The sequence below is a fragment of the Rhodanobacter sp. C06 genome, assembly GCF_002001105.1.
Taxonomy (GTDB): domain Bacteria; phylum Pseudomonadota; class Gammaproteobacteria; order Xanthomonadales; family Rhodanobacteraceae; genus Rhodanobacter_A.
The window spans coordinates 1-112,027 of record NZ_MUNP01000045.1 but is presented as its reverse complement, the minus strand read 5'-3'; the positions used below and the strand labels follow the sequence as shown (position 1 = coordinate 112,027).

The following is a 112,027-nucleotide window of genomic DNA, read 5'->3' as shown; positions in this document are numbered from 1 at the left end:
AGTTCGACCCGCTGATGTTCGGCGATGCGCTGAGTGCGCTGTCGGGGCACACCGCGTGGCTGGGTGGCGCGACCCTGCTGGCGCTGCTGTTCACCGTGCTGATGTCACCCTTCCTCGACGGCATGGCGGTGGGCAGCGGGCGCGCTGCGCGCACGCTGGGCTTCGGCGCCCTGTTGCAGAACGGCTGGATCGAATACGGGCGGATGTTCCGGGTCATGCTGTGGTCGCTGTTGCCGTACGCGGTGGTGGTCGCGGTGGCCGCCGCGGGCATGCACATCGCCGATCGGCATGCCGAACGGGCGGTGCTGGAAGCGCAGGCCGATGCCTGGTCGCATGGCATGCACTGGGCGCTGCTGGTGGTGTTCGTGCTGGCGCAGGCCATCGTGGAATCCACCCGCGCGGCCTTCATCGCCGACTCCGGCCTGCGCTCGGCCACCCGTGCCCTCGGCCGCGGCTTCATGCAGCTGCTGCGCCAGCCGCTGAAGACCCTGCTGTTCTACCTGGTGGTGAGCATGCTGGGCCTGGCGATCGCGGCGGCGTTCGGCATCGCGCGCATCCACACCACGGCGGTCGACGGCGGATTCTGGCTGGCCATCCTGCTTGGCCAGCTGATCGTGTTGGCGATCGCCTGGATGCGTGTCGCGCGGTTGTTCGCTCTGGCGCGGTTGGCGCGTTCGCGCTGACAGTCCGCTTTCCCCTCTCCCACTTGTGGAGAGGGGTTTTTCTCTCGCAGGTTTCAAAGCGGTTTCGCCCACCTGCCGGTGGCCGAGTTACCTTTCTCTTGCGTGGCCAAGAGAAAGGTAACCCAAAGAGAAGGCCTCCCCGATGCAGCGCTCTCCGGGCATCCTGCCCTGCGAGTGCGTGAGGCGTGGCCGGGCTTTTCGGCCGGGCCTCACGCCCGGTCGAAAAGGCGAGTCCGTCCATGGACACGCCCGCGGCGCGGCCTGGTCGTCCACGCCTCACCGCCGTATAGGGGCCCCCGGAGATCAGCGCGCTCCTAGCGCGCAGAAGCAACGGCCAAAGCGAGGCAAAGCCAAGCCAAGCCAAGTGGAGCGAAGCGCCACAAGACTCTGTCCCTCAGTTTCCACATGCGGCGCGGCGTGGCCGTAACGTCAATCGTGTAGGCGGAAATTGTTCCAAATCCTTCGACACATCTTGTTTGTGATGTCGGCGGATTGAATAAGGCCATTTCTTTGGGCCGCCTTGCTTTGGGCCAGCAAAGAAAGGTGGCGGCAGGCGACCGGAACCGCTTTGTTCCTTGCGTAAGCATAAGCGCAAAGGTTACGCGCCGCGCCTACCAGCCGAAGTGGCCTGGAGCGCGCGGCGTCGCACACACAGGATGCGTGCCAGGCACAAAAAAACGCCGCGCTTGCGCGCGGCGTCGAGGAGCGGCCTCGCGGCGGCAGAGCCGCCGCGAACCGAAGGGACTTACCAGATCTTCACCTGCTTGTCGCCCGAACGCACCATCGCGTCGCCCGGCTTGCACTGGAAGGCGGTGGCGAAGGCGGTCATGTCCGACGGCGAGGCGATCGCACGGATCGCGATCGGCGAGTGCGGGTCGGTGTTGAGGCGCAGCTCGGCCGCCTTCTCGCGCATGCTGCCGCGCCACACACGCGCCCAGTTGAGGAAGAAGCGCTGGTCCTGGGTGTAGCCGTCGATCTTCTGGTCGGCTTCGGACGGATCCTTCTTCAACGCGGCCTGCAGCGCGTCGTAGGCGATGTTGAGGCCGCCCAGGTCGGCGATGTTCTCGCCCAGGGTGAGCTTGCCGTTGACGTGCAGGTTCGGCTTGTCCTTGATCGGGGCGTAGCCGTCGTACTGCTCCACCAGCGCCTTGGTGCGCGCGTCGAACTGCTTCTTGTCCTGCGGCGTCCACCAGTCCTTCTTGTTGCCGTCGCCATCGAACTGGCTGCCTTGGTCATCGAAGCCGTGGCTGGACTCGTGGCCGATCACCGCGCCGATGCCGCCGTAGTTGATCGCGTCGTCGCCCTTCGCGTAGAAGAACGGGGCCTGCAGGATCGCGGCCGGGAAGTTGATCGTGTTGGTGCTCGGGTCGTAGTAGGCGTTGACCGTCTGCGGGGTCATGCCCCATTCCTTGCGGTCGGTCTTCTTGCCGATGTGCGAGAGGTCGTACTGGTAGTTGTACTTCTGCGCGGCCTGCAGGTTCGCGTACCAGTTGTCCGGGCTGATGGTGAGGCCGGACCAGTCACGCCATTCGCCCTCGTCGGGGTAGCCGATCTTGGGCAGGAACTTGTTCCACTTGTCGACGGCCTTGGCCTTGGTGGCATCGCTCATCCAGTCCAGGTGCTCGATGCGGTTCTTCAGCGCGTCGCGCACGTTGGTGACGAGTTCCTCGGCACGCTGCTTGGCTTCCGGCGTGAAGTACTTGGCCACGTACAGCTCGCCCAGGCCCATGCCCATCGCGCCGTTGACGCCGCCCAGCACCTGCTTCCAGCGCGCCTTCTGCTCGGGCGTGCCGGACAAGGTCTTGCCGTAGAAGTCGAACTTGTTGGCGCGGAACGCCTTGGACAGCGCGCTGGAGGCGTCGTCGATGGTGTGGAAGCGCAGGTAGGCCTGCCACTCGGACACCGGTGCGCCGGTCAGCAGCTTGTCGAACTCGGCGAAGAACTTCGGCTGCGACAGCGAGAAGCCCTTGTCGATGGTCACGCCCTGGGTCTTGAAGAACTGCTCCCAGCTGAAATGCGGGGTGACCTTGTCGGCGTCCTTGACGCTGACGAAGTGGTACTGGTTGTCGAGGTCGCGCATCTCGGTGGGAGCCAGCGAGGCGCCGGCCAGTGCGGTCTCGAACTTCATCACCGCGTCGGCCTGCTGCTTGGCGTCGGCCTCGGCCACGCCGGTCAGTTCCAGCGTCTTGGCGATATAGGCGACGTAGGCGGCACGCAGATCCTTGTACTCGGGCTTGGAGTAGTAGTCCTTGGTGGGCAGGCCCAGGCCGCCCTGGTTCGCGAAGCCGATCTGCTGGGTGGCATCCTTGAAGTCGGCGCCGGAGCTGAAGCTGAAGACCTGGCCGTCGCCGTCGGCGGCGGACTGGTCGAGGTAATTCACGATATCGGCGGTGTTCTTGAGGCCGTCGATGGCGGCGAGCTTGGGCTTGATCGGGTCGAAGCCGGCCTTCTCGATGGCTGCGTCGTCCATGCCGGACTTGTACAACCAGCCGATCTTCTGCTCGACCGAGCCGGCCTTGGCGCTGTCGGCGCCCTTGGCGGCGTCCTCGACCAGTTGGTGCTGGTCGTCCAGGCTCTTTGCGTACAGTTGGACGAAGGAGCCCCACATGGGGTAATCCGACGGAATCGGGTTGGCGGCGACCCACTTCGCATTGACGAAGCCGTTGAAGTCCGTGCAGGCCTCGTTGCTCGCGCCCAGTTCGCTGACGTCGAACACGCTCTTCGGCGCGGCCGCCGCGGCGGTGGTGGCGGCCGTGGCCGGAGCGCCGGCAGTGGCCGACTGGGCCGGCGCCGGGGCGGCGGCCTGCTCGCTCTTGCCGCAGGCGGTCAGCGCCAATGCGACGGCGGCGGCCAGTGCCAGGGGCTTCAGGTACTGCTGGGTCATGGACTTCCCTCTCATAGGTGTGTGGTGCCGTCGAGGCGGCGTTCTGCGCATGCCGGTCGGTTGCGGGCCAGTACCCCCGTACCGGCCATGACCAGCCAAGCTATGACTATCGTCATGGGCGGCACAGTGTCAAAGGTCAGGGGTGGGGCTCGGCCAGCACCATCTGCCAGAGCGGCTCGCGACCCGACGGCGTCATCGTGCTGTAGGAGCGCACCCTGTGCGCGAAAGCTTTTGCTCGTACCAGCATCAGAGCTTTCGCGCACAGGGTGCGCTCCTACAGCGGGCGATCGGGCAGGCGGCGCGGCGCGGGCAGGGTGTCCGGCGATACCGCGCCGCCGGAGATGATGAAGGCCATCGCCTGGTCCATCGTCCAGTCGGTGGGCGTGAGCTCGTCCATCGGCACCAGTTCCAGGTAACCGCCGGTGGGGTTGGGCGTGGTGGGGATGTACACCGCCGCCATCTCGCGACCGGTGCCTTCCTCGATCAGGGTGCGGGTGACGAAGCCCACCACCTTCATGCCCGGTCGCGGGAATTCCACCAGCACCACGCGCTGCGTGCCGCCGGGCTTGTTCTGCAGCACCGCCATCAGCTTCTTGGTGCCACCGTAGATCGTCTGCACCAGCGGGATGCGCTGCAGCAGGCCGTCGAACGCGCCGATGAAGCGCTGCCCGATCATCCGGTTCGCCAGCCAGCCGAGCACGTACAGCGCAACCAGCGTGATCAGCAGCGCGACGATGAAGATCAGCCAGCGTTGGTTGAGCGTGTCCGCCGCATGCGGCGCGACCAACGCCAGCGCGCCCACCAGCGCCGCCACCAGCGGTGCACCGATGCCGGCCAGGAGGCCCAGCACGAACTTGAATACCAGCACCGTCACCCACAGCGGCAGGAAGGTGAGCAGGCCGGTGATCAGATAGCGTTTGAGTCGCAGGGGAGGCATGGCGGCACGCGCGGGGGAGGGTGCCCCATTGTAGGGAAGTGCTCAGCGTGGCGGATGCACGCCGTGCCGCCACCCCTTGCGGTACAGCTTGCGCAGACCGATCAGCGCCACCAGCAGCCACACGGCGAGGCTGACGTAGACGCCGGCGGCGGGGATCGCGCGCAGGAAATCCGCATGCAGCGCCTGCGCCAGTTCATAGGTGCCCACGGTGTACATGCCGATCGGGAACACGATGTCCCAGTCGTCGGTCTCGTAGCGCAGCGGCACGTGGCGCCATACGTGGCGCCACACTTCCAGGATCACCAGCAGCGGAATCCACCAGGTGGCGGTGGCCCAGAAGAACAGGGTGAAGCCCTTCACGAACGGCAGCAGCTCGGTCAGCGCGCTGTGCGCCGGCGCGTGGATCACGATCAGGCTGCCGGCGAGCGTGGTCACCGCCAGCGCGCCCATGTCGATCCAGTACGGCGGGGTGAACTCGCGCGCGCGTAGCGGGAAGAACACCATGCGGTACACCACCAGGGTGATGATGAGCAGGTACAGCGCCGCGCCCAACATGTACAGGCTGAGCGCCACGAACTGCAGGCGGTCGGGATCGGCGCGGCTGGCCGCGACCAGGGTGAGCAGCGCCGACAGCGCCTGGGTGGACACCACCGCCACCAGCCAGCCGCCGTTGATGCTGCGGGTGAAGCCGGGCTTGAAGCGCGCAGTGATAGTGGCGGCGAAGAACAGGTAGATCAGCGCGATCCACAGCAGCGCGCCGGCCACCGCCAACGCCGCCGCCAGCACTGGCAGCGGCCACACCAACACGCACTGGCTGCCCAGCACACAGGTGGCCGCGGCCAGGGTGAGGAAGCCGGCGCCGCGGGAGGGATCGGTGAAATCCATCACCATCTCGTGGCGGAAGCGCGCCAGCCGCAGCAGGCTGAGCGCCAGCAACCAGACGTAGGCGAGCAGGTTGAACGCGAACAGCGCCAGCGCCACCCGCGGCAGGCCGTGCTGGCTGGCGTCCACCGACACGATGCCGGTGGCCATCACCAGCGCGAAGCAGCCGGGGTCGAGCCGCCGCACGCGGATCAGCAGGTTTTCGGCCAGCACCATGCGGTTCTCCGGAGCTCCCGTTGCGGCGATTATGCGGAAGCGCCATGTCGTTGCCCGGTGACGTGTGACTTTTTCCGCGGCCGCGCGAATCATGCTGGCAACGACTTCGGATGCGTGGACGGACATGGGCGGCAAGGCGGACCAGCAACGCTTCGAGGCATTGTGGCGCGAGCACCGAGGCATCGTGCTCAAGGTGGCCAGCGTCTACGCGCGCCATGCCGAGGAGCGGCTGGACCTCGCGCAGGAGATCGGCGCGCAGTTGTGGCGTTCCTTCGCAGCCTTCGACGAGCGCAAGGCGAAGTTCAGCACCTGGCTGTACCGCATCGCGCTGAACGTGGCGATCTCGCATCTGCGCCGCGCGGGTGGCGAGGCCGGGCGTTTCGAGCCGCTGCACGATTGGCATCTCGAAACCATCGCGGGCGAACCCGCCGCGGAGCCGGACGAACGCCTCGCTGCGCTGCACGCCTTCATCGGTGAGCTCGACGCGCTCAACCGCGCGCTGATCCTGCTGTACCTCGAAGACCGCAGTTACGCCGAAATCGCCGAGGTGCTCGGCATCAGCGCCACCAACGTGGCCACCAAGATCAATCGCATCAAGCAGAAGTTGCGCGGCCGGATGACCGCCGCGACCACCACGGGAGCATGACCATGGAACTCGATGAAATGAAACAGGCCTGGGCGCGCATGGATCTGCGCCAGGACGGCATGGAGGCGCTGTTGCGCCAGGACTTCCGTGACCGGCGCATGGACAAGCTGCGCTCGGCGTTGCGCCGGAACCTGTGGTGGCAGGCAGTCGAGATCGCCGGCTGGCTGGTTTTCGTGGTGTTCGCCGCGTCGTTCTGGGTGGAGCACCGGCACGTCACGCATCTGCTGGTGATTGGCTTGCTGTTGCACGTGTATGGCATCGCCGGCATCTGGTCGGGCGCCACCCAGTTGCTTCTGCTCGGCCGCATCTACCTGTTCGATGCACCGGTAATGGTGCTGCAGCGGCGCCTGGCGCAATTGCGTCGTTTCCGCACGGTCAGCACGCTGGCGTTGGGCTTGCCGTGGTGGTTCTTGTGGCTGCTGGTGCCGCTGGTCGCGTTGACCTGGTCGTCCGGGGTGGACATGTTCGCCGGCGGGGCGGGATGGATCTGGGCGAACATGGCGGTGGGCGCCGTCGGTACCGGCTTCAGTCTGTGGCTGGCGCGCCGCTTGGCCACTCGTCCGATCAGGCAGCCGTGGCTGCGCCGCATGGTGGACGACATGTCCGGTTGCAGCCTGGCGCGCGTCTCGCGACAACTGGATGAGATCGCCCGCTTCGAACACGAGTGAAGCCGGCATGGCTGGCTTGTCCAGCGCGATGTCGGCAGAACGGGGAAAGGTGGGTGCTGCGCACCCTGCGAGGTGGCGCGCACCTTCGGCTTCAATCGCACGTAGAGCTGCTTGCGCACGTGGGCGACCACTTCGCCGGAGGCGGTGGTGATCTCGTTCTCGAACCAGCGCAGTACTTTCCCGCCGCCGGCCGCGGCAGCGCGCAATTCTTCGACGGTGGCGTCGTCCAGCCTGAAGCGGGCATGGATGTCCTCGCGGCCGGGCGCCACGAAGTCGATCGCGCCGGCCTGGTCCCATACGTAGTAGCCGGGGCCCAGCCGGTGCAACGCCAGCAGCATCCAGAACGGGTCGACCATCGCGAACAGATTGCCGCCGAACTGGCTGCGCACGTAGTTGCGGTTGCGGCGGCGCAGACGCAGCACCCCCTTCGCCTCGCCGCAGTCGTCGCTTAGCGATTGCACGCGAATGCCGTTGCAGAGGAACGGCGGCCACAGGTTCATCAGCCGGCGCAAGGTGGAGGCGCGAATGCGGTTCGGAATCCGGATTTTTCAAGGAGCGACCGTAGGAGCGACTTCAGTCGCGATGCTTTTTTGATCCTCCAAGGGCATCGCGGCTGAACCGCTCCTACACGATCTGGCGGGGATCGCAGGGTATGGCGTTCAGAAAAGCAACGAGGCCATCTTGCGGCGGTAGCGGCCGACCAGCTCGGCGTCGTCCAGCGTGCCGAAGGCGGCGAGCAGGCGTTTCTTCGCGGCGCCGTCGTTCCAGTCGCGGGCCTTCTCGAGGATGGCGAGGAACTGTTCCAGGCCAGCGGCGGGATCGTCGCCCAGCAGCAGGCGCACGCCGAGAAGGTCGCGCGCCTGCCAGTCGGCGGCATCGGCGGCGATGCGCTGCTCCAGTTCGGCCTGCGCGGGGGCGTCCTTCAGCGCGCGCGCGAGTTCCAGCTGCTGGCGCAGGCGCACGGCGCGGGCGTCGGTGGCGAGGTTGGCGGGAAGGGCGTCGAGTTCGGTGGCGGCGGCGTCGCTTTGGCCGGCCTGGGCCAGCGCCACGGCGAGCTCGAGCTTCAGCTCGGCGTTGTCGGGCTCGGCGGCGATGGCCTGCTGCAGGCGGTTGATCGCCGCCGCCGGCGTCTCGGCGGGCGCGGCAATCTCCGCGACCTCGTCGTCGGCGCCATCCAGCGGCTGCACGTGGCGCGCCAGGAATTCGCGCAGCTGGCCCAGCGGCAGCGCACCGACGAAACCGTCGGCGACCTGGCCATCCTTCACCAGCACCACGGTGGGCACGCTGCGGATGCCGAACATCGCGGCGAGCTGCTGGTTCTTGTCCACGTCCACCTTGCCGAGGCGGAACGCGCCCTTGTACTCGGCGGCCAGCTGCTCCAGCAGCGGGCCCAGCGTCTTGCACGGGCCGCACCAGGTGGCCCAGAAATCCACCAGCACCGGGGCGTCCAGCGAGGCGTTGATGACCTCGGCCTCGAAGTTCTGTTCGGTGACTTCGAAGACGTGGTCGAGGGTGGCGTCGGTCACGGCGGATTCCAGCGCAAGGGAAACTCCCCAGATCGGGGTGCCGCCGAGCATATCAAGGGAATCGACGCGGCTTAAGCCACGGGCCGGTCTGATTTGCGAGAATCACCGCATGGACGCGCCATCCCCACGCTGCATCGACACGACCGCCCCGGCGCTGTTGATCTGCGAACACTGCGACACCGTGCATCGCCGCCGCCCGCTGGCGAAGGGCGAAGTGGCCGAGTGCGCGCGCTGCGGCGCGGTGTTGGAGCGCTGCCGCGGCATGCGCGCGAACGCGCTACTGGCGTTGGTGCTGACCGCGCTGGTGGTGTTCGTGCAGGCCACGCTGTGGCCGATCGTGACGCTGGGCCTGAACGGCCAGTACGTGGCCGCCACGCTATGGGACGTGATCCACATGATGTGGCTCGACCACTCGCAGGTGGTGGCGGTGCTGGCGGCGGCCACCTTGTTCGTGTTTCCGCTCGCCAAGATCCTGACCCTGGGCTGGCTGCTCGCGTATGCGCGCAGCGGCCGCCGCGCGCCGGGCTTCCGTCCCCTGATGGTGGCGCTGCACCACCTGGGGCCGTGGACGATGAGCGAAGTGTTCGTGCTGGGCGCGCTGGTATCCATCGTCAAGGCGCACCTGTACTTCGACGTGCTGCCCGACCCGGGCATCTACGCCTACGGCGCGCTGATGCTGCTGATCACCGTGTTCGCCGGCGTCGACCTCACCCGGCTATGGGACGAGACCCGCGACGAGGATGCGGGAGGGGCACCATGAGCGCGCTGCCGCGCGCCGACGAACTCGGCCTGATCGGCTGCCACGTCTGCGGCCAGGTCTGCCGTGCGGCGGACACCGACGGGGGCGACGCCGCGCTGGCCTGCCCGCGTTGCGGCTCGACGCTGCATCGGCGCAAGCCGGCGGCCTACACGCGCACCTGGGCGCTGCTGATCGCCGCGTTCCTGATGTACATCCCCGCCAACGTGCTGCCGATCATGCGCACGGCGAGCCTGGGCGACATCGACGACAACACCATCATCAGCGGCGTGGTGGAGCTGTGGGTGAAAGGTTCGCCGGGGCTGGCGGTGATCGTGTTCTGCGCCAGCATCATGGTGCCGATGCTGAAGTTCCTCTCGCTGGGCACGCTGCTGGTCACCAGCCGCAGCGGCAGCAACTGGGCGCGGCGGCAGCGCGCGCAGCTGTACCGGCTGGTGGAGCTGATCGGCTACTGGTCGATGCTGGACGTGTTCGTGGTGGCCCTGCTCACCGCGCTGGTACGCTTCGGCTTCTTCAGCCTGGTGGAGCCGCTGCCGGGCGTGGTGTTCTTCGGCCTCACCGTGGTGCTGACAATGTTCGCCTCGATGTGCTTCGATCCCCGGCTGATCTGGGACGGCAAGGAAGATTCCGATGACTGACGAACAATCCGGTACGCCGCCGCCGTCCAACGGCGACGCCCTGCCGCGCCCGGTGCTGCGCAAGCGGCGCACGAACGCCTCGCTGATCTGGCTGGTACCGGTCCTGGCGGCGATCGTGGGCGTATCGCTGGTGGTGAACAGCTGGCTGCAGGCCGGCCCCGACATCACGATCAGCTTCGAGAGCGCGCAAGGCCTCGCGGCCGCCAAGACGCCGGTGAAGTACAAGGACGTGGTGATCGGCAGGGTGGACAAGATCCGCCTGAGCGGCGATCGCAGCCATGTGCTGGTCAAGGTGGCGCTGGACAAGAGCGCGAAGGCGTTCGCCACCCAGGGCACGCGCTACTGGGTGGTGCGCCCGCGCATCGGCCTGGGCGGCGTCTCCGGCGTGGACACGCTGTTCTCCGGCGCCTACATCGGCGCCGACACCGGCGACTCCAGCGTGGAGGAGGACGAGTTCAAGGGCTTGGAGAACCCGCCCGCGGTGACCCATGGCGAACCGGGCAAGAGCTACACCTTGCACGCCGACGACCTCGGTTCGCTGGACATCGGCTCGCCGGTGTACTTCCGCCGCATCCAGGTGGGGCGGGTGGTGTCCTACCAGCTGGACAAGGACGGCAAGGGCGTGTCGCTCGCGGTGTTCATCGACAGCCCGAACGACCACTACGTAAACGCCGACACGCGCTTCTGGAACGCCAGCGGCGTGGACGTGTCGCTGGGCGCGAACGGGCTCAAGCTCAACACGGAGTCGCTGGCCACCGTGCTGGCCGGCGGGGTGGCCTTCCAGGACCCGGGTGGTCCGCACGACACCACGCCGGCGCCCGACGGCGCCAGCTTCAGCCTGTTCGGCGACCAGGCCACCGCGATGGCGCCGCCGGATGGCGAGCCGCACTACATCCGCATGCGCTTCGACCAGTCGCTGCGCGGCTTGGCGGTGGGCGCGCCGGTGGAATTCCTCGGGGTGAACTTCGGCAAGGTGGTGTCGATCCGCATGGACTACGACGAGAAGACCCAGCGCTTCCCGCTGATCGTCGGCGCGGTGGTCTATCCCGACCGGCTGGGCCAGGCGCATGCCAAGCTGGAGGCGCTGGCCAAGGCGCGCGGCGACAACGCCGACATCTCGCACATGATCGGCAAGCTGGTCGAGCACGGCCTGCGCGCGCAGGCGCGCACCGGCAACCTGCTCACCGGCCAGCTCTACGTCGCGCTGGACTTCCTGCCGCATGCGGCGAAGGCGAGCTACGACCCCGACGCTCGGCCGCTGGAGATTCCCACCGCGCCGGGCAGCTTCGACAAGCTGCAGGAGCAGATGGCCGACATCGTCGACAAGCTGGACAAGGTCCCGTTCGACCAGATCGGCAACCACCTCAACGACTCGCTGGCGAACCTCGACGCCACGCTCAAGCAGGTCAACGGCCAGACCCTGCCGGCGCTCGACAGCACCCTGGGCGATGCGCGCAAGACGCTGGGCACGGCGAACGACGCGCTCTCCGGCGATTCGCCGCTGCAGCAGAACATGGGGCAGACGCTGCAGGAGCTGCAGCGCACGATGCGCTCGCTGCGCGTGCTCACCGACTACCTCGGCGTGCATCCGGAGTCGTTGCTGCGCGGCCGCCAAGCCGACCCGAAGGTAGCCGAACCGAAGCCGGCGCCCGCCAACCCGAACAGGAGCCAGCCATGAATCGCCTGCGCCCGTGGATGCCGCTCGCCGCCGTGCTGGGCCTCGCCGGCTGCGCCTCTGCGCCGCTGCACTACTACACCTTGATGACGCCGGCCGGTTCGACCGTCGGCGGCGCGGCCGCGCCCGCGCCGTATCCCTTCGAACTGCTGCCGGTTGGCGTGCCGGCCCAGGTCGACGTGCCGCAGCTGGTGGTGCGCGAAGGCGGGCAAGGCGTGCAGCCGCTGGACGGCCAGCGCTGGATCGCGCCGCTGGGCGACGAGGTCCGCGGCGCGCTGGCCGCCGACCTCGCCCGCGCGCTGGGCGTGGCGGACATGAGCGGCCTGCCCGGCAACGGCCAGCCGCGCCTGCGCATCAAGCTCGACGTGCGCCGCTTCGAATCGGTGCCCGGCAACCATGCGCTGATCGATGCGGCGTGGAGCCTGCGCCTGACGGGCGGCTCCGGGGGGCAGGACGCACTCGCCTGCAGCAGCCGCATCAGCGAGCCGGTGACGGCGGGCTACGACGCGCTGGTGGCCGGCCACCAGCAGGCGCTGGCTGCGCTGGCCGAGCGTATCGCCGCCACGGCGCGTGCGTACGAGACGGGCCAGAACCCGGCTTGCCCCGCCGATTGAGGGTTTTGGCTCCCTCTCCTGCATGCAGGGAGGGCCGGGGCGGGGCGCTCCCGGCCCGGCATACGGGCCCGTTCTGCTAATCTGATCCGTTCTCCCGGCAGGTGCGCGAGCCCGCGCCACGCTGCCTGCAAAGATCACGGCCACGGACCCATGCAAGACACCCACGACACCAGCAAGACCGAGCAGGATTACCAGCCGCAGGCGGTGGAAGCCGCCGCGCAGCAGTACTGGAACGCGCAGCACGCCTACGAGGTGAAGGAAGACCCGGCCAAGCCGAAGTTCTTCTGCCTCTCGATGCTGCCGTATCCCTCCGGCGCGCTGCACATGGGCCACGTGCGCAACTACACCATCGGCGACGTGATCAGCCGCTACCAGCGCATGCAGGGCCGCAACGTGCTGCAGCCGATGGGCTGGGATGCGTTCGGCCTGCCGGCCGAGAACGCCGCGATCAAGAACAAGACCGCGCCGGCCAAGTGGACCTACGCGAACATCGAGCACATGCGCGACCAGCTGAAGTCGCTGGGCTACGCGATCGACTGGAGCCGCGAGTTCGCCACCTGCCGCCCGGACTACTACCGCTGGGAACAGTTGATGTTCACCCGGCTGCTGAAGAAAGGCCTGGCCTACCGCAAGAACAGCGTGGTGAACTGGGACCCGGTCGACCACACCGTGCTGGCCAACGAGCAGGTGGTGGACGGCCGCGGCTGGCGCTCCGGCGCCGTGGTGGAGAAGCGTGAGATCCCGCAGTGGTTCCTGCGCATCACCGATTACGCGCAGGAGCTGCTGGACGGCCTTGACACGCTGCCGGGCTGGCCCGACGCGGTGAAGACCATGCAGCGCAACTGGATCGGCCGCAGCGAAGGCCTGGAGATCCATTTCGCCGTGGAAGGCGAGGCCGCGCCGCTCACCGTGTTCACCACCCGCCCCGATACGCTGATGGGCGTCACCTTCGTCTCCATCGCCGGCGAGCATCCGCTGGCGCTGAAGGCGGCGGCGAACAATCCGCAGCTCGCCGCCTTCCTCGACGAGCTGAAGCACGGCGGCGTCTCCGAAGCCGAACTGGAAACCCAGGAAAAGCGCGGCATGGCCACCGGCCTGTTCGCCATCCATCCGGTCAGCGGCGACAAGCTGCCGGTGTGGGTGGCGAACTTCGTGCTGATGGGCTACGGCACCGGCGCGGTGATGGCCGTGCCCGGCCACGACGCGCGCGATTTCGAGTTCGCGCACAAGTACGGCTTGCCGATCAAACAGGTGATCGCCGCCGGCGACGAGGCCTACGATCCCGCCGTGTGGCAGGACTGGTACTCGGACAAGGCCCGCGCCGACATGCGTGTGGTGAACTCCGGTGCGCTGGACGGCAAGAACTACCGCGAGGCTTTCGATTGCCTGGCGACCAGGCTCGAAGCCGAAGGCAAGGGCCAGCGCCGCGTCAACTGGCGCCTGCGCGACTGGGGCGTCAGCCGCCAGCGCTACTGGGGTTGCCCGATCCCCGTGATCTACTGCCCGAAGTGCGAGGCGGTGCCGGTGCCGGAAGACCGGTTGCCGGTGGTGCTGCCCGAGGACGTGGCGTTCAGCGGCGTGCAGTCGCCGATCAAGGCCGACCCCGAGTGGCGCAAGACCACGTGCCCGCAATGCGGCGGCCCCGCCGAGCGCGAGACCGACACCTTCGACACCTTCATGGAATCCAGCTGGTACTACGCGCGCTACACCTCGCCGGGCGCGAACGGCCAGGTGGACGAGCGCGCGAATTACTGGCTGCCGGTGGACCAGTACATCGGCGGCATCGAGCACGCGATCCTGCACCTGCTGTACTTCCGCTTCTATCACAAGCTGATGCGCGACGCGGGCCTGGTGAACTCCGACGAGCCGGCGACCAACCTGCTGTGCCAGGGCATGGTGATCGCCGAGACGTTCTACCGCGACCACGCCGACGGCTCGAAGGACTGGATCAATCCCGCCGACGTGGAGATCCAGCGCGACGACAAGGCACGCGTGGTTGGCGCGGTGCTCAAGGCCGACGGCCAGCCGGTGAAGATCGGCGGCATCGAGAAGATGTCGAAGTCCAAGAACAACGGCGTCGATCCGCAGGCGATGGTGGGCAAGTACGGCGCCGACACGGTGCGCCTGTTCTCGATGTTCGCATCGCCGCCGGAGCAATCGCTGGAGTGGAACGAGGCCGGCGTGGAAGGCATGGCGCGCTTCCTGCGCCGCTTCTGGCGCGAGGTGGTCACGCATGCCGCGCAGCCGGATCATGCAGTGGTCGACCCGTCGCAACTCGATGCCGGCCAGAAGGCGCTGCGACGCCAGCTGTACGAAACCATCCAGAAGGTCAGCGACGACTTCGGTCGCCGCCACTCCTTCAACACCGCGATCGCCGCGCTGATGGAGCTGCTCAACGCCGTGGGCAAGTTCGCCGACATGAGCGAGCAGGGCCGTGCCGTGCGCCACGAGGCGCTGGAGAGCATGGTGCTGCTGCTGAACCCGGTGGTGCCGCACGTCAGCCATCACCTGTGGCAGGTGCTGGGCCACGCCGAGGCCGTGCTGGAGGATCAGTCGTGGCCCGTGGTGGACGCCGCGGCGCTGGTGCGCGACAGTCTGACCCTCGCGGTGCAGGTCAACGGCAAGCTGCGCGGCACCATCGAATTGCCCGCCAATGCCGGCAAGGAAGAGGCCGAGGCGCTGGCGCTGGCGCAACCGCAGGTGGCCGCCTTCCTCAAGGAACTCAGCGTGCGCAAGGTGATCGTGGTGCCAGGCAAGATCGTCAACATCGTCGCAGGATGAAAGCCATGAACCGCATGCTCCGTGTCGCGTTGCCGCTCGCCGCCGCCCTCGCGCTCTCCGCCTGCGGCTTCCATCTGCGCCGCAGCGCCGCGTTGCCGCCGTCGATGAGCCACGTGCACCTCGTCGTTTCGGGCGGCGGCGACCTCGAGCGCGCGCTGACCCGTGCGCTGGAGAACGCCAACGTCGCCGTCGAGGACGCCGCCGGCCCCGGCGTCGCCGAGCTGCGCGTGCCGGTGGCCGCGTTCGGCACCCAGTCGCTGACCCAGGGCGGCTATGTGCGCATCACCGAGTACGCGGTGAACTACAACGTGGAATTCGACGTCACCGGCGCCGATGGCAAGACCGTGCTGCCGCACCAGCGCATCAGCATGCAGCGCGAATACAGCTACGACTCCACCGACACCGTGGGCAACGCCTCGCAGGTGCAGCAGATCCAGCGCAGCCTGGTCGACGACATGGTGCAGGCGATCATGTTCCGGCTCGAGGCTGCCGGTCGCCACGCGCAGGACACGCCGGCAACCGGCACCGGCGAGCACTGATGCCGCTCGCCCCCGCGCAATGGCAGAAGGCCCTGGCTGGCGACAGCCTGGCGCCGGTCTACCTGCTCGCGGGCGAGGAACTGCTGGTGCTGGAGGCCGCCGACGCTCTGCGCGCGCAGGCGAAGCGGCTCGGCTACACCGAGCGCGAGGTGCTGGAAGTCGAGCAGCGTTTCGACTGGGACGACCTGGCCCGCGCCGCCGCCGGCATGTCGCTGTTCGCCACGCGCCGCCTCATCGACCTTAGGCTGCCCACCGGCCGTCCCGGCGTCGACGGCGCCAAGGCGATCAACGAGTTCTGCGCGAACCCGCCCCCCGATGTCACGCTGCTGATCACCGCGATGGAGTGGAGCAGCAAGCACGACGGCGCCTGGAGCAAGAAGCTCGATGCGGCCGGCACGATGGTGGTGTTCAATGCGCCGCGGCCCAACGAATGGGCGGCGTGGATAGCCGCGCGACTCGCCTCGCGTGGCCTCTCCGCCACGCCCGACGCCGCGGCCCTGCTGGCCGAGCGCGTGGAGGGCAACCTGCTTGCCGCTGCGCAGGAGGTCGACAAGCTCGCGGTGTTGCGCGCCGGCGACAACAGTCGCATCGACGCCGATGCGATGGAAAGCCTGGTCGCCGACAGCGCCCGCTACGACGTGTTCAAGCTTGCCGACGCCGCGCTGGCGGGCGAAGGCGCCCGCGCACTGCGCATCCTCGCCGGCCTGCATGCCGAGGGTGACGAGCTGATCGCCTTGATGGGCTGGCTGGTGAACCAGCTGCAGCTGGCGCTGCGCCTCGCCAACGCGTCCGACCTCGCCGCGCAGGCGCGCGCCGAACGCCTGTGGCCCGCGCGCGAACAGCTGTTCCGCAAGGCGCTGCGCCGCGCGCCACGCGAACATTGGCTGGCCTGCCTCGCGCGCGCCGCGCGCATCGACCGCATCGCCAAGGGGCGCGAGCAGGGCGAGCCCTGGCGCGAGGCCGAGCGGCTGATCGCGGCAATCGCCGAGCCGCGGGTGGCACGGGCACTGGCCTAGGACTGTGCAGATGAGCATGCGACCGCTTGCCATCTTCGGCGGCACCTTCGATCCCATCCACATCGGTCACCTCACCGTGGCGTGGGAAGCGGCGGAGTTGCTGGATGCGAAAGTGCGGCTGATGCCGGCCAACGTGCCGCCGCACCGGTCGTCGCCGCAAGCCTCTCCTGCCGAGCGGGTGGCGATGCTGCGCGCCGCGCTGGCCGGGCAGTCGCGGCTGGTGCTGGACGCGCGCGAACTGGAACGCGACGGGCCTTCCTACACCATCGACACCTTGCGCGAGTTGCGCGCGGAGCAGGGCGGGCGGCCGCTGGTGCTGCTGCTGGGCGCCGATGCCTTCGCCGGCCTGCCGGGCTGGAATCGCTGGCGCGAGCTATTCGAGTTCGCGCACATCGGCGTGTTGAGCCGGCCCGGCGTGGATGCCTTGCACCCTGCAGAGCTGGCCGAGGAAGCCGCTGCGCGCCGCGTCGACGACGTTGCAGCGCTGCGTGCAGAGCCCTGCGGCAAGTTGATCGAACTTGCCGTGACGCCGCTCGAAGTCTCCGCCACGCGCATCCGCGAACTGCTCGCTGCGGGACGCGATCCGCGCTATCTGCTGCCGGCGGGGTTGTTCGATGACCAGGCGCTGTTGCGGCCCTATCGTCGCTGAGCTTTGCAGATCACGAAAGCGTGCCTGTTCGGACACTATCGTGGGCGGCAAACGCTGGCTTGCGCCGGAAACTGCGTCACGCACCAGGCGCGCCACTGTTCTGCATTGGCCAGTCGCTCTTGTGGAGTGGCGCCGTTGTATACGAACACAAAGTTCTGGCCGGTGATTTGGTTGAGCATGGCGGCGAGCGCGTCGTGCACCGTCTCGGGTGAATAGTGACGCGAACCCTCGAATGCGTTTGGCGAGGTATTGGCTAGGCTGATTTCGTGTTCGGGCAGCGGACGCATGTCGCCCAGATGGGCAATCAGGTAGGGCACCGCGGAGGTACCCAAGGCTTCAAGGCTGACGAATGCCGTCTGCTCGGTGCTCTTGGTGGTCGTGTGTTCGACCAGCTGGGAGACCCGGGATGCCATGACATCTTGGGATACCGGCGAAGTTGCACAACCGGCCAACAAGGATGTCAGCGCGACAAGGAGTGGTTTCATGCGAGGCCGCAATAGAGGATTGGACGTGCGAGGACTTTGTGCGGCAATCGTCTGGCAGGCTCCACGAGGCGTCAAGCCGAGCGCGTCACCCCGTCCGCGCCACAAACCGCAACGCCACCGAATTCATGCAGTAACGCAATCCCGTCGGCGGCGGGCCGTCGTCGAAGACGTGGCCGAGGTGGCTGTTGCAGCCGGCGCAGCTGATGGCGATGCGTTCCATGCCGAACTGGTCGTCGCGTGTTTCGATCACGTTCCGCTTCGCGATGGGGCGCCAGAAGCTGGGCCAGCCGGTGCCGGAGTCGAATTCGGTGGCGGCGTCGTAGAGCGCGGTGGCGCAGGCGATGCAGCGGAACAGGCCGGGCTGCGCGGGGCGTTCGTGCGGGCCGCTGAAGGCGCGTTCGGTGCCGTCGCGGCGCATCACGTCGAAAGCCAGTGGCGTCAGGCGCGCGCGCCATTGCGCGTCGCTGAGCACCAGCCGCTGCACCTTGCAGGCGCCAAGGTCGCGGCCATTGTCGGCATAGCACTCCAGCAGCACCTCGCCGGGCGCGGTGTGGACCAGCGCGGGCATGCCGCCCGCGGCGCCGGCCGCAAGCAGGCGGGGCAGCGCGAAGCTGCCGCCGACCGCGAGCAGGGCGCCGCCGCTCAGCGCGGCGCGCAGGAAACGGCGGCGATCCATCGCGAGGGATTCATCGATGCGGGACATGGGAGCCTCCGGTAGCGCGAATGGAAGATCCCGGTAGGAGCGCACCCCGTGCGCGACAGCTTTTGCGTGACGTGGCGAAGAGCATTCGCGCACGGGGTGCGTTCCTACCGGGGTGGCTCAGCCGAACGTGAATGCGTAGGCACGCACGCCGGGGTCGAGGAAGGTGATGGTGAACGTGCGTTCGCCGGTGCCGTGGGCCTGGCGCACCAGCTGGTACAGCCGCTGCGCGGTGACGGTGCCGTTGCCTTGCGCATCGGTGTCCATGCCGTGGTCGGCACCGGGCGCCTGCCCGTCCAGCGTGATGCGGAAGCGCACCGGCTTGCCGTCCTTGCCCGGGCCCAGCACCAGGTGCAGGTCGCGGCCGCGGAAGCGGTAGCTGATGCTGCCGTTCGCGGCATCCAGCGTGGCGTCCTGCGCATGCACGGTCCAGCGGCCGGCCAGTGCCCACTGGTTGGTGGCGAGTTGCGCCGGCGTGCGATAGTCGAACGCGTCGTCGTGCGCGACCTGGCCGCTGGCGAAGTGCTCGGCGCGCGCGTAGCCCACGTAGGTTTCCGGCGAGCGCTGCTGGTCGCCCGAGCCGGCGGCCTGCGCGCCCTTCGCTCCGGGCTGCACGTAGCCGCCGGGCAGGTCCTTGTAGCCAGCCTCGGTGAGCAGCTGGCGGATCGTGTCTTCGCCTTCGCGATAGCCGCCTTCGCCGAAGTAGTGGGCGCGGATGCGGCCGTGCGCATCGATGAAGTAATCCGCGGGCCAGTATTCGTTGTGGAAGCCCTGCCAGATCGCGTAATCCGAATCCAGCGCCACCGGGTAGGTCACATCGAGCCGCTTCACCGCCGCGGCCACGTTGGCCGGGTCCTTCTCGAACGCGAACTCGGGCGAGTGCACGCCGATCACCACCAGGCCATGGTCCTTGTACTTGTCGTACCACGCCTCGACGTAGGGCAGCGAGCGCAGGCAATTGATGCAGGAGTAGGTCCAGAAATCCACCAGCACCACCTTGCCGCGCAGTTTTTCGCGGGTGAGCGTCCCGCTGTTGAGCCAGCCGGTGGCGCCGGTGAGCGACGGCAACGCGCCCTCCACCGGCAACGCCTCGCCGGGCTTCGGCGCGGGTGCCGCGACGGCGGCGGGCATCGGTCGCACGGCGTTGATGAGTTTCTGCTCGATGCCGTTGCTGCCGGCCAGCGAGACGCGGGTGAGCACCCCGGTATCCACGCCCGAGGCGATCGCGGCCACGCCGGCCAGCACCAGCACGCCCAGCGCGCGGCGCACCCACTGGCCTGCGCCCAGCGAGCGCTTCATCAACGCGAACACCTTGCCGCCCACCGCCAGCGCCAGCCCCAGCGAGGTGGCCGCGCCCAGCGCGTAGGTGAGCAGCAGCAAGGTGGTGGTGACGCTGGCGCCCTTGAGCGCCGCACCGGTCAAGAGCAGTCCGAGGATCGGCCCTGCGCACGGCGCCCACAGCAGGCCGGTGGCGATGCCCAGGCCCACCGCGCCCCAGATCGATTCGCCGTCGCCCTCGGTGCGCTGCGACAGCCGGTTGCCCAGCGCCACGAACGGTCGTGTCAGCCATTCGGCGACATGGCTGGAGAGCAGGGTGAGGCCGAGCAGGGCCAGCACCACCAGCGCCAGCGCGCGGCCGTACTGGTTCGCGTGCACCGCCCAGCCGCCGCCTACCGCCGCCAGCGTGGCGACCAGGGCGAAGGTGGCCGCCATGCCGACCAGCATCGGCAGGCCGCTCTTCAGGAAGGGGCGATCGGCGCGGGCGAACACGAACGGCAGCACCGGCAGGATGCAGGGGCTGAGGATGGTGAGCACGCCGCCGAGGTAGGCAAGGATCAGCAGGAGCATGGGGGCAGTCCGGGCTTGAGGTGTGCTGGTGATTCGCCGTCATGGCAGCGGCGGTTACATCGGTTGATACGAGGTAACCCGAGCGGCGGATGCGGCGAATCACCGGATGGAACCACCCACGGGACGATACGCCCTTGACCGCCGGCAATGCTTGGGTACTAGATGGCGGCCTCGTCCCGTTGCCGGATTGCCGCGCCTCCGTGTCCACCGAAACCGCCAGTGCGAGCGACCAGGCTGACCAGCGCCGCGCGACGTGGATGGCTGCCGCGCAGGGCGGCGACCGCCGCGCCTACGAGCGCGTGCTGGCCGATTCGGTGGCGCTGATTCGCGCGGTGGCGCGTCGCCAGGGCGTGGCGACGGACGCGTTGGACGACGTGGTGCAGGAGACCCTGCTCACCGTGCACCGCGTGCGCCACACCTATGACCCGGCGCGTTCCTACGACGCCTGGCTGAGCGCGATCGCCGGCCGCCGCGCGATCGACGCGCTGCGCAGCCACGGCCGCCGCGACCGTCGCGAACTGCACGACGAATTCGCGCTGGACCGCCACCCCGACCGCGAGGACGCCAGCGCGGATGCCGAACGTAGGCAACAGGCACGCCGCCTGCGCGAGGCCATCGCGCAGTTGCCGCCCGGCCAGCGCGAGGCGGTGGAACAGCTAGGCCTGCGCGAGCAGTCGCTGGCCGAGGCCGCCGCGCAGACCGGTCGCAACACCGGCGCCTTGAAAGTGAACCTGCACCGCGCGCTGAAGGCCTTGCGCGGCCGACTGCATGGAGACGACTGAGCATGGCCGAGCCGCGCTCCAACGACAGCCTGATTGCCGCGCTCGGTGCCGAGCTGGTGCCGGTGCGGCGCCTGCCGCCGCCGTGGCTGCGGATGCTGGGCTGGCTGGCCGTGGTGGCCGCGTTCGCGGTGCTGCTGTTCGCGCACTACGGCGACGAGCCCATGTTGCGCCGCTGGGCCGGTGCGCCGGATCTGGCCTGGGCCGCGCTGGGCGCGGTGCTCACGGCGGTTACCGCGGGCTGGTCCGCGTTCACGCTGGCCGTGCCGGGGCGTTCGCGCGCTTGGGTCTGGCTGCCGCTGCCGCCTGCGTTGCTGTGGATAGGCGCCAGCGGCCTGGGTTGCCTGCGCACCTGGCTGGCGCCGGACACCAGCATCGCCACGCTGCACCAGTCCGCCGACTGCCTGGTCTTCATCGTCAGCTTCTCGATCCCGTTGTCGGCGCTCATGGTGTGGCTGCTGCGCCGCGCCTGCCCGCTGCGCCCGCTGCTCACGGCGCTGCTGGTGGGCCTGGCCAGCGCGGCTGCTTCGGCCAGCCTGCTGGAGATCTGCCATGCCTTCGACGCCGCCGCCACGGATCTCCTCACCCATGCGCTGGCGGTAGGCATCGTGATCGTGGCGAACGCGGCGATGGGAGGGCGGCTGCTGTCCAAAGCCTGAGTCGCTGGCGCGATCCTTCATGGCGTGCGCACGGAGATCTGCGGACAATCGCCGCTTCCCCCTGCGTCGAGCATGGCCATGTCCTCCTTCGCCCAGCAGTTCGGCATCGAACTTCCGTTGATCCAGGCGCCGATGGCCGGCGCCACCACGCCGGAGCTGGTCGCCGCGGTCTCCAACGCCGGAGGCCTGGGTTCGTTGGGTGCGGGCTACACCGAGCCGCAGGCGATCCTGGAGCAGGTGGCACGGGTGCGCGCGCTCACCGAACGCCCGTTCGCGCTGAACCTGTTCGTGTTGCCCGATGATTTCGTGCCCGACATGGCTGCCGTGGCGCGCGCCCGTGCGCGGCTCGACGCGTTGATGGAACGCGAAGGCCTCGATGCACGCACCACGCTGCCCACGCGCTGGGCGCCGCGCTTCTCCGAGCAGTTCGCCGCGTTGTGCGAGGCACAGCCCGCGGTGGCCAGTTTCGCGTTCGACCTGCTCACGCCGGCGCAGATGCAGGAACTCAAGCGCCGCGACATCCGCGTGATCGGCACCGCCACCACCGCGGCCGAAGCGCGTGCCTGGGCCGAGCGCGGCGCCGACGCGGTGTGCGTGCAAGGTGCCGAGGCGGGCGGTCACCGCGGCGGTTTCCTGCATGCGGGCGAGACGCCGTTGATCGGCCTGTTCGCGCTGATCCCGCTGGCGGCGGCGGTTTGCGATGGCGTGCCGGTGATCGCCGCGGGCGGCATCATGGACGGCGCCGGCATGCTGGCCGCCGAGGCGCTGGGTGCCGCGGCCAGCCAGCTCGGCACGGCCTTCCTTGCCTGCCCGGAATCGTCCGCGACGGAAGCGTGGAAACGCGACCTGGCGAGCGCGGAGGATCATCACGTCGCCACCATCCGCAGTTTTTCTGGTCGCGCCGCCCGTGGCCTGCGCAACCGCTACGTGGAGGCGATGGAAGGCGCGGCGAACGAGTTGCCAGCCTATCCCGTGCTCAACGAGCTCACCGCGCCGCTGCGGCGCGCGGCCGCCGCGGCCGGCCGTGCCGACCTGGTCTCCGAGTGGTGCGGCCAGGCCGCTGCGCGGGTGCGCCCGCAGCCCGCCGCCGAACTGGTGGCGCGGCTGATGCACGAATACCGGCTGGCGCGGCGGGCGCTGGCGCACTGAACCGACCGCCTCGTCGCGAACGTTGAGACGCGGCGGCGCGATAGTGCGCGCATCCGACGAAGGGGGCCCCATGACCATGTTGAGCGAACGCTTCACCGCCGCGATTGACCATGCGCGCATCGCGCACGCCGCGCAGACACGCAAGGGTTCCGATATTCCGTACCTGTACCACCTGCTGGGCGTGGCCAGCCTGGTGCTGGAATACGGCGGCGGCGAGGACCAGGCCATCGCGGCGCTGCTGCACGACGCGGTTGAGGACTGCGGCGAGGCGCAGGTGGCGCTGATCCGAGAGCGCTTTGGCGAACGCGTGCTGGCCATCGTGCTGGGCTGTACCGACGACAGCGCCGAGGGCAAGGCCGTGCCCGCCGATGCCGCGGCGAAACGGCGCGACTGGCTGGCACGCAAGCAGAACTATCTCGCACACCTCGCCGACGCGCCCGACGAGGTGCTGCTGGTGTCCGGCTGCGACAAGCTGCACAACGCGCGTGCCATCGTGGGCGACCTGGAAAACCCGGCCGTGGGCCCGGCGGTGTTCGGCCGCTTCACCGGCGGCCGTGGCGGCACCCTGATGTATTACCAGCTGTTGGCCGACCTGTTCAGCCACCGCGGCCTGCCGATGGCGGCGGCGCTGGAGGCGACGGTGGCGCGCATGTACCGGCTCGCCGGCGAGCCGCTGCCGCCGCATGGCCTGGCCTCCGGCGAACTGGCCCGGGCCGTCGCCTGAGCCCAGGCCTTGGACATCGCACCAGCTTGACCTGAGCCCGCGGGGCGGGCGTTATACTGCCGCCGCGCCGCCCGGGCGCGTGATTCCGTATCGAGGCTCGCTTATCTTGAGCACTAGCCGCAAGACCAAGGCCGACTCCACGGCCGAACTGCGCAAGACCGTCGTCGCCGCGCTGGAAGAACTGAAGGCCAAGGATGTCCGCGAAATCGACGTGCGCGGCAAGACCTCCATCGCCGACCTGCTGGTGATCGCCTCCGGCACCTCCGCGCGCCACGTCAAATCCATCGCCGACGAAGTGGTGAAGTTCGCCAAGAAGGCCGGCGTGATGCCGCTGGGCGTGGAAGGCGAGCAGGAAGCCGAATGGGTGCTGGTGGACCTGGGCGACGTGATCGTCCACGTGATGCTGCCGCGCATCCGCGAGTTCTACGGCCTAGAACGGCTGTGGACGGTGGGCGACCGCGAGCCGGATGTCGACGCCGCGAGAGCGGGGTGAGCATCAGGCTTTCTCCCTCTCCCCTGCGGGGAGAGGGCTGGGGTGAGGGAGCAATCTCGCCGCAGGTCGGCTACGAAGCAAAACGCTGCTTCGACAAGCACATCCGCAAGCCCCGACCCCTCACCTCAATCCTCTCCCCCAAGGGGAGAGGAGGCGAACGCGGGCGCTGCGCGCCGGCTTTGATCGTTGGACAGCATTCATGCGCACGCGCCTGATTGCTGTCGGGGAGCGCATGCCCGCTTGGGTGGCCGAGGGCTTCGCCGAATACCGCAAGCGCCTTTCGCACGAGCTGCCGCTGGAACTCATCGAGCTGAAACCCGGCGCGCGTGGCAAGGGCCGCGACGACGCGAAGGCGATGCAGGACGAGGGCACCGCGATCCTCGCCACGCTGCCGCGCGATACGCACGTGGTCGCGCTGGACGGCCGGGGCAAGACCTGGTCCAGCGAGGAACTGGCCGAACAGCTGAAGGCATGGCGCATGGCTGGGCGCGACCTGGCCTTCCTGATCGGCGGTCCCGACGGCCACGCGGTCGAGGTGCTCGCGCGCGCCGACCAGCGTTGGTCGCTGGGCCCGCTCACCTTGCCGCACATGCTGGTGCGGCTGGTGCTGGCCGAGCAGCTCTACCGCGCCACCACCATCGTGGCGGGCCATCCCTACCACCGCGCCTGAGGCATCGATGAGTCTGTCGCTGCTCGGCTGGCTGTTCGCGCTGGGCGTGGTCGCCCACAACGCCGAGGAGGCATGGTTGCTGCCGGCTTGGCCGAAGCGGCCCATGCGCTGGCGTGTCAGCCCGCGGACGTTTCGCCTGGGTACGCTGGTGTTGTCGCTGCTGGCCGTGCTGCTGGCCTGGCTGGCGGAGCTTGGCGGCAGGCACAGCCCCGGGGCGTACCTGCTGGCCGGCTATGCGCTCGCGATGGTGCTGAATGTCGTGGCGCCGCACGTGATCGCCTGCCTCGCCACGCGCAGTTACGCGCCGGGCACGGCCACGGCCTTGCTGTTCAACCTGCCGCTGGGCGGCTGGCTGATCCACCGGTCGCTGTCGGATGGCGCCATCGAACCTGCGGTGTTCGCGTGGAGCGGGCCGCTCGTGGTGCTGGGGCTGCTGGCTTGCGTTCCCCTGCTGTTCGCGCTGGGTGGCAAGCCGGGCGTCGCGCGCTAAGCTTGCGGAACGACTCATCCCCGCGGGTTCGACCATGTCGCTCGAGATACATCGCGCCGCCTTCCACGACCTCGATGCGCTGGTGCCGCTGTTCGACGGTTATCGCCAGTTCTACGGCAAGCCCTCGGATGAGGCGGGCGCGCGCGACTTCCTCACCGCACGGCTGCGCCTCAACGAGTCGATGATCCTGCTGGCGCGCGACGCGCATGGCGCGGCGCTGGGTTTCACCCAGCTCTATCCGCTGTTCTCCTCGGTGCGCATGGTGCGCACCTGGCTGCTCAACGACTTGTTCGTGGCCGCCGCCGCGCGGCGGCAGGGCGTGGCGAAGGCACTGCTGGAAGCCGCCGCCACCCAGGCGCGTAACCAGGGGGCGGCCAGCCTTTCGCTCTCCACGGCGCACGACAACCTGGCCGCGCAGGCACTGTACGAATCGCTGGGCTGGCGGCGTGACACGCAATTCCGCGAATACGCCCTGACGCTCTGACGCCTTCCCCCGAGGAACTCCGCATGCTCCTTCTCGCCTCGCAGTCGCCGCGGCGCAGCGAATTGCTGACCCAGCTCGGCGTGGCCTTCCGCGTGATCGAGGTGGACGTGCCCGAGCTGCGCGGCGCGCATGAATCGCCGCGCGAGTACGTGAGCCGGGTCGCCCGCGACAAGGCGCGGGCGGGGTTGAGCACGCTTTCCGGCGCAACCGACGTCGTGGTGCTGGGTGCGGACACCGAGGTGGTGCTGGACGACGAGGTGTTCGGCAAGCCGCGCGACGCGGCGGACGCCATGGCGATGCTGCGTCGACTGTCCGGCCGCACGCACGCGGTGATCTCGGCCGTGTGGCTGGTCGACGCACAGGGCGAGCGCAACGCCTGCTGCGTTTCGCATGTGCGTTTCGCGGAGCTCGACGAGACGGTCATCGCCGCCTATGTCGCCACCGGGGAATCCTTCGGCAAGGCCGGTGCGTATGCGATCCAGGGGCGCGGCGCGGCACTGGTCGAGCACCTGGAAGGCAGCTACTCGGGCGTGATGGGGCTGCCCTTGTTCGAGACGGCGCGACTCCTGCGCGAGGCCGGCGTCACCGGTTGAATCATCCCGGATGGGCCAGCGACGCGAACAGCGCCAGCATCGCCAGCAGGTTGTTGCTGGCGTGGGCGATCACCGCGGGCCACAACGAGCCCGAGCGCAGCCGCAGCCACGCCAGCACCACGCCGAGCAGTGCGAGGTTGGGCAGCGCGTACCACAGCCAGTGCAGGTCGGGCAGGTGCACCAACGCGAACAGCGCGGCGCTGGCCAGCACCGCCCAGGCGGTGCGCAGGCGGCGCAGCAAGGCGGACAGCAGCACGCCGCGGAACAGCAGTTCCTCCACCAGCGGGCCGATGCTGGCCACCGCCAAGGTGAGCGCGATGCGGAAGCCGGTGCCGGCCCCGCCGCCCAGCTGCTTCACGTCCTGCGGCACGGCGTGGCCGTGCGCCAGCAGTTCGGTAAGCTTGCCGCCGACCAGCGGCACCACCAGCCCCAGCACCACCGCGGCAATGCAGTACGCCAGCGCGGGCGTGGCGAAGCCGAAGCCGGGCGGCTGTGCCTGCGCCCACAAACGCGGCCAGCGCGCGCGCGCGACCCACAACGTGACCAGCGCGGCGCCGCACAGGGTGACGATCACCACCGCGCTGCTGATGTCCGGGCGGGCGACCAGCGCGCGCAGGTCGACGGACGTGGCGCCGTGCAGCAGGCGGTAGCCGAAGCCCAGCAGCAGCGCCGCCACGAAGCCCGTCACCACCTGCATGGCGAAGTACAGCGCGATCAGGCCCAGCGCACCGCCAATGCCGGGCAGTCCGGGCAAAGGGGACGCGGCAAAGGTCGGTGGCAGGGCAGGTGGCAAGCTGTGGCTTGGTGCATCCATCGGACGTGGAACCCATGCGCCTGATGGACGAAATCGCCGGGACGCGCGGCGCCGCACCCCGATGCCGCATCTTGGCCGCTGCGCGCGAGCCGGCGCAATACGCCATCCGGCACGGTCGGGTCGGTGCTACGCTCTGGCCTGTGTTGGGGTGGAGATTGTCCGGCTGACGATCAGGCGGCTTGCGCTGCAAGGGAGGGGCAGTGGGCGAGGATTTCGTGCGCAGTGCGGCCGAGCGCCTGCGACCAGTCAACGAGTTTCCCGAGGTCCTGTTCGAGCGCTTGCTCGCCGACGGCAGCTTGGCGCCGGGCGGCGCCGTGCTGGATCTGCATTGCGGCGGCAGCAACATCGCTCGCGGCCTGGCGTTGCGCGGCTGTGCACTCACCGGTATCGACCATTCCGCCCCTCTGCTGGCCCATGCCGCCGAACTCGACCGGCTCGCCGGGGTGACGGTGACGCAGTGGCGGGCGCGGGTGGAAAACGCGGAGTTCTCCGCCGCCTCGTTCGACGCGATCACCGCCGGGCAGTGCTGGCAGGCCTGCGAGCGGCCGCGCACGCTGGCGCTGGCGCGCGGCTGGCTGCGTCCGGGCGGGCGCATGCTGATCGCGCAATACGAATGGCTGCCGCTGGCCGGCAACGTGGTACAGGACAGCGAGCGGCTGATCCTGGCTTGCAACCCGGGCTGGACGGCGCACAGCGGCAGCGGCCTGCATCCGCTGTGGCTGAAGGAGGTGGCCGAGGCCGGTTTCGTCGACCTGCGCACCTGGTCGCTGGACATCGAGGAGTCCTGCAGTCACGTGGCCTGGCGCAAGCGCGTGCGGGCCTGCCCGGCCGTGGCGGCGCTGAGCGATGAGGCGCGCGTGCAGCGGCTGGACGTGGAGCTGATGGCGATGCTGGCCGAGCGCCATGCGAGCGAACCGATGGCCGTGCCGTACCGGCTGTGGGTGGTCAGCGCGGCGACGCCCGTCGAACTGGCCTGAGTACCCCGCGCCGGCCGCGCCGGGTCGCTTGCTATAGTCACCGGCCGTTCCCAGGAGGATGACGGCGCCGCGCGCCCTGCCCATGTTCGCCTTCGATTGGCTCGCCGACCCCTCCGCCTGGGCCGGTCTCCTCACCCTGGTGGTGCTGGAGATCGTGCTCGGCATCGACAACCTCGTCTTCGTCGCGATCCTCGCCGACAAGCTGCCCGCGCAGCAGCGCGACCGCGGCCGCCTGCTGGGTCTCGGCCTCGCCCTGGTGATGCGCCTGCTGCTGCTGGCGGTGATGTCCTGGCTGGTGCGGCTGACCGCGCCGATCCTCGCCTGGCACGGCTTCGCGCTGTCGTGGCGCGACATCATCCTGCTGCTGGGCGGCACCTTCCTGCTGTTCAAGGCCACGCTGGAGCTGCACGAGCGGCTGGAGGGCGGTGACGAGCACGGCGAATCCTCCCGGGCCAAGGCGCGCTTCTGGCTGGCGGTGGCGCAGATCGTGGCGCTCGACCTGGTGTTCTCGCTGGATTCGGTGATCACCGCCGTGGGCATGGTCGACCACCTCGCGATCATGATGATCGCGGTGGTGATCGCGATGATCCTGATGATCGGCGCCAGCAAGCCGCTGACCGCCTTCATCAACGCGCGACCCACGGTGGTGATCCTGTGCTTGTCGTTCCTGCTGATGATCGGCTTCAGCCTGGTCGCCGAGGGCTTCGGCTTCCACATCCCGAAGGGCTATCTGTACGCGGCGATCGGCTTCTCGATCATGATCGAGGCGTTCAACCAGACCATGCGCCGCAATCGCCGGCGCAGCCTGTTCAGCAGTTCGCGCACGCTGCGCGACCGCACCGCGCAGGCCGTGCTGCGCCTGCTCGGCGCCGGCGGCGAGGACGAGGAGGATGTACCCGTGGCCGTCGACGCGGCCACCGAGAGCGGCGGTGCGATGTTCGGCAAGGACGAGCTGGTGATGGTGCAGGGCGTGCTGGACCTCGCGCACCGGCCGGTGCGCTCGATCATGACCCCGCGCCCGGAAATCAGCTGGATCGACCCGCGCGAGGACGCGGAAAAGCTGCGCGCCGAAGTCACCGCCTCCAGCCACCACTGGCTGCCGGTGGCGGGCGACGACCTCGACCAGCTGATCGGCGTGGCCACTTCGCGCGACCTGCTGGCCAGCCTGCTCGAACACGGCCGCATCGACACCGACGCCGTCGTGCGCAAGCCGATGAGCGTGCTGGAATCGCTCAGCGTGCTGCGCCTGATCGAGGAGTTCCGTCGGTCATCGCTGCAGGTGGCGCTGGTGGTGGACGAGTACGGCAGCGTGCTCGGCCTGGTCACTCCGGCCGACGTGCTGGAGGTGATCGCCGGCGAATTCCCCGACGAGCACAGCGGCGACCCCGCCGCGGTGCAGGAGAGCGACGGCGCCTGGCTGCTGGATGCCAGCCTCGACCTGCGCCGGGTGGAACACCTGCTGGGCCACCGCCTGAGCAGCGACGACGGCTTCGCCAGCCTGGCCGGCTACGTGCTGCAGCAGCTGGGGCGGTTGCCCGTGGCGGGCGACCGCTTCACCAGCGAGGGCCTGCAGTTCGAGGTGGTGGCGATGGATGGCGCGCGCATCGAACGGCTGCGGGTCGTGCCCGCCGCGGGTTAACCCATCAGCAGTGCGCGGCCTACGCCGAACGCGGCCAGCACCAGCACCACGAGCAAGGCCAGCGACCCCAGCACGAAGCCGCCTTCGCGTTTGCTGGCCTCCTTGAGGTAGGCCGTGGCGTACCACACGCGGCCGGCCACCCACACCAGCCCGGCGAGGCCGGCCCAGCTGCCCAGGCCGTAGTGCGCGGCCAGCCACAGCAGCGGCAGGAACATCAGCGTGGCTTCCAGCGTGTTCATCTGCACCCGGAACGCGCGCTCGAACGCGGGGTGGCCACTGGTGGCCGGTGCCTTGATGCCGTATTTCCCACGCGCAAACCCCACCGCGGTGGCGGTGCCGAACATCAGCAGCACCGTGAGCAGGGTGACCAGGGCAGGCAGTTGCTGGAGCATGGCGCATCTCGTCCGTAGGGAGGCTCCACTGTAGCGGCGGCAACGGGCGAGGCGCTATCGTCGCCACGGGCACCGGCACGGGAGCGCGGACATGGACTGGCAGAAGGGCGAAAACAGCGACAACGTCGAGGAAGGCAGCGACGGTGGCGGTGGTGGTGGCGGTTTTCGGCCGGGCGGAGTCCACCTCGGCGTGGGGGGCTTGCTGATCCTCGTGGTGCTGAGCCTGATCTTCAAGCGCGACCTCATCACTCCCTTCCTGGGTGGCGACAGCGGCGTTGCGCATCAGACCAGCGGGCAGGCGCAGCCGACGCAGGCCGTCAGTTGCCAGAATCCCGCCAGCGAACAGATCTCGTTCGCCTGCCACATCATGGGGTCGACCGAGAAAACCTGGGGCGACTACTTCGCTTCGATGGGCAAGACCTATGTCGACCCCAGGCTGCACCTGTTCCAGGGCCAGGTGGCGACCGCGTGCGGCGCCGCCTCCACTGCGGTGGGGCCGTTCTATTGCCCGGGCGACCGCAAGGTCTACCTCGATCTCGGCTTCTTCCAGGAGCTGCAGGATCGATTCCACGCCTCCGGCGATTTCGCGCGCGCCTATGTGATCGCGCACGAAGTCGGCCATCACGTGCAGAACCTGCTCGGCGTTTTCGACAAGGTGCGGCAACTCCAGCAGCAGGGCTATCCGATGGACGGGGCCGACGGCCTGTCCGTGCGGCAGGAACTGCAGGCCGACTGCTTCGCCGGCGTGTGGGCCAACCGCACCCAGCAGCGCCTGGACTGGCTGAAGCCCGGCGACGTGGAGTCCGCTCTCAATGCCGCCAGCGCGGTGGGCGACGACACCTTGCAGAAGGAGACCCGGGGCAGCGTGATGCCCGACACCTTCACCCACGGCACCTCGGCGCAGCGGGTGAAGTGGTTCAAGACCGGCATGGCCAGCGGCGACATCAACAGCTGCAACACCTTCGCGGGCGAGCCCTGAGCGCCGGCCGGGCCTCGCAGGAGCGGCTTCAGCCGCGATTCGTCATGGGCAGGAATCGCGACTGAAGCCGCTCCTGCAGGGGCGAGCAGACGGTGGCCGGGGGCCATCTTCCACCGGCACCCGGCCAAGCCCTAGAATCCGCTTCCTGCGCGCCTCGGGGTGCGCTTTCGCCGGCCTGCATGAGCCATCCCTGCCTGAGTTGCGGCGCCTGCTGCGCCCATTTCCGCATCGCCTTCCACTGGTCCGAAACCGACCCGTTCCTGGGCGGCACGGTCCCCGCCGAACTCACCGAGAAGCTCGACGCACACCGTGTGGTGATGCGCGGCACGCATGCGCCGCCGATGCGCTGCGTGGCGCTGGTGGGCGAGATCGGCAAGGCCGCGCACTGCAGCATCCATCCGATCAAGCCCTCGGTGTGCCGCGAGGTGGAGCCGTCCTGGGAATTCGGCCGGCACAGCCTGCAGTGCGACAAGGGACGCATCGCCCATGGCTTGGCGCCGCTGACGCCGGAGGACTGGATCGGCGTCGACGGCGCGGGCGCGGCCTAGGAGCCTGGGCGGAAGAAATCATCCGGGCTGCAAAGCCCGCCGTGCGGTGCATCTTTCCTCCGCTTCTTGCCCCATAGAACCACTATGGGGCGGCGAATCGTCGAAAACCTGCCCTCGCACGACAGACTTTTCGCCTCGAATGTTTCTACCGTCCAAGCTCCTGGCCGGCAACGCCACGATCAGGGTGCGGCGCCCGCCTGCAGGTGCTGCACGATGGCCAGCGATTTCGTGACGTGATCCTGCGGGTGCAAGTGGTCGGCTTCCGAGGAAAACGCCGCGATGATCTTGCCGTCGCGCCCGATCACGAACGTGGTGCGCGGGATGAAGCCATGGTCGATGGCGTGGCCGCGCACGTCGGTCGCGCCGGGTTCCGCCGGCTGCAGCTTGAGGCCGTAGGACGCGGCGATCCTGCCGTCGGCGTCGGAGGCGACCGGGAACTTGCCGGCGCAGTAGTTCGGATCGGACGAGAACGTGTTGAGCCGCAGGATGCTGTCGGCCGAGACGCCGATGATGGTGGCGCCCGCCTTGTCGAAGCTGGCCTTCTGCGTGGCGAAGGTATGCGCCTCGATGTCGCAGCCGCCGGTGTAGGCCGCTGGGTAGAAGTACACCACCACCGGCCCTTTCTTGAGCGCGTTCTGCAGCGAGAAGCTGAAATCCTTGCCGGCCAGGCTGGCCTCGGCGGTGAAGTCCGGCGCCTTGGCGCCCTGGTTCAGCGCGGCGAATGCCGGCAAGGCCAGCAGCACCGACGCCGCGAGCGCGCTCGCCGTCATGAAGCTCATGTATCGATTTTTCATTGCGGTTGTCCTCTCGGTGGGGATGGGATCAGTCAACGGGCATCGCTGGTGGCGCTGCCGCCGCGCAGGTCCTGTGCGAATGCGCGCAGCGCGGCAGGGTCGACGTCGGAGACCGCGACATAGTGCATGCCGTCGTCGGTCCAGCGCAGCACGGTATAGCCGTGCTGCCGCGATTCGCGCTGGGCTGCGTTGGCATCCGCGGTGGCGGCGGGCCATTCGTACACGCTGATGATATGCCGCTGGCGGCGGTATACCAGCGCCGCGACGCTGCGACCCTCCAGCGCGTCCAGCCGGCCGCCCACCAGCGGGAAGCCCGCGCCGGCGAGGTCCACCACCCGCGGCGAGAAATCCAGCTTGCCGTCGAACCACGGCTTCACCGTGTGCTGGTCGGTGGACACCACGTCCATCAGGTGCTGCGGCTGCAGCGCGCGCAGATGGCTGGACACCGCATCGTCGACCAGCGCGTCGCTGGCCGCGCCGCGCGGCTGCATGGCGTAGTACAGCGGCGTCGCCAGCAGCAACGCGCCGGCGAAACCCGCCGCCGCGGCCCAGGCGATCGGGGCGCGCCGCTGACGCGGTGTCGTGGCCGGTGGTGCGACCTCGTGCCGTGGCGTCCAGCGTTCGCGCAGCGCAGCCGGCGCGCGGTGGTACAGCTCCGGCTGCGCCAGCGCGCGGCGCAGCCGCTCGTGTTCGCGCACACGGGCGGCGCAGGCGGCGCACTCGCGCAGGTGATTGGCCATCGCGGCACTCTGTGCGACGTCGAGCTCATCGTCGATGTAAGGGTGCAACAGCAGTCGGGCGTCAGCGCAGATCATGGCGGCGCGCCTCCCCGGATCGGTGGGTCAGTTCGAGTTTCAGCCGCTCGCGGGCGCGGGCGAGTCGCGACATCACGGTGCCGATCTTCTGGCCGGTGATCGCGGCGATCTCCTTGTAGGAACACTCCTCCAGCTCGCGCAGAACGATCGCCTCGCGCCACGGCGGCGGCAGCTGTTCCAGCGCGGCGCGCAGCGAGCCCACGTCCACCGCGAGCAGGGTCAGCGCCTCCGGCGAGGCCTGCTCGTCGACCAGCGGATGGCTGTCCTCGTCCAGCGGCTCTACGAGGTGCTCGGGCAGGGTCTTGCTGCGCAGCGTGAAGAAGGTGTTGCGCACGATCGCCAGCAGCCAAACACGCGCATCGCCGCCGTGGAAGCTGTCGAAATAGCGCAGCGCGCGCAGCATCGCCTCCTGCACCACGTCCTGCGCGTCGGCATCGTCGCGGGCCAGCCAGCGCGCGAGGTTCCACGCTGCGTCCAGCCACGGCAATACCTGGGCTTCGAAGCGCGCGCCGATGGCGGGCTGCGGAGGCGGGGAGGCGGCGGGTGCGTCGATGGACATGAAGGTGATTACCGCATTCGTCGCGACTTTATTCCCGGCGCGAAAAAACCGGAATAGGCCGGTGGACCGCCCGGTAATGGATCACGAAGGGCGCACACCGCAAGCGCCGTGGAGTGGAAACCATGCAAGACGAACACGACAACCGCACGATGGGCCGCCGCGAATTCATGAAGTGCATGGCCTGGGCCGGCACCGGCACCTTGCTGCTGATGAAGGGCGGCGTGCTGCATGCCCGCACGCTGGGTACCGAGGCGGGCGCCGAGGCGAAGGACGCCACCTTCAGCTTCGCCCAGGTCAGCGATTCGCACATCGGCTTCCATCTCGCGCCGAACCCGGACCCGGCGGCTACGTTCCGCGCCGCGCTGGCCCAGGTCGACGCGCTGCCGGTGCGCCCGGATTTTGTATTGCACACCGGCGATCTCACCCACCTGTCGCGGCCGGACCAGTTCGCCACCGTGCAGGGGCTGATGCAGGAGTCGCGCGCCGGCAAGGGCAAGGTGCTCTACGTGCCGGGCGAGCACGACGTGATCGGCGACAACGGCGCGGAGTTCTTCCGCCGCTTCGGCGAGCGCCAGCACGACGGCGGCTGGTACAGCTTCGACCACCGTGGCGTGCACTTCGTGGGACTGATCAACGTGCTGAACCTCAAGGCCGGCGGACTCGGCTACCTGGGTGCCGAGCAGCTCGCCTGGCTGAAGAAGGATCTCGCGCCGCTGTCCGCCGAGACACCGGTGCTGGTGTTCGCGCACATGCCGATGTGGTCGCTGTACCCCGAGTGGGGCTGGGGCACCGACGACAGCGCGGAGGCGATGAGCTACCTGCGCCGCTTCGGTTCGGTCAGCGTGCTCAACGGCCACATCCACCAGATCCAGCAGAAGGTGGAAGGCAACATCACGTTCCACACCGCGCGCTCCACCGCCTACCCGCAGCCCGCACCCGGCGCGGGACCGGCGCCGGGGCCCCTGAAGAGCGTGACGCCCGACAAGCTGCGCAGCTACCTCGGTGTCCGCAGCGTGCGCCATGTGCAAGGCAAGGATGCGCTGGCCGTCACCGAGGAGGCGATGGCATGAGCGGCCGCCTTGTCCTTGCAGCTTGCCTGTTGCTGGCCGTGGAGGGATCGGCGCTGGCGGCGCATGCCGCGGTCGACGCCACGGCCACGCCGAACCGGATCGAGATCCACAACTTCATGTTCATGCCGAAGACGCTCACCGTGCCGGTGGGCGCGAAGGTGACATGGATCAACCGCGACGAGGAGCCGCATACCGTGGTCAGCGCCGGCGGGCAGTTCGCGCCGTCGAAGGCGCTGGACACCGGTGACCGCTACGTGACCACCTTCGGCAAGCCGGGCACCTACACCTACTACTGCACGGTGCATCCGTTCATGACCGGCACGGTCATCGTGAAGTGAGGTTGGCCGTGGTGTCGAAGCGGTAGATGTCCATCGCGAGGAAGCCGAGGTCGATGCCGGCGTCGATGCGTTGCGCGTGCGCGCCGTCGCCGGCCGCGCCCAGCGCGAAGAACAGCGGCAGCAGGTGCTCGTCGGTAGGGTGGGCACGCTGGGCGAACGGCGCCTGGCGACGGTAGTCGAGCAGGGCATCGGTGTCGCCGGTCGCCAGCTTCTGCTCGATCCAGCCGATGAACGGACGTACATAGGGCGCCTCATGCCCGGCGCTGTAGCCGGCACGGAAATCGTGCAGGTTGTGGGTGATGCTGCCCGAGCCGATCAGCAGCACGCCTTGCTCGCGCAGCGGCGCCAACGCACGGCCCAGCACGTACTGGTGCGCGGGGCCCAGCTCGGGCTGGATCGACAGCGGTACCACCGGGATGTCGGCGTCAGGGTAGAGCAGGCGCAGCGGCACCCAGGCACCGTGGTCCAGCCCGCGCTGCGGGTCGATTTGCGGCGCGAGGCCGGCGCGGTCAAGCAATTCCACCACGCGTGCGGCGAGCGCGGGTGCGCCCGGCGCGGGATAGCGCAGCTGGTACAGCGCGGGCGGGAAGCCGTGGAAGTCGTGGATCGTGTCCGGCTGCGCCGCGCCGCCCACCAGCGCCGCGTGCGCCAGCCAGTGCGCGCTGGCGATCACGATGGCCTTGGGACGCGGCAATGCTTGCGCCAGTTCCGCCAGCCGCGTGCCGGTGGCGCCCGGCTGCAGCGCGGTCATCGGCGAGCCGTGGGAGATGTACAGACTGGGCAGGGTGGGCATGGCGGATCGCCTCGCGGGGGAATCGGCCCAAGATGGTGGCGCGTGCTGGATTTGCATCAACGGCGAAGCGAACGCAGTGTTGCCTTGCGGAAACGCCGGCGCTGCAATCGGCGCAGGTCTGTCGTAGGTCGGGCTTCAGCCCGACTTGCCTTGCGCTGGATGTCGGGCTGAAGCCCGATCTACGAGAGCGTTATTTCGACCGTGGCGGCTTGCCGCCGTGCGCATGCGGCTTGCGCGAATCGGGCTTGGCACCACCGGGCTTGAAACCGCCGGGCTTGCGGAAGCCGCCGGGCTTGCGGGCGGGGTGCACGCCGTGCTCGCCGGTCGTGTCGTCCTTGCCGTCCCAGGCGTGGATCTGCAGCTGCTGGCGGGCCACCCAGACCTTCTTAAGGTGCTCGAAGACTTCCTTCGGCATGCCGTCGGGCAGGTCGACCAGGCTGTGGTCGCCACGGATGCTGAGGCGGCCGATGTACTGGCTGTCCAGCCCCGCCTCGTTGGCGATCGCGCCGATGATGTTGCCGGGCTTCACGCCGTGGTCGTGGCCCACCTCGATGCGGTAGGTGGTCTTGCCGGCCTCGGTGTGGTGCGGGCGCGGCGCCTGGTTGGCGAAGTCGCGCGCCGGGGCGCGTTCGCTGCGTTCACGGCCAGCCTGTTCGCGTGGAGCGCGTTCGGGCTTGCCGTGGCGCTCGCGACCCTCGTGCTCGCGCGGCGTGGGCTCGCGTGGCGCGTACTCGCGCTTCGGCGGCGGCGCGAGCAGCAATGGGCGGTCGCCCTGGGCGATGCGCGCCAGCGCGGCGGCGATCTCGACGGCGGGCACGTTGTGCTCGGTTTCGTACTGTTCGATGAGTTGGCGGAACAGATCCAGTTCGCCCATCGCGAGGCTGTCGCTGATGCGCTGCTTGAACTTGGCGATGCGATGGTCGTTCACCGCTTCCACCGTGGGCAGCTTCATCTCCTCGATCTTCTGCCGGGTGGCGCGTTCGATCGCGTGCAGCATGCCCTTTTCGCGCGGCGTGACGAACAGGATCGCCTCGCCGCTGCGCCCCGCGCGGCCGGTGCGGCCGATGCGGTGCACATAGCTTTCGGTGTCGTAGGGGATGTCGTAGTTCAGCACGTGGCTGATGCGTTCCACGTCGAGGCCGCGCGCGGCCACGTCGGTGGCAACGAGGATGTCGAGCTTGCCGTCCTTGAGCTGCTGGATCACCCGCTCGCGCTGCGGCTGGGCGATGTCGCCGTTGATCGCGGCGGCGGCGAGGCCGCGTGCCTGCAGCTTCTCGGCCAGTTCCTCGGTGGCGGACTTGGTGCGCGCGAACACGATCATCGCGTCGAACGGCTCGGCCTCGAGGATGCGCGTCATCGCGTCCAGCTTGTGCAGGCCGCTGACGAACCAGTAGCGCTGGCGGATGTTCGCCGCGGTGGTGGTGGCGGCCTTGATGGCGATCTCCACCGGTTCCTTCAGGTGCCTCTGCGCGATCTTGCGGATCGGTACCGGCATGGTGGCGGAGAACAGGGCCACCTGGCGGGTGGGCGGCGTGGCTTCCAGCACCTTCTCCACGTCGTCGACGAAACCCATGCGCAGCATTTCGTCGGCTTCGTCGAGCACCAGGTACTTGAGTTCCGAGAGGTCGAGCGTGCCCTTGTCGAGATGGTCGATCACGCGGCCCGGCGTGCCCACCACGACCTGCACGCCGCGACGCAGCGCGTGCAACTGCGGACCGTAGCTCTGGCCGCCGTAGATCGGCAGCACCTGCAGGCCGGGCAGGTGGGCGGCATAGCGCTGGAACGCCTCGGCCACCTGGATCGCCAGTTCGCGCGTGGGTGTCAGCACCAGCGCCTGCGGCTTGCCGGGCTTGAGGTCGATGCGCGAGAGGATAGGCAGCGCGAACGCGGCGGTCTTGCCGGTGCCGGTCTGCGCCTGGCCCAGCACGTCGCGGCCTTCCAGCAGCGGCGGGATCGTGGCGGCCTGGATCGGCGAGGGCGATTCGTAACCCACGTCGGTGAGCGCGCGCAGCACCTCCGGCGAAAGCGCAAGCGCGCCAAAGCCGGCGACAGCCGAGGCGGAATCGGGAGACGGGGCGGACATGGGGGAACCTCGAGGTGGCATGCACGGCGGCATGCGGGAGAATGGTGGCATTGTAACAGTCTGCACGTACGGCCATCGGCGCGCGCAGGGCTTGCGGATCATGGATTCCAAAACTTCGGAGACGAACATGCACAACCGCCTGAAAGACCGCATCGCGCTGGTGACCGGCGCCTCCTCCGGCATCGGCGAGGCCACCGCGCTGGAACTGGCGCAGCAGGGCGCCAAGGTCGCCATCGCCGCGCGCCGGCGCGAGCGCCTGGACGCACTGGCGCAGCAGCTGGCCGCGCTCGGCGCCGAGCCGCTGGTGCTGCTGGCCGACCTCGCCGACGAGGCCGCCGCCCAGCGCATCGTGAAGGAAACCGAGGCGCACTACGGCCGTCTGGACATCCTGGTCAACAACGCCGGCGTGATGTACCTGGAGCCGGTCGCCGAGGCCGACCTCGGCCGCTGGCGGCACATGCTGGAACTCAACGTGCTTGGCCTGATCGCCTCGACGCAGGCCGCACTGGCCGGCATGCGCACGCGGCGCGACGGCCACATCGTCAACGTCTCCTCCACCGCCGGGCGCGTGGCCAACCCGAACGCGGCGGCCTACTCGGCCACCAAGTTCGGCGTGGTGGCGTTCTCCGAGGCGCTGCGCCGCGAGGTGTACCAGGACAACATCCGCGTCAGCGTGATCGAGCCGGGCGTGGTGGCGACCGAACTGCGCGAGCACATCGGCCATGCCGCGACCAAGGACGCGCTCAACGCCTGGGCCGACAGCATGCGCCAGCTGCAGAGCCAGGACGTGGCCGAGGTGATCGCCTTCTGCGTGAGCCGGCCGTCGCACGTCAACATCAACGAAGTGCTGATGCGGCCCACCGACCAGGAGCGTTGACGAAACTGCAGGGGCGCACCCTGTGCGCGAATGCTCTGGTATCGATCAAAGCCAGAGCTATCGCGCACAGGGTGCGCCCCTACCGGCGTTTCGTCAGGCCTTCGCGGCCGGCCGCGGCCGGCGGTGGCGCTTGCGGTTGCCGGCGGCGTGTTCGCCGCCGCCGCTCGACGACGCGTGGCCGTGCGGACGATGCGCGCCGCCCTGGCGCTGGCCGCCGGTGTTCTGGCGCTGTGGCGGACGCGGCTGGCGCTGGCCCTGCTTCGGGCGCGGCGCGCCGGCATCCAGCCGCAACGGCGTGGAAGGCTCGAAGCCGGGCACGTTGTCGATCGCGATCTCGTCCTTGAGCAGCTTGCGGATGTCGCGCAGCAGGCCGGATTCGTCGTGGCTGACCAGCGACACCGCCTTGCCTTCGCTGCCGGCGCGGCCGGTGCGGCCGATGCGGTGCACGTAGTCCTCGGCCACCATCGGCAGGTCGAAGTTGATCACCATCGGCAGCTGGTCGATGTCGATGCCGCGCGCGGCGATGTCGGTGGCGACCAGCACGGTGATGCGGCTGCTCTTGAAGTCGGCGAGCGCCTTGGTACGCGCGTTCTGGCTCTTGTTGCCGTGGATCGCCGCGGCGCGCAGGCCGGACACTTCCAGGTACTTCACCAGCTTGTCGGCGCCGTGCTTGGTGCGGCTGAACACCAGGGTCTGGCGGCGGCTGTCCTGGCTCAGCACGTGCAGCAGCAGCTCGCGCTTGTTCGCCGCGTCGACCGGGTGCACGTGGTGGCTGACCAGCGTGGCCACGGAGTTCGGCGGCGTCACCGAGACCTCGCGCGGCGCGCGCATGAACTGCATCGCCAGCGCCTTGATCTCCGGCGCGAAGGTGGCGGAGAACAGCAGGGTCTGGCGCTGCTTGGGCACGGCGCCGAGGATGCGCTTGAGCGCCGGCAGGAAGCCCATGTCGAGCATGCGGTCCGCTTCGTCCAGCACCAGCGTCTCCACGCCCGAAAGGTCCAGCGTGCGCTGCTGCATGTGGTCGATCAGCCGGCCGGGCGTGGCGATCACGACATCCACGCCGCGGCGCAGCACGTTGATCTGCGGGCCCATGCCGACGCCGCCGAAGATGGTGGTGGCGCTGACGCGCAGGTGCTTGCCGTAGTCGCGCAAGTTGTCATGGATCTGCGCGGCCAGCTCGCGGGTGGGTGTGAGCACCAGGGCGCGCGGGCGGCGCGTCATGGTCGGGCCGGCGCCGGACAGCTTCTGCAGCAAGGGCAGCGCGAACGCGGCGGTCTTGCCGGTGCCGGTCTGCGCGGCGGCTAGCAGGTCGTGGCCTTCCAGCACCAGCGGGATGGATCCGGCCTGCACCGGGGTGGGTTCGGCGTAGCCCTGTTCGGCGAGCGCACGCAGCAACGCGGGCGCGAGGCCCAGCGATTCGAAAGACATGAAAACACTCCTGTGCAACCCGGAGCGTTCATGCGGAACCGTGTTGCGATCTTGGGGGATGGGGGCGGGGAAACCGCCAACGGCCAGAAAAGCCGTGCGTGCAGTATAGCCGAAGCGGGCAGGCGCTGCCTGGGCGCGTGCTAGCCTGCGCCGTCGCCCCGCGGAGTGCCTGCCATGTCGCTGCTGTCGTCCCTGCGCGAACTGAGCCACGAGCAGCGCCACACTGTGCTGGCGAGCTTCCTCGGCTGGACGCTGGATGCGTTCGACTACTTCCTGCTGACCTTCGTGATCGTGGGCGTGGCGAAGGAGTTCCACACCAGCAACGAGGCGGTGACCTACGGCCTGTTCCTCACCTTGGCGGCGCGGCCGCTGGGCGCGCTGATCTTCGGCCGGCTGGCGGACCGCTACGGGCGGCGGCCGGTGCTGATGCTGGACGTGGTGCTGTTCTCGGTGTTCGAACTGGCCACGGCGTTCTCCACCTCGCTGACCATGCTGCTGGTGCTGCGCTTCCTGTTCGGCGTGGCGATGGGCGGTGAGTGGGGCATCGGCGCCTCGCTGGCGATGGAATCGATTCCGGCGAAGTCGCGCGGCCTGGTCTCGGGCCTGCTGCAGAGCGGCTATCCCTGCGGCTTCTTCCTCGCCGCGCTGGCGAACTGGCGACTGGTCGACATGATCGGCTGGCGCGGCCTGTTCGTGGTCGGCGCGGTGCCGGCGCTGCTGGTGCTGTACATCCGGCGCAAGGTGCCGGAGTCGCCGGTATGGCAGGCGGGGCAGCACGCGCACGGCAAGGTCGGCGTGGGCGAGGCGATGCGCGGGCACTGGAAGCTGTTCGCCTACATGATCGTGCTGATGTTCGCGTTCAACGCCTTCAGCCACGGCTCGCAGGACATGTACCACACCTTCGAGGAAGTGAACCTGCACCTGCCCACCGGCTCGGGCACGGCCTTCCTGCTGGTGGCGCTGCTCAACCTCGGCGCGCTGGCCGGCGGCCTGTTCTTCGGCGCGTGGTCGGAGAAGGTGGGGCGACGCCGCGCGATGATCGTGGCCGCGCTGCTGGCGATCCCGGTGATCCCGCTGTGGACGCACGGCGGCTCGCTGTGGCTGCTCGGCCTCGGCGCCTTCCTGATCCAGGTGATGGTGCAGGGTGCCTGGGGCGTGGTGCCTACCCATCTCAACGAGTTGTCGCCCGATGCGGTGCGCGGCACCTTGCCGGGCTTCGCCTACCAGCTCGGCAACCTGCTCGCCGCCGGCACCGCCACCGCGCAGACCTGGCTGGCGCACCGGCACGGCGGCGATTTCGCCTGGGCGATGTCACTGTGGATCGCGGTGGTGGCCGTGGTGCTGGCCCTGCTGGTGTGGCTGGGGCCGGAGGCGCGCGGGGTGGGCTTCGGCAAGTCGGGCTCCTGATAGAATCCCCGTTTTGCACCCATTCGAGAGACAGGCAATGAAGGCTGGCAAGGACAAGGTCGTCGCGCTGCACTACACGCTCAGCGTGGACGGCGCGAAGGTGGAAAGCTCGCACGACAACGGCGAGCCGTTGTGGATACTGCTCGGCCACGGCCAGCTGATCCCGGGCCTGGAGAAGGCGCTGGAAGACCACGCCGCCGGCGACAACGTCCAGGCGACGATCGCCCCCGCCGACGGTTACGGCGAACGCCAGGAAGGGCAGATCCAGCGCGTGCCGAAGAAGTATTTCCAGCACGCCAAACACCTCAAGCCCGGCATGACCACCGTGCTGGCGCTGAAGGAAGGCGGCCAGCGCGCGGTCACCGTGCACAAGGTCGGCATGAGCACGGTCGACGTCGATCTCAACCACCCGATGGCCGGCAAGACGCTGGACTTCGACGTCGCGATCCAGGAAGTGCGCGATGCCACCGAGGAAGAGCTGAAGCACGGCCATGCCCATCCGCCGGGCAGTGCGGAGCACTGACCGGCGGATCAACGGTAAAAGCAAAAACGGCGTCCCGCATCAATGTGACTCAAGCAAAAACGGCGTCCGAACGGGCGCCGTTTTTACGTTCGCCCCCTCTCCCGCTTGCGGGAGAGGGTTGGGGAAAGGGTCCGGCCTCGCGACGAGCCAGGCGGAGCACCAGCCGGTGGACCAACAGTCGTTCCAGACCGGAAATCAGACCAAGCTGATCTGCACGTCCACGTTGCCGCGCGTGGCGTGCGAGTACGGGCAAATGTCGCGATGGGCGGTGTCGACGAGTTCCTGCGCCACGGTGCGGTCGAGGCCCGGCAGGCTCACCTCCAGCCTCACCGCGATGCCGAAGCCGGTCGGCTCGCGCGGGCCGATGCCGACGTGCGCGGTCACCGAAGCGTCCTTCAGCGCGATCTTCTTCTCGCGCGCCACATGGCGCACCGCACCCTCGAAGCAGGCCGCGTAACCGGCAGCGAACAGTTGCTCCGGGTTGCTGCCGTGGCCGCCCGGGCCACCCAGTTCCTTCGGTACCTTCAGGTCGAAGTCCAGCACGCCGTCGCTGCTGTGGACATGGCCTTCGCGGCCGCCCTTGGCGGTGGCGGTGGCGGTGTACAGAATCTTGCTGATGCTCATGGATCGATCCTCGGTGGGGAAGCGGTGGGTGGCTGCCGGGACGACATGGCGCAGGTCGGCGGCGGCCCGTGCAGCCGATATCGTGCGGGTCTGTCAGCCTAGCCTAGGCCCGTATCCGTGAGGTGGGCGTCCACTTCGCGTCCGTTCCGGACGCGGTGGGCATCAATCCAGCACCCTTCTTCCGAACGCGAAGTGCTCGGCCCAGTACGGTCCGTCGATATCGTCCATGCGCACGGTGCCGCCGCTGTTCGGTGCGTGCACGAAGCGGCCCTTGCCCACGTAGACGCCGACATGGCTGATGCGGCCGCCGATGTCGAAGAACACCAGGTCGCCGCTGACCAGTTGGGTCATGCGCTTGACCTTGCGCGCGTCCATGCCGGCCATTTCGCCGGAGGTACGCGGCAGTTCGAGGCCGGTGGCGTTGCGGTAGATGTAGTCGACCAGGCCGCTGCAGTCGAAGCCGCCGGCAGGGCTGTTGCCGCCCCAGCGGTACGGCGTGCCGACCAGGGCCATGGCGCGGAACAGCACGTCGTTGGCGGCGGCGATCTCGCCCTTGGGGCCGCGTGCGGGTTCGCTGGCCAGGGCGGATGGGGTGGTGCCGCCGCGACGGGGCGCGCTGGCGCAAGCGGCCAGCAGGGCGATCGCGACGATCAGCAGCGCCAGCCGGGCGATGCGCGTGGGCGAAGTTGCGAATCGGACGGCGCGCTGCGGATTCACGAGACAACCTCGGCGTGGGACGCGCCGAGGTTATCAATTCAATAATTCACATGCAAATCAATTGGCTTTGGTCTACTTCGAACTTGGTTTCTCAACTTCGCCTGTGCTGTTCTTGCCGGAAAGCGGTGTCAGGCTGAACTCCACGGGTACGCGTGCGTAGCCATCGATCGGCTTGCCGTCTTGCAAGGGTGGATTGAAGTGCCACTGCCTCGTGGCATCGGTGGCCGCCGCGATCAGGTCGGCGGAGGTGGTGGTGCTGTGCTTGGGGTCATACGTGATGGTGCCCACGGTGCCGTCGGCATGTACCAGTACGCTCAGCAGCACGGTGCCCTGCTCACGGGCCTTGATGGCTGCGGCCGGATAGCGCGGCATGATCTTCGAGTTGTAGGTCAGATCCTGACTGGCTTTCTGGGTATTGGTCGCGGCTTGCGCCACAAACACGCCGCCGGCCATCAGCACGGCAAGCGCGGCAACACCCGCACGACGGCGCAGGGCGCCGGGACGATGACGCTGGATCATGGTGAGTCGCTCCTTGAGTTGGGGCTCGGCGAGCCAGGGAATCAGCACCGGCAGGGGGGACAGGCCGACGCTGTGCAGCAAGGTGTGGGCGTAGCCGGCGGCGTCGCGCGGCGTGTCGCGCAGCACGCGCTCGTCGCAGGCCAGTTCCTGGTCGAGCCGGAAGCGCGATCGCGCCAGCCAGGCCAGCGGGTGGAACCACAGCAGTGCGAGTGCCAGTTCGGCGACGAGGCTCCACAGCGCGTCGCCGCGACGCAGATGGGTCAGTTCGTGGCGCAACACCAGGCGCCGTTCGGCGGCGTCGAAGCGTTCGAAGAAATCCGCCGGCAGCAGCACCAGGCTGCGCGGCGCCCACAGCACGGCGGGACCACTCGGATGCAGGCGCAGGCGACGCGGATCGACGTCGTGCAGTTCCTGCCGCAGACTGGTCGCCAGCCCCGCCGGCCACGGACGAGACTGTCGGCGCAGGCGCAGGTAATGCACGACCAGTCGCGACAGCATCGCGACTGCACCGGCCAGCCACAGCCAGCGCGACCACGGCGCGTGCGTGGCGGCCACGGCGCCCGCCGTTCCGGCGGCCAGGCTGTCGGGCAGGACGTGGATGGCCGGCAGGGCGCTCCACTGCGAAGGCAGGGCGGGCAGCCACGGCAGCGCGATCGCCAGCATGGGCAGCAGCCACAGGACGAAGGCCGGGCCGGCGCCGAAGGTTTTCCGCACGGGGCGTCTCGCCAGCAGCACCGAGGCCAACGCCGCAGTCACAAGCAGCAGGCAACGCAACAGGCTCGCATCCATCTCAGCGCTCCTTCTTCTCGATGGCGGCCAGCAGCTTGCGCAGCTCGGCCACGTCCTTTGCGCCGAGCTTCTCGTGCTCGCTGAAATGCGCCAGCAGCGGACTCAGCTTGCCGCCGAACACGCGGTCGAGCAGGCTGCGGCTCTCCTGCGACTGCCACTGCTCGCGGGTCAGCACGGGGGCATAGAGGTAGCGCCGGCCATCCTTGTCCGCACTCACCGCGCCCTTGCCGAGCAGGCGGCCGAGCAGGGTGCGAATGGTCTTCTCGTGCCAGTCGCTCTCCCGCTGCACGGCGGCGACGATGTCCTCCGAAGCCTGCGGCGCCTTGCGCCACAGCACTTCCATCACGCGGCTTTCGGCTTCGCTGATCGCGGGAACAGGGTTCGGCATGGTTGCACCTGCAAGGGATTACGGGCGTAGTTTCATTTTAGACTACGCTCGTAATCTTTCCGGTGCAAGGGGTTGATCAGAGCATCCTTACGGCGGCGCTATCTTGATGGTGCTTTCCGACAGCGTGCGGCCATTGCCGTCGCTGGCGCGCAGCCGATAGGAGCCGGGGCGCAGGTAGAGCTTGCTCGTTTCGGTCGGACCCATGAAGGCGTAGCGGTCGGCGGCGATGGCGTCGTTCGGTTCGCCAAGGTAGTACGCGTCGACCACGCAGGGGATCGTGCCCCGGCACAGCGCCGCGTCGATCGCATAGGGGCGCCGCTTGCCGCCCAGCGTGAGCCAGCCCGCCCGTTGCATTTCGTTGGTGTCGATCACGTGCGGCAGGCCGACCTGGTCGTAGTTGAGCCGGCCGCCGTATTTGTATTTGCCGAAGGCCTCGATGCTGAGGGTCGCCGGCAGGATCACGTTGACATCGTAAGCCGCCGGCCGTGCGCTCCATGGCTGGCCGGTCTGGCGATTCAGCAGGATCTCGGGCTTGTCGGACGGGAACGCGTGCGCGAGCCGGTGGTAGGCATCCGAGCTGTCCAGGCCGGTTTCGAGGAAGTCGGTCTGGTCGATGGAGAGCGGCACCAGCCCGGTGAGCTTTTCCAGTTGCATCGCCATCGGCTGCCACTTGCCCAGACGGCCTGGTGCCTTGTCGATATGCGCGTAGCCGGCATGCACGAACAGCCGTGCGTTGGGGTCTTTCGCGAACACGTTCCGGTACAAGGCCTCGGCTTGCGCGGTTTCGCGCGCCTCCCCGGTGAGCGCGTTGTCGTAGGGGACGAGGGTGTAGCCCAGCCGGATCGCCTCGCGCAGGATGTCGCCGTACAGCGGGTCGCGCAGGTATTCCGTGCCGCTCTTGCGCACGGGATAGCCGCGCTTGGCGAGGTCGGGGTCGTCATCGCCCAGCGCCTCGGCAGCGAAGTAGGTGAAGCCCAGCGCGCGCAGCCGCGGCAACAGTTCCAGCGTGAGCTGCCGGGTATGCCCGTCGTGGTGTGCCTCGTTGATCATCACGATGCGCCGTTGCGCCGCGAGTGCGGCGATGGCGTCGACCGCGTCCGCCGATTTCCACTCCGCCGGCGTCGGCAGCTTGAGGCCGTCCGGCAGCGAGTTCTTCAGCGGGAAGCCGAACACCGCCTGGTCGTAGAGGCCGAGTTCGTCCTGCGAAAAGGCCATGAACTGCAGCGCCAGCAACTGGTCATCGCGCGATAGCGTCGGTGCCTTCTGGACGAGGTATTGGTAGCGCGCCAGCGTGGTCGGCTTGCGCTCCATGGCCTGCAGCAGTTTCAGCGAGGACGGGTCGAACGATTGCGCGGCGGCGCTGGCGCTAGCCAGCAGCGCGACAATGAAGCCTGCACGAACGGCGAGTCTGGCCAGCATGGTCACGCCTTTGGGGAATAGGCGCCTCGCATCGTGCACGTTGCCTGCAGTCCGCGCATGACGCGTCGCAGCAGACGGCTACAATGGCCGGATGGATACGACGGGTGGGGACGTACTGATACTCGGCGGCGGGGTGATCGGCCTGGCCTGCGCCTTGTTCCTGTTGCGCCAGGGGGCATCGGTGCGCGTGCTGGAGCAAGGCACGCCCGGCTGCGGCGCCTCGCACGGCAACTGCGGCACCATCACGCCCAGCCATGCCGCGCCGCTGGCGATGCCGGGCACGCTGGGCATGGCCTTGCGCTCGGTGCTGCGCGCCGACGCGCCGCTCTACCTCAATCCCCGCGTCGACGGCCCGCGCCTGCGCTGGCTGCTGGGCTTCGCTCGGCACTGCAACTGGACGGACTTCCATCGTGCCGCCACGGCGCGTTCGGCGATCCTGCAGCGCTCGCGCCGGCTGCTGGGCGAGCTGGTGCGCGACGAGGCGCTGGATTGCGAGTTCGCCGAGGAGGGCGAGCTGTACGTCTATCGCAGCACGCACGCAATGGCGGCCGACGAGCGCCACCACGTCGCCGAGCTCGATCGCCTCGGCATCGAGGTGCGGCGCCTGCGCGGCGACGTGGTGGAGGCGATGGAGCCGGCGCTGAAGCCCGGCGTGGTCGGCGGTCTGTTCCATCCCGGCGATGCACGGCTGCGGCCGGATCGCTACGTGGCCGAACTGGCGCGGCGCGTGCGCGAGCTGGGTGGCGTGATCGAGAGCGGCGCGCGCATCGAGAGTTTCGATGTCGATGGTCGGCGCATCACGCAAGTGCGTACCTCGCGCGGCGCATTCGCGGGCGAGCGCATGCTGCTGGCACTGGGCGCCTGGTCGCCGCTGCTGGCCCGCACGCTGGGCCTGCGCCTGCCGATGCAGCCGGGCAAGGGTTATTCGATCACCTACACGCGTCCCGCCCGCGCCCCGCGCCACGCGCTGGTGCTGCGCGAGGCGCAGGTCTGCGTCACCACCTGGGCCAGCGGCTACCGGCTGGGCAGCACGATGGAGTTTTCCGGCTATGCCGAAGGCCTCAACCGCGCCCGCCTGGAGGCCCTGCGCCGCGGCGCGGCCGCCGGATTGCACGAGCCGGAGGGTCCGCGGCAGCTGGAGGAATGGTGGGGCTGGCGGCCGATGAGCGTGGACGAGGTGCCGATCATCGGTCCCAGCACGCGCTGGTCCAACCTGCACCTAGCCACCGCGCACGGCATGCTGGGGGTGAGCATGTCGGCGGCCACCGGCGAACTGGTTGCCGCGCAGCTCGGCGGTGCCGCGCCGGCGCTCGATCCGCTGCCTTACGCGCCGGCGCGTTTCGGCCTCTGAAGACGCCATTGCCGGGCATGCGTCGGCTCCCTGCCGGTCGCGCGCCGGCGTCGTTCGCGCGGCTTGCGCATCGATGACGCCGGGCCGTGCGCGGGACGGTTTGTTATACGCATCGTCACCAAGCTGAAGCCCGGATATCCGCGATCGATGCATTCCGAAAAATGCGTATCTCGTTCAGTGCCGGTACGTCCGGGGTGCTGCTATTGTGGCCCCGTCGCGCCACCCGTGGCGCCGGGTTCCGGCCGGGTTCGCGATACAACAATTACATCGAGGCGCACCATCATGATCCGTAAGCTTGCCATTGCTTCTCTGCTTGTCGCGGGTGTGGCCCTTTCCGGGTCCGTGCTGGCCCAGCAGGCCGCCCCGGCCGCCGCTCCGGCAGCCGCCCAGCAGGCTGCTCCGGCCGCGGCTCCGCAGGCCGCAGCCCCTGCCGCCGAGCACGCCATGACCTCCGAGCACAAGACCACCAGCCATCACAAGTCCAGCAAGCATCACAAGAGCCACAAGAAGGCCGCCAAGAAGTCCGAAGCCGCTTCGGCTTCCAGCGCTGGCTGATCGCCGGGATTCCCGGTATCACGAAAAACCCGCCGGTACGCCGGCGGGTTTTTTTTATGCGACACGGAATGATTGCAAAGAGCCAGTTTGAAAGTGCGGCCAGGGATGGCCGCCCGTTTGATCTTCGCGAACAGGGACGATCGCAAGAGTTCTCCGCCCGTTTGATTCTCGCAATCAAGGATGATTGCCGACACCAACCACCGCCACGCACTTCAGCTCGATCGCGATTGGCGTGGGCAGCGCGGTGATGCCAACCGTGGTGCGGCAGGCGTCCACGCCGGCGAAGTGCTCGGCGTACAGCTTGTTGTAGGCGGCGAAGTCGCGCGCCATGTCGGTGAGGAACACGGTGACGTCGACCAGGTCTTCCCAGCGGGCGCCGCTGGCTTCCAGCACCGCGCGCACGTTGGCGAACACCTGCCGGCATTGCGCCTCGATGTCGTAACCGACCAGTTTGCCGTCGGCGTCGTGCACGTTGCCGGGGATGGCGTTCGTGCCCGGCTGGCGCGGGCCCACGCCGGAGAGGAACAGCAGGTTGCCCACGCGCCGCGCGTGCGGGTAGGCGCCCACCGGCGCGGGCGCCGCGTCGGTGCGCACGACGTCGCTCATGCCGCGGCGCTCCAGCGCCCGGCGAGGCTGGCCAGTACGCCCTCGTAGGCGGCGGGCAGTTGTTCGTGGCCGCGCACGTCGAGGCCGAGGTCGGTGATGTGGCCGTTGTCCAAGCCGTAGATCCAGGCATGCACGGCCAGCGGCTGACCGCGCTCCCAGGCCTCGCGCACCACGGTGGTATGGCAAACGTTGAGCGCCTGCTCGATCGCGTTCAACTCGCACAAGCGCGCGTGCCGCACCGCGAATGCGATGGCCGGGTCGAGCTTGTCGGGGTGCTTCAGCGCGATGTCGCCGATGTGGCGCAGCCAGTTGTCGATCAGGCCGAGGCGCGATTCCTTCAGCACCGCGCCCACGCCGCCGCAACCGTAGTGGCCAACCACCAGGATGTGCTTCACCTTGAGCACGTCCACCGCGAACTGGATGGTGCTGAGCGCATTGAGGTCGGTGTGCACCACCACGTTCGCCACGTTGCGGTGGACGAAGATCTCGCCGGGCGGCAGGTCCACGATCTGGGTGGCCGGCACGCGCGAGTCGGAGCAGCCGATCCACAGGTATTTCGGCGACTGCTGGCTGGCGAGCTTCTCGAAGAAGTCCGGCTCTTTGGCGGTGGTTTCGGCAGCCCAGCGCCGGTTGTTGGCCAGCAGGTCTTTGATCGAATTCATCGGTGTCCTTCAGTAGCGTATGCAGATGTTCTTCGGCTCGGTGAAGAAGCGCAGCGCCTCCGTGCCGCCTTCGCGGCCGAGGCCCGAGTGCTTCGTCCCGCCGAACGGCGTGCGCAGGTCGCGCAGCATCCAGCAGTTGACCCACACGATGCCGAATTCGAGTTGCGCGGCTAGCCGGTGGGCGCGCGACAGGTCGCGCGTCCACAGCGAGGCGGCGAGGCCGTAGCCGGTGCCGTTGGCGATGGCCAGCGCATCCGCCTCGTCCTCGAACGGGAGCAACGTCACCACCGGGCCGAAGATTTCCTGCTGGTTGGTGGCGGCCTCGTTCGGCAGGCCTTCGATCACCGTGGGCGCCACGAACCAGCCGCGTTCGCAACGACCGGGCACGATCACCGCCTCGCCGCCGCAGAGCACGCGGCCGCCTTCGGCACGCGCCTGTGCGAGGCAGGCCAGCACCTTGTCGTGATGCGCCTTCGAGACCAGCGCACCGAGGTCGCTGGCGTTGTCGTTCGGGTCACCCATGCGCAGTGCGCGCACGCGCTCGACATAGCGCTCGCGGAAGGCTGCGTAGATGGAACGTTGCACCAGCAGGCGCGAACCGCATAGGCAGATCTCGCCCTGGTTGGCGAAGCCCGAGCGCACGAGGGTGTCGAGGTTTTCGTCGGAGAGGTCGGCGTCGGCGAACACGATCGCCGGGTTCTTGCCGCCCATCTCCAGCGACACCTTCTTGAATTGCGCGGCGGCGGCCGCGGCGATGTGCGCGCCGGTGGCGGTGCTGCCGGTGAAGGACACCCCCTTCACCGCGGGATGCTCGACGATGGCCTGGCCCACCGCGGGACCGCGGCCGTGCACGATGTTCAGCACGCCGGGCGGAAAGCCCGCTTCGATGCTGAGCTCGCCCAGCAGGGCGGCGGTGCAGGGCGTGACTTCCGAGGGCTTCGCCACCACCGCGTTGCCCGTGGCCAGCGCGGGCGCGATCTTCCACGTGAACAGGTATAGCGGCAGGTTCCACGGGCTGATGCAGCCCGCCACGCCCAGCGGTTGGCGCAGGGTGTAGTTGATCGCGCCCTGATCCGATGGGCCAAGCGCCATCGCGTGCGACTCGCTGCTCCACGCCGTGACCGCGGCAGCGAAGAAGCGCAGGTTGCTTACTGCGCGCGGTATGTCCACGCGGCGTGCCAGCGCCACCGGCTTGCCGCTGTCGCGCGATTCCAGCGCGGCGAATGCGTCGAGCCGGGCCTCGATCAGGTCGGCGAGACGCTGCAGCAGGCGCGCGCGCTGCTCGACCGGCATGGCGGCCCAGCCCGGCGCGGCGCGTTGCGCGGCCTCGGTCGCGGCGGCGACGTCGGCGGCATCCGAGTCGGGGCATTCGGCGAAGACTTCGCCGGTGGCGGGTTCGGACACGTCGAGCCAGTGATCGGCGCGTGGCGGCACGAGGCGGCCGTCGATCAGGTTGGCGAGTCGCGTGATAGGCATCCGTGCAAGCTTACGCTGCGAGGCCCGCGATTGCACCGGACGCGGGCGTACGCCCGCTTACAAGGAGCGCAACCGCCCGCCGTCCACCGGCAGGCTGACCCCGGTGATGTAACTGGCGGCGGGCGAGGCGAGGAAAGCCACGGCGACGGCGATTTCCGCGGGGTCGGCGAAGCGGCGCATCGGGACCTCGGCTTCCATCGCCTGCTGCACGTCGGCCGGCGGCTTGCCGGTCTTCTGCGCGCGCGCGGCGACGATCTGCTCGATGCGCGGCGTGCGGGTGGCGCCCGGCAGCACGTTGTTGACGGTGATGCCGAAGGGCGCCAGTTCGCCGGCCAGGGTCTTGGCCCAGCTCGCCACCGCGCCGCGGGTGGTGTTGGAGACGCCGATGCCGGGGATGGGCTCGCGCACCGAGGTGGAGATCACGTTGACGATGCGGCCCCAGCCGGCCACACGCATGCCCGGCACCACCACCTGTGCCAGCGTGTGGTTGGCCAGCAGGTGCTGGCGCCATGCGGCGAGGAAATCCTCCGGCGTGGCATCGAGCACGCTGCCCGGCGGCGGGCCGCCGCTGTTGTTGACCAGGATGTGCACCGGCGACGCCGCGACCAGCGCCGCGGCCTGCGCACGCAGCGCGGCGGTGTCGGCGACGTCCACGACGAGGCAGCCGTGGTGTTGCGCCGCCTGCGTGCGAGGCAGTTCGGCGACCAGCGCTTCCAGTGCCTCGGCGCGGCGTGCCAGCACGGTGACGTTCGCGCCCAGCGCGGCCAACTCGATCGCACTGGCGCGGCCGATGCCTTGCGAGGCGCCGCAGACGAGGGCATGACGGCCGTCGAGTTGCAGTTGCATGGGCGTGCTCCCGTGGGGTTTCGAAAGGTGCGGATCAGCCCCAGCGCAGGCGCATCGCCAGCGCGGCGAGCCAGCACAGCCAGCCCAGCCACTGGCTGTAGCGCCAGATGCCGCGCCAGCGGTTGATGTCGCGGTCGTCCAGCAGGGGCAGGGCGGGCGAACGCAGCACGTACTGCATGCGCATCCAGGTGCGCAACACGCCAAGCTTGCCGTCGGTGCCCTCCGTCACCACCTGCCAGTGCTGCGGGTGACGCTGGCGCATCAGCGCGGCAACCCGGAACGGCGCCACGTAGGAGAGCACGAACAAGGCGACGCCGGCGGTCAGCAAGCCCAGGTAGATGGCCAGCACGTCAGCTGCCCTTGGCCTTGGTGGTGCTGCCGCCGGCGCTGGTGCCGGTACTGCTCGTGCCGGTGCTGCTGGTGTTGCTGTTCCATGGCAGCGGCAGGGCGGTGCGCAAGGTGTTCAGCACGCCGTCGCCTTCCTGCGGCTTCTTGCAGATCGCGTTGTCCACGGCCTTGGCGTAGGTGTTGTTCATCATGCCCACCCAGATCGTGCCATCCGGCCCGTGCGGCACGCTGAAGCTGCCGCTGGAGTTCATGTCCAGCGTGGCCTTGCTGTTGAACGCCGCGGGGGACTGCTCCCAGTAGGTCTTGCCGCTCTGTTGCGCCGCCGAGCTGTAGACCAGCAGGTAGCGCGCCAGCGGATTGTCGACGGTGTAGCTGCCGAACGCGCCGGAAGCCGCGTCGCTCCAGCCCATGTGTTCGCACAGCGAGATGTCGGCGCTGGTACCGATCGGCTGGAAGCCGCTGTCCAGCATCACCACGGTGGGCGCGAACAGGTAACTGGACTTCAGCCAGCGGCCGTTCAATTCGGACTTGAACGCCACGCGGTAGGGCAGCTTGGCGCCTTCGGGCAGGCGGAACGCGAGGAAGTAGCTGTGCGTGCCGGCGAGGTTGGCCACGCTGCTGCCGCTGCCCAGGGTGAACGGCTGCGGCTGCCACGGCAGCAGGTTCTGGTAGGAGAAGTCGGCGAAGCTGGTGCAGCACGGCGTGGCATCGAGCAGGTGCTGCTGCGCCTGCTTGAGCGGATCGTCAGTGTTCTCCGGCGCGCGCAGGTTCGGCGGCACCAGGGTTGTCGGCACCAGGTCCTTCACGGTGTGGCAGCCGGCCAGCAGCAGGGCGGCGGCAAAAGCGAGGGCCAGGGCGGGGGACCGATGCTTCATGGGGCAGTACTCAGAATTCGGCCGTCCCCGCCGCGCGCGGATAGGGGATGGCATCGCGGATGTTGGACAGGCCGCAGACGTAGACCAGCAGGCGCTCGAAACCGAGGCCGAAGCCGGCGTGGGGCACGGTGCCGTAACGGCGAAGGTCACGGTACCAGCCATAGGTGGCGGAATCGAGTCCGAATTTGGCCATCCGGGCGTCCAAATGATCCAGCCGTTCCTCGCGCTGCGCGCCGCCTATGATTTCGCCGATGCCAGGAGCCAGCACGTCCATCGCTGCCACGGTCTTTTCGTCGTCGTTGAGGCGCATGTAGAACGCCTTGATCGCCTCGGGGTAGTTCATTACGACAACCGGACGGCCGATATGTTTCTCGGCGAGGTAGCGCTCGTGCTCGGTCTGCAGGTCGATGCCCCAGGCCACCGGGTACTCGAACTTCTGCCCGGACTTCTGCAGGATTTCCACCGCCTCGGTGTAGTCGATGCGCTCGAACGGCTGGACGATGAAGGTTTCCAGCCGGTTGATCGCATCGGGCTGCACGCGCTCGGCGAAGAACGCCATGTCGTCCGGGCGCTCCTCCAGCACCGCCTTGAAGATCGCCTTGAGGAAGGCCTCGGCGCAGTCGGCATTGGCGGCGAGGTCGGCGAACGCGATCTCCGGCTCCACCATCCAGAACTCGGCGAGGTGGCGCGGCGTGTTGGAGTTCTCCGCGCGGAAGGTGGGGCCGAAGGTGTAGACCTTGCTCATCGCCAGGCAATACGCCTCGACGTTGAGCTGGCCGGACACGGTGAGGAAGGCTTCGCGGCCGAAGAAATCCTTGCGAAAGTCGATCTTGCCCTTCTCGTCGCGCGGCAGGTTCGCCAGGTCCAGCGTGGACAGCCGGAACATGTCGCCGGCGCCTTCGGCGTCGGAGGTCGTGATGATCGGCGTGTTGATCCAGAAGAAGCCCTGTTCGGTGAGGTGGCGGTGGATCGCCGTCATCATCGTGTGGCGCACGCGGGTCACCGCGCCGAACAGGTTGGTGCGCGGGCGCAGGTGCGCCACTTCGCGCAGGAACTCCATCGAATGCTGCTTGGGCTGGATCGGGTAGGTTTCCGGGTCGTCCACGAAGCCGGTAACCTCGACTGCATCGGCCTGGATTTCGAAGGCCTGGCCCTTGCCCTGCGAGGGCACCAGCGTGCCCGAGACGATCACGCCGGCGCCGGCGGTGAGGTGCTTCACCTCGGTCTCGTAGTTGCCCAGCGTGGCCGGTACCACCGCCTGGATCGGGTCGAAGCAGGAGCCGTCGCTGACGGCCACGAAGGAGAGCCCCGCCTTGGAGTCGCGGCGGGTGCGCACCCAGCCCCGCACGGTCACCGGGCTGCCTGCGGCGAGTTTGCCGGAAAGTGCCTGCTTCACACTGCATGCCGTGGGGCGGACCGCCGTCATGGATTGAAACTCCCGTGGGTGCGCCGCATCTCGGGCGCATGGATCGCTGGAACGCGCGTCCCGTGGAGCGCGTGGACAAACCGGCATGATAATGTAGGCCTTGCCCGCGTCGCGACCTTTCCGGCGTGCGCGATTCCCGCTTTTGCACGAAACCCGCCTGCCATGACCATCACGATCACTCCCGCCGCCAGCGAACGCATGCGCCAGTTTCTCGCGCAGACACCGGGTGCTGCCGGCGTGCGCTTCGGCGTGAAGCGCACCGGTTGCTCCGGCTTCGGCTACGTGGTGGATCTGGCCCAGTCGGTGGGCGAAGGCGACCGGCTGGTCAGCGTCGACGGCGTGCCGCTGGTGGTGGACGACAAGAGCCTGCCGCTGGTGGACGGCACCGTGATCGACTTCCAGCGCCAGGGCCTCAACGCCAGCTTCGTGTTCCACAACCCCAACGCCACCGGCGAGTGCGGTTGCGGCGAGAGTTTCACGGTGGGCTGAGCTGAGAGCGTCGGCACTTGTGCGCTCATCCGTGAGCGCAGGGGTCAAACGGGCGGCCATCCATGGCCACACTTTCAATTCAATCACTTGCGCGACATTCCGTGCTTCGCGTACAATTCCGCTTCTGTCCGCCCCGCAGGGGGTGTGACGGACACTTGCCTCACCGCATACGGCGGGAGGCTGCGAGGCCATTTCGGCCGCATCCACAAGGAGTCGAACCACGATGTCCCTGCGACATTACGAAGTCGTGTTTCTGGTCCACCCTGACCAGAGCGAACAGGTCCCGGCGATGATCGAGCGCTACAAGGCGCTGATCGAGACCGACGGCGGCAAGATCCACCGTCTGGAAGATTGGGGCCGCCGCCAGCTGGCCTACCCGATCGTCAACCTGGCCAAGGCGCACTACGTGCTGCTGAACATCGAAGTCGGCCAGAACGCGTTGAACGAGCTGGAGTCGGGCTTCCGCTTCAACGACGCCGTGCTGCGCCACCTCGTCATCAAGCGCGACGCCGCCGACACCGAGCCGTCCTTCATCCTCAAGAGCAAGGAAAAGGATGACGCCCGCTCGTCGCGCCGCCGCGACGACGACAGCGATGGCGACGGCGACAGCCGTGGCAACGACCGCGACAGCGACGACTGAGAGGAGCACAGCCCATGTCCAAGTTTTTCCGCCGCCGCAAATTCTGTCGTTTCACCGCGGAGAAGGTGAAGGAGATCGACTACAAGGATCTCAACACCCTGCGCCAGTACGTCACCGAGAACGGCAAGATCGTGCCCAGCCGCATCACCGGCACCAAGGCGCGCTACCAGCGCCAGCTGGCGACCGCGATCAAGCGCGCGCGCTTCCTCTCGCTGCTGCCGTACACCGACAACCACGACGTTTGATCGTGCCTTCGCTCCCTCGCCCGCAAGGGTGGGGGAGCGGAACCCTTCGGACACCCGTCCACGGCTGCGCCTGCCATTTCGGCGCTAACGAAAAGGAATACCCATGGAACTCATCCTTCTGCAGAAAGTCCGCAACCTCGGCGACCTCGGCGACAAGGTCAGCGTGAAGCCGGGTTACGGCCGCAACTTCCTCATCCCGCAGGGCAAGGCGGTGCGCGTGAATGCCGCCAACCTGGCCGCGTTCGAGCAGCGCCGCGCCGAGTACGAGGCCCGCGCCAAGAACATGCTGAGCGAGGCCTCGGCCCGCCAGGCGAAGCTGGCCGACGTGTCGGTGACGATCGAGGCGCACGCCAGCCCCGAAGGCAAGCTGTACGGCTCGGTGGGTCCGCGCGACATCGCCGAGGCGCTGCAGGCGATCGGCCACGACATCCACAAGGGCGAAGTGATCCTGGGCGAAGGCCCGCTGCGCAACACCGGCGAGTTCGAGGTGGCCATCCACCTGCACGCCGACGTGCAGACCAGCGTCAAGGTGATCGTGGTCGGCGAGAAGAAGTAATCCCGCCACCGCAAGCGTGATGGACGGGCGCCTTCGGGCGCCCGTTTGTTTTGGGCGTGGGCCGGGCCGGCGCGCCCTCCCCCGAGTGAAGCCCGGGGGAAGAGGTTGGGGTGGGTGGCCATCGGGCCGCTGTCTTATCCCCAACTTTCCCCAGCTTTTCCACAGGATTCCATCTCGACCCCTGAGACGTCGCCGCGCATCATGTGGGTCTTGTCCGTCGCCGTGCGTCGGCGCCTGCCGCGGCCGCGGCCGGTACGTCTTCTTCGAGGTAGCCCGATGTCCTTCGTACCCGAACGCAAGCCTTCGTCGCCGGCCATCGAGGCGCTGCGCGTGCCGCCGCATTCGATCGATGCGGAGCAGGCGGTGCTGGGCGGCCTGATGCTGGCGCCCGACGCGCTGGACAAGGTGGCCGACCGCCTCGGCGAGGAGGATTTCTACCGCCGCGACCACCGCCTGATCTGGCGCGCGATCAACGAACTGGCGAACAAGGGCATGCCCTGCGACGCGGTGACGCTGGGCGACTGGTTCGAGGCGAACGGGCTGGGCGAGATGATCGGTGGCGCCAGCTACCTGATCGAGCTGGCCAACGGCACGCCCAGCGCGGCGAACATCGCCGCCTACGCCGAGATCGTGCGCGAGAAATCCGTGCTGCGCCAGCTGATCGACGCCGGCACCGGGATCACCGAGGACGGCTACCGCCCCGAAGGCAAGAGCGTGCAGGAGGTGCTGGAGAACGCCGAGCAGGCGGTGTTCAAGATCGCCGAGTCCGGCGCGCGCGGCAAGAAGGATTCCGTCTCCATGCGCGAGGCGGTGAAGGACGCGTTCCGCCTGCTCACCGAGCGCTACGAGAACCGCGGCCAGCTCACCGGCATCACCAGCGGCTTCAGCGACCTCGACAACCTCACTTCGGGCCTGCAGCCCTCCGACCTCATCATCGTGGCCGCACGTCCCTCGATGGGCAAGACCGCGTTCGCGCTGAACATCGCCGAAAGCGCCGCGCTGCGCGCGAAGAAGGCGGTGGTGGTGTTCTCGATGGAAATGTCCGCCTCGCAGCTGGCGTTCCGCCTGATCTCCTCGGTGGGCCGCATCCACCAGCAGCACCTGCGCAACGGCGACCTCGCCGAGGAGGACTGGCCGCGCGTCTCCAACGCGATCGCGATCCTGTCCGAGGCGAAGATCTTCATCGACGACACGCCCGGCCTGTCGCCGGTGGAGCTGCGCTCGCGCGCACGCCGCCTGCACCGCGAGCACGGCGGGCTGGGGCTGATCGTGATCGACTACCTGCAGCTGATGCAGGTGCCCGGCAACAAGGAGAACCGTGCCACCGAGATTTCAGAAATCTCGCGTTCACTGAAGGGGCTCGCCAAGGAACTCAACGTGCCCGTGATCGCCCTGTCGCAGTTGAACCGTTCGCTGGAACAGCGCGCCGACAAGCGCCCGATGATGTCCGACCTGCGCGAATCGGGCGCCATCGAGCAGGACGCCGACGTGATCATGTTCATCTACCGCGACGAGTACTACAACAAGGAATCGGCGGACAAGGGCCTCGCCGAGATCATCATCGGCAAGCAGCGCAACGGCCCCACCGATACGGTCAAGCTCACCTTCCTCGGCCACTACACCAAGTTCGAGAACTACGCCGCCGACTCCTTCGTGGGCAGCTTCGAGTGATCGCGCACCACGCATGAGCCGCACCACCGTCGCCACCATCCATCTCGGCGCGCTGCGCCACAACCTCGCGCGCATCCGGCAGCTCGCCGCGCCGGCGAAGGTGATGGCGGTGGTCAAGGCCGATGCCTACGGCCACGGCTTGGAGCGCGTGGCGCGCGCGCTGGATGCCGAGGCGGAATGCTTTGCGGTGGCCGCGCTGGGCGATGGCCTGCGCCTGCGCGCGGCGGGGCATCGCCAGCGCATCGTGGTGCTGTCCGGCCCCGACCAGCCGGGTGACATTGCCGAGATGCAGCGGCTGGGCCTGGAGGCCGCGATCCACCACGAGGCGCAACTGGCCTGGCTGGCCGAAGCCAGCATGCGGCGCGGGCGCCTGCGCGTGTGGCTGAAGGTCGACAGCGGCATGCACCGGCTCGGCTTTGCACCCGAGCGCGTGGCCGCGGTGCACGCGCAACTGGCCGCGTTGCCGGGCATCGACCCGGAGATCGGCCTGCTCACGCATTTTGCCGAATCCGAAGTGTTCGACGGTGCCGTCACCCGCGCGCAGATCGCCCGTTTCGAGACCGTTACGCGCGGCATCAAAGGCCCGCGCTCGCTGGCGAATTCCGCCGCCGTACTGGGCTGGCCCGCCGCGCACGGCGACTGGGTGCGCACCGGCGGCCTGCTGTACGGCCTGTCGGTGGTGGCAGGGCAGAGTGGCGCCGATCTCGGGTTCCGCCCCGCGATGACACTGAGCACGCGGCTGATCGCGATCAACCGGATCGGCAAGGGCGAGCGCATCGGCTACAACGGCACCTGGACCTGCCCCGAGGACATGCCGGTGGGCGTGGCCGCGGTGGGCTACGGCGACGGCTACCCGCGCAGCGCCGCCAGCGGCACGCCGGTACAGGTCGGCGAAGTGCGCGTACCGCTGGTCGGCCGCGTCTCGATGGACCTGATCACGCTGGACTTGCGCGCGGCGCCGCAGGCACGGGTGGGCGATCGCGTCACCCTGTGGGGCGACGGCCTGCCGGTGGAAACCGTGGCCGCCCATGCCGGCACGATTTCCTATGACCTCACCTGCGGCATGACCCGCCGCGTGTTGTTCGTCGAGGACGAAGGCTGACGTTTCGCGCAGGCAACGCCGTCTCGTCGCCTGCGATGGGCGGCGGTTACCCTTGGCGAAGTCACCTTTGCGCTCGTCCATGAGCGCGAAGGTCAAGAGGCAGCTATCTGTAGTCGCACTTTCCACAGGAGCGGGACTCCCCATGCCAAAGGCCAAGACCGCCTACGTCTGCACCGACTGCGGTGCCGAGCATCCCAAGTGGCAGGGCTCGTGCGCGGAGTGCGGGGCGTGGAACACCTTGAGCGAAATCGTGTTGCAGCCGGCGGTGAAGTCGGCGGGCGCCGCACGTGGCGGCTACGCGGGCAAGGCCGCGGGCGCCAGCCAGGTGATGCCGCTGACCGAAGTCGCGCTGACCGTCGAGGCGCGCACGCTCACCGGCATCGGCGAGCTGGATCGCGTGCTGGGTGGTGGACTGGTCGAGGGCTCGGTGGTGCTGGTGGGCGGCGACCCCGGCATCGGCAAGTCCACCCTGCTGCTGCAGATGCTGGGCACGCTGGGTGTGCAACTGCCCAGTGTCTACGTCACCGGCGAGGAATCGCTGGCCCAGGTGGCTTCGCGCGCGCAGCGCCTGGGCCTGCCGCTGGCGCCGCTGCAGGCGCTGGCCGAGACCTGCATCGAGCGCATCCTCGAACAGGCGGCGCAGGTGCGACCACGCGTGCTGGTGATCGATTCGATCCAGACGATCTGGACGGAATTGCTCACTGCGGCGCCGGGCTCGGTGTCTCAGGTGCGCGAATCGGCGGCGCGACTCACGCGCTTCGCCAAGGAAACCGGCACGTCGGTGTTCCTGGTCGGCCACGTGACCAAGGAAGGCGGCATCGCGGGCCCCCGCGTGCTGGAGCACATGGTCGACGCGGTGCTGTATTTCGAGGGCGAATCCGGCTCGCGTTTCCGCGTGCTGCGCGCGTTCAAGAACCGCTTCGGCGCGGTCAACGAGCTGGGCGTGTTCGCGATGGGCGACAAGGGTCTGCGCGAGGTTCCGAACCCGTCCGCGATCTTCCTCTCCGCGCATGCCGGCCCCACGCCGGGCAGCGCGGTGATGGTGACGCGCGAAGGCACGCGGCCGCTCTTGGTCGAGGTGCAGGCGCTGGTGGATCAATCCTCGCTGGGCAATCCGCGTCGCGTGGCGCTGGGCCTGGAACAGAACCGCCTCGCCATGCTGCTGGCCGTGTTGCACCGGCACGGCGGCGTGGCCGCCTACGACCAGGACGTGTTCATCAACGTGGTGGGCGGCATCCGCGTGCAGGAGACCGCGGCAGACCTGCCGGCTTTGCTGGCGGTGCTGTCCTCGCTGCGCGACCGCCCGCTGCCTGAGAAGACCGTGGCCTTCGGCGAGGTGGGCCTGTCCGGCGAGATCCGCCCGGTGCCGAACGGAGAGGAGCGCCTGAAGGAGGCCGCGCACCACGGTTTCCGCCGCGCCATCGTGCCGAAGGCGAACGCGCCGAAATCCGGTCGCGTGGGTGAGCTGGAAGTGGTGGGCGTGGAGCGACTGGGGCAGGCGATCGACGCTTGCCGGTGATGTTTTCGCACGCGGGGGCGCGGCGACGCGTAGGTCGGGATTCATCCCGACGCGGGCGGATGTCGCGTGGTTGTCGGGCACAGGCAGTGGCACGCAAAAAGTCGCCGGGAGCGATTTTTGACATCGCGTCAGCGATGGCCCGAAGGGCGGCCTCTAGGGATGGTGGCCGCAAAAAAGCCGGCCAAGGCCGGCTTTTTCGTGACGCGCGCTGCGAGCCGGCTTACGCCAGTTCGCGGATCTTCGCGTTCAGGCGGCTCTTGTGGCGGGCGGCCTTGTTCTTGTGGATCAGGCCACGCGAAGCGTAGCGATCCATCACCGGCTGGGCGGCGGCGAAGGCCTCGACGGCGGCAGCCTTGTCCTTGGCCTCGATGGCCTTGACGACCTTCTTCAGCGCGGTGCGCACCATGGAACGGGCGCTGATGTTGCGCAGGCGGCGCTGCTCGGACTGGCGCGCACGCTTCTTCGCGGACTTGATGTTGGCCAAGGTTAGAACTCCCGAATCGCGGGTTGCAGGTTGAAGAAAGAGGCGAATTATGCGGTCGATTCGCCCATGCGTCAAGCATTTAGATGGCTGCCGGCGAGGCATTGCCCGCATTCGGCCACGATCCGGCGGTGATCTTGCCCGCGCCGGCTGGCAGACTGTGCGCTCGTCGCCCGCGCCAGATCCAGGATACGCAACCGGATGAAGTCCCCCAGCATGTTTCGCGGGCTGCTCTCGTTCAGCAGCATGACGATGGTGTCGCGCGTGCTCGGCCTGATCCGGGACATGTCGCTGAACGTGGTGTTCGGCGCCAATGCGGTCACCGACGCGTTCTGGGTGGCGTTCCGCATCCCCAACTTCATGCGCCGGCTGTTCGCCGAGGGCTCGTTCTCCACTGCCTTCGTGCCGGTGTTCACCGAAGTGAAGGAGAAGGGCAGCCACGAGGATCTGAAGGAGCTGATGGCGCGCGTCTCCGGCACGCTGGGCGCGGTGCTGCTGATCATCACCGCGCTGGGTCTGATCTTCGCGCCCCAGCTGGCCACGGTGTTCGAGCCGGGCGCGCTGGACCAGCCGCACAAGTTCGACCTCACCATCAGCCTGCTGCGGCTGACCTTCCCGTTCCTGCTGTGCGTGTCGCTGACCGCGCTGGCCGCGGGCGCGCTGAACAGCTTCCATCGCTTCGCGCTGCCGGCGCTGGCGCCGGTGATCCTCAACCTCTGCATGATCGCGGGTGCGCTGTGGCTGTCGAAGCGCCTGGCCGTGCCGATCATGGCGATGGGCTGGGCGGTGCTGGTGGCCGGCGTGCTGCAGGTGCTGTTCCTGTTGCCGGCGCTGCGCAAGCTGGATCTGCTGGTGTGGCCGCGCTGGGGCTGGAAGCACCCCGAGGTGCGGCGCATCCTCAAGCTGATGGTGCCGACCCTGTTCGGCTCCTCGGTGGCGCAGATCAACCTGCTGCTGGACACGGTGATCGCCTCGCTGCTGGTCACCGGTTCGCAGAGCTGGCTGTCGCTGTCCACGCGCTTCCTCGAACTGCCGCTGGGCGTGTTCGGCGTGGCGCTGGGCACGGTGGTGCTGCCCTCGCTGTCGCGCCATCACGTGAGCACGGATCGCGCGGGTTTCTCGCGGGCGCTGGACTGGGGCCTGCGGCTCACCCTGCTGATCTCGGTGCCGGCGATGTGCGCGCTGCTCATCCTCGCCGAGCCGATCGTGGCCACGCTGTTCCAGCACGGCCGCTTCAACGCGTTCGACACGCGCATGTCCACGCTGTCGATCCTGGCGCTGTGCTGCGGCCTGCCGGCCTACGCGCTGGTCAAGGTGCTGTTGCCTGCGTTCTACGCACGGCAGGACACCCGGACCCCGGTACGCGCCGGCGTGGCGGCCCTGGTGGTGAACATGCTGTGCAACTTCCTGTTCATCGCGCTGCTGTTCGAGCTGTGGGCGCCGGCCGCGGTGCGGCAGCAGAGCTGGCTGGCCGGCATCGCGCAGGTGCCGGGCCTGCACTTGGCGCTGGGCATCGCCAGCGCACTCTCCAGCTATCTCAACTTCGTGCTGCTGTGGCACTGGCTCAAGCGTGCCGGCGTGTACGAACGCCAGCCAGGCTGGCTGCGCCACTGGCTGCGGCTGGCGCTGGCCTGCGCGGCGATGGTGGTGGTGCTGCTGGCCGGACGCTGGCTGTGGCCGGACTGGAGCGACGCGCATACCTTCACCCGGGTCTGGCGCCTTGCCGTGCTAGTGGCAGCGGGCGGCGCGACCTACGCGGCGACGCTGTTCGCCGCGGGCCTGCGATTGCGCGACCTGCGGGCTGGGTGATCGCGCACGAACGCCGGCCCGATATACTTCCGCGATGACGAAACTTTCCCGCGATATCGCAGGCCGATGCCTGGCGCCCAACGGCAGCGTGGTGGCCATCGGTGCGTTCGATGGCCTGCATCGGGGGCACCAGGCCTTGTTCGCGCAAGTGCAGCGCCGTGCGCGGTCCTTGGGTTGCGCACCGGCGGTGGTCACGTTCGAGCCGCTGCCACGGACCTATTTCTCATCCGAGCCGCTGCCCCGCCTTTCCAGCGTGCGTGAGAAACTGCTTGGCTTTGCGGCGGCGGGTTTCGAGCAGGTGCACATGTTGCGCTTCAACGCCGAGTTGGCGGCGATGTCCGCCCATGACTTCGTGCGGCGTGTCTTGGTCGAGCGCCTGGCTGCCAGGGAAGTATGGGTAGGCGCGGACTTCCGCTTCGGCCACAAGCGTGGCGGCGACCTGGCCTTGTTGCGCGAGTTGGGCGAGAAGGCCGGTTTCGCTGGCTGCGTGATGCCGGCCATCCTTCTGGATGGCGCACGCGTCTCCGCCAGCCGCGTGCGCCAGTTGCTGGGGGCTGGCGAGTTCGCCGGCGCCGCCACGCTGCTCGGCCGTCCGTTCGTGATCGAGGGCAAGGTGCAATACGGCAACCAGCTCGGCCGCACGCTGGGCTTCCCCACCGCGAACATCCACCTGCGCGAGCGGGTCAGCCCGGTGCAGGGCATCTTCGCGGTGCGCGTGGGGCTGGGCGAGGGCGAATGCAGTTGGCCGGGCGTGGCCAGCCTGGGCGTGCGGCCCACGGTGAACCAGGTCAGCCAGCCGCTGCTGGAGGCACACCTGTTCGATTTCGAGGGCGATCTCTACGGCCGGCGCATGGCGGTGGAGTTCGTCGCGAAGCTGCGCGACGAGCGGAAATTCGACGATCTGGATGCACTGAAGGCGCAGATGGATCATGATGCGCGTTCGGCCCGGGAGATCCTGGGCATGAATCCTGCACTGGCCCGCGCATGACGTACCGCGAAAAGCCCAAGCTGATTTCCTGCCGCGAGCGCGTTCCCGCGCCTGCGGCCATCGTCATTATTATTTAAGGCATCCGCTCGCAGCGCGTGCGCCTGCCGCCGCGCGCGGTCGGCGGTCACATGACGCTTCGGGCCGGGCGGCTTCGGGGCGAAACCACCGAGGCACCCGATGAGCACGGATTACAAGAGCACCATCAACCTGCCGCAGACGGACTTCCCGATGCGCGGCGACCTGCCCAAGCGCGAGCCGGGCTGGCTTGCCGAGTGGGAGCGGATCGGGCGCTATGCGCGGATCCAGGCGAAGACCGCCGGCCGCGACAAGGCCTTCGTGCTGCACGACGGCCCGCCGTATGCGAACGGTGCGATCCACATCGGCCACGCGGTCAACAAGATCCTCAAGGACATGGTGGTGCGCTCCAAGCTGCTCGCCGGCCACCGCGCGCCCTACGTGCCGGGCTGGGACTGCCATGGCCTGCCGATCGAGATCGCGGTGGAGAAGCAGCACGGCAAGCCGGGCGAGAAGCTGGACGCGCGCGCGTTCCGCCAGAAGTGCCGCGAATACGCCGCCGAGCAGATCGACACCCAGCGCGCCGGCTTCAAGCGCCTCGGCGTGCTGGGCGACTGGGAAAATCCGTACCGCACGATGGACTTCAAGTACGAGGCGGACATGGTGCGCGCGTTGTCGCGCATCGTCGCCAACGGCCACGTGGTGCGTGGCGCCAAGCCGGTGTACTGGTGCTTCGACTGCGGCTCGGCGCTGGCCGAGGCGGAGATCGAATACGGCGACAAGGTGTCGCCGGCGGTGGACGTGGCCTACGACGCGGTGGATGCCAAGGCGCTGGCGGCGAAGTTTGGCGTGGATTCTGGCGACGCCATCGTCGCCGTGCCGATCTGGACCACCACGCCGTGGACGCTGCCGGAAAGCCAGGCCGTGTCGCTGGGTGCCGAGTTGGAATACGCGCTGGTCGAAGGGCCGGCGCGCGATGGCAAGCGCGTGCTGCTGGTGATCGCCGCCGCGCTGGTGGAGAAGGCGCTGGCCCGCTATGGCGCGGAATCGCCCAAGGCGCTCGGTCACGCCGCCGGCGCCGCGCTCAATGGCACCCAACTGCACCATCCGTTCTACGACCGCATCGTGCCGGTGATCCTCGGCGAGCACGTCAGCGCCGAGGACGGTACCGGCGCGGTGCATACCTCGCCCGACCATGGCGTGGAGGACTTCGTGGTCGGCCGCGAGAACGGCATCGGCCTGCTCAACTACATCGGCGCGCGCGGCACCTACCGCGACGACACGCCCAAGGTGGCTGAGCCTGGTGCCGGCTCGCTCGACCTGGCCGGGATGCACGTGTGGAAGGCCAACGACGCCATCGTCGAGTTGCTGCGCGGGCGCGGCGTGCTGCTGGCACACGCGAAGATCGAGCACAGCTACCCGAACTGCTGGCGCCACAAGACGCCGGTGATCTTCCGCGCCACGCCGCAGTGGTTCATCGGCATGGAGCAAGCCGGCCTGCGCGCCACGGCGCTGAAGTCGATCAAGGACGTGCGCTGGGTGCCGGGCTGGGGCGAGGAGCGCATCGCCGGCATGGTGGCCGGCCGGCCGGACTGGTGCATCAGCCGCCAGCGCACGTGGGGCGTGCCGATCGCGCTGTTCGTGCACAAGGCCACGCAGGAGCCGCATCCCGATTCCGTGGCGCTGATGGAGCAGGTGGCCAGGCGCATGGAGCAGGGCGGCATCGACGCCTGGTACGACCTCGATCCGGCCGAGTTGCTGGGTGACCAGGCGAAGGATTACGACAAGGTCACCGACGTGCTCGACGTGTGGTTCGACTCCGGCGTCACCCACTACGGCGTGATCGGCCAGCGTCCCGAGCTGCAACAGGGCAGCGCGTCGCAGTACAAGGTGATGTACCTCGAAGGTTCCGACCAGCACCGCGGCTGGTTCCAGTCCTCGCTGCTCACCTCGGCGGCGATCCACGGCCGCGCGCCCTACGACGACGTGCTCACCCACGGCTTCACCGTGGACGCCTCGGGCCGCAAGATGTCCAAGTCGCTGGGCAACGTGGTGGCGCCGCAGAAGGTGATGGATACCTTGGGCGCCGACGTACTGCGCCTGTGGGTGGCCTCGGCCGACTACCGCAACGAGATGAGCGTCTCCGACGAGATCCTCAAGCGCGTGTCGGACGGCTACCGCCGCCTGCGCAACACCGCGCGCTTCCTGCTCGGCAACCTCGACGGCTTCGACCCCGCGCAGCACCTGGTGAAAGTGGAAGACAGCCTGCCGCTCGACCAGTGGGCGGTGCAGCAGGCGTTCGACGTGCAACAGGCGGTGGTCGCTGCCTACGAACGCTACGACTTCCCCGAGGTGGTGGCGCGCGTGCAGAACTTCTGCACCAACGAGATGGGTGCGCTGTACTTGGACATCACCAAGGACCGCCTCTACACCATGCCGACCGACAGCCACGGCCGGCGCAGCGCGCAGAGCGCGATGTACCGCATCGCCGAGGCGCTGGTGCGCTGGCTGGCGCCGATCCTCGCCTTCACTGCCGAGGAAATCTGGCAGGCGCTGCCGGGCCCGCGCGGCGAGAGCGTGCTGCTGGAGACCTGGTACGACGGCCTGGCCGCCACCCAGGCCTCGCTGGAACAGCGCCGCTGGTGGAGCGACCTGCTGGCGATCCGCGACACCGCCGCGCGCGTGCTCGAAAGCATGCGCAAGGACGGGCAGATCGGAGCCGCGCTGGAGGCGAAGCTGGCGGTCCACGCTGACGAGGCCACGGTGGCGCGCTACGCGCCAGCGATGGATGAGCTGCGCTTCTTCTTCATCACCTCCGACGTGCGCCTGGACAAGGCTGGCGGCCAGCCGGATGACGCCGTGCTCACCGAGCTGGAAGGCGCCGACGTATGGGTCTCGGCCACGGTCAGCGAGGCCGCCAAGTGCGTGCGCTGCTGGCACCGCCGCGACGACGTGGGCCATCACGCCGAGCACCCGGAGCTGTGCGGCCGCTGCGTGAGCAACGTGGAAGGGCCGGGCGAGGATCGCCGCTGGTTCTGATCCGCCTTCCACCGTGGTACGGCGCTTGCCGTACACCCTCCCCTGCGTGCAGGGGAGGGTTGGGGTAGGGTGGCTTTTGACCTGCTCTCCCATCGCCGGAATCACCCCCTCCCAGCCTCCCCCTGCACGCAGGAGGAGGAGTGAATCGGAAGCTTCATGCCCATGACCACCAAACCCAACGCGCTTCCCTGGCTGCTGCTTTCCGCCCTCGTCATCGCCCTCGACCAGCTCAGCAAGTGGTGGGCACTGGCCGCATTGCAGCCCGCTGGCATCCCGCATCCGGTGATTCCCGGCTTCCTCAACTGGACGTTGGCCTTCAACCCCGGTGCCGCCTTCAGCTTCCTGGCCCTGGGCGGCGGCTGGCAGCGCTGGTTCTTCGTGGTGCTGGCGCTCGTCATCAGCGCGGTGCTGGTGGCGTGGCTCGCGCGCACCGGGCGGCGCGACTGGCGCACGGCGCTGCCGCTTTCGATGATCATCGGCGGCGCGATCGGCAACCTGATCGATCGCCTGCATGCCGCGGCGGTGACCGATTTCGTTGACGTGCAGTTCGGCGCTTGGCATTTCGCGACCTTCAACGTGGCTGATTGCGGCGTTAGCGTGGGGGCGGTGATGCTGGTGGCATTCGGCCTGTTCGGCGGCAAGGGGCAGGACGGCGTGCGATAATCGGTATCCGCTCCCTCCCCTGCGCGCAGGGGAGGGTTGGGGAGGGGTAAAGCCGTTGGCCTCACCCCCTCCATCTCCCCCTGCAAGCAGGGGGAGGGATAACGCCACGGCTTTCACTATGGACATCCTGCTCGCCAATCCCCGCGGTTTCTGCGCAGGCGTCGATCGCGCCATCGCCATCGTCGAGCGCGCGCTGGAGTCGTATGGCGCGCCGATCTACGTGCGCCACGAGGTAGTGCACAACCGCTACGTGGTGGACAAGCTGCGCCACGACGGCGCGGTGTTCGTCGAGGAACTGCACGAGGTGCCCGACGGCGCCACGGTGATCTTCAGCGCCCACGGCGTTTCCAAGGCGGTGCGCGAGGAAGCCGAGCGGCGCGACCTCAAGGTGTTCGACGCCACTTGTCCGCTGGTCACCAAGGTGCACATGGAAGTGGCGCGGCTGGGCCGCATCGGCCGCAGCGTGGTGCTGATCGGCCACGCCGGCCACCCCGAGGTGGAAGGCACCATGGGCCAGTGGAACCCCGCCAACAGCGGTGAGATCCTGTTGGTGGAATCGGTGGAGGATGTGGCGGTACTGACGCCGAAGTTCCCGCATGAACTGTCCTACGTCACCCAGACCACGCTGTCGGTGGACGACACCAAGGCCATCATCACGGCGTTGCGCGCGCAGTTCCCCGACGTCGAGGGACCACGCAAGGACGACATCTGCTACGCCACCCAGAACCGCCAGGACGCCGTGCGCCGGCTCGCCGACGCGGTGGACCTGATGCTGGTGGTCGGCTCGGTCAACAGCTCCAACTCCAACCGCCTGCGCGAGCTGGCCGAGAAGCAGGGCGTGCGCGCGCACCTGATCGACGGCGCCGAGCACATCGAGCGATCCTGGCTGGATGGCGTGAGCCGCATTGGCCTCACCGCGGGCGCCTCCGCACCCGAGAAGCTGGTGCGCGACGTGATCGCCCGCCTGCAATCCTGGGGCGCCGGCGCGGTGCGCGAGCTGGACGGCGAGCCGGAGACCATCACCTTCGCCCTGCCCAAGGAACTGCGCGTCGTCGAGAGCGGCCCGGCGGCAGGCTGATCCGGCTTGCGCCCCATCCGGCCGCCCCGTAAACTTCGCGGCTCGCCATCGCCGGAATAGCTCAGTTGGTAGAGCGGCGCATTCGTAATGCGTAGGTCGCAGGTTCGACTCCTGTTTCCGGCACCAGGTCACGACAAAAGGCCCGCAGCGATGCGGGCCTTTTGTCGTCTGAGCGCCACGTGGTCGCTCGCGTGCCGGGGCATGTGAGTCGCGTTTCGTGTCATCCACAACGTGTTTAGCGGAGTCCGCGACGTGGCGGCGAACAGGTTTGGCGACGCCAGCCTGCCGCTTGTCGGCAAATTCTTGCCGTTCATCCTCGCAAATACTTGACGAAATAACTTGCGTCGCTACCCTGCGAATTCACGGGCTCAGGGGAACGCTCATGCCAGTCCAGCCGCAGCCAGCGGACGTCTTGCCAGGCGCGCCACGCCGCTGGCGTCCCATCGGCGGGCAGGCGCCGACGCGGCGCCGCCAACGCGGCTTCACCCTGGTCGAGCTGATGGTCACCGTGGCCGTGGCCGCGGTGTTGCTGATGATCGCGGTGCCGAGCTTCCGGAATATCACGCTTTCCAACCGGCTCAACACCGCCGCCAACGACCTGGTCAACGCGATCAGCGTCGCCCGCATGGAGGCGGTCAAGCGCAACGCCAGCACCCAGTTCTGCAGCAACTCGGCCGCCGCCAACACCAGCGACACGCTTGGCGGAGCGTGCGGCACCGAAAGCGGCGCGGTCTGGGCCATGAGCGGCGGTACCTCCAGTCGGGTGCTCGTCAGCCCGATCAGTCTTGTTTTGCCCGTCCAGGTCAGCGGTGACCTGACCGCACTGCGTTTCACCACGCAAGGGCAGGCGCGCAATGCCCTCGCCGCGGCCACTGCGCCTTACAGCGGCGTGGTGGCAGACATCTGCATCAGCCAGCTGAGTCGCGACAACCACCGCCTGATCACCATGACGGCGGGCTCGATCCTCGCCACCACGACCACCAGCGGAGACTGCCCCTCGTCATGAACCGCATGATCTTTCCTCTGCGGCATCCATGGTGCCTGCGTTCCCGGCAAGCTGGCGTCGGACTGATCGAGGTTTTGATCGCCGTGCTGGTGCTGTCGGTCGGTTTCCTCGGCATCGCCGCGTTGCAGGCGCGCTCGTTGTCGATGAACAACAGTTCGATGGCGCGCAGCGTGGCCGTCATCGGAACCTACTCGATCCTCGATGCCATGCGCGCGGACTTGGCGTCGGCCCAGAACGGCGCCTACAACAACAAGAAGGTCACGGGCAATGCCTGCCCCACGGATACCAGCACGCTGGCCGGCGTCCAGCTTGCCCAATGGTGCGGCCAGCTGGCAGCCAGCCTCGGCTCGGCTGCCAGCACCACCGGGACGGTCGCCTGCACGGGTACCGCAGGCGATTGCACCATCACCGTGACCTACGACGACAGCAAGTCCGGTGCGGCAGGCACCGGCAGCACGACCGGCACGCAAACCGTCACCACCAGGGCCATGCTATGAACCGCGGTCGCCGCACGCATGCCTTGCGCGTCAGCTCGTGCGCGCAGCACAACAGGAGCGTGGCCGGCTTCACCCTGATCGAGCTGATGGTGGCCATGCTGCTGGGCCTGATCGTCATTGGCGGCGTCAGCAGCGTGTTCCTCGCCAACCAGCAGGTCTACCGCACCAATGCCGCGCTGAGCGACGTGCAGGACAACACGCGCATGGCGTTCGAGATGCTGGCGCAGGATATCCGCAACGCCGGGCTCACCGGTTGTGACAGCAGCGGCAGCGGGAACATCACCAGCGTCCTCAAGAACAGCCCGGGTGGTGGCGGCACCGTCTGGTGGGCCAACTGGAACAACGCGCTGATCGGTTACGGTGCCGGCACCGCCGCCGATCCGGCACCGCCGGCAGCCACGCCGGCCGTGGCCGGCAACGACTCGTTGCAGCTCATCGGTGCCAACAACGCCGGTCTGAGCATATCTAGCCACAGCACGGCCACGACGACGTTCACGCTCAACGAAACCAGTCCCGATCTGGCAATCGGCGATGCGATGATCGTGTGCGACCCCCAGTTCTCGGCCATCTTCCAGTCCACCAGCTACAACAGCGCCGCCAAGACACTCGGCTACAGCACGCTTACCACCACGCCTGGCAACTACTCCAACATCCTTGCGAGTACCGGCGTTCCCTATGCTTTCGGGGCCAACGCGTCGATCGCCAGATTGAGCGCGGTGGACTGGTACATCGGTGCCACGCCGCCTCCCGTGGTCGGAGGCTTCTCGCTGTATCGCGTGCAGCTGGTCAACAACGCTGGAGTGCTCGGAACGACCACGGATGAAATGGTGCGCAATGTCACTGCCATGCGCATCCAATATCTCCAGTCAGGCAATGCCGCTTTCGGACCGGCGAGCTCGATCACCAACTGGGGGGCGGTAAGCGCCGTGCAGGTCCAGCTGACGCTGCAAAGCACCGACCAGCGCGCCGGTGTCGACGCCAAGCCGATCACGCGCGTCTTTACCGCCTCCACCACCGCACGCAATCGGGTGAATTGAGATGAGTCACGCTCTTACGCTCGCGCTTTCTCTGCCGGAACCAGCTCGAACTTGCATCGGTATCGCTGCGGACACGACGTCCGTCGCTTACCCGACGGTGGTGCGCCCAGCCGGTGCATGCAACAAGCACGGTCAGCCACCGGCGTATGCCGGCCAGCGCGGCGTGGCCTTGGTGACTGCGCTGATCCTGCTGGTGGTAATCACGCTGGTGGGGCTGGCGGCGGTGCGCGGCACCGTCATGCAGCAGAAGATGGCGGCCAACTTCAGCGATCGACAGATCGCCTTCCAGGTAGGTGAGGCAGGGCTGCGGCAGGCGCATATCGTGGTGCAGGCCTTGCAGCCATCGTTGCCACCGTCCCGCCCGACCTTGCCAGCGACCATCCGGGACTGCTCGCCGAAGGCGGCAACCGTCATCAAGTGCATGGCCAATCCGCTGAGTGACGGCACGCTGCCGGCAGCGAACATCCAGTCCGTGGCCAAGGCGTCGTTTGATGCCGGCAACCTGGCTGCCGCACAGCCGCAGTACGTCATCGAGTACATGGGAAATTTCAGCGGCCCCGCCCCCTCGGTGATCGACCTCGGAGGCAAGGGACGCACCTACGCATGCACCGACAGTCCGACGAGCCCAAGCAAGAATCCATGCGCGGATTTCTATCGGATCACCGTCCGCAGTGGTCCGGCTGCCGGGGGCGACCGGGCGACCGTCGTGCTTCAGTCCGTCTTCAGGCGATGAGGCCGTGGCCCGCTTGCCTGACATTGTCCGACACATGAGGCGGGTTGCGGCGCTTTCCCCGGGCATTGTGCCGAGGTGGAGAACGGTCTGCACCGAGCCACGCCATCGAGTTTGTCGCATCGCCGAGGATCGATCGGCGCCAGTCCGGGATATCCGGTCAAAGAACAAGGGGAAGGTCATGCCCATCAAACACACCCAGCTGGCATCCCTGTTCGCAGGCCTGCTCTTGTCCGGTGCGGTCACGGCACAGACCAGCTACAAGGAGAATTTTTCGAGTGGGACGACCAACAACCAATGGCTTGCGTTGAATGATGCCTGCCTCACGGCGGGCAGTGCGGCCAAAGGTGCCGGCGTCATCCCGGGCTGCGCGAATATAGGGGTCACTGCTCCCAAGGACGCCATCGGTTCCGGTGCGCTGCGCCTGACCCCGCCTCAGACCAATCAGACCGGTGCGATTCTCTCGAATTTCACCTTTCCCATGAGCCAGGGCCTGCAAGTCACGTTCACCACCTATACGTATGGTGGCGACAGTCAAAGCCCGGCAAAGGATGGCGCGGACGGCATCTCGTTCATGCTGACCGACGGCACCGCAGCTGCTCCCACGGTGGCCGGTGGACTAGGCGGCAGCATGGGCTACAGCTGTTCCAACAGCAACGCTACGTATGAAGGCATGGCCAATGCCTATCTTGGCCTGGGCATCGACGAGTTCGGGAATTTTCTCAACTCGGGTGACAACACCGACACTGGCATTCTCAATTCGCGGGCCACCGGCGGCACGAAGGCGTATGGCGACAACTCGTATTCGAATGGGCTAACCGGGATAAGCGCCGGTGGCGGCTCTCAATACCAGCCCCAGCGTATTGGTTTGCGTGGCGCCGGCAATACGACGTGGGCATGGTTGAAGGCGCAGAATTCCGCTTATTATTTGGGGAGTGTGGACGCAACAAAGACCAAGGCTGCATGCAGTTCGGGTAAATATGTGTCCTCTGGTTCAGGGACTAAGAATAATCCGTACGTTTACACGCAGATCCCGTACAACTACAAAGCGATCGGTGGCGGCTATCAGGTACTGCCCACGGGCACGCTGATTGCCAATGAGGGCTCGCCGACGCGAGCCGGCAATCCGAGTGCTCCGGCCGACTACACCAAGAACACCTGGCCGATCACCTACAAGTTGACGCTTTCCCCGGGTGGGCTGCTGAATTTTTCCTACAGCTACAACAACGGCGCGTTCCAGCCGGTGCTGGTAAACAACCAGATCACGGCCAGCAACGGCCCGGTGCCGGCATCCTTCCGTTTCGGTTTCTCGGCCGGTACCGGTGGCAGCTACAACGTTCATGAAATCACCTGTTTCCAGGCCGCGCCGCTGCAGTCCAACAGCAGCGCCAGCGCCAATACGGTGCAGTCGGGGCAGGTAAAAACCGGTTCGCAAATCTATCTGGCGTCGTACTCGTCGGATAACTGGTGGGGCTCGCTGGTATCCAATTCGCTGGTTACCTCCGGCAACACCGTCAGCATCGCCACCGTGTCCAACTGGGACGCCAAGTGCGTGCTTACCGGCGGCCTGTGTTCGGCGATGGGGACGGATGCCCAAGGCAACCCGACCACGACCATCGCAGCACAGGGTCCGACCGCGCGCACGCTGCTGACCTGGGACAGTGTTGGCGGCAAGGCGTCGCCGTTGGAATGGGCCAGCCTCACCACAGCCCAGCAGACCGCCCTGAACAGCACCGATGGTGCGGGCGCGAATCGCCTGAAATGGCTGCGAGGTGATCGCTCGACCGAGCAGCTGGCCAGCCCGACCCCGGGCAATCTGCGCGCGCGGACCGCAGTGCTGGGAGACATCATCAATTCCAGTCCGACCTGGGTAGGTGCTCCAGTGCCAGGCACCAATCCCGACGTGTTCAGCGATGGCCTGTACGGGAGTTCGGTCGTCCAACCCGAGAACCAGAGCGGTGCGCAGGCCTACAGCAACTTCGCCAGCACGAACGCGACGCGGCTGAACGTGGTCTACGTGGGCGGCAATGATGGGTTCCTGCACGGGTTCCGCGCCGGCGCCTATGACGCCGCCGGCAACTACACCCCGACCAATGGCGGCGGCACCTATACCGGCACGATCAATGACGGCAAGGAGGTGCTCGGGTTCATGCCGTCGGCCGTGCTTTCCAGCGCGGCGACGGCCAGCCTCGCCAACCCGACCTATGTGCACGGTTATTTCGTGGATGCCACCCCGACGGCAGGCGACCTGTTCTACAACAACGCATGGCATACGTGGCTGGTGGGTGGAGTGGGGAGCGGGGGCAAGGAGGTCTACGCGCTCGACATCACCAATCCGGGCAATTTCTCGCAAAGCACGGCCTCTTCAGTCGTCGTGGGCGACTGGACCAGTGCCACGACGGGCCTGTCGCATCTCGGGCAAACCGTCGGTTCGCCGATCATCAGCCGCATGCACAACGGACAGTGGGCGATCATCTTCGGCAATGGACTGGGTAGCGGTGCGTCGGCAGGCGTGTATATCGGCCTGGTCGATTCGAGCACCGGCGCAGTCACGTTCCAGTTTCTCGACACGGGCGTGGGTTCACCGACGAGCGCGAACGGCATCGCCTATGTCAGTCAGGGGGATCTCGATGGCGACAACATCACGGATTACCTCTACGCCGGCGATCTGCAGGGGAATGTCTGGCGCTTCGACGTCACCGGCAAGACGGCCGCGAGCTGGGGTGTTTCGAAATTCGGGAATGCGGCGGCAACGCCATTGTTCGTAGCCAAGGACGCAGCTGGCAATCGTCAGCCCATCACGACCGCGGCCTCCATCGCCGCCGTCAGGACCGGCAGTGTCAACCGGGTCATGGTGCTGTTCGGTACCGGCCAGAAGACCCCGCTCAGCGCGACCAATCCGGATGTCTATGCGACCGGTACCCAGACCTTCTATGGCATCTGGGATTGGGACATGAACGCATGGAACGTGGCGGTTGGGTCGAAAGCACAGTACGCCAGTCTGACGGGGGCCCAGGCGATTGTCCGGAGCAAGCTCATGGCACAGACCCTGGTGTCGACGTCCGCCGGCGCCGGCTCGGTACTCGGCTTTCGCAATCTGAGCACGACCAAGATGGTGTGCTGGCTGGGCAGCACGACCTGTGCGGGGGGGGCGGGAGGCAACACCCAGTATGGCTGGTTGTTCGACTTTCCCTTGACCCAAGAGCAGATCGTCTACAACCCGTCCATCATAGATGGTGCGGTGGTGGTCAGTACGGCCATTCCACCGGTGATATCGGCGATCCAGTGCAATCCCGGACTGCAGAGCGGCTGGACGATGGCATTCGATCCGGCATCGGGAGGGGCACTCCCCAACGGCTTCTTCCCCAATGGAAGCGGGGCGTTCGGCAATAATTCCGACGGCTCGGCGGTTGGCGGGATCCAACTCAATGCAGTTGGCAGTGCGACCACGGTCACGGACAACGGCCAGACGTATTTCGTGACCCAGACGGTGACTGGCGTACCTGCCCTCAGCAAGGTGAATCCACCCAGCACTGACATACCGTCGCGCATCTCCTGGAAGGAAATCAGGAATTGATCGGTGCGTCCGCAGGAATGGAGTGGAGCGCGAGTAAAGCTGGTTGGCCGATGGGAGCAAGTTGCGTCATGAACAAATCATTTTGCGGGCACATGAATGGTCGTGGCCCGGCACCGGGCTTCAGCCTCATCGAGCTGATGATCATCGTGGCGATCATCGCGATCCTGGCGGCCATTGCGGTTCCCTCGTACACACGCCATGTGGTCAAGACCAAGCGCGTGGCGGCGCAAGCCTGCCTGTCGGAGTACGCGAACTACATGGAGCGCTACTACACGACCAACCTGCGCTATAACCAGGACACCAGCGCCACGCCGGTGGCGAATCCGGTTTCTGACGGGACGCTGGTGCTGGATTGCGCATCGGCAGCGCGGACCGGCAACGACTACAGCTACGCCACGTCGGCGATTGCCGCGGCGAGCTACACCCTCACGGCCACGCCGCAAGCGGCGCAGGCCGCTCGCGATACCCAGTGCGGCACGCTCTCGCTCGACCAGGCCGGCGCGCGCGGCCCGGCCACGGCGGGTTGCTGGTAAGCGAAATCAACCCGCCTGCAGGCGCGCCGCCAGCCCCGAGTGGCGCTGCGTGCGCCGGGCGATCATCTGCTCGACGATCGCCGCGCTGCCGACGAGGCTGAAGCAGCGGCGGGCGCGGGTGATGCCGGTGTAGAGCAGTTCGCGCGTCAGCACGGCGTTCGGCTCGGGCGGCAGCAGCAGGGCGGTGTGTTCGAACTCCGAGCCTTGCGACTTGTGCACGGTGAGCGCCCAGGCGGTTTCCGCGTCGGCGAGCCTTGATGGTGCGACGAAGCGCAGTCGTGTGCCGCCGGCGTGGTCGGCGGCGGTGGCGAGGAAGGCCACGGCCAATCGCGTGCCGCCGCGGCCGTCGGCGGCGGGCAGGCGCAGGCACAGGCCGATGTCGCCGTTCATCAGGCCCAGGCCGTAGTCGTTGCGGGTGAGCAGCACGGGGCGGCCTTCATACCAGCCTGGACCGTCAAGGGCATGGCCGTTCTCGATCAGCCCGCGTGCGCGCAGCGCCGCGGCGAGTTGCCGGTTCAGGCCTTCCACGCCATGCGGGCCCTGGCGCAGCGCGCACAGCAGCTGGAACCGGTTGAACGCGTCCAGCGCACCGCGCGCCCAGGCTTCGTGCGCCTCCATGCCGGCATCGGCGGCGGGGCGATGGGCGCGCAGCCATGCTAGGTAGTGGCGATAACCGCAAGGCGCGTCGCCGAGCTGGCGCGAAGCGGCGATGCCGTCGATCGCCAGTGCTTCCAGCGCGGCGGCATCCGCGTTCGGCAACCAGGCGAGATCCGCCGGTGTAGCAGCCAGCAGGTCCCGCACGGCGAGTGCATCGCCCGCGTTCACTACGCGCGCCAGGCGGCCGATGCCGCTGGTCGCGCCGAAGCGGTGGCTCATGCGCAACATGGCGATGCGCTGGTCCAGCGGTTGCGCGTCGGGCTGCATGAAGGCGGCGATGTCGTCGCCGGTGGTGGCTTCGATCCATTGCGCGGTGGCGGCGTCGTAGTGGCCGGCGTCGGCGCGGCGGCACAGGTCGCCCAGCACCGCGCCGGCCTCCACCGAGGAGAGCTGGTCCTTGTCGCCGAGCAGGATCAGCCGCGCGTCTCCGGGCAGCGCGTCGAGCACGGCTGCCATCATTTCCAGGTCGATCATCGAGGCTTCGTCGACCACCAGCACGTCCAGGTGCAGCGGGTTGCGCGCATCGTGGCGGAAGCGGCGCGTGTCGGGCCGCGCACCGAGCAGGCGGTGCAGGGTGGTCACGTCGACGGGAATCGCCGCGCGCACCGCGTCGTCCACGTCCAGTTGCCTGATCTGCTCCGTGATCGAGGCGTTGAGCCGCGCCGCGGCCTTGCCGGTGGGCGCGGCGAGGCGGATGCGCAGCGGCTGCGCGTGCTCGCGCAGCTGCAGCGTCTGCAGCAGGCCGAGCAGGCGCACCACGGTGGTGGTCTTGCCGGTGCCGGGGCCGCCCGTGATCACGCCGAACGCGCCGCGTGCGGCCAGCGCGCAGGCGACGCGCGGCCAGTCGGGTGCCGTGCCTGTCGCAGGAGCGGCCGTAGGAGCGGCTTCAGCCGCGATTTCATGCCGCGCGTTGTCGCGGCTGAAGCCGCTCCTGCGGTCGGTGGGAAACAGCCGCGCCAATTCCTCGGCGAGATGCGGCGAGGCCGGCTCCGTGCGCGCCACGCGGGCGAGGACGCCCTGTGCCACGCCGCGTTCGTGGCGCCAGTAGCGGCGCAGGTACAGCCGCGTGCCGTCGAGCACCAGCGGCGCGTGGTCCGGTTCGCCCGCATGGCTCGCGGCGAGCAGCGGCGAAGCGGGCGGGCCGTTCGCACGCAGGTCGTCGGCGAGCACGCGCCAGTCGGCGGGCCAGTCCTGTTCCTCGGCCAGGGCGGGGAGCAGGTCGAGGTCCAGGCACAGGTGGCCGTCGGCCAGCTGCCGGCTTAGCACGGCGGCCAGCCACAAGAGCACGGGCGGGGCCAGCGCATCGCGTTCGGCGAGGAAGCGCGCGAAGGCCACGTCCAGTGGACGCAGGCGCTGCTGTTCCAGTGCGCGGTCGAGCAAGGCTTCAAGCGCCATGGCCGATGCCCCCCGTGGCAAACAGCTGGTCCAGCGCGTCGACCAGCGCGAACGGCAGCCGTTCGACGTGCACGCCGTGGCCGGCGCCGTCCACGCCGCGCAGGTAGAGGTAGAGCACGCCGCCCATGTGGCGCGCGTAGTCGTAACCGGGCAGGCGGGCCTGGAGCTGGCGATGCAAGGCCAGCGTGTAGATCGCGTACTGCAGGTCGTAGCGACTCTGCAGCACCGACTCGCGCATCGCCGCCGCGGTGTAGGCGCCGGCGTCGCGGCCCAGCCAGTTCGACTTGTAGTCGGCCACGTACCAGCGGCCCTCGTGTTCGAACACGAGGTCGATGAAGCCCTTGAGCATGCCGTTGACCAGCTTGGGCGCGAGCGCGGGGCGCGGCGCGCCGGCCAGCGTGTGCGTCGTGACGAGCCGATCCAGCGCCTGCGCCTGCACGTGCCTGGCCTCGAACCAGAACTCCAGTTCGGCGCGGTAGCGCTGCGGATCGCGGAGCGCGGCCAGCGGCACGGCGTCGCCATCAGGCAAGCGCAGCGGCGTGCGCAGCAGGATGGGTAGCCAGGCGCTCAAGGGTGTGATCCAGCGTTTCCAGTCGTGCGCCTGGCAGCGCCGCGCGATGGTTTCCAGCAGCAGCGGCGAGGGCGCGGCGGCACGGGCGAAGCCTTCTTCGGCGCAGTGCTCCAAGAGCTCGTGCAGGAAGGTGCCGGGTGCAGCGCCGCGGGGGAAGGCGTGAATGCCTTGCGCGGCGGGGGCGGCCTCGGCGGTGTCGTCCGCCTGCGTGGCTTCGGCCAGCGTGGACTGGGCGGGGGTTTCCGGCGCGGTGTTCGGCGTGGCCTCGTCGTGCTGGGCCAGCGCGCTGTAGCTGGCGATCCACCACGGCGTGTGCGGGGGCAACGTGCACCGGCGCGCGTCGCGCGGCTGGATCGCGTGGTCCTGGGGCCGGTAGCGCTGCGTGTCGGCCTGCTCGGGCAGCTCGGCGACATGGATGGCGCCCTGGCCTTGGGCGAGTTGGTCGACGCGTGCGCGCAGCTCTGCGGGCTCGATGGGCTGGCCGCCGGACAGCACGTAGCCGAAGGCGGACTTGTGCAGCTCCGACGCCTTGCCGTTGCCGTTCTTCAGGCAGGCCACGCCCAGCCAGCACAGGTGGCGGGCGCGGGTAAGCGCCACGTAGAGCAGGCGCAGATCCTCCTGCAGGCGTTCGACCTCGGCCTGCTTCCAGGCCTCGGCGTCGGGGCGCAGGTCGAAGTGCGCCGCACCGTGCGCGTCGTGCCACAGCAACGGCTTCTTGTCGCTGGTTTCGCGGAAGCCGCAGACGAAGGGCAGCAGCACCACGGGGTATTCCAGGCCCTTGGATTTGTGGATGGTGACGATCTTGATCAGCGCGGCTTCGCTCTCCAGCCGCACGATCTGTTCCTCGGCGGCCTCGCCGCCGGCGGGGTTGGCGACCTGCGTGGCGAGATGGCGGATCAGCGCGTGCTCGCCATCCAGCCCGGTGGCGGCCTGCTGCAGCAGTTCGGCCAAGTGCAAGAGGTTGGTGAGTGCGCGTTCGCCGTCGGCGCGGGCCAACAGACGTGCGGGCACGCCGAAACGATGCAGCAAGTCGTGCAGCATCGCGAGCACGCCGTGGCGTTGCCACAGCGCATGCAGCTGGCGGAAGTGTTCGCCGCAGGCTTCCCAGTGCGCCTCGTCGGTGTTCAGGCGCTCCAGCTCGGCCAGGCTCTGGCCCATGCACGGCGTGGCCAGCGCGGTGCGCATGGCACGGTCGTTGCCGGGCTGGGCGCAGGCGGCGAGCCAGGCGAGCAGTTCCGCGGCTTCGGCGCTGGCGTACACCGACTGGTTGTCCGAGAGATAGACGTGGGCGAGGCCGCGCGCGTGCAGTGCCGCGCGCATCGCCGCGGCGTCGTGCCGGTCGCGCACCAGGATGGCGATGTCGCCGGGCTGCAGCGGCATGAGCTGGCCGTGCGCGTCCACGAAGCCGCAGCGGCCTTGCTGCGCGGCGGTGAGCCAGGCCACCAGCTGCGCGGCGGCGTGTTCGGCCATGGTCTCGCGCCAGGCGCCCGAGCTGAGTGCCGATGCGGACGTCTGGACGGCCACGGGCATGGCGGGCAGGGTTTCGCCGTCGAGCTGCAGCTGTTCCGTGCGACCCCTGGCGTCCACCTCGATGAAAGGCAGCGCCTTGCCGAAGCCGAAGGCGCCGTCGTCGTATGGGTCGGCAAACAGGAAGACCCGGTTGACGGCCTTGACCAGTGCCGCGGTGGAGCGATGGTTGGTGCCCAGCGTCCAGTGCGGCTTGGCGGCCCGCTCGCGCGCGGCGAGGTAGGTGTGGATGTCGGCGCCGCGAAAGCCGTAGATGGCTTGCTTGGGGTCGCCGATCAGCAGCAACGCCTTGCCTTCGATGCCCACGTAGCAGCGCTGCAAGATGCGCCACTGCAGCGGGTCGGTGTCCTGGAACTCGTCCACCAGCGCCACCGGATATTGCGTGGCGATCAGGCGCGCCAGCGCATCGCCCGCCGCACCGTGCAGGGCGGTGTCCAGGCGCTTCAGCATGTCGTCGTAACCGAGCTGGGCCAGCCGGCGGCGGGCTTCGTCCACGCGTCGTGCCACCCAGGGGGCGGCGTGGGCGAGCAGCAATGGTGGAAGCGCCAGGATTTCGGCCCGGCGGGCCTGCACGTGTTCCAGTGCGGCAAAGGCCGGGTGCGCGGGAGCTTGCTTGTCCTTGGCGGTGCATTCGGTCAAACGCGACTGCGTGAAGCGCGCCAGCGTATCGTCGCCGAGTTCGCCGCCCTGGGCCCACGCGCGCATGGTGGCGAGGTGGCCGGGAAGGTTTTTCGGTACGACCAGGTTGCCCTTGAGCACCTTGGTTTCCGAAGCCGTGAGCAGCATGGCCTCGATCGCGTCGACGGCGGCCAGCCACGCCTGGCGGGCCGTGGCCTCGGCCTCGTGCAGCGCGCCGGCAGGGGCGTCGAGCAGGTCCTTCGGTGCGCGCGGCGCGGGCAACGGCTGGCCGTCCAGCTGCAAGCGATCCGCGTGGGGCAGCAGGGGCGCGAGCGCTTTTTGCAGCTCCGCCGGGGTCTTCCACGCGCCGAGGAACACGGCGGCGGCCTCGCGACCCAGCGTGAAAACATGGCCGCGCCAGTAGTCGCGCACCGCATCGGCGAGCAGCTCGGCCTCGTCGGCCACCACGTCCGCGCTGGCGGCCTCGCCGCTGGCGAAGGCGTGCTGGCTGAGCATGCGCTGGCACCAGCCGTGGATGGTGAACACCGCGGCCTCGTCCATCCACTGCGCGGCCAGTTCCAGCTGGCGCGCGGCGCGGGCGCGCTGCTCGGCGTCGGGGTAGTCGGCGATCAGCGCGGCGAGGGAATCGTCGGGCGCGCGCTTGTCGCGGAAGGCTTCGGCCGCTTCCGCCAGCCGTGTGCGAATGCGTTCGCGCAGCTCGGCGGTGGCGGCCTTGGTGAAAGTCATCACCAGGATCTGCGCGGGCAGCAACGGCGCGCCGCCGCCGTGGCCCAGCACCAGGCGCAGGTACAGCGCGGCGATGGTCCAGGTCTTGCCGGTGCCGGCACTGGCTTCGATCAGCTGGGTGCCGGCCAGCGGCAGGCGCAGCGGGTCGAGCGCTTGCGTGCTGTTCATGCGGCGTCATCCACGACGCACGCGGCGTCCAGCAGCGGGCGGTACAGATGCAGCCAGTCCTCGAAGCCGGCGGCGTGCAGGGCGGCGAAGTCGGGCCAGCTGCGGGCCAGCGCGGGTTCCTCGTCCACTTCGCCGCGACCGTGCTCGCCGTCGTTGTGGTCGTAGCGTTTGCTGGCGACCGCGGCGGTTGCGTCTGCGAGAGCGGCGGCGGACTTCTGTTTGTCCGGCGGGGATTTTGCGTTTGCCGCCTCGACCTGCAGCCAGGCGAACGCGGTCTTGCGCGCGAGCGGCAGCGGCGCGCACAGGCCGGCGGCGAAGGCGGCGAGCAGCGCGTCGAGATGGCGTTGTGCGTCGGCGGTATCCAGCTGGCGCAGTTGCACCATGGCATCGGGCGCCACGATGTGGGTGGTGACGGGCAGCGCATTGGCGTTCGCCAGCAGGTGCGCCGCCCAGTGGGCCAGCAGCTTGTCGTGGCGCAGCTTCTTGTCCGGCATGAGCAGGCTCGCCGTGGCCACGAGGCAAACGTGGCTGCCGTCGTCGTCCGTGCGCAAATCGTCCAGCGCGTCCTCGATGCTCAACCCGTGCGCCGCGCCATACAGCGCATGACTTTCACCGGTGAGCGGATAGTGGGCATCCAGCGCGTGCCAACGCGTGGCGACGCGCGCGGCGGCGGCTTCCATCGGTGCCAGCGTCAGCGCGCCGAAGCTGCCAGGCGGCAGCGCGCCTTGTTCGTGCAGGCGCTCGGCGGCAGGCGCCAGCGCGTTGTTGCCGGCGTGGATGGCGGTACGCAGCAGGGCGTCGGTGAATTGGTGGTTCTCCAGCGGATCGAGGGCGAAGGGCTCGTGGTCCGTGTCGGCATCGTCGTCGCCGGCGAAATGCACGCCCAGGCGTTCGGCGTAGAAGAGCCTGGCCGGCGAGCGCAGGAAGCGTTGCAGCAGGGCGAGGTTCAACGGCGTTTCGCGCGGCCACGGCGCGAGCGTGGCGGCTTCGGTTTCGCGGCGGGGCTGCCGCGCGCGTTGCCACTCGGCGGCATAGGTGAATAGGCGCGCGTCACTGGCGGCGTCGAAATAGCGCGGGCTGAAGGCTTGCAGCGGGTAGTCGGTGGTGAGGGCAAAAAGGGGGTCAGAGTCGCCTTTCGATGACGGGTCCGTTTCTGATTCGGTCGCCTCGCCCGAAAGGCGACTCTGACCCCTTTTTACCCAGCCGGCGGCGAGGTAGTCGCGCAGCTGGCCCACCAGCACCGAAGGCGGCAGCTCGCTGTTGTCGCGCGCGCTCTTGCCCACCCAGCTCACGTACAAGGCGTCGCGGGCGGCGAGCAGGGCTTCCAGGAAGAGATAACGGTCGTCCTCGCGGCGCGAGCGGTCGCCGGGACGTTGCTGGCCGGGCGTGGCCATCAGGTCGAAGTCCGGCCCGTTCGTGCGGCGCGGGTAGGCGCCGTCGTTCATGCCCAGCAGGCAGACCACGCGGAACGGGATCGCGCGCATCGGCAAGAGCGTGCCGAAGCTCACCGCGCCGCCGAGGAAGCGCTGCGAGAGGCGGCTTTCGTCCACGACGGACAGCCAGTGCTCGCGCACCACGGGCAGCGGCAAGGCGTCGGCGAAGCCCGCTTCGTTGCAGGCGCGTTCCCACGCCTCCAACGCCTCGTGCAGGCGCTGCAACAGCACGGCGTCGCCGTCGTCACGGCCGGCGTCGAACATCGCCGCGAGCAGGCCGCGCAGGCGCTCGCTCCATTGCGCGGGCGTGGCCGGCGTGGCGAGCAATTGACCGTAATGGTCGAGGCTGTCCAGCAGCAGGGCCAGCGGGCCGACCAGGGCGGCATCGAGGCCGCCCACTTCGTCGTAGGGCGCGATGCCATCCAGCGAGGCGCCGTCGCCCACGGCGTAGCCCAGCAGCATGCGGCGCAGGCCGAAACGCCAGCTGTTCTGCTCCTCGGGCGGCAGGCCCAGCGTTTCCTTTTGAGCACCGTCCAGCCCCCAGCGGATGCCGGCGCCTTCGATCCAGCGGCGCAGCACCGGCAGGCCGGCCTCGTCCACGCCGTAGCGGCGGCGCAGCGCGGGCGTGTCGAGCAGGTCGAGGATGTCGCCCGCGGCGTAGCGCGATTCGGGCAGGCGCAGCAGCTGTTCCAGCGCCACCAGCAGGGGCGCGGCGCCGCGTGCGGGGCGATCGGCGATGCTGCAGGGCAGGAAGCGCGGATCGTCAGCCGGCAGGCGGCCGAACACGGCCTGGATGTGCGGCGCGTAGGTCTGGATGTCCGGCACCATCACCATCACGTCGCGCGCCGCCAGCGCTGTGCCCTTGCGCGCGGCCTGCTCGAACATCGCGAGCAGGTTGTCGTGGAGGATCTCCACCTCGCGCTGCGGATTGTGCGCGACGTGGAAGCGCAGCGAGTCGTCGCCCGCGATCAGCGACTGGCGTTGCGCGGGATCGGCCGGCAGCGGTTCGAGGTCGAGGATGGCCTGCTGCACCTGGTGCAGCAGGCTGTCGCGGCCGGGGTCGACGAACAGGTCGATGTCGCGGCCCAGCGCGGCGAAGCGCGGGCGGTAGGCCGCGGGGGTGTCGAAGCTGTCGAGCAGGCGGATGTAGTCGCGGCCCTGCTTGCCCCAGGCGGCGAGCAGCGGGTTCGCGTGCAGGTGCAGCTCTTCGTAGCGCGGCTCGGCGGGCAGGCCGGGCTTGCTGGCCTGACGGCGCTGCTCGGCCTTGAGCAGCTCGCGGTCCTCGATGATGTCGGCCCAGTAGTGCCGGCACGGGTTCGTCACCAGCAGCAGCACCTGGCAGACGCGTCCCAGCGCGGTGAGCGCCTCCAGCGTCTGTTGCGGCAGCGAGGAGATGCCGAACACCACGAGGCGTCGCGGCAAGCCGGCAGGGCGTTGTTCCAGCGCCGCGGCGCGCGCAAGGAAGGCGCGATGCATGGCGGCGCGATGGCTGTCGCGCTGCGAAGGGCCGACATCTTCCAACAGCGCGCGCCACAGCCTCGCCTGCCAGCGTTGCGAGACGGGCAGCGGCTCGCGTTGTGCGCGTAAATCATCGCGCAGCCCGTCGCGGCCATGCTCCCAGTCATCCAGCCAGTCGGCGCGGTAGACCTGGTACTGGTCGAACAGGTCGGCGATCTGCTGCGCGAGCTGGAAAAGTTTGATTGGGTCGGGCTTGCCCGGGTCGGCTTGGCCTTCGCCCAGGAAATGCCGCAGCGGCGCGAAGTCGGCGTGGCCGAGTTGCGTGGGCAAGAGCCGCATCAGCCGCCAGGCCAGCCGCGACTTGTCGAATGGCGAATCGGCCGGCACCGCCTCGCGGCCCAGCACGGCGCGGTAGGCCTGCCACAGGAAGCGGCCGGGCAGATGCATTTCCACCGCCGCGCTGATGCCCATGCCGCCCGCGTCGCGCGGGCGCGCCAGCGCCAGCTTCAGCCACTGCGCGATGCCGTTGCTCTGCACCAGCATCGTCTCGTCTTCCAGCGGCGCCAGCGGCGTGCGCGCCAGCCATTCGACCAGCAGGTCGCGCAGGTCTTCCAGATGGTTGCCGTGCACCACCATCAGGCCCGGCTGGATGGCGTCTGCGACTGTGGCGGATGAAGGAACTGGCACGGGCGTCCTGGCTGGCGTTCGCTGCCGAGATTGTCACCGACCGCGGGCTGGAAGTCGCCTCACTGTCGCATCGCGCCGTCTCGTTGCATGCGACGCCAAACGAAACGGCCCGGAATGCCCGGGCCGTTTCCTTGAGTCGTGCGGCCATGCGTGGCCACTCGTCGGATGTCCGCGATCAGGTAATCGCAAAGAAACTTCACTGATTGCGGCCAGGGAAGGCCGCCCGTTTGATCTTCGCGATCAAGGATGATCGCAAGATGCAGCCTCAGTCGTTCACCCACACGCCCACGTGGAAGTGCCAGCCGTCGTTGCGCTGCTCCCAGTGCGGGTGCACGTAGTGGTAGCCGGGACGCGCCTCGCGCCAGTGGCCGGCCACCGCGATGTAGCGGCCGTGCTCCCAGCGCCAGTAGCCATGCACCCAGACATAGCCGCGGCGCGGCGGCGGCACTTCTTCAACGATGCGCGGCGGCGGCGGTTGCGGCGCGATCACTTCCACCACTTCGGGCGGCGGTGGCGGCGCCTGGCGCTCCACGATCACTTCGCGTTGCACCGGGCGCGGGTGGTAGACCGGGCGCTCCTCGACGCAACCGGCCGCCACCGCGGCGGCAGCGGAGACGATCAGCAGACCTGCAAGACGTGACGACATGGGTTCCCCTCGTTGGGTGTGGTGAAGCGTGGATGGCGTTGCCGCGCCATGGAAAGCGACGGTGAGTCTAGGGGGCGAAAACTGCGACGAAACGGGCGCGGCATCGCCGCTCGCGTCGCAGGTTGTTGCATGTTCAGCGGGCCCAGTAGCCGGCGCTGAAATGCCAGTGGCCGCGCGGTCCCTGTTGCCAGCGCGCGGGCATGTAGTGGTAGCCCGGATGCACGCGCATCCAGCGGCCGCCCACCCACACGTGGCGATGCAGGCGCGGACTCCACGACCAGTAGCCAGGCGCCCAGGCATAGCCGCGACGCGGCGGCGGCGCTCGTTCGAAGCGTGGCGGCGGCGGAGCCACGCCGATGCCCACGCCCACGCCGACCGACACCTGCGGCACGGCCTGTGCCGCGGGCGCAGCGGCGAATCCGGCGCCGGCCAGCGCCAGCGCGGCGGACAGGATCAGGGCGGAAGACTTGCGATTCATCGTGCTCTCCGTGATCGCCGCGAAAGGCGGCGTGCGGTACGGAAAACGCCGCCCTGCGGCGACGTGTTGACGCGTGTCCGGAGGCGCGTTCAGGTTCGGGTGGGTGGCCGACGTGACGACCGCCCGGGCATCGCGGGGCATATCGGTTCGTCGTCATGGCAAAGAACGAACGGTCGTGCTATTTTTTGCACCCATGGAAACCGTGACTCCCGCCGGCAAGCGCGCCGCCACCCGCGACACCATCCTCGACCACGCCTATGTGCTGGCGCGCAGCGACGGGCTGGAAGGGCTGTCCATCGGCACCCTGGCGGCCGACGTGGGCATGTCCAAGAGCGGCGTGTTCGCCCACTTCGGTTCGCGCGAGGACTTGCAGCTGGCCGTGCTCGACCTGGGTGCGCGGCGCTTCATGGCGCACGTGTTGCTGCCCGCGCTGAAGCAGCCGCGCGGCCTGCCGCGCCTGCGCGCGATCGTGGCGCACTGGTTCGCGTGGGCGCGCAAGCACCAGAGCGGTTGCGTGCTGCTCTCCGCCGCCAGCGAGTACGACGGCCGCGACGGCGCGCTGCACGAGGCGGTGGTGGCGCAGCAGGCCGGCTGGCGCCGCGAGCTGCAGAAGGCGATCGCGCAGGCGGTGGCCGAGGGCCACCTGCGCGCCGACACCGACACCGCCCAGCTCGCGTTCGAGATCTACGCGCTGCTGCTCGGCCTGCACCATGACGGCGGACTGTTCGGCTACGACGAGGCCGAGCGACACACCGCCGCGGCATTCGAGCGCCTGTGGCGCAGCTGGCAACCCTGACCCCTTCCCGCACGAGGCGCTCCCCATGTCCCCACATGCCGCTTCCGTTTCCACCCGTCTGCGTCTCGGCGCGCTGCGCGCCGGCTTCATGCTCGGTGGCCGGCTGGTGCCGAAGCGCACCGCCGACCGCGCCGCGCAGCTGTTCGCCACGCCGTTCGCCAGCAGCCGCAGCCGCGCGCTGGCGACGCCGGAGGATGCGGCGATGCGGCGCGGCGAACTGCAGATCGGCGGCGAGCGCATCGCCACCTACGTCTGGGGCGACCCGGCCCGCCAGCCGTATGCGTTGCTCGCGCACGGCTGGTCCAGCTTCGGCCTGCGCTTCCAGCCATGGGTGGACGGCCTGCGCGCGCTGGGCTACGCGGTAGTGACGTTCGACCAGCCCGGCCACGGTCGCAGCAGCGGCCGGCTGTGCACGCTGCCCGAATTCACCGCCACGATCCGCGCGGTCGGCCGCCACTACGGCGAGGCCGCGCTGGCGGTGGGGCATTCGCTGGGCGCCGCCGCGCTGGTGCTGGCGCAGGACGAGGACTGGCACGCGCAGCGCCTCGTGCTGGTGGCGCCCGCCGCCGACATGGCCGACGCGGCCAGCCGCTACTTCCATCTAGTGCGCCTCGGCGAACACCTGCGCCAGGCCTTCTACGACTGGCTGCTGCGCCGCACCGGCATCGGCGTGGAGCAGTTGGAGGTGTATCGCCACCTGCCCGCGCTGGGCCAGCCCGCGCTGATCGTGCACGACCTCGACGACGCCGACGTGCCGTGGAGCGAGGGCGAGCGCTACGCCCGCTACTGGCCCGGCGCACGCCTGCTCAGCACCGAGGGGCTGGGCCATCGCCGCGTGCTGGACGCGCCGGACACGATCAACGCCGCGTTGGCCTTCGTGCGCGGCGAAGCGGTGGGCGAGCGCGTGGTCGGCACGAGCGAACTGCCGTTCGGCGTGGCTTGAGCGCTGTTTACTACAGGAAACTTGAAGACCCTCGTCGGCCTAGTGTGTTGCTTTTCAACAGCCGAAAGGCTGGCCCTGTCGGGGTCAAGCGCGTATTGAATGATTCCCGAAAATCCTGTGTATGCAGCCAAAGTTCACTGTGGGTCGAAAGCGGGCATGCTATGTACGCCATGTCATACGTCTAGCCAGTTGGTGAGTCCATGAACAAGAAGAAAGAGCATGGCAGCAGCGGCCAACGCGTTAGTAGCTATTCCAGCCCAATAAAGCTCCGGGTCCTTGGACCTTTTATATGTTTTGTAGACGAGCGTCGCGCCCCCAGTCTTAAGACCCCTGACCGTGATGCATGTGAAAACAATGAAACAAAGCAATTGGACCCACGGTTGATTGAACCAGTAATCAAAGTTCACCATGTGCGTTCCCCAGAAGATCTTCGGCCCTGCCTTCTGATGTCCGCTCCAAACCGAAAGCGGGCTCATGACGAACCCGTTTCGGCGGGCGCAGGCCCTGCGATTCCTATGCCCCAGCTCACAACGGTACCGGATTCCTGCTTCCGCAAGAGTGACAACCAAAGAGGTTCCTACAGGCAACTCCGCAACCGGCGCACGCCTTCCTCGATGGCGCGCTCGTCCACGCTGCCGTAGCCCAGGATCAGGCCGCTGCGTTTCACGTCACCGCGATAGCACGGCGACAGCGGTCGCACCGACACGCCGGCCTGTGCCGCCCGCTGCGACAGCGCGACGTCGTCCATTCCGTCGGGCAGCAGCGCAGTCAGCTGCATCCCTGCCTCGGCGCCCACGATCTCCAGCGCACCGGGCAGGTGATGCTGGATCGCCGCCTGCAGCGCCGCACGCCGCGCCGCGTACAGCATGCGCATGCGGCGGATGTGTCGCGCGAAGTGGCCTTCGCGGATGAAGTCGTGCAGCGCCCTCTGCGGCAGCATCGGCGAGCAGGTATCCAGCGCGTCGCGGGCCGCGCGGAACGCCGGCAGCAGGTCCTTTGGCACCACCAGGTAACCCAGCCGCAGCGCGGGAAACAGCACCTTGCTGAAGGTGCCCACGTAGATCACCCGCGCGTCGGCATCCAGCCCCTGCAGCGCGGCGATCGGCCGGCTGCCGTAGCGGTATTCGCTGTCGTAGTCGTCCTCGACGATCCAACTGCCCGTGCGCGCCGCCCACTGCAGCAACTCGATGCGCCGCGCCGCGCTCAACGTGGCGCCCAGCGGGAACTGGTGCGAGGGCGTGACGTAGGCCAGCCGCGCGGTCGGCGCGCGACGGATGCCCGCGGCCACGTCCAGCCCTTCGGCATCCACCGGCACCAGCACGGGCAGGGCGCCCACGGTTCCCAGCGCCTGGTGCGCGCCGGGGTAGCCGGGTTCCTCCACCCAGGCGCGGTCGCCGGGGTCGAGCAGCGCGTGCGCGCAGATCTGCAGGCCGTGCTGCGCGCCGCTGGTGATCAGGATCTGTGCGGCGCCGGCGTGCGCCGCGCGCACCGTCGCCAGGTATTCGGCGATCGCCTCGCGCAGCGGCGCGTGGCCCATGGTGTCGCCGTAGACCAGCGCGTCGGCGCCGACGTGGCGCGCATGCCGGCTGAGCAGGCGCGACCACACGCCGTGCGGGAAGTGGGCTAGCGCGGGCACGCCCACGCGGAACGCGCCCTGGCTTTCCAGCCAGCTCTGCGGCGGCGCGGCCATCGCCGCCACGCGCGCGGCGACCCGGCGCGGCGCCGAAGGAGCGGTTGCGATCGCTGCGCGCGGCGGTCGCCGCTGCGGCGTGCCCGCGCCCTCGTGCGGGATTGCCGCGGCCACGCAGGTGCCCGCGCCGGTGAAGCTCTCCAGATAACCCTCGGCATGCAGCTGTTCGTAGGCGCCCAGCACCGGCAGGCGCGAAACGCCCAGTTCGCCGGCCAGAGCGCGCGTGGAGGGCACGCGCTGGCCCGGTCGCAGCCGGCCTTCGGCGATCGCACGGCGGAACCATTCCGCCAGTTGCTGGTAGATCGGCCCGCCGCCTTCCAGCGCGATCGCCGGCACCAAGCCGGTAGGCACGGGCTTCGTCACGCCTTGTCGAGTGGTCATGTCATGTTCTCGCCCGGTGGCTATTCGCTCGTACCACTTGCCTGCCTAGTCTGCGCGCTACGGACAGGCGACGGAGGTGTCGGTGGTCATGCGTTGGCAGGTGAAAAGGGCGCGGTGGACGGCGCGCCGCCTCGCGGCGCTGTGCGCCGCGCTGCTGGGCATCGGCGCGGCCGTGGCGCAGGACGCCGGCCCGCCGCGCCAGGCGCTGGACGACGCCTGGTGGACCGGCCCGATGCTGGCGAACTCCGCCGAGACGTTGCCGACCGGGCACATGCTGATCGAGCCTTATTTCTACGACGTCACCTCGAAGGGTTCGGACGCGTTCGGCTCGCGCGCCTACGTGCTGTACGGGCTCACCGACCGGCTCACCGTGGGCCTGATCCCGATCATCGGCTACAACCGCGTGAGCAACGGGCCGGGCAGCTCGGGCATCGGCCTCGGTGACCAGATCCTGCAGGCGCAGTACCGGCTCACCCGCTTCCACGAAGGCAGCTGGCTGCCCACGCTCGCCGTGCAACTGCAGGAAACCGTGCCCACCGGCCGCTACGACCGCCTCGCGCGTGCCAGCGACGGCATGGGCGGCGGTGCCTGGGCCACCACGCTGGGCCTCAACGCGCAGAGCTATTTCTGGATGCCGAACGGCCGCCTGCTGCGGGTGCGGCTCAACCTCACCCGCACGTTCAACGGCGATGCCGACGTGACCGGCGCCAGCGTCTACGGCACCGCCCCCGGTTTCCGCGGCACGGCCCGTCCGGGCGACGCGTTCTACATCGGCACCTCGTTCGAATACAGCCTCACCCGCCGCTGGGTGCTGGCATTGGACCTGTTCCGCAGCCACGGCGCGGCCACCCGCGTCGATGGCAGCGCCGACCCGGTCGATGCCTTGCCCACACCCGTGCACCTGCGGGCCGGCTCCAGCGACGCCTACGGCTACGCCCCGGCGGTCGAATACAACTTCAGCGCGAACCTCGGCGTGCTGCTGGGCGCGCGCGTGATCGTGGGCGGCCACAACGCGACGCGCTCGGTGACCCCGGCCATCGCGATCAACTACGTCCATTGACGTCGACACCGATTCCCTGCGGAAGGACAAACCCCATGCGCGCAACCACGATCTGGCAGACCTGCCTGCTTGCCCTGGCCACGACGATGGCCTGGCCGACGCCATCGGCCGCGGATGCGGCGCAGGGTGTCGACCAGCAGCACGCCTTCGACTTCCATTTCGGCACCTGGCGTACCCACATCAAGAGCCGGGACGTCACCGCATCGGGCGTCGGCGCATGGACCGAATTCAACGGAACCGTGATCGACCAACCCTTGTGGAACGGGCGCGCCAACATCGAGAAGATCGAAGCCGCGGGAACCGGCGGCCACTTCCAGGGCGTGACGTTGTTCCTCTACAACCCGAAGTCCGGGCAATGGAGCGAGCACTTCGCCGGCAGCAGCGACGGCACCATGCAGGAGCCTTCGTACGGCGAGTTCGCCAACGGTCGTGGCGTGTTCCATGGCCTGACCGAGGTCGCTGGCAAGAAGGTCCTCGAACGCGACATCTGGTCGGCCATCACGCCGGACTCCTACCACTACGAGATCGCCTCTTCGACCGACGGCGGCAAGACCTGGGTCACCAACTTCGTGGCGCAACTTACCCGACTGAAGAAGGCGCCCGACTACGATGTGCCGCACGCCCAGGGCACCGGGCCGGAGCACGACTTCGACTTCAACACGGGGCGCTGGTCGACCCGGATCCGGGCGGTGCTGAATCCCCTCGCATCACCCGGCGCGTGGAGCAACCTGGGCGGCACGCATGCGGTGTATCGCGTATGGGACGACTGGGCCAATATCGGCCAGCTCGAAGTGGACGGGCCCGGCGGCCATGTCGAGGACCTCGCGTTGCGCCTGTACGACCGCAAGACCCGGCAGTGGCGGGTCTACTTCGCGAACAGCAAGACCGGCACGCTGGCCCCGCCGATGGTGGGCGAATTCAAGGGCGGCGTGGGCACCTTTATCGGCATGGACGAGGTCGAGGGCAAGACCGTGCTGACCCGCAACGTCTGGTCGGGCATCACAGCGAAATCCTGCCGGCAGGACTGGGCCATCTCGACGGACGGCGGCAAGACCTGGGTGCCAACCTGGACTTCCGTCGACACGCTGGGCGGCTGACCCCGCTGCAAAACGCAATCAGCTGACGAGGAAGCGTCGTGGCCTCGATATGCAAGGACATCCTGCTGGATGCCGATCCCGACGACGTGTGGGCGGCCATCAGCGACGTCGGCGCGGCCCACGAACGCCTCGTGCCGGGTGTGCTGGTCGACACCCGGCTGGATGGCAACGCCAGGATCGTCACCTTCGCCAACGGCCTGGTGGCGCGCGAGCTGATCGTCACGCTCGACCATGACGCCCGCCGCTTCGTCTATGCCTCCGTCGGCGGCCGGGCCGCGCACCACAACGCGTCCTTCCAGGTCTTTGCTGATGGCGCGCGTCGCACGCGCCTGGTCTGGATCACCGACGTCCTGCCGGACGAACTGGCCGAACCCATCCGCCAGAACGTGGAGCTGGGCGCCGCGGCCATGAAACGGGCGCTGGAAAGGAAGCCCACGCCCGATGATCCCGGTGCCGGCGTGCACTGAACCATCGCCGTCGCTTGACGGCCGCTTTATCCCGCATCCCCCAAGCTGGCAGCCCCGTCCCCGCGGAGCCCGCCATGCCTTACCAAACCATCAGCCAGCTGCCCGATGCGGTGCGTGACCACCTGCCGAAACACGCCCAGGAGATCTACAAGGAAGCGTTCAACCACGCCTGGGACGAATACGCCGACGTGGACAAGCGCCGCGGCGACGAGTCGCGCGAGGAAACGGCGCGCAAGGTGGCCTGGTCGGCGGTAAAGCAGGGCTACGCCAAGGGCGAGGACGAGCGCTGGCACCCCAAATAGACCGATCCTTGCCGCCGCGCATGTGGCGGTGCACCAGCGGGCGCGGGGACGAACCACTAGAATCGGCGGGTTCAAGCACACGATGTCGGAGTCGCCATGAGTTCCCCCGCCAAGCACGTCCCCGCCGGCGCCACGCAAACCGAGACCACCCCGCTGCGCTTCGTCACCGCGGCCAGCCTGTTCGATGGCCACGATGCGGCGATCAACATCATGCGCCGCATCATCCAGAGCCAGGGCGCCGAGGTGGTCCACCTGGGCCACAACCGCTCGGTGGAGGACGTGGTGCGCGCCGCGCTGCAGGAAGACGCCGACGCCATCGCGCTGTCGTCCTACCAGGGCGGCCACGTCGAGTACTTCAAGTACATGGTGGACATGCTGAAGGAGAAGGGCGCCGGCCACATCCGCGTGTTCGGCGGTGGCGGCGGCACCATCACGCCGGAGGAAATCAAGGAGCTGCAGGCCTACGGCGTGGAGCGCATCTACCACCCCAACGACGGCATGAAGCTCGGCCTCGTCGAGATGATCGAGGACGTGATGCAGCGCGCCGGCAAGGCCGCCGCGCAGCGCACGCCCGACACCGCCGAATCCAAGGTGAACGTGGACGACGAGATCTCCATCGGCCACATGCTCAGCGCGATCGAGGAGGGCAAGCTTTCCGCCACCGACCTCGACCACCTGCGCAAGCAGTGGAAGCTGGCCGGCAAGGCCACGCCCGTGCTGGGCCTCACCGGCACCGGCGGCGCGGGCAAGTCCAGCGTGGTGGACGAGCTGCTGCTGCGCTTCCTGCACGCGTTCCCCGAGATGCGCATCGCCGTGCTCGCGGTCGATCCGACGCGTCGTCGTTCAGGCGGCGCGCTGCTGGGCGACCGCATCCGCATGAATGCGCTGCGCAGCCACCGCGTCTACATGCGCTCCATGGCCACGCGCCGCCAGCACACCGCCACCAACGCGGTGCTGCACGACTGCATCGACTTCCTCAAGGCGCAGCCCTACGACCTGGTGATCGTCGAGACCGCCGGCATCGGCCAGAGCGATTCGGAGATCGTCGACCTGGTCGACTTCCCGGTCTACGTGATGACCAGCGACTACGGCGCGGCCAGCCAGCTGGAGAAGATCGACATGATCGACTTCGCCGAGCTGGTGGTGCTGAACAAGTTCGACCGCCGCGGCGCCGAGGACGCGCTGCGCGACGTGCGCAAGCAGTGGAAGCGCAACCACACCGCGTTCACCATCAAGGACGAGGACGTGCCGGTGTACCCCACCATCGCCAGCCAGTTCAACGACCCCGGCGTCACCTGGATGTTCACCAACCTGTGCCGGCTGATGCGCGACAAGAAAAGGGGTCAGAGTCACTTTTCGAGCGCGGGTGCGGACAAGGTTCCAGATGGCGGGTCGAAAAGTGACTCTGACTCCCTTTCTTCCCCCGGCTGCGACTGGAAGCCCCAGCTCGACACCACGCTGAAGGAACCGCGCGCCACCGTGCTGATTCCCGGCGCCCGCGTGCGCTACCTCGCCGAGATCGCCGAGCAGGGCCGCGGCATCAACGCATCCGTCGCGCACCAGTCGGAAGCCGCCAGCAAGGCGCAGCACTGTTACGAGTCGCTGAAGGAACTGGGCGACGCGAAGCTGCCCAAGCCGCTGGAGCTGTACCGCAGCGAGGATTTGCATGCCGCCTCACCTTCACCAACAGTCATCCCGGCGCAGGCCGGGATCGCATCCCCCACGGACGATCAACCGAAGAGCGATTCCGGCCTTCGCCGGAATGACGAGCACACCATCGACCGCACCCTCCTGCTCCTCCGCCAACGCTACAACGCCGCGCTGAAGGAACTGAGCCACGAGTCCATCCACCTGCTGCGCGACTGGCCGAAGCTGCGCGAGTCGGTGACCAAGGACGTCAACGAATACAAGGTGCGCGACAAGACCATCCGCGTGGAGAACTACCGCGAGTCGTTGAGCCACCAGAAGATCCCGAAAGTCGCGCCGCCCAAGACCGCGAGCTGGGGCGACCAGCTGCTGTTCCTCGGCAAGGAAAACCTGCCCGGCCACTACCCGTACACCGGCGGCGTGTACCCGTACCGCCGCAGCGGCGAAGACCCCACCCGCATGTTCGCGGGCGAGGGCACGCCCGAGCGCACCAACCGCCGCTTCCATTACCTCAGCCAGGGCGGCGCCGCCACGCGCCTGTCCACCGCGTTCGACTCGGTCACCCTGTACGGCGAAGACCCGGCGCCGCGCCCCGACATCTACGGCAAGATCGGCAACTCCGGCGTCAACATCGCCACGCTGGACGACATGAAGAAGCTGTACTCCGGCTTCGACCTCAGCGCGCCCACCAGCTCGGTGTCGATGACCATCAACGGCCCCGCGCCGATGATCCTGGCGATGTTCATGAACACCGCGATCGACCAGAACGTGGAGAAATACCTCAAGGAAGATCCCGCGCGCTGGGCCGCGGCGGAAAAGACCATCGCCGCGCTGTATCCGAACGGCCGCCCGCAGTATTCCGGCGAATTGCCCACCGGCAACGACGGCCTGGGTTTGGGCCTGCTAGGCGTCACCGGCGACCAGCTGGTGGATGCGGAGACCTACGCGCGGATCAAGGCCGAGACGCTGGCCGCCGTGCGCGGCACCGTGCAGGCCGACATCCTCAAGGAAGACCAGGCGCAGAACACCTGCATCTTCAGCACCGAATTCGCCCTGCGCATGATGGGCGACATCCAGTCGTACTTCGTGGAGCACAAGGTCCGCAACTTCTACTCCGTCTCCATCTCCGGCTACCACATCGCCGAAGCCGGCGCGAACCCGATCAGCCAGCTCGCCTTCACGCTGTCCAACGGCTTCACCATCGTGGAGTACTACCTCGCGCGCGGCATGAAGATCGACGACTTCGCGCCCAACCTGTCGTTCTTCTTCTCCAACGGCATGGACCCGGAATACACCGTGATCGGCCGCGTGGCCCGCCGCATCTGGGCCCGCGCCATGCGCGAGCGCTACGGCGCCAGCGCGCGCAGCCAGATGATGAAGTACCACATCCAGACCTCAGGCCGCTCGCTGCACGCGCAGGAGATCCAGTTCAACGACATCCGCACCACGCTGCAGGCGCTGTACGCGCTGTTCGACAACTGCAACTCGCTGCACACCAACGCCTATGACGAAGCGATCACCACGCCTACCGAAGAAAGCGTGCGTCGCGCGGTGGCGATCCAGATGATCATCAACAAGGAGCTCGGGCTGAACTTCAACGAGAACCCCTGGCAGGGCAGCTACGTGGTCGAGGAACTCACCGACCTGGTGGAAGAGGCCGTGTACAAGGAGTTCGAGGCGATCAGCGAGCGCGGCGGCGTGCTCGGCGCGATGGACACCATGTATCAGCGCGGCAAGATCCAGGAAGAGTCGATGTATTACGAGCACAAGAAGCATGATGGGTCGTTGCCGTTGATTGGGGTCAATACCTTCCTGCCGAAGGATCATGGTGGGGAGATCGCGACCGAGATCGAGTTGATTCGGTCGACGGAGGAGGAGAAGGGGCAGCAGATTGCGAACGTCAAGGCGTTCGGCGTGGCGCGCAACTCACTGGCGCCGGAGAGCCTGAAGCGCTTGCAGGACACAGCGCGTGAGCGGAAGAATGTGTTCGAGCAGCTGGTGGAGGCGGTGAAGTACAACTCGCTGGGGCAGATCAGCCACGCGTTGTATGACGTGGGTGGGGAGTATCGGCGGAACATGTAGGTCAAAGCTATTTTTTGCTTTTCCCATTTCACTTATGGAGGCCGGCGTGCAGATTTGGCGAACATTCGAAGAAAGAGTTCGATCCATTGCCTCGCTTCGCTGGGGTTCCAAGTGCTCACCGTGCCACGAGCACGGTGTGGATTTCGATGGATTAATTAGAATCTCTCACGAAGAAATGGTCGTGATCGAGATAACGACGAATGTAACGCTGCAAAAAGTCAGAGAAGATATTGCAAAAATTGTTCCGTTCCGTATTAAATTGCTCGGAGAAGGAGTTTTTTGTCGTGCCTACATCGTTTTAGACGACGCTCCAACGAACTCTATGAAAGAGGCTGGAGCTGAATCGCACATTCGCGTGATCTCATTACAAGAGTATGAGCAGGAATTTTTCGACTTCGAGTCATATCGAGAGCTCAGGGTGTTGCAACCATTTGGCAGCGCAGTCGACTCACGGACTGGCGAAAATGATCAGAGAGAATTTGTGCCGGTTCGTTATACCGTCGACGGTGGTAAGCAAGACTTAACGATCGGAGACATAGCAGAGAAGTTGATACGGGGTGGAACCGTCGTATTGACCGGTGACTACGGAACGGGGAAAAGCCGGTGCGTGCGAGAGATATTTACGACACTTTCAAAATCTGTGACTGAATCAGGGGCTTATCCTGTCGCAATCAACTTGCGCGATCATTGGAGTAGCTCCAACGCATTAGAAATTATCGCTGGGCATCTTGGAAATATTGGGCTGCAGGGTTCCGTCGATAACATAGTTCGACTCTTGAATGCAGGTGGGTTAGTGCTCCTGCTTGATGGGTTTGATGAAATTGGGACGCAAGTCCATGATCCAAAAGCGAGGGATCGCCGAGCACTCAGAAAACATGCAGTCCGCGGTCTCCGTGACTTGATTATACGTGCTAAGGCTGGGGTCCTACTTACTGGGAGATCGCATTTTTTTGATAGTGACAAGGAGATGTTCGAGTCGCTTGGGGTGGCGAATAGCCATAATGTAACTATTGCACGTGTTCCTGACAATTTTACCGAGGCGGAGGCCGCAATCTATTTGTCTGGTTTGCACGTGAAAACACTCTGCCCGGGGTGGTTGCCCAGGAAGCCTCTTGTATTTCAGTTGCTCGCTGAGATCGATGTGACCGAGGTCGAGCAGCTGTTATCTAAGGATTTCGGAGAATTTGAGTTTTGGGGCGCGTTCTTTTTTGCCGTCTGCATCCGCGAGTCCAGAGGTGTTTCTGAATCAGTATCTGCCGAGACTGTTCGAGAGATCTTGCTTGAACTGGCTGCGCGGTCACGATACTCGCCAGTCTTTCTCGGGCGTCTGACACCAAGAGAAATCGATGAAGCTTATGAAACCGTGGTTGGTAGTATTCCGGATGAGGCTGGGCGTCTATTGTTGGCGCGGTTATGTACTCTTGGTCGAATTGAACCTGAGTCGCCCGATCGCCAGTTTATTGATCACAGTTTAGTTGATGTGCTAAGAGCAGAGCATCTTGTAAATGAAGTGTCTTCGATGAGTGAAAGGTTCGTTCGGACGAAATGGCAACAAGGTCTGCGGGTTATCGGTGCCATTCATGCGGCTAATCTTGTTGAAATGTATGGGCTGCATAACTCGTGCTTTTCTTACATTAGAAAATTCGGTGTGTCGGCAAATTCGTGGATGCTTGGTGAGATAGTGTCGATATTATCTATTGTAGGCACTGGAAATGTTGATTTTCATTCTTTAAAAATCATAGATGGATATGTTCCAGTTTTGAATTTGCACGGCAAGTCTCTTCTAAATCTGCACATATCAAATTCGGAGATTGGCGTTTTAGATATTGACAGGACTACGGTTACTTCTTCCCACGGAATTTCGGTTGATGGTTGCATTATTAATGCAGTAAATGGCGTTTCTGGGCCGGCCGGCATGCCTGCTTGGATTTCTGGTACGGACATAATCTATTTTGATCAGCTGAGTAACGCATCTGCAATTAAGCAGAGCGATATCTCTCGTCAGAACAAGCTTCTACTCGCTATTATTCACAAAATTTTCTTCCAGCGTGGAGCGGGTCGCGAAGAGGCGGCCCTAAGGAAAGGTGGTTATGGCCAAGAGTACAGCGCGAAAGTTGTCGGAAAGATATTGACATTGCTTATGAGAGAGGGTGTTATAGATCGCCATAAAGGTAGTGATGGTTGGATATACGCGCCTGTTAGGTCTGCCACGGCTAGAATGAATAAGATTCGCTCGGAGCTATCTCTTTCAGACGACTCGATTTGGCGTGAAGTCTCTGAGTTCAAAGATTAGGAAAAGGCAAAACAGGGGTCAGAGTGCACTTTCCGTGCTTCGCTCTGGAGACTTTTTGCGCGGGCGCCCGATTTTCGCCGGTCCTGCACGGCGTGACAGTTGCGCTTCGATAACCGTGCGGAAGCGCTCAGATCCCAGGGCGTGTTGACGTTGCAGGTGGATGCGGATGGCGTCGAGATGATCCTGGGAAAGGTTTTCCACGGCGAGGGCGCGGTAGGCGCGATGTCGCTCCTGGTCTGTTCTGCCCAACGCCAGATAGGTCGGGTGCGGATGGATAAGCGGATCGTCGCGGCCGAAGGCATTGTGTGCGTGGCTCGACCATGCGTAGTCGAGCGGATCGGCGGTCATGCGGGCGCGGACCGGGTTCAACTCGATATAGCGGTAGCAGTGCAGCAGGTAGGTTTCCCGGTCTACCAGTGATGACTTGTAGCGTCCTTCCCACAACGTGCCGGTGCGCCGGTAACGATCGTTGATGTAGCGAACGTAGCGCCGCCCCAGGGATTGCATGACGCGCGCAACCTGGCCGCTGGCGGCGGGCGTCATCAACAGATGCACGTGGTTGGTCATGAGCACGTAGGCGTGGACGTTGCATCCCTCGCGCATGGCGATCTCGCGCAGGTCTTGCAGGTAACGCACACGATCGATGTCGGTGAAAAAGCACGGCTGGCGATCATTGCCGCGCTGGACGACATGCTGCGGTATCTGGGCAAGATCGAGTCGTGGCTGGCGAGGCATGGCGGCATCCGTGCAGGCGCGTCTCCAGTTTTCCCACGCACCATGCGACGGTCTGTCGGGTCACGCCACCATCCCCTGTCGGAAAGTGCACTCTGACCCCGGTTTGCCCAACGCCACGGCCTACAATGGCCCCACTGACCACCTGCGACCCACCTGATGACCGAACCGCTACGCCTCGACAAACACATCACTGCGCTGGCCGGTTGCTCGCGACGCGAGGCCCAGCAATACATCGAAGGCGGCTGGGTGCAGGTCGACGGCAACGTCGTGGAAGAGCCGCAGTTCATGGTCGACACGCAAGTCGTCGAACTCGATCCCGCTGCCCGGCCGACTCCCGCTGAGCCGATCACCCTGGTACTGCACAAACCCGCTGGATACGACAGCGATGCCGGCGCAAACCCGGCCAGCGCGCTGGTCACCGCACTGACGCGCACGGCTGACGATGCCTCCGGCGTGCGCCCGTTGCGGCGACACCTGCATCGACTGACCTCGCCGCTTTCGCTTCCGACAGGTGCCAGCGGGCTATTGATCTTCACCCAGGACTGGCGCGTCGTGCGCAAGCTGACCGAAGACGTCAGTCGCATCGAGCAGGAATTTGTCGTCGATGTGGAAGGCACGCTGATTCCGAACGGGCTGGCCCTGCTCAATCACGGCCTGCGCTTCAACAACTATGCGATGCCGCCGATCAAGGTCAGCTGGCAGAGTGAACAACGGCTGCGCTTCGCATTCAAGGTGTTGCGGCCGACCCAGATCGAGCCGATGTGCAACGCGGTCGGGCTCACCGTGCTGGCGATGAAATGCCTGCGCGTGGGGCGTATTCCGCTGGCGAAGCTGCCGCCGGGACAATGGCGTTACCTGGCACCACACGACCGTATCTGAGAAAAAAGGTGTCAGGAAAGAGGTGCCAGGGACAATTCCTGACGGCAATGAGGGGGAAGCTGGAGGCGTGGGCGACGTGGCATGCCGCAAGCGTGGCGCGCGGTGTTCGCCAGCGCAGTCGGACTATGGGCGCGATGGGAGCAGGGCCGTGCCTGCAGGCCGGGTCTTATTTTCCTCCGTCGCCTTTGGTGCGGCTCGAAGGCTTGCCGGAAAGTGGCCCGGCCCCGAAAGGCATGGTGACCTCCGGCACGCGAGCCAGGCTCCCGCAGGGTGTATCACCCTCCGTGGACCGGGTCGGGATTTACTGCGCTGCCGTATGGCATCGAACTCGCAGGGGAGGGCGCCATGTCGCGGGAACGGGCGCTGAAATTCGTGATGATCGCAAGCGGGCTGCTTTTTCTGGCGGGCGTCTATCCGCTGGCCATGTCGTTATGGCAGTGGCAGCACGTCGACGAGCTCGTGCCGATGTTCCTCAGCCTTTACGTCACGCTCGGGGTTTTCCTGCTGATGGCGGCGCGGAATCCCTCGGAGCACCGCAGCCTCATCGGGTTCGCGGCGTGGTCGAGCTTCGCGCATGCGGGCGTGATGCTGGTTCAGGCATACGACAACATTGCCGGTCGCCCGGAGTTGTTCGGCATGTCCGCCATCTTGATCGTGATCGGCGTGCCGCTGATCGCCCTGATGCCGAGGAAGCCATCCACGGCACCGCCAGTCACGTCCCGGGTTTAGAGGGCAACAGGACAGGTGCCGGGGACAATTCCTGGCGGGGGGCGTCGCGTTCGCCAGACCCCGTTCGGTGCCAGCCGGGCCAGGGCGCCCGGTTGCCGCCGGAAGTCGCCCTGACCCGTTTTGATCCCGACTTGCGGCGGGTGCTGTCGCCTAGTTGGAAGCCGAAGGCTGGGCCGTCGAGGCTGCTGCCGCGGGCGGCGCGGCCGTAGCCGTGCCGGCAGGCTGTGCGCTGCCAGCCGCAAATTGGCCAACCTGCAGGACGAACGGGGCCTGCTGCCCGGACGGCAGCGCCGCGGGGTCGGCGTACACCTCGATCGTGTAGGTCGCCGCCGCCGCCACCGGCGCGAACCAGGCGTTCGTCCCGGTCGTGCTGGTGTCGACCAGTTGATTTCGGGTCGAATCCTGCACCTTGAAATGCAATTGCGGATTCTTCGAGGTGAGATGGACCGAGACGGTCGTGCCTGCGGCCACGGAAACGGTGAAGTCTTGCGTGGCGGCACCGGCAGCCAGGCTCCCCGCGGCTTGCGTCCAGGGATTGTTGGCCTGGAACGTCATGGCGGTCGTCGAGGGGCGCAGGTCTTCGACTCCGTACTGTCCGATCTGCAGCGCGTATTTCGCGGTCTCCGCGCGCTTTTCCGCGGCTGGGTCCATGTAGACATGGATCGTGTACGTGGTGGCTGCCGCGTTGGGAGTCGACCAGTCGGAAGTGCCCGCTTTGCGGGAGTCGACCACTTCCTGGCCGCGGCTCTGGTCGGTCACCTTGAAATACGCGTTTGCGTTGTTGCTGATGAGTTTGACCTGCAAGGTCTTGCCGGCCGCGATCGCCACGGCGTAATCGTGTGAGCTGTCGGTCTGGTCGAGATGGCCGATTTCCTGCGCCCAGACACTGTTTGCCGGGAAGGTCACCGTGTCCGGCGTGGCTGCAAAAGCGGGCGGCGTCATGCAGGCAGCGGCCATGCCGAGGCCCATGCCCATGGCGGTGCGGCGGAGAAGAGGGAAGCGTGACATGCGTGGAATCCTCGCGTCGTTGGGTCTGCGGTGGTCAAACCAGGGAAAAGCTGTCCGGGACAATTTTGATGCTGACACTTTTTGTCGAACGGCGACGGGTCCGTTCGTCGTGAGGAGAACGGCAGCCACGGGGGCTGCGCGGCCTCGGGAGCATGACATGAGTCGGTACCTCATCTACTTCAACCAGGCGTGGGTCGGCGAACACAGCGGGGCGTGGTTCGCCGCGCGCGGTCCGCTGGCGCGCGCGGTCGTGGACGAGATGAAGGCGGCCGGCGCCTACGTGTTCGCCGGGGGGCTGGAGGAGGACCCGCAGGATGCCTTCAGTGCGGATGCCACCAGCGGCACGCTGACGTTCACCGACGGGCCTTACGTGCGCCACCCCCAGTTCCTGGGCGGATTCACCGTGGTCGACGTGGCCGACGAGCAGGCGGCAAGGCAATGGGCCGGCAAAGTGGCCGAGGCCTGCGGCTGGCCGCAGGAGGTTCGCCGGTTCAAGTCGTAGCCCGTGCCCGAACGAAAGTAGGTGGCGAACATCCGAGGCCGGGTCCGGACCGGCGTGCACTTTGCCGACCGCGTGCCGGTTGATCCCGGCGGCGAAATGGCGCCCCCTCGGGCCGTTTCGCGGCTGCTATGGCGACGGCATGACGTGCTGCCGCCGGCTGTCGAACACGACGGACGTTTCCACGCGCAGCACGACATCGTGGCGATTGAAGTGCTCCGATATGATCGCTTTCAGATGCTGCATGTCGCGCACGACGACATCGACGATGAGGTCGGAGCGGCCCGCCACCAGGAACACGTGGCGGACTTCCGGAAGGGTGGCGGTTGAACCGACGAAGTCGTCGACCACCCCGACCTCCAGCTTGCCGAGCTGCACGAACAGCACGGCCTCCAGCGCGAACCCGACCGCCTCGAGATTGACCTCGGCATGCGCGCCAAGCAAAACCCCGCGCGCCCTGAGGGATTTGACCCGCTCATGGCAGCTCGACGGTGCAAGGCCTACCGCCGCCGCGATCTGCTTGTTGGAGAGCCAGGCGTCCTTCGTCAGAAGACGCAGGATGGCGAAGTCTGTTCGGTCGAGGTCGGTTCCGGTGGCCATGATTCCGAAATCTGTTCGATTGACGGTGAATCAATCCTAATGACATTCTAAACACATGACAAATAAACGAATTTCATACGTCGCCTTGGTCGCCATGTCATTGCCATGGGTTGCCGGCGCCACGCCGCCCGCTGTCTGCAATGCCGCATCCAGCCCCCTCCCGGCCGCCGTCGCGGCAAACGGCGCCGTTGCGCAGCGACTGGTCGCGGAAGAGCGGGCGAGCTGGAACCTGGCCATCCAGCGAAACGCCGGTGCCTACCGGGCCTTCCACGCCGCGGACTTCATCACGGTGACCGGCGGTGGCGTGGTGGGCAAGGCAGCCAGCGAAGCGTCGGCCATGGATGCGCAGGTGCGTTTCGATCGATGCGCGCTTTCAGGATTCGACGTCCGCTTGGTTGCGCCGAATGCCGCGCTTGTCACCTACCGCGTGCAGGCGGCGGGGCTCGACCATGGGAAAGCGTTCCGGCTCGACGGTTACGCATCCTCCTTGTGGATGAAGCGGAACGGTGCCTGGTTGAACGTGTTCTACCAGGCGACGCCCGCATCACGGCGGTAATCGTGCAACGGGAAGCGCGTTATTGCTTTGCGCTGCGGAATGAGGAAAAAGATGTCCGTCAAACCCGGGCCAGCTCAGGTGCATATATTGCTTTCGAACCTGGGGAAACGTCGGTGGCGCATCAGTCGGCACTCGGACTAGCAGGCCCGGAATGTCATCCGTCGACCGTTGCAGGTGCTCGGCCCTGGAAACGGATCGGCGCTGGAACGCACTTGTGAGCGAATTTGCCCATTGTTAGATTGCCGCCTCCCCGTGTGGGGCGAGCCGAACGACAACAAGGATGCGGTGTATGAAGCCAGTGGTGCGCGTGTCGATTCTGCGGTGTGCTCCGGAGCACTTCGCCGAGCTCCGGCAAATGGCGGCGGAGGCCGATTCCGTCCTGCGTCCCGGCATAGAGGCCATGGACGGATTGCTGTCCTTCTATTTCGGGGCGGATGAGGCGACATCTTCGTTGACGAATGTCAGCCTTTGGACCAGCCTCGAAGCCGCCAAGCAGTTGGACACGTTCCAGCCGATGCTTGATCTGGGGAAACCCTTCATCGCAAAGGGGGCGACGTTCGAGCGCCCCATCATGAACTACGCGACATTGTGGCAGTTGAAGGGTTCCGCCTCGTTCGACGAAGCAGCGTCGTAACGATTCGTGGCCATCGGTTTGCCGGGAATCTCAGCAAAACAGCAGCAAAACAGGGGTCAGAGTGCACTTTCCATTGGCTTGGCACTCAAAGCGTGGGCGACGGGGCTGAAGAAACGGGGTCATTGAACAGGCGTTTTCGCGAACCATGCCTTCCTGGATTGGCAGGTCTCCATGGCGCGCTGGTAGCCTTCGCGTGCGCTGGTGCGGGCGATATAGGATTTCTCAGTTTCGCCAAGGGTGATGCCTGCACCGTGTTGCGCCAATTCCAGCGCGTACGTCACCGAAATGTCGGCGGCGGTAAACATCTCGCCGGCGAGATAGGGCGTGCTTGCCAGCTGCCGCGTCACCAGGCCCAGCCGGCTTTGGAAAACGTCCAGCGCCTGATCGGCGCTCCAGTTCTGCCGCTCGGACTCCGGCGCAAAACTGCGCGCGCCGACGACGAAGTAGACGGAGGCCGCCAGGCCGGCTTCGCCAAGATGAAGGAACTGCTGATAAGCGGGGAACGCCGGATCGTGGGGGGCGGGCGCCAGCGGTGTGGGCCCGTAGCGGGCCATCAGGTACTCCATGATCGCAATGGACTCGACCATGGTGACGTCGCCGTCCCGGATCGCCGGGATGAAACCGGCAGGGTTGATGGCCAGGAACTCCGGGTCTTTCTCGACGCCGGCCAGAAGGTCCACCGGCCGCAACCGATGCGCGAGCCCCATCTCTTCCAATAGCCAGACGACCCGAAAGCCTCTTCCTTCGCCAAAGACCGTGATCATCGTGAATCGTCCTCCTGGGGTTCGGCCTTGTCGGCCCTGCGACAGGAAGACGAACGGGGCCTTCGGAAATCGACGTCGGCCCAACGAACGCCGGAAGAACGGGTTCAGGTTGACCCCGTCAGGCGGGACAGATTGCGAAAGGGTGATGAGGATCACGTTTTTCTTGCATCGCCCTGGGGCGGCCTAACGATTGATAAAGGTTCGCCTGCGTAATTTGCAGCGCTGGATCGGACGTTGATCCATTCCCCCCGAGATGTAGACGAAGGCTTGTCGCAGGCACCCGGGGAACCGACGAGTCTTGGAGTCTTGAATGAATTTTCCCCGCAATGTCTCGGCGGGGCGTCTCGCGTGCGCCCTCGCTTCCAACCCCTCCGCTGCTTCGACCCCTGCCGTAGCCACCGGTCCGCGTGCCTTGGGCAAGCCGTCCAGGTTCCTGCGCGGCGTGGGCGCAGGCGGCTGCGCCACGCTGTTGACCGTGCTGATGACCACGCTGTCCGCGAATGCATTTGCCGCGACGGTACCCGCCGTGACCGCGGCGCATCCCCGGTTGATCCTCGATGCGCCGACCCTTTCGGCCCTGCGCCAGAACGCCGCCGCCAACACGCCCGAGTGGCAGATGCTGAAGACGGTCTGTGACTCGTACATCGGCGGCACGGTGAATTACCCGACCGGCGCCACCTACCCGAACCTGCCCAATATCGGTTCGGGTTACCAGGGCGAGTCTTACCTTCCGGCGCTGCTGTCCGAGGCGCTCTGCTATCAGACCTTGAAGACCAGCAACCCGACCGCTGCGGCCACCTACGGCGCCAAGGCGGTCGATATCCTGATGAAGATGGCTGCGCCGTACGGCAACCAGGGTGAGAACCCGAACGTCGATGACGGCTACGCCATGCGCTTCTACGGCGTGGGCTTCGGCCTGGGTTACGACTGGCTGTACGACCTGCTGACCCCGGCCCAGCGGACCCAGGTCTACACCACCGCCAATGCGTGGGTGACGTCCTTCGAAACGCAGACGTTCGAATACAACCACCCGCAGAGCAACTACTTCGCCGGCTACTTCCACGCCAAGGCGGCCATTGCGCTGGGCACCTACGGGGACAATCCCAGCGCGCCGGCGCAGTGGAGCGACTGGTACACCCATCAGTTCGGCCAGCGCGTGCAGCCGTTCTATGCGCAACACCTGACCGGTGGTGGCTGGCCGGAAGGCTTTGCCAACTACGCGCCGCTCGGCATCCTCAACATGACGCTGCCTGCACGCGAGGTGATGACGGCGACCGGCACGGACATCATCCACCCCGCGGCGGCACCGTACAGCTTCCCGCTGGACAACGCCGACTACATGATCCATTTCACCTGGCCGTCGCGTGCGTATTTCGACGACCGCGACATGAACCACGCGGATGGCTCGGCGATCGGCATCGGGATGCCCGGCACCACGCAGGTGGGCCTGGCGGAAATGATCCTGGGCGAGATCGGCTACTGGAAATCGCCCAAGGTGGGCGTATTCCACGAGTACCTCAACGAGGTCAGCACGGCCACCAACGGCTTCAATTCCTCGGACCCGTGGCTGCTGTTCCTGGAGACCAATCCCGCCACGCCCACCACGTCGCTGACGTCGCTGCCGCTGTCGTACTTCGCCAGTGGCATGAACGCGGTGGCGGCGCGCTCGGACTGGGGCACCGCTGCCAGCTGGATGTCGTTCCGCGCAGGGCCGTACACCAATGCGCCGGCGCAGGGTGAGCAGTACTTCGACCAAGGCAGCGTGGCGCTGACGCGCGGCAATACTCCGCTGCTGGTCAACGCCGGCGGCTGGATGGTGCACGGGCCTACCGGCAGCGCGGACGAAGATCGCGTCTACAACGACAACTACGGCAGCAGCGACGGCACGCTCTACATGGGCGACCGCCAGCTCTACAACATCTTCTACGTGTTCAACAAAAGCGGCGGCAAGATCGTCGAACCCGGCGGGCAGGCAGCGTACACAACCGAAGACAACCAGGTGCGCACGCATGTCGCGGCGTTCGAGGACGGTGGGCCGTATGTCTACACCCGCGCCGAACATATCGAGGATATGTATCGCAAGTTTTCCGCCGGTCCGGCCGTGGCGGCCTGGTCGCGCGAGGTGGTGTACCTGCGGCCGCATCGGTTCGTCGTCTACGACCGCACCACGGCCGGCAGCAGCGCCTACGACCAGTACCTGGCGTGGCATTTCCCGGCCACCCCGGCCAAGGGCTCGGCACCGAGCGGCGAGACTCGGCTGGACGTGACCTACAACGGAACCTATGCCGGCGCGATGACCTCGGTGCTTCCCGCCAATGCGACCATGACCACGGTCGGTCTGTATCCGGGCAGCAACCCGGTGAAGGTGTGGCAGGTGCAGGAACGCGCGCCGACCGCGGGCCTCAGCCAGCAGTGGTTGAACGTGTTCGATACCTCGACGTCGTCGACGGCCGTGGCCTCCGCCACGCCCGTCACCGTCAACGCGGGCGCCATCGTGGGCGTGAGCCTGTCGGGCAGCGACGGCAACGACGTGGTCATCAACAGCGCCGGCGCCGCGGGCACGCCCATCAGCGGAGCCATCAGCTACACCGTGCCCGCGAATGCCGCCACTCACGTGGTCACCGAGCTGGTCCCGATGGCCGCCTATTCGGTGACGGCGGCCTACGTCAACGGGCAGCAGCAGGTGAGCGTGTCGCCCGGCGGTCCGTTCATGGCCAGCGCCAACGGCGTGCTTGCCTTCAACGTCAGCGGTGGTGGCGCCGTGACCGCGGTTCCGCCACCGCCTGCACCGGCTCCTGCGCCGGCACCCGCACCGGCACCCGCGCCGGCACCTGCACCTGCACCCGCACCGGCACCGGCGCCCGCACCCGCACCGGCACCCGCACCGGCACCTGCACCCGCACCCGCACCGGCACCGGCGCCCGCACCGGCACCCGCACCGGCACCTGCACCCGCACCGGCACCTGCACCTGCACCTGCACCTGCACCCGCACCCGCACCTGCACCTGCACCTGCACCTGCACCTGCACCTGCGCCTGCGCCTGCGCCTGCGCCGGGCGGCCAGCTGCAGAACGACATCCCCGTGAGCGGCTTGAAGATCTCCAAGGGTGGGGACCTGCGGTACACCGTGACGATCCCCAGCGGCGCCACCTACAGCGAGGTGATGACCGTGAACGGAACGGGCAACGCCGATCTGTACGTCAAATACGGCTCGGCGCCGACGCTGACCAGCTACGACTGCCGCTCGTACCATGCCGGCAACAACGAGCTGTGCACCTCAAGCAACCCGAAGCCCGGTACGTACTACGTCCTGGTGCATGCCCGGGCGAGCGTCACCGGCCTGACCATTCGGGCCCAGTGGTTACCGTAAAAGCGGGTGACGTCACCCGTCGGTGACGTTCTGGAAAGAGAGGCTCCGCGATGGCCAGCCATCGCGGAGTCGACCACTCGCAGCCCTCTCCGCACGCTTGCGATCCCATCCCCGGATCAGCCCGCGCGGATCAGAATCCCGGCGGCCGTTCTCCGGCCACCGCCACCTTCGCCTCCAGTGCGCGGCCGACGCGGCCCAGCGTGCCTTCCTCGAACAGGCGGCCGATCAGGGTGACCCCGTAGGGCACGCGATGCGGCCCGGCCAGCTTCGGCAGCGGGTGCTTGGGGTCGGGCGCCCAGTCGCTGCGTACCTCGTTCACTTCCACGAAGCCGGTGCGCAGGGTCAGCGAGGGCTGGCCGCTCATGTTGGAGATCACCATCATCTCGTCGCGCAGCGAGGGCACCAGCAGCAGGTCCACCTCGCCCATCACGCGCTCCATTTCCTTCGCCACCTTGCGGCGCAGGCGGTCGGCCTGCACGAAATCCACGGCGGAGAGGAAGCGCGCTTCGCGGAACAGGTTGGGCCAGGCATCCGGGGTCTGCACGCGCATCCGGTCGGCGGCGCCGGAGAGCGTGAGCTCCTCGAAGGCGGCGGCGGCTTCGGCGAACAGCAACAGGTTGAGGTCGTCGTACGGCCAGTCGGGCAGGGACACTTCGGTGGGCACCAGGCCGAGCGCGCGCAGCTGGTCCAGCGCGGCGCGGTCGAGATCCGTTGCCGGCGCCACCTTCATCCAGCCGGGGAAGTAGCCGACCTTGAGGCCCTTGATGGACTGGGCCGCGTCGTAGTCCAGATGCGCCGCCACGCTGGCGCTGTCGCCCGGGTCGGTGCCGCGGATGGCGTCGAGCACCAGCAAGGTGTCTTCCACCGAGCGGGCGATGGGGCCGAGCTTGTCCATCGTCCAGCACAGCGTCATGGCGCCGGTGCGCGGCACGCGGCCGTAGGTGGGGCGCAGGCCGGCGGTGCCGCAGCGCATGCACGGGCTGATGATGCTGCCCTGGGTTTCGCTGCCGATGGCGAACGCCACCAGGCCGGCGGCCGTGGCCGAGGCGGGGCCGGCGCTGGAGCCGGAGGCGCCTTCCTGCAGCAGCCACGGATTCATGGTCTGGCCGCCGAACCAGATGTCGTTGAGCGCCAGCGCGCCCAGGCTGAGCTTGGCCACCAGCACCGCGCCGGCTTCGTTGAGCTTGCGGGTGACCGCGCCGTCGTCCTTCGGCACGCGGTGGCGGAACGGCTCGGCGCCGTAGGTGGTGGCGATGCCGGCGGTATCGAGCAGGTCTTTCGCGCCCCACGGGATGCCGTGCAGCGGGCCGCGGTAGTGGCCGGCGGCGATCTCCTTGTCCGCCTGCGCGGCCTGCGCCAGCGCGTGCTCTTCGCACAGGGTGATGACGCAGCGCAGCTGCGGGTCGAAGCGCTTCAGGCGTGCGAGGTAGATCTTCGTGAGCCGGGTGGAGCTGAGCTTGCGTGCGTGGATCCACGCGCCGAGCCGGGCGACGGACGCGAATGCGATGTCCTCGTCCTTGGCCGGCAGCGGCGCGGCCGCCAGCTTGGACGGCACGAAGCGATCATGCGCGGGGCCGACATGCGCGCGGCCCATCGCCGGAAACCAGGTGGTGGCTGGCGCCAGCCCTTCCTCCAGCGCCACCTTGCGCGGGCCCGTGCGGCGCTCCAGCAGCGCGGCCATGGAGGTAGGCCAGTTGGCCACCGCCATTTCGCGCTGCGCCTCGGTCATGCTCACCTGCGCCAGCTTCTCCGCCTCGGCGAAGGTGGCCGTGGTGAGCTTCGGCCCCGCCGGCGGCGCGGTGTTGAACGCTCCCGGCGAACCGGGCGGCGTCGTGGTCGGGGCGGGGTTCTGCCCGGTCTGCGCCAAGGCGCTGCCGGCCACCACCGCACCCAGCAGGCCCAGCGGCGCCTGGGTCAGGAAATCGCGACGAGTCTTCATGGTTCTCCCCGATGCGCCCTGCAACAGGAGCGCGTTGCCGTCGAATCCGGTGAGAGTGCGGCCGGCGCCGCGCCCCTGGCATTCCGAATGCGTCGGAATGGCTCGGCACTGTGAAGGACCCTCGGTGCGGGCACAAGAGCCAGGCAAGCTCGCACTTTATTTCGGCAGCAGGCTCACCTCACCGCGGCAGGTATCCAGAACTCGATCACCTTGGGGTCGCCATGCAGGCGGGTCGGCAGCGGTAGCGGGGTCGGTGCCGCCTGGAGGAAGCCGGGCTGGGTACCGATCCAACCGGCCAAGGCGCGGGCGCAGGCCTGGGCCTGGTCGTTGGAGGCGTTGTACAGCAGCACGGGACGGGGCCAGCTCGCCGGTTGCCGGTGCCCGGTTTTACGGGCGGTATTGGCCACGTTCTCGATGCCCGGCGTGCTCAGTCCGAAGGTACCGAACTGGGCCAGCAGACGACTGGCCATCGCGCGCTGGCCCTCGTCGTAAATCTGGATGTAGACCACGAATGGCCCGGGCGTCGTGCTCGCCGCGGCGCCGCAGGCCTGACTGACCTCGCTGCCGGCGACTGCAGTGCCCGCTGCTGCCGATGGCGCCGCCTTCTCGACGGCGGCGTTGCCGGGGAGGATCGCAGCGCCGGCGGGGCCGGGCGAGGGAGGTGCGGGAGGAGG

The 112,027-nt window shown here is 67.8% G+C and carries 103 protein-coding genes, 1 tRNA gene and 1 pseudogene (1 of these 105 cut by a window edge); 64 read left to right on the top strand and 41 right to left on the bottom strand.

The annotated features are described in order from the left end of the window. On the top strand, positions 1-683 hold the 3' portion of the coding sequence (locus tag B0E52_RS08985; protein WP_254426753.1) for a hypothetical protein. 181 nt of this gene lie to the left of the window's left edge; 683 of the gene's 864 nt are visible here — the last part of the coding sequence; its start codon lies beyond the left edge, outside the window; it ends in the stop codon at positions 681-683. A 745-nt stretch (positions 684-1,428) separates the two neighbouring features. Here the strand turns inward: B0E52_RS08985 and B0E52_RS08980 are convergent. The 3 genes from B0E52_RS08980 to B0E52_RS08970 all read right to left on the bottom strand — a co-directional run bounded on the left by B0E52_RS08980 (position 1,429) and on the right by B0E52_RS08970 (position 5,602). Next, complete coding sequence (locus B0E52_RS08980) at positions 1,429-3,567, bottom strand: M13 family metallopeptidase (protein ID WP_077483491.1); 2,139 nt, start codon at positions 3,565-3,567, stop codon at positions 1,429-1,431. A gap of 274 nt (positions 3,568-3,841) precedes the next feature. After that, entirely contained in the window at positions 3,842-4,504 is a 663-nt protein-coding gene (locus B0E52_RS08975; RefSeq protein WP_077483490.1) for a DUF502 domain-containing protein, read from the bottom strand. Positions 4,505-4,546: 42 nt separating this feature from the next. After that, on the bottom strand, positions 4,547-5,602 hold the full coding sequence (locus tag B0E52_RS08970; protein ID WP_077483489.1) for a tellurite resistance/C4-dicarboxylate transporter family protein: 1,056 nt from the start codon (positions 5,600-5,602) through the stop codon (positions 4,547-4,549). Positions 5,603-5,726: 124 nt separating this feature from the next. Here B0E52_RS08970 and B0E52_RS08965 point away from each other — a divergent pair, with 124 nt between their 5' ends. Then, the gene (locus B0E52_RS08965; protein ID WP_077483488.1) at positions 5,727-6,248 is read left to right on the top strand and encodes a sigma-70 family RNA polymerase sigma factor; all 522 of its coding nucleotides are present in this window, start codon (positions 5,727-5,729) and stop codon (positions 6,246-6,248) included. 2 nt (positions 6,249-6,250) lie between these two features. After that, positions 6,251-6,916: a hypothetical protein gene (locus B0E52_RS08960; protein ID WP_077483487.1), complete on the top strand. Its 666-nt coding sequence runs from the start codon at positions 6,251-6,253 to the stop codon at positions 6,914-6,916. Positions 6,917-6,993: 77 nt separating this feature from the next. Here the strand turns inward: B0E52_RS08960 and B0E52_RS08955 are convergent. Then, positions 6,994-7,443: pseudogene (locus B0E52_RS08955) on the bottom strand (DUF4442 domain-containing protein); the annotation flags it as partial. Positions 7,444-7,575: 132 nt separating this feature from the next. Beyond that, entirely contained in the window at positions 7,576-8,442 is an 867-nt protein-coding gene (gene trxA / locus B0E52_RS08950; protein ID WP_077483499.1) for a thioredoxin, read from the bottom strand. A 109-nt stretch (positions 8,443-8,551) separates the two neighbouring features. Here trxA and B0E52_RS08945 point away from each other — a divergent pair, with 109 nt between their 5' ends. The 8 genes from B0E52_RS08945 (at position 8,552) to nadD (ending at position 17,111) form a co-directional block, all read left to right on the top strand. Continuing rightward, positions 8,552-9,202 carry a paraquat-inducible protein A gene (locus B0E52_RS08945; protein WP_077483486.1) on the top strand — a complete coding sequence of 217 codons (651 nt, stop codon included), beginning with the start codon at positions 8,552-8,554 and terminating at the stop codon, positions 9,200-9,202. Next, positions 9,199-9,837, top strand: coding sequence for a paraquat-inducible protein A (locus B0E52_RS08940; protein ID WP_077483485.1), 639 nt, complete (start codon positions 9,199-9,201; stop codon positions 9,835-9,837). The genes B0E52_RS08945 and B0E52_RS08940 overlap by 4 nt, the downstream gene beginning before the upstream one ends. After that, on the top strand, positions 9,830-11,515 hold the full coding sequence (locus B0E52_RS08935) for an MlaD family protein (protein WP_077483484.1): 1,686 nt from the start codon (positions 9,830-9,832) through the stop codon (positions 11,513-11,515). The genes B0E52_RS08940 and B0E52_RS08935 overlap by 8 nt, the downstream gene beginning before the upstream one ends. Continuing rightward, on the top strand, positions 11,512-12,126 hold the full coding sequence (locus B0E52_RS08930; RefSeq protein WP_077483483.1) for a PqiC family protein: 615 nt from the start codon (positions 11,512-11,514) through the stop codon (positions 12,124-12,126). The genes B0E52_RS08935 and B0E52_RS08930 overlap by 4 nt, the downstream gene beginning before the upstream one ends. A gap of 150 nt (positions 12,127-12,276) precedes the next feature. Then, complete coding sequence (leuS, locus tag B0E52_RS08925) at positions 12,277-14,907, top strand: leucine--tRNA ligase (RefSeq protein ID WP_077483482.1); 2,631 nt, start codon at positions 12,277-12,279, stop codon at positions 14,905-14,907. A gap of 5 nt (positions 14,908-14,912) precedes the next feature. Continuing rightward, entirely contained in the window at positions 14,913-15,446 is a 534-nt protein-coding gene (gene lptE, locus B0E52_RS08920) for an LPS assembly lipoprotein LptE (RefSeq protein ID WP_254426752.1), read from the top strand. Next, entirely contained in the window at positions 15,446-16,462 is a 1,017-nt protein-coding gene (gene holA / locus B0E52_RS08915) for a DNA polymerase III subunit delta (protein ID WP_077483480.1), read from the top strand. The genes lptE and holA overlap by 1 nt, the downstream gene beginning before the upstream one ends. 16 nt (positions 16,463-16,478) lie before the next feature. Continuing rightward, complete coding sequence (nadD, locus tag B0E52_RS08910; RefSeq protein WP_077483479.1) at positions 16,479-17,111, top strand: nicotinate-nucleotide adenylyltransferase; 633 nt, start codon at positions 16,479-16,481, stop codon at positions 17,109-17,111. A gap of 35 nt (positions 17,112-17,146) precedes the next feature. Here the strand turns inward: nadD and B0E52_RS08905 are convergent, their stop codons facing one another. From B0E52_RS08905 to B0E52_RS08895, 3 genes are all read right to left on the bottom strand, one after another. Continuing rightward, a complete protein-coding gene (locus B0E52_RS08905; RefSeq protein ID WP_139351626.1) occupies positions 17,147-17,596 on the bottom strand; it encodes a hypothetical protein in 450 nt (149 codons plus the stop codon). An 85-nt stretch (positions 17,597-17,681) separates the two neighbouring features. Further along, positions 17,682-18,299 carry a peptide-methionine (R)-S-oxide reductase MsrB gene (gene msrB / locus B0E52_RS08900; protein ID WP_077483477.1) on the bottom strand — a complete coding sequence of 206 codons (618 nt, stop codon included), beginning with the start codon at positions 18,297-18,299 and terminating at the stop codon, positions 17,682-17,684. 117 nt (positions 18,300-18,416) lie between these two features. Beyond that, entirely contained in the window at positions 18,417-20,144 is a 1,728-nt protein-coding gene (locus B0E52_RS08895) for a cytochrome c biogenesis protein DipZ (RefSeq protein ID WP_077483476.1), read from the bottom strand. A 257-nt stretch (positions 20,145-20,401) separates the two neighbouring features. On the opposite strand from B0E52_RS08895, the gene B0E52_RS08890 reads away from it, so the two are divergent. The 9 genes from B0E52_RS08890 to B0E52_RS08850 all read left to right on the top strand — a co-directional run bounded on the left by B0E52_RS08890 (position 20,402) and on the right by B0E52_RS08850 (position 26,185). After that, on the top strand, positions 20,402-20,926 hold the full coding sequence (locus tag B0E52_RS08890) for a sigma-70 family RNA polymerase sigma factor (RefSeq protein ID WP_077483498.1): 525 nt from the start codon (positions 20,402-20,404) through the stop codon (positions 20,924-20,926). A gap of 2 nt (positions 20,927-20,928) precedes the next feature. Further along, positions 20,929-21,582, top strand: coding sequence for an NrsF family protein (locus B0E52_RS08885; protein WP_077483475.1), 654 nt, complete (start codon positions 20,929-20,931; stop codon positions 21,580-21,582). A gap of 24 nt (positions 21,583-21,606) precedes the next feature. Next, on the top strand, positions 21,607-22,731 hold the full coding sequence (locus B0E52_RS08880; RefSeq protein ID WP_256363979.1) for a nitronate monooxygenase family protein: 1,125 nt from the start codon (positions 21,607-21,609) through the stop codon (positions 22,729-22,731). A 70-nt stretch (positions 22,732-22,801) separates the two neighbouring features. Beyond that, positions 22,802-23,455, top strand: a complete 654-nt coding sequence (locus B0E52_RS08875; RefSeq protein WP_077483473.1) for an HD domain-containing protein — start codon at positions 22,802-22,804, stop codon at positions 23,453-23,455. A 106-nt stretch (positions 23,456-23,561) separates the two neighbouring features. Further along, complete coding sequence (gene rsfS / locus B0E52_RS08870) at positions 23,562-23,948, top strand: ribosome silencing factor (RefSeq protein ID WP_077483472.1); 387 nt, start codon at positions 23,562-23,564, stop codon at positions 23,946-23,948. A gap of 199 nt (positions 23,949-24,147) precedes the next feature. After that, positions 24,148-24,618, top strand: coding sequence for a 23S rRNA (pseudouridine(1915)-N(3))-methyltransferase RlmH (gene rlmH, locus B0E52_RS08865; RefSeq protein ID WP_077483471.1), 471 nt, complete (start codon positions 24,148-24,150; stop codon positions 24,616-24,618). Positions 24,619-24,625: 7 nt separating this feature from the next. Beyond that, complete coding sequence (locus tag B0E52_RS08860) at positions 24,626-25,108, top strand: HXXEE domain-containing protein (protein WP_077483470.1); 483 nt, start codon at positions 24,626-24,628, stop codon at positions 25,106-25,108. Between the two features lie 34 nt (positions 25,109-25,142). After that, positions 25,143-25,592, top strand: a complete 450-nt coding sequence (locus B0E52_RS08855; RefSeq protein ID WP_077483469.1) for a GNAT family N-acetyltransferase — start codon at positions 25,143-25,145, stop codon at positions 25,590-25,592. A 23-nt stretch (positions 25,593-25,615) separates the two neighbouring features. Continuing rightward, positions 25,616-26,185: a Maf family protein gene (locus tag B0E52_RS08850; protein ID WP_077483468.1), complete on the top strand. Its 570-nt coding sequence runs from the start codon at positions 25,616-25,618 to the stop codon at positions 26,183-26,185. A 1-nt stretch (position 26,186) separates the two neighbouring features. Here B0E52_RS08850 and B0E52_RS08845 read toward each other — a convergent pair whose 3' ends face one another. After that, complete coding sequence (locus B0E52_RS08845) at positions 26,187-26,939, bottom strand: CPBP family intramembrane glutamic endopeptidase (RefSeq protein ID WP_254426750.1); 753 nt, start codon at positions 26,937-26,939, stop codon at positions 26,187-26,189. A gap of 260 nt (positions 26,940-27,199) precedes the next feature. Between B0E52_RS08845 and B0E52_RS08840 the strand changes: the two genes are divergently transcribed. Further along, positions 27,200-27,976 (top strand): class I SAM-dependent methyltransferase, encoded by a 777-nt coding sequence (locus B0E52_RS08840; RefSeq protein ID WP_077483466.1) that lies wholly within the window; start codon positions 27,200-27,202, stop codon positions 27,974-27,976. Positions 27,977-28,058: 82 nt separating this feature from the next. Then, positions 28,059-29,615: a TerC family protein gene (locus B0E52_RS08835; RefSeq protein ID WP_077483497.1), complete on the top strand. Its 1,557-nt coding sequence runs from the start codon at positions 28,059-28,061 to the stop codon at positions 29,613-29,615. On the opposite strand, the gene B0E52_RS08830 is transcribed toward B0E52_RS08835, so the two are convergent. Further along, positions 29,612-30,007: an MAPEG family protein gene (locus B0E52_RS08830; protein ID WP_077483465.1), complete on the bottom strand. Its 396-nt coding sequence runs from the start codon at positions 30,005-30,007 to the stop codon at positions 29,612-29,614. The genes B0E52_RS08835 and B0E52_RS08830 overlap by 4 nt on opposite strands. Positions 30,008-30,098: 91 nt before the next feature. Here B0E52_RS08830 and B0E52_RS08825 point away from each other — a divergent pair, with 91 nt between their 5' ends. Beyond that, complete coding sequence (locus B0E52_RS08825) at positions 30,099-30,986, top strand: neutral zinc metallopeptidase (protein WP_077483464.1); 888 nt, start codon at positions 30,099-30,101, stop codon at positions 30,984-30,986. Between the two features lie 179 nt (positions 30,987-31,165). After that, entirely contained in the window at positions 31,166-31,534 is a 369-nt protein-coding gene (locus B0E52_RS08820) for a YkgJ family cysteine cluster protein (RefSeq protein ID WP_077483463.1), read from the top strand. A 179-nt stretch (positions 31,535-31,713) separates the two neighbouring features. Here B0E52_RS08820 and B0E52_RS08815 read toward each other — a convergent pair whose 3' ends face one another. From B0E52_RS08815 to B0E52_RS08805, 3 genes are read right to left on the bottom strand one after another with little or no spacing between them, the layout of a single operon-like run. After that, positions 31,714-32,328, bottom strand: a complete 615-nt coding sequence (locus B0E52_RS08815; RefSeq protein WP_077483462.1) for a peroxiredoxin — start codon at positions 32,326-32,328, stop codon at positions 31,714-31,716. A gap of 32 nt (positions 32,329-32,360) precedes the next feature. Then, positions 32,361-33,143: an anti-sigma factor gene (locus B0E52_RS08810; RefSeq protein ID WP_077483461.1), complete on the bottom strand. Its 783-nt coding sequence runs from the start codon at positions 33,141-33,143 to the stop codon at positions 32,361-32,363. After that, entirely contained in the window at positions 33,130-33,702 is a 573-nt protein-coding gene (locus B0E52_RS08805) for a sigma-70 family RNA polymerase sigma factor (RefSeq protein WP_077483460.1), read from the bottom strand. The genes B0E52_RS08810 and B0E52_RS08805 overlap by 14 nt, the downstream gene beginning before the upstream one ends. Positions 33,703-33,824: 122 nt before the next feature. On the opposite strand from B0E52_RS08805, the gene B0E52_RS08800 reads away from it, so the two are divergent. Continuing rightward, the gene (locus B0E52_RS08800; protein ID WP_077483496.1) at positions 33,825-34,772 is read left to right on the top strand and encodes a metallophosphoesterase; all 948 of its coding nucleotides are present in this window, start codon (positions 33,825-33,827) and stop codon (positions 34,770-34,772) included. Then, a complete protein-coding gene (locus B0E52_RS08795) occupies positions 34,769-35,110 on the top strand; it encodes a cupredoxin family copper-binding protein (protein WP_077483459.1) in 342 nt (113 codons plus the stop codon). The genes B0E52_RS08800 and B0E52_RS08795 overlap by 4 nt, the downstream gene beginning before the upstream one ends. Here the strand turns inward: B0E52_RS08795 and B0E52_RS08790 are convergent. Together B0E52_RS08790 and B0E52_RS08785 are read right to left on the bottom strand one after the other, a co-directional pair. After that, positions 35,097-35,903, bottom strand: coding sequence for a class III extradiol ring-cleavage dioxygenase (locus B0E52_RS08790; protein ID WP_077483458.1), 807 nt, complete (start codon positions 35,901-35,903; stop codon positions 35,097-35,099). The two genes, B0E52_RS08795 and B0E52_RS08790, sit on opposite strands and share 14 nt — an antisense overlap. A gap of 190 nt (positions 35,904-36,093) precedes the next feature. Beyond that, positions 36,094-37,986 carry a DEAD/DEAH box helicase gene (locus B0E52_RS08785; RefSeq protein WP_077483457.1) on the bottom strand — a complete coding sequence of 631 codons (1,893 nt, stop codon included), beginning with the start codon at positions 37,984-37,986 and terminating at the stop codon, positions 36,094-36,096. A 127-nt stretch (positions 37,987-38,113) separates the two neighbouring features. Here B0E52_RS08785 and B0E52_RS08780 point away from each other — a divergent pair, with 127 nt between their 5' ends. Continuing rightward, a complete protein-coding gene (locus B0E52_RS08780; RefSeq protein WP_077483495.1) occupies positions 38,114-38,863 on the top strand; it encodes an SDR family NAD(P)-dependent oxidoreductase in 750 nt (249 codons plus the stop codon). Positions 38,864-38,956: 93 nt separating this feature from the next. Here the strand turns inward: B0E52_RS08780 and B0E52_RS08775 are convergent, their stop codons facing one another. Then, a complete protein-coding gene (locus B0E52_RS08775; RefSeq protein WP_077483456.1) occupies positions 38,957-40,291 on the bottom strand; it encodes a DEAD/DEAH box helicase in 1,335 nt (444 codons plus the stop codon). A 174-nt stretch (positions 40,292-40,465) separates the two neighbouring features. Between B0E52_RS08775 and B0E52_RS08770 the strand changes: the two genes are divergently transcribed. Together B0E52_RS08770 and B0E52_RS08765 are read left to right on the top strand one after the other, a co-directional pair. Further along, positions 40,466-41,698, top strand: a complete 1,233-nt coding sequence (locus tag B0E52_RS08770) for an MFS transporter (protein ID WP_077483455.1) — start codon at positions 40,466-40,468, stop codon at positions 41,696-41,698. A gap of 37 nt (positions 41,699-41,735) precedes the next feature. Next, complete coding sequence (locus tag B0E52_RS08765) at positions 41,736-42,221, top strand: peptidylprolyl isomerase (RefSeq protein WP_077483454.1); 486 nt, start codon at positions 41,736-41,738, stop codon at positions 42,219-42,221. 195 nt (positions 42,222-42,416) lie between these two features. Here B0E52_RS08765 and B0E52_RS08760 read toward each other — a convergent pair whose 3' ends face one another. The 5 genes from B0E52_RS08760 to B0E52_RS08740 all read right to left on the bottom strand — a co-directional run bounded on the left by B0E52_RS08760 (position 42,417) and on the right by B0E52_RS08740 (position 46,677). Further along, positions 42,417-42,845 (bottom strand): organic hydroperoxide resistance protein, encoded by a 429-nt coding sequence (locus B0E52_RS08760; protein WP_077483453.1) that lies wholly within the window; start codon positions 42,843-42,845, stop codon positions 42,417-42,419. A gap of 162 nt (positions 42,846-43,007) precedes the next feature. Beyond that, positions 43,008-43,562, bottom strand: coding sequence for a C40 family peptidase (locus B0E52_RS18555; RefSeq protein ID WP_077483452.1), 555 nt, complete (start codon positions 43,560-43,562; stop codon positions 43,008-43,010). A 72-nt stretch (positions 43,563-43,634) separates the two neighbouring features. Further along, complete coding sequence (locus B0E52_RS08750; RefSeq protein ID WP_077483451.1) at positions 43,635-44,870, bottom strand: TonB family protein; 1,236 nt, start codon at positions 44,868-44,870, stop codon at positions 43,635-43,637. 1 nt (position 44,871) lies between these two features. Continuing rightward, positions 44,872-45,258 (bottom strand): BlaI/MecI/CopY family transcriptional regulator, encoded by a 387-nt coding sequence (locus tag B0E52_RS08745; protein WP_077483450.1) that lies wholly within the window; start codon positions 45,256-45,258, stop codon positions 44,872-44,874. An 87-nt stretch (positions 45,259-45,345) separates the two neighbouring features. Then, entirely contained in the window at positions 45,346-46,677 is a 1,332-nt protein-coding gene (locus B0E52_RS08740) for a hypothetical protein (protein WP_077483449.1), read from the bottom strand. Between the two features lie 91 nt (positions 46,678-46,768). Here B0E52_RS08740 and B0E52_RS08735 point away from each other — a divergent pair, with 91 nt between their 5' ends. Together B0E52_RS08735 and B0E52_RS08730 are read left to right on the top strand one after the other, a co-directional pair. Continuing rightward, complete coding sequence (locus B0E52_RS08735; RefSeq protein WP_077483448.1) at positions 46,769-48,028, top strand: FAD-dependent oxidoreductase; 1,260 nt, start codon at positions 46,769-46,771, stop codon at positions 48,026-48,028. 282 nt (positions 48,029-48,310) lie between these two features. Further along, on the top strand, positions 48,311-48,583 hold the full coding sequence (locus B0E52_RS08730; RefSeq protein WP_077483447.1) for a hypothetical protein: 273 nt from the start codon (positions 48,311-48,313) through the stop codon (positions 48,581-48,583). A 174-nt stretch (positions 48,584-48,757) separates the two neighbouring features. Here B0E52_RS08730 and B0E52_RS08725 read toward each other — a convergent pair whose 3' ends face one another. The 7 genes from B0E52_RS08725 to asnS are packed head-to-tail and all read right to left on the bottom strand — an operon-like array spanning position 48,758 to position 54,822. Beyond that, on the bottom strand, positions 48,758-49,189 hold the full coding sequence (locus tag B0E52_RS08725; protein WP_077483446.1) for a Rid family hydrolase: 432 nt from the start codon (positions 49,187-49,189) through the stop codon (positions 48,758-48,760). Continuing rightward, positions 49,186-49,851 carry a carbonate dehydratase gene (gene can, locus B0E52_RS08720; protein ID WP_077483445.1) on the bottom strand — a complete coding sequence of 222 codons (666 nt, stop codon included), beginning with the start codon at positions 49,849-49,851 and terminating at the stop codon, positions 49,186-49,188. Before can ends, B0E52_RS08725 begins: the two co-directional genes overlap by 4 nt. A gap of 9 nt (positions 49,852-49,860) precedes the next feature. Further along, on the bottom strand, positions 49,861-51,327 hold the full coding sequence (locus B0E52_RS08715; protein WP_077483444.1) for an aldehyde dehydrogenase: 1,467 nt from the start codon (positions 51,325-51,327) through the stop codon (positions 49,861-49,863). A gap of 57 nt (positions 51,328-51,384) precedes the next feature. Further along, positions 51,385-52,173 carry an SDR family oxidoreductase gene (locus B0E52_RS08710; protein ID WP_077483443.1) on the bottom strand — a complete coding sequence of 263 codons (789 nt, stop codon included), beginning with the start codon at positions 52,171-52,173 and terminating at the stop codon, positions 51,385-51,387. Between the two features lie 34 nt (positions 52,174-52,207). Next, on the bottom strand, positions 52,208-52,522 hold the full coding sequence (locus B0E52_RS08705) for a hypothetical protein (protein ID WP_077483442.1): 315 nt from the start codon (positions 52,520-52,522) through the stop codon (positions 52,208-52,210). Between the two features lies 1 nt (position 52,523). After that, positions 52,524-53,396, bottom strand: coding sequence for a MalM family protein (locus B0E52_RS08700; RefSeq protein WP_077483441.1), 873 nt, complete (start codon positions 53,394-53,396; stop codon positions 52,524-52,526). Positions 53,397-53,406: 10 nt separating this feature from the next. Further along, entirely contained in the window at positions 53,407-54,822 is a 1,416-nt protein-coding gene (gene asnS, locus B0E52_RS08695) for an asparagine--tRNA ligase (RefSeq protein ID WP_077483440.1), read from the bottom strand. Between the two features lie 162 nt (positions 54,823-54,984). Here asnS and B0E52_RS08690 point away from each other — a divergent pair, with 162 nt between their 5' ends. From B0E52_RS08690 to radA, 7 genes are all read left to right on the top strand, one after another. Then, the gene (locus B0E52_RS08690; protein WP_077483439.1) at positions 54,985-55,311 is read left to right on the top strand and encodes an iron-sulfur cluster assembly accessory protein; all 327 of its coding nucleotides are present in this window, start codon (positions 54,985-54,987) and stop codon (positions 55,309-55,311) included. 223 nt (positions 55,312-55,534) lie between these two features. After that, entirely contained in the window at positions 55,535-55,951 is a 417-nt protein-coding gene (gene rpsF / locus B0E52_RS08685) for a 30S ribosomal protein S6 (RefSeq protein ID WP_077483438.1), read from the top strand. Between the two features lie 14 nt (positions 55,952-55,965). Beyond that, positions 55,966-56,196, top strand: coding sequence for a 30S ribosomal protein S18 (rpsR, locus tag B0E52_RS08680; protein WP_077483437.1), 231 nt, complete (start codon positions 55,966-55,968; stop codon positions 56,194-56,196). 103 nt (positions 56,197-56,299) lie between these two features. Then, on the top strand, positions 56,300-56,752 hold the full coding sequence (gene rplI / locus B0E52_RS08675) for a 50S ribosomal protein L9 (RefSeq protein WP_077483436.1): 453 nt from the start codon (positions 56,300-56,302) through the stop codon (positions 56,750-56,752). A 276-nt stretch (positions 56,753-57,028) separates the two neighbouring features. Beyond that, a complete protein-coding gene (locus B0E52_RS08670) occupies positions 57,029-58,423 on the top strand; it encodes a replicative DNA helicase (RefSeq protein WP_077483435.1) in 1,395 nt (464 codons plus the stop codon). A gap of 13 nt (positions 58,424-58,436) precedes the next feature. Continuing rightward, a complete protein-coding gene (gene alr / locus B0E52_RS08665) occupies positions 58,437-59,525 on the top strand; it encodes an alanine racemase (protein WP_077483434.1) in 1,089 nt (362 codons plus the stop codon). Between the two features lie 142 nt (positions 59,526-59,667). Further along, positions 59,668-61,044 carry a DNA repair protein RadA gene (gene radA / locus B0E52_RS08660; RefSeq protein WP_077483433.1) on the top strand — a complete coding sequence of 459 codons (1,377 nt, stop codon included), beginning with the start codon at positions 59,668-59,670 and terminating at the stop codon, positions 61,042-61,044. Positions 61,045-61,264: 220 nt separating this feature from the next. Here radA and rpsT read toward each other — a convergent pair whose 3' ends face one another. Continuing rightward, positions 61,265-61,528 (bottom strand): 30S ribosomal protein S20, encoded by a 264-nt coding sequence (rpsT, locus tag B0E52_RS08655; RefSeq protein WP_077483432.1) that lies wholly within the window; start codon positions 61,526-61,528, stop codon positions 61,265-61,267. Positions 61,529-61,741: 213 nt separating this feature from the next. Between rpsT and murJ the strand changes: the two genes are divergently transcribed. From murJ to B0E52_RS08595, 12 genes are all read left to right on the top strand, one after another. Beyond that, positions 61,742-63,334 carry a murein biosynthesis integral membrane protein MurJ gene (gene murJ, locus B0E52_RS08650; protein ID WP_174575550.1) on the top strand — a complete coding sequence of 531 codons (1,593 nt, stop codon included), beginning with the start codon at positions 61,742-61,744 and terminating at the stop codon, positions 63,332-63,334. Between the two features lie 34 nt (positions 63,335-63,368). Then, the gene (locus B0E52_RS08645) at positions 63,369-64,322 is read left to right on the top strand and encodes a bifunctional riboflavin kinase/FAD synthetase (RefSeq protein ID WP_077483430.1); all 954 of its coding nucleotides are present in this window, start codon (positions 63,369-63,371) and stop codon (positions 64,320-64,322) included. A gap of 177 nt (positions 64,323-64,499) precedes the next feature. After that, a complete protein-coding gene (ileS, locus tag B0E52_RS08640; RefSeq protein WP_077483429.1) occupies positions 64,500-67,376 on the top strand; it encodes an isoleucine--tRNA ligase in 2,877 nt (958 codons plus the stop codon). A 162-nt stretch (positions 67,377-67,538) separates the two neighbouring features. Beyond that, complete coding sequence (lspA, locus tag B0E52_RS08635; RefSeq protein WP_077483428.1) at positions 67,539-68,039, top strand: signal peptidase II; 501 nt, start codon at positions 67,539-67,541, stop codon at positions 68,037-68,039. A 118-nt stretch (positions 68,040-68,157) separates the two neighbouring features. Further along, complete coding sequence (gene ispH / locus B0E52_RS08630; RefSeq protein WP_077483427.1) at positions 68,158-69,117, top strand: 4-hydroxy-3-methylbut-2-enyl diphosphate reductase; 960 nt, start codon at positions 68,158-68,160, stop codon at positions 69,115-69,117. A gap of 50 nt (positions 69,118-69,167) precedes the next feature. Then, positions 69,168-69,243 (top strand) — tRNA-Thr (locus B0E52_RS08625). Positions 69,244-69,499: 256 nt separating this feature from the next. Continuing rightward, positions 69,500-70,123 (top strand): GspH/FimT family pseudopilin, encoded by a 624-nt coding sequence (locus tag B0E52_RS08620; RefSeq protein ID WP_077483426.1) that lies wholly within the window; start codon positions 69,500-69,502, stop codon positions 70,121-70,123. Further along, positions 70,120-70,620, top strand: coding sequence for a type IV pilus modification protein PilV (gene pilV, locus B0E52_RS08615; RefSeq protein WP_254426749.1), 501 nt, complete (start codon positions 70,120-70,122; stop codon positions 70,618-70,620). Before B0E52_RS08620 ends, pilV begins: the two co-directional genes overlap by 4 nt. A 59-nt stretch (positions 70,621-70,679) precedes the next feature. Next, positions 70,680-71,657 carry a prepilin-type N-terminal cleavage/methylation domain-containing protein gene (locus tag B0E52_RS08610; protein ID WP_254426748.1) on the top strand — a complete coding sequence of 326 codons (978 nt, stop codon included), beginning with the start codon at positions 70,680-70,682 and terminating at the stop codon, positions 71,655-71,657. Position 71,658: 1 nt separating this feature from the next. Further along, a complete protein-coding gene (locus B0E52_RS08605; RefSeq protein ID WP_254426747.1) occupies positions 71,659-72,390 on the top strand; it encodes a PilX N-terminal domain-containing pilus assembly protein in 732 nt (243 codons plus the stop codon). A 178-nt stretch (positions 72,391-72,568) separates the two neighbouring features. Further along, positions 72,569-75,964, top strand: a complete 3,396-nt coding sequence (locus B0E52_RS08600) for a PilC/PilY family type IV pilus protein (protein WP_077483423.1) — start codon at positions 72,569-72,571, stop codon at positions 75,962-75,964. A gap of 68 nt (positions 75,965-76,032) precedes the next feature. Further along, positions 76,033-76,497, top strand: a complete 465-nt coding sequence (locus B0E52_RS08595) for a type IV pilin protein (RefSeq protein WP_077483422.1) — start codon at positions 76,033-76,035, stop codon at positions 76,495-76,497. Between the two features lie 6 nt (positions 76,498-76,503). Here B0E52_RS08595 and recD read toward each other — a convergent pair whose 3' ends face one another. From recD to B0E52_RS08570, 5 genes are all read right to left on the bottom strand, one after another. Beyond that, a complete protein-coding gene (gene recD, locus B0E52_RS08590) occupies positions 76,504-78,549 on the bottom strand; it encodes an exodeoxyribonuclease V subunit alpha (protein WP_077483421.1) in 2,046 nt (681 codons plus the stop codon). Further along, positions 78,539-82,180 carry an exodeoxyribonuclease V subunit beta gene (gene recB / locus B0E52_RS08585; RefSeq protein WP_077483420.1) on the bottom strand — a complete coding sequence of 1,214 codons (3,642 nt, stop codon included), beginning with the start codon at positions 82,178-82,180 and terminating at the stop codon, positions 78,539-78,541. The genes recD and recB overlap by 11 nt, the downstream gene beginning before the upstream one ends. After that, the gene (recC, locus tag B0E52_RS08580; protein WP_254426746.1) at positions 82,177-85,758 is read right to left on the bottom strand and encodes an exodeoxyribonuclease V subunit gamma; all 3,582 of its coding nucleotides are present in this window, start codon (positions 85,756-85,758) and stop codon (positions 82,177-82,179) included. The genes recB and recC overlap by 4 nt, the downstream gene beginning before the upstream one ends. A 265-nt stretch (positions 85,759-86,023) precedes the next feature. Beyond that, a complete protein-coding gene (locus B0E52_RS08575) occupies positions 86,024-86,404 on the bottom strand; it encodes a YXWGXW repeat-containing protein (RefSeq protein WP_077483418.1) in 381 nt (126 codons plus the stop codon). Between the two features lie 133 nt (positions 86,405-86,537). Next, positions 86,538-86,882, bottom strand: coding sequence for a YXWGXW repeat-containing protein (locus B0E52_RS08570; protein WP_077483493.1), 345 nt, complete (start codon positions 86,880-86,882; stop codon positions 86,538-86,540). Between the two features lie 193 nt (positions 86,883-87,075). Between B0E52_RS08570 and B0E52_RS08565 the strand changes: the two genes are divergently transcribed. Beyond that, positions 87,076-87,678 carry a TetR/AcrR family transcriptional regulator gene (locus tag B0E52_RS08565; protein WP_077483417.1) on the top strand — a complete coding sequence of 201 codons (603 nt, stop codon included), beginning with the start codon at positions 87,076-87,078 and terminating at the stop codon, positions 87,676-87,678. A gap of 25 nt (positions 87,679-87,703) precedes the next feature. Further along, complete coding sequence (locus B0E52_RS08560) at positions 87,704-88,621, top strand: alpha/beta hydrolase (protein ID WP_077483416.1); 918 nt, start codon at positions 87,704-87,706, stop codon at positions 88,619-88,621. Positions 88,622-89,198: 577 nt separating this feature from the next. On the opposite strand, the gene B0E52_RS08555 is transcribed toward B0E52_RS08560, so the two are convergent. Next, positions 89,199-90,692 carry a PLP-dependent aminotransferase family protein gene (locus tag B0E52_RS08555; protein WP_077483415.1) on the bottom strand — a complete coding sequence of 498 codons (1,494 nt, stop codon included), beginning with the start codon at positions 90,690-90,692 and terminating at the stop codon, positions 89,199-89,201. An 88-nt stretch (positions 90,693-90,780) separates the two neighbouring features. Between B0E52_RS08555 and B0E52_RS08550 the strand changes: the two genes are divergently transcribed. From B0E52_RS08550 to B0E52_RS08525, 6 genes are all read left to right on the top strand, one after another. Next, positions 90,781-91,752, top strand: coding sequence for a transporter (locus tag B0E52_RS08550; protein ID WP_077483414.1), 972 nt, complete (start codon positions 90,781-90,783; stop codon positions 91,750-91,752). Between the two features lie 35 nt (positions 91,753-91,787). Continuing rightward, on the top strand, positions 91,788-92,849 hold the full coding sequence (locus B0E52_RS08545) for a hypothetical protein (RefSeq protein ID WP_077483413.1): 1,062 nt from the start codon (positions 91,788-91,790) through the stop codon (positions 92,847-92,849). Positions 92,850-92,887: 38 nt separating this feature from the next. Next, positions 92,888-93,316 (top strand): SRPBCC family protein, encoded by a 429-nt coding sequence (locus B0E52_RS08540; protein ID WP_077483412.1) that lies wholly within the window; start codon positions 92,888-92,890, stop codon positions 93,314-93,316. A gap of 74 nt (positions 93,317-93,390) precedes the next feature. Beyond that, the gene (chaB, locus tag B0E52_RS08535) at positions 93,391-93,618 is read left to right on the top strand and encodes a putative cation transport regulator ChaB (RefSeq protein ID WP_077483411.1); all 228 of its coding nucleotides are present in this window, start codon (positions 93,391-93,393) and stop codon (positions 93,616-93,618) included. Between the two features lie 96 nt (positions 93,619-93,714). Next, positions 93,715-97,347 (top strand): methylmalonyl-CoA mutase family protein, encoded by a 3,633-nt coding sequence (locus tag B0E52_RS08530; protein WP_077483410.1) that lies wholly within the window; start codon positions 93,715-93,717, stop codon positions 97,345-97,347. Positions 97,348-97,528: 181 nt separating this feature from the next. Further along, a complete protein-coding gene (locus B0E52_RS08525; RefSeq protein WP_168174167.1) occupies positions 97,529-99,640 on the top strand; it encodes an ATP-binding protein in 2,112 nt (703 codons plus the stop codon). Between the two features lie 18 nt (positions 99,641-99,658). On the opposite strand, the gene B0E52_RS08520 is transcribed toward B0E52_RS08525, so the two are convergent. After that, on the bottom strand, positions 99,659-100,375 hold the full coding sequence (locus tag B0E52_RS08520) for a transposase (protein ID WP_077483408.1): 717 nt from the start codon (positions 100,373-100,375) through the stop codon (positions 99,659-99,661). A 156-nt stretch (positions 100,376-100,531) separates the two neighbouring features. Between B0E52_RS08520 and B0E52_RS08515 the strand changes: the two genes are divergently transcribed. Continuing rightward, complete coding sequence (locus B0E52_RS08515) at positions 100,532-101,254, top strand: rRNA pseudouridine synthase (RefSeq protein WP_077483407.1); 723 nt, start codon at positions 100,532-100,534, stop codon at positions 101,252-101,254. 345 nt (positions 101,255-101,599) lie between these two features. Next, the gene (locus B0E52_RS08510) at positions 101,600-101,983 is read left to right on the top strand and encodes a DUF6632 domain-containing protein (RefSeq protein ID WP_077483406.1); all 384 of its coding nucleotides are present in this window, start codon (positions 101,600-101,602) and stop codon (positions 101,981-101,983) included. A 150-nt stretch (positions 101,984-102,133) separates the two neighbouring features. On the opposite strand, the gene B0E52_RS08505 is transcribed toward B0E52_RS08510, so the two are convergent. After that, positions 102,134-102,991 (bottom strand): hypothetical protein, encoded by an 858-nt coding sequence (locus tag B0E52_RS08505; protein WP_139351625.1) that lies wholly within the window; start codon positions 102,989-102,991, stop codon positions 102,134-102,136. 157 nt (positions 102,992-103,148) lie between these two features. Here B0E52_RS08505 and B0E52_RS08500 point away from each other — a divergent pair, with 157 nt between their 5' ends. Further along, the gene (locus tag B0E52_RS08500; RefSeq protein WP_077483404.1) at positions 103,149-103,493 is read left to right on the top strand and encodes a YciI family protein; all 345 of its coding nucleotides are present in this window, start codon (positions 103,149-103,151) and stop codon (positions 103,491-103,493) included. Positions 103,494-103,619: 126 nt separating this feature from the next. Here the strand turns inward: B0E52_RS08500 and B0E52_RS08495 are convergent, their stop codons facing one another. Next, the gene (locus B0E52_RS08495; protein ID WP_077483403.1) at positions 103,620-104,090 is read right to left on the bottom strand and encodes an Lrp/AsnC family transcriptional regulator; all 471 of its coding nucleotides are present in this window, start codon (positions 104,088-104,090) and stop codon (positions 103,620-103,622) included. Positions 104,091-104,184: 94 nt separating this feature from the next. Here B0E52_RS08495 and B0E52_RS08490 point away from each other — a divergent pair, with 94 nt between their 5' ends. Next, positions 104,185-104,646 (top strand): nuclear transport factor 2 family protein, encoded by a 462-nt coding sequence (locus B0E52_RS08490; protein ID WP_168174166.1) that lies wholly within the window; start codon positions 104,185-104,187, stop codon positions 104,644-104,646. A 289-nt stretch (positions 104,647-104,935) separates the two neighbouring features. After that, entirely contained in the window at positions 104,936-105,280 is a 345-nt protein-coding gene (locus B0E52_RS08485) for a hypothetical protein (protein ID WP_077483401.1), read from the top strand. A gap of 119 nt (positions 105,281-105,399) precedes the next feature. Here the strand turns inward: B0E52_RS08485 and B0E52_RS08480 are convergent, their stop codons facing one another. After that, positions 105,400-106,044 carry a glutathione S-transferase family protein gene (locus B0E52_RS08480; RefSeq protein WP_077483400.1) on the bottom strand — a complete coding sequence of 215 codons (645 nt, stop codon included), beginning with the start codon at positions 106,042-106,044 and terminating at the stop codon, positions 105,400-105,402. A gap of 412 nt (positions 106,045-106,456) precedes the next feature. Here B0E52_RS08480 and B0E52_RS08475 point away from each other — a divergent pair, with 412 nt between their 5' ends. After that, a complete protein-coding gene (locus B0E52_RS08475) occupies positions 106,457-109,414 on the top strand; it encodes a PPC domain-containing protein (RefSeq protein ID WP_077483399.1) in 2,958 nt (985 codons plus the stop codon). Positions 109,415-109,544: 130 nt separating this feature from the next. Here B0E52_RS08475 and B0E52_RS08470 read toward each other — a convergent pair whose 3' ends face one another. Next, positions 109,545-111,353: an amidase gene (locus B0E52_RS08470; protein ID WP_077483398.1), complete on the bottom strand. Its 1,809-nt coding sequence runs from the start codon at positions 111,351-111,353 to the stop codon at positions 109,545-109,547. 173 nt (positions 111,354-111,526) lie between these two features. Next, on the bottom strand, positions 111,527-112,027 hold a 501-nt coding region (locus B0E52_RS18550), incomplete at its 5' end, for a hypothetical protein (protein WP_217316673.1).

What these genes read in the sequence shown, in the direction of transcription:
- can (WP_077483445.1), bottom strand. Translation starts at nt 49,851, where the DNA reads ATGAATTCGATCAAAGACCTGCTGGCCAACAACCGGCGCTGGGCTGCC.
- ileS (WP_077483429.1), top strand. Translation starts at nt 64,500, where the DNA reads ATGAGCACGGATTACAAGAGCACCATCAACCTGCCGCAGACGGACTTC.
- lptE (WP_254426752.1), top strand. Translation starts at nt 14,913, where the DNA reads ATGAACCGCATGCTCCGTGTCGCGTTGCCGCTCGCCGCCGCCCTCGCG.
- B0E52_RS08605 (WP_254426747.1), top strand. Translation starts at nt 71,659, where the DNA reads ATGAGTCACGCTCTTACGCTCGCGCTTTCTCTGCCGGAACCAGCTCGA.
- holA (WP_077483480.1), top strand. Translation starts at nt 15,446, where the DNA reads ATGCCGCTCGCCCCCGCGCAATGGCAGAAGGCCCTGGCTGGCGACAGC.
- B0E52_RS08500 (WP_077483404.1), top strand. Translation starts at nt 103,149, where the DNA reads ATGAGTCGGTACCTCATCTACTTCAACCAGGCGTGGGTCGGCGAACAC.
- B0E52_RS08495 (WP_077483403.1), bottom strand. Translation starts at nt 104,090, where the DNA reads ATGGCCACCGGAACCGACCTCGACCGAACAGACTTCGCCATCCTGCGT.
- B0E52_RS08645 (WP_077483430.1), top strand. Translation starts at nt 63,369, where the DNA reads ATGACGAAACTTTCCCGCGATATCGCAGGCCGATGCCTGGCGCCCAAC.
- recB (WP_077483420.1), bottom strand. Translation starts at nt 82,180, where the DNA reads ATGAACAGCACGCAAGCGCTCGACCCGCTGCGCCTGCCGCTGGCCGGC.
- rpsR (WP_077483437.1), top strand. Translation starts at nt 55,966, where the DNA reads ATGTCCAAGTTTTTCCGCCGCCGCAAATTCTGTCGTTTCACCGCGGAG.
- B0E52_RS08795 (WP_077483459.1), top strand. Translation starts at nt 34,769, where the DNA reads ATGAGCGGCCGCCTTGTCCTTGCAGCTTGCCTGTTGCTGGCCGTGGAG.
- rlmH (WP_077483471.1), top strand. Translation starts at nt 24,148, where the DNA reads ATGCGCACGCGCCTGATTGCTGTCGGGGAGCGCATGCCCGCTTGGGTG.
- B0E52_RS08725 (WP_077483446.1), bottom strand. Translation starts at nt 49,189, where the DNA reads ATGAGCGACGTCGTGCGCACCGACGCGGCGCCCGCGCCGGTGGGCGCC.
- B0E52_RS08735 (WP_077483448.1), top strand. Translation starts at nt 46,769, where the DNA reads ATGGATACGACGGGTGGGGACGTACTGATACTCGGCGGCGGGGTGATC.
- leuS (WP_077483482.1), top strand. Translation starts at nt 12,277, where the DNA reads ATGCAAGACACCCACGACACCAGCAAGACCGAGCAGGATTACCAGCCG.
- B0E52_RS08895 (WP_077483476.1), bottom strand. Translation starts at nt 20,144, where the DNA reads ATGCTCCTGCTGATCCTTGCCTACCTCGGCGGCGTGCTCACCATCCTC.
- rplI (WP_077483436.1), top strand. Translation starts at nt 56,300, where the DNA reads ATGGAACTCATCCTTCTGCAGAAAGTCCGCAACCTCGGCGACCTCGGC.
- B0E52_RS08700 (WP_077483441.1), bottom strand. Translation starts at nt 53,396, where the DNA reads ATGAAGCATCGGTCCCCCGCCCTGGCCCTCGCTTTTGCCGCCGCCCTG.
- recD (WP_077483421.1), bottom strand. Translation starts at nt 78,549, where the DNA reads ATGGCGCTTGAAGCCTTGCTCGACCGCGCACTGGAACAGCAGCGCCTG.
- B0E52_RS08770 (WP_077483455.1), top strand. Translation starts at nt 40,466, where the DNA reads ATGTCGCTGCTGTCGTCCCTGCGCGAACTGAGCCACGAGCAGCGCCAC.
- chaB (WP_077483411.1), top strand. Translation starts at nt 93,391, where the DNA reads ATGCCTTACCAAACCATCAGCCAGCTGCCCGATGCGGTGCGTGACCAC.
- B0E52_RS08715 (WP_077483444.1), bottom strand. Translation starts at nt 51,327, where the DNA reads ATGCCTATCACGCGACTCGCCAACCTGATCGACGGCCGCCTCGTGCCG.
- B0E52_RS08520 (WP_077483408.1), bottom strand. Translation starts at nt 100,375, where the DNA reads ATGCCTCGCCAGCCACGACTCGATCTTGCCCAGATACCGCAGCATGTC.
- msrB (WP_077483477.1), bottom strand. Translation starts at nt 18,299, where the DNA reads ATGTCCCGCATCGATGAATCCCTCGCGATGGATCGCCGCCGTTTCCTG.
- B0E52_RS08470 (WP_077483398.1), bottom strand. Translation starts at nt 111,353, where the DNA reads ATGAAGACTCGTCGCGATTTCCTGACCCAGGCGCCGCTGGGCCTGCTG.
- B0E52_RS08935 (WP_077483484.1), top strand. Translation starts at nt 9,830, where the DNA reads ATGACTGACGAACAATCCGGTACGCCGCCGCCGTCCAACGGCGACGCC.
- B0E52_RS08510 (WP_077483406.1), top strand. Translation starts at nt 101,600, where the DNA reads ATGTCGCGGGAACGGGCGCTGAAATTCGTGATGATCGCAAGCGGGCTG.
- B0E52_RS08545 (WP_077483413.1), top strand. Translation starts at nt 91,788, where the DNA reads ATGCGCGCAACCACGATCTGGCAGACCTGCCTGCTTGCCCTGGCCACG.
- B0E52_RS08710 (WP_077483443.1), bottom strand. Translation starts at nt 52,173, where the DNA reads ATGCAACTGCAACTCGACGGCCGTCATGCCCTCGTCTGCGGCGCCTCG.
- B0E52_RS08690 (WP_077483439.1), top strand. Translation starts at nt 54,985, where the DNA reads ATGACCATCACGATCACTCCCGCCGCCAGCGAACGCATGCGCCAGTTT.
- B0E52_RS08480 (WP_077483400.1), bottom strand. Translation starts at nt 106,044, where the DNA reads ATGATCACGGTCTTTGGCGAAGGAAGAGGCTTTCGGGTCGTCTGGCTA.
- B0E52_RS08930 (WP_077483483.1), top strand. Translation starts at nt 11,512, where the DNA reads ATGAATCGCCTGCGCCCGTGGATGCCGCTCGCCGCCGTGCTGGGCCTC.
- B0E52_RS08825 (WP_077483464.1), top strand. Translation starts at nt 30,099, where the DNA reads ATGGACTGGCAGAAGGGCGAAAACAGCGACAACGTCGAGGAAGGCAGC.
- B0E52_RS08800 (WP_077483496.1), top strand. Translation starts at nt 33,825, where the DNA reads ATGCAAGACGAACACGACAACCGCACGATGGGCCGCCGCGAATTCATG.
- B0E52_RS08750 (WP_077483451.1), bottom strand. Translation starts at nt 44,870, where the DNA reads ATGGATGCGAGCCTGTTGCGTTGCCTGCTGCTTGTGACTGCGGCGTTG.
- B0E52_RS08780 (WP_077483495.1), top strand. Translation starts at nt 38,114, where the DNA reads ATGCACAACCGCCTGAAAGACCGCATCGCGCTGGTGACCGGCGCCTCC.
- B0E52_RS08940 (WP_077483485.1), top strand. Translation starts at nt 9,199, where the DNA reads ATGAGCGCGCTGCCGCGCGCCGACGAACTCGGCCTGATCGGCTGCCAC.
- B0E52_RS08620 (WP_077483426.1), top strand. Translation starts at nt 69,500, where the DNA reads ATGCCAGTCCAGCCGCAGCCAGCGGACGTCTTGCCAGGCGCGCCACGC.
- rpsF (WP_077483438.1), top strand. Translation starts at nt 55,535, where the DNA reads ATGTCCCTGCGACATTACGAAGTCGTGTTTCTGGTCCACCCTGACCAG.
- B0E52_RS08785 (WP_077483457.1), bottom strand. Translation starts at nt 37,986, where the DNA reads ATGTCCGCCCCGTCTCCCGATTCCGCCTCGGCTGTCGCCGGCTTTGGC.
- lspA (WP_077483428.1), top strand. Translation starts at nt 67,539, where the DNA reads ATGACCACCAAACCCAACGCGCTTCCCTGGCTGCTGCTTTCCGCCCTC.
- B0E52_RS08560 (WP_077483416.1), top strand. Translation starts at nt 87,704, where the DNA reads ATGTCCCCACATGCCGCTTCCGTTTCCACCCGTCTGCGTCTCGGCGCG.
- B0E52_RS08855 (WP_077483469.1), top strand. Translation starts at nt 25,143, where the DNA reads ATGTCGCTCGAGATACATCGCGCCGCCTTCCACGACCTCGATGCGCTG.
- B0E52_RS08790 (WP_077483458.1), bottom strand. Translation starts at nt 35,903, where the DNA reads ATGCCCACCCTGCCCAGTCTGTACATCTCCCACGGCTCGCCGATGACC.
- B0E52_RS08515 (WP_077483407.1), top strand. Translation starts at nt 100,532, where the DNA reads ATGACCGAACCGCTACGCCTCGACAAACACATCACTGCGCTGGCCGGT.
- B0E52_RS08670 (WP_077483435.1), top strand. Translation starts at nt 57,029, where the DNA reads ATGTCCTTCGTACCCGAACGCAAGCCTTCGTCGCCGGCCATCGAGGCG.
- B0E52_RS08980 (WP_077483491.1), bottom strand. Translation starts at nt 3,567, where the DNA reads ATGACCCAGCAGTACCTGAAGCCCCTGGCACTGGCCGCCGCCGTCGCA.
- B0E52_RS08945 (WP_077483486.1), top strand. Translation starts at nt 8,552, where the DNA reads ATGGACGCGCCATCCCCACGCTGCATCGACACGACCGCCCCGGCGCTG.
- B0E52_RS08595 (WP_077483422.1), top strand. Translation starts at nt 76,033, where the DNA reads ATGAACAAATCATTTTGCGGGCACATGAATGGTCGTGGCCCGGCACCG.
- B0E52_RS08885 (WP_077483475.1), top strand. Translation starts at nt 20,929, where the DNA reads ATGGCCGAGCCGCGCTCCAACGACAGCCTGATTGCCGCGCTCGGTGCC.
- B0E52_RS08890 (WP_077483498.1), top strand. Translation starts at nt 20,402, where the DNA reads ATGGCTGCCGCGCAGGGCGGCGACCGCCGCGCCTACGAGCGCGTGCTG.
- B0E52_RS08850 (WP_077483468.1), top strand. Translation starts at nt 25,616, where the DNA reads ATGCTCCTTCTCGCCTCGCAGTCGCCGCGGCGCAGCGAATTGCTGACC.
- B0E52_RS08835 (WP_077483497.1), top strand. Translation starts at nt 28,059, where the DNA reads ATGTTCGCCTTCGATTGGCTCGCCGACCCCTCCGCCTGGGCCGGTCTC.
- B0E52_RS08505 (WP_139351625.1), bottom strand. Translation starts at nt 102,991, where the DNA reads ATGTCACGCTTCCCTCTTCTCCGCCGCACCGCCATGGGCATGGGCCTC.
- B0E52_RS08830 (WP_077483465.1), bottom strand. Translation starts at nt 30,007, where the DNA reads ATGCTCCAGCAACTGCCTGCCCTGGTCACCCTGCTCACGGTGCTGCTG.
- B0E52_RS08905 (WP_139351626.1), bottom strand. Translation starts at nt 17,596, where the DNA reads ATGAAACCACTCCTTGTCGCGCTGACATCCTTGTTGGCCGGTTGTGCA.
- B0E52_RS08960 (WP_077483487.1), top strand. Translation starts at nt 6,251, where the DNA reads ATGGAACTCGATGAAATGAAACAGGCCTGGGCGCGCATGGATCTGCGC.
- B0E52_RS08975 (WP_077483490.1), bottom strand. Translation starts at nt 4,504, where the DNA reads ATGCCTCCCCTGCGACTCAAACGCTATCTGATCACCGGCCTGCTCACC.
- B0E52_RS08485 (WP_077483401.1), top strand. Translation starts at nt 104,936, where the DNA reads ATGAAGCCAGTGGTGCGCGTGTCGATTCTGCGGTGTGCTCCGGAGCAC.
- B0E52_RS08875 (WP_077483473.1), top strand. Translation starts at nt 22,802, where the DNA reads ATGACCATGTTGAGCGAACGCTTCACCGCCGCGATTGACCATGCGCGC.
- B0E52_RS08740 (WP_077483449.1), bottom strand. Translation starts at nt 46,677, where the DNA reads ATGCTGGCCAGACTCGCCGTTCGTGCAGGCTTCATTGTCGCGCTGCTG.
- B0E52_RS08555 (WP_077483415.1), bottom strand. Translation starts at nt 90,692, where the DNA reads ATGACCACTCGACAAGGCGTGACGAAGCCCGTGCCTACCGGCTTGGTG.
- B0E52_RS08765 (WP_077483454.1), top strand. Translation starts at nt 41,736, where the DNA reads ATGAAGGCTGGCAAGGACAAGGTCGTCGCGCTGCACTACACGCTCAGC.
- B0E52_RS08530 (WP_077483410.1), top strand. Translation starts at nt 93,715, where the DNA reads ATGAGTTCCCCCGCCAAGCACGTCCCCGCCGGCGCCACGCAAACCGAG.
- B0E52_RS08490 (WP_168174166.1), top strand. Translation starts at nt 104,185, where the DNA reads ATGTCATTGCCATGGGTTGCCGGCGCCACGCCGCCCGCTGTCTGCAAT.
- B0E52_RS08730 (WP_077483447.1), top strand. Translation starts at nt 48,311, where the DNA reads ATGATCCGTAAGCTTGCCATTGCTTCTCTGCTTGTCGCGGGTGTGGCC.
- B0E52_RS08810 (WP_077483461.1), bottom strand. Translation starts at nt 33,143, where the DNA reads ATGATCTGCGCTGACGCCCGACTGCTGTTGCACCCTTACATCGACGAT.
- B0E52_RS08570 (WP_077483493.1), bottom strand. Translation starts at nt 86,882, where the DNA reads ATGAATCGCAAGTCTTCCGCCCTGATCCTGTCCGCCGCGCTGGCGCTG.
- B0E52_RS08600 (WP_077483423.1), top strand. Translation starts at nt 72,569, where the DNA reads ATGCCCATCAAACACACCCAGCTGGCATCCCTGTTCGCAGGCCTGCTC.
- B0E52_RS08805 (WP_077483460.1), bottom strand. Translation starts at nt 33,702, where the DNA reads ATGTCCATCGACGCACCCGCCGCCTCCCCGCCTCCGCAGCCCGCCATC.
- B0E52_RS08815 (WP_077483462.1), bottom strand. Translation starts at nt 32,328, where the DNA reads ATGAAAAATCGATACATGAGCTTCATGACGGCGAGCGCGCTCGCGGCG.
- B0E52_RS08775 (WP_077483456.1), bottom strand. Translation starts at nt 40,291, where the DNA reads ATGTCTTTCGAATCGCTGGGCCTCGCGCCCGCGTTGCTGCGTGCGCTC.
- radA (WP_077483433.1), top strand. Translation starts at nt 59,668, where the DNA reads ATGCCAAAGGCCAAGACCGCCTACGTCTGCACCGACTGCGGTGCCGAG.
- pilV (WP_254426749.1), top strand. Translation starts at nt 70,120, where the DNA reads ATGAACCGCATGATCTTTCCTCTGCGGCATCCATGGTGCCTGCGTTCC.
- B0E52_RS08550 (WP_077483414.1), top strand. Translation starts at nt 90,781, where the DNA reads ATGCGTTGGCAGGTGAAAAGGGCGCGGTGGACGGCGCGCCGCCTCGCG.
- ispH (WP_077483427.1), top strand. Translation starts at nt 68,158, where the DNA reads ATGGACATCCTGCTCGCCAATCCCCGCGGTTTCTGCGCAGGCGTCGAT.
- B0E52_RS08745 (WP_077483450.1), bottom strand. Translation starts at nt 45,258, where the DNA reads ATGCCGAACCCTGTTCCCGCGATCAGCGAAGCCGAAAGCCGCGTGATG.
- murJ (WP_174575550.1), top strand. Translation starts at nt 61,742, where the DNA reads ATGTTTCGCGGGCTGCTCTCGTTCAGCAGCATGACGATGGTGTCGCGC.
- B0E52_RS08965 (WP_077483488.1), top strand. Translation starts at nt 5,727, where the DNA reads ATGGGCGGCAAGGCGGACCAGCAACGCTTCGAGGCATTGTGGCGCGAG.
- B0E52_RS08575 (WP_077483418.1), bottom strand. Translation starts at nt 86,404, where the DNA reads ATGTCGTCACGTCTTGCAGGTCTGCTGATCGTCTCCGCTGCCGCCGCG.
- nadD (WP_077483479.1), top strand. Translation starts at nt 16,479, where the DNA reads ATGCGACCGCTTGCCATCTTCGGCGGCACCTTCGATCCCATCCACATC.
- alr (WP_077483434.1), top strand. Translation starts at nt 58,437, where the DNA reads ATGAGCCGCACCACCGTCGCCACCATCCATCTCGGCGCGCTGCGCCAC.
- B0E52_RS08820 (WP_077483463.1), top strand. Translation starts at nt 31,166, where the DNA reads ATGAGCCATCCCTGCCTGAGTTGCGGCGCCTGCTGCGCCCATTTCCGC.
- B0E52_RS08565 (WP_077483417.1), top strand. Translation starts at nt 87,076, where the DNA reads ATGGAAACCGTGACTCCCGCCGGCAAGCGCGCCGCCACCCGCGACACC.
- asnS (WP_077483440.1), bottom strand. Translation starts at nt 54,822, where the DNA reads ATGACGGCGGTCCGCCCCACGGCATGCAGTGTGAAGCAGGCACTTTCC.
- B0E52_RS08760 (WP_077483453.1), bottom strand. Translation starts at nt 42,845, where the DNA reads ATGAGCATCAGCAAGATTCTGTACACCGCCACCGCCACCGCCAAGGGC.
- B0E52_RS08860 (WP_077483470.1), top strand. Translation starts at nt 24,626, where the DNA reads ATGAGTCTGTCGCTGCTCGGCTGGCTGTTCGCGCTGGGCGTGGTCGCC.
- B0E52_RS08970 (WP_077483489.1), bottom strand. Translation starts at nt 5,602, where the DNA reads ATGGTGCTGGCCGAAAACCTGCTGATCCGCGTGCGGCGGCTCGACCCC.